This is a genomic window from Brenneria izbisi (assembly GCF_025840185.1).
GTDB classification, from domain to species: domain Bacteria; phylum Pseudomonadota; class Gammaproteobacteria; order Enterobacterales; family Enterobacteriaceae; genus Brenneria; species Brenneria izbisi.
The window spans coordinates 115,344-216,900 of sequence record NZ_JAMPJU010000006.1; the positions used below are offsets into that span (position 1 = coordinate 115,344).

Genomic DNA, 101,557 nt, shown 5'->3' on the forward strand with positions numbered 1-101,557 from the left:
TCGCGACTTCCTCCATCACCACCGCATTGTGGACGGCTTCGTCCGCATCCTTTCCCCAACAGAAAGGCCCGTGCTGATAAACGATGATCCCCGGCGTATGTAACGGGTTGCCGTCGCCCAGGGTTTGAGCGATGACCTCGCCGGTGTTTTTTTCATACGCTTGCTCGACTTCTTGCGGCGTTAATGGCCGGGTACAAGGGATATCGCCATAAAAGTAATCGGCGTGGGTCGTTCCCAGCGCCGGGATCGCCAGCCCCGCCTGCGCCCAGGCGGTAGCATGTGTGGAATGCGTATGGACAATGCCGCCGATTTGCGGATAACGACGATAAAGCGCCAGATGCGTCGCCGTATCGGATGAGGGACGGTATTTGCCTTCTACGACGTCGCCTTGCATATCCACCACCACCATATCGTCAGGCTGCATCACTTCATAGGCGACGCCGCTGGGCTTGATGACGATAACCTGCCGTTGCCGATCGATGGCGCTGACGTTGCCCCAGGTATAGGTCACTAGTCCGTAATGGGGCAGCGCCATATTCGCCTCGAACACCTGCTGTTTTAGCTGCGCTATCATGCGACTTCCTCCACCAGCAAACCGGCCCGCGCCATCTGTTGTTTAACCCAGTCACGCGCGGCGGTGATTTCCTTTATCGGATCGGATGATGTTTCACTCCACATTTCAATTAGATAAGGGCCGCAATAGCCGCTTTCTCTGAGTGTGGCAAAGCAACGCGCAAAATCCACCACGCCGGTGCCGAACGGCACGTTTTTGAACACGCCGGGGCGCGTGTCCTTTACATGCACCGCCACGATGTGGCCTTTCCCCGCCCGCAGTTCCATCTGCACATCGTTATCCCACGCGGACAGGTTGCCAATATCGGGATAAAGCTGAAACCACGGATTATTAAGGTAGTTGGCATAGCCCAGCGCTTTGCTGATGGAGTTCATTAGCGGGTAGTCCATGATTTCCATTGCCAGCGTCACCTGCGCTCGGCTGGCCATTTCCACCGCCAGTTGCAGGCCATTACGAAAACGTTCCCTGGTGGCGTCGTTAGCCTGTTGGTAGTAAACATCGTAACCCGCCAGTTGGATCACGCGAATGCCGACATCCTGCGCCAGCCGGATCGCCTTGCGCATGATATCCAACCCCTGATTTCGCGTCTCGTCATCTTCCGAACCCAGCGGAAAGCGGCGATGCGCGCTCAGACACATTGACGGAACCCGGATGCCGCTGAGGGCAATCGCGGTGACCAGTTCCAAACGTTGCTCACGGCTCCAGTCCAGGCGCGCCAGACGACCATCACTTTCATCCACCGACATTTCGACAAAATCAAAACCCAGCGTTTTCACCAGTTGCAGGCGCGCCAGCCAGCTTTCATCCGGCGGCAGGGCTTTTTCATAAATACCGAGTGGAACAGCCTTCATGAGCATGAGATCACCTTATCCCCAGAGTTGAGCGATGCTGTGTTTGAACTCGCGTGCGGCGTCCACCGGATTGGCCGCATCACGGATACTGCGACCGGCGATAAACACATGAATCGGGATCCCTTTGAATAACGGCAGATCCGCCAACGCCAGTCCGCCGGTCACCGTGACCTTGAAGCCCATCTCCGCCAGGCGCTTAATGGCGCTGATGTCGGCGTCGCTCCAGGCGATACCCGCAGCCTGAGCGTCCCGGCTGCGGTGATAGACCACCTGCCGGATACCGATATCGCGCCAGGCCTGCGCCTGTTCCCAGGTCCAGAAACCGGTCAGTTCAATTTGAACATCGCCTTTGAATTCGTGCGCGACTTCCAGCGCGCCCGCGGCGGTGTTGATGTCGGCGCAGCAAATGACGGTCACCCAGTCGGCCTGGGCTTCAAAGCACATGCGCGACAGAATCTTTCCGGCGTCGGCAATTTTGGCGTCGGCCAACACAATCTTGTGCGGATACAGCGATTTCAAATCGCGCACGGCGCGCACGCCTTCGCCAACGCACAGGATGGTGCCGACTTCAATAATGTCCACCTCTTCGGCAATCAATCGGGTGGTCTGGTAAGCATCGGCCAGCGTCTGGTTATCCAGCGCCACTTGTAGCATCGGTAAATGAGACATCAATAAACTCCTTAATCAGCATGCCGCCTTAGCGGTCTGGTCAATCAAATCCAGTACGTCCTGTTCGGTGCGACAGGCGCGCAGGCGATCGAAATTGGCTTCGTCTTCAAAAAGTTGCACGATCTGCATGATGCCCACTTCCTGATGGGTATTGGCATCAATGGCCGCCATAGTGATCAGGATATCCACCGGGTCGTTATCTTCGTGGTTGAAAACCAGCGGCGTTTTCAACGTCACCAGCGCAAAGCCGGTTTTTTTAACCCCTTCTTCCGGGCGGCCATGGGGCATGGCGAGTCCTGGCGCGATGACAAAATAGGGGCCGAATTGTTTTACGCCGTCCAGAATCGCCTGGTAGTAGCGCGGTTCGACGACATCGGCTGCGACCAGCAGATCAACCCCGATTTTCACCGCCTCCTGCCAGGTGCCGGCTTCGGCCTGCAAACGGATGGAACGATTTTCCGCCAGCGAGTCACGTAGTTTCATGCGGGCTCCCTATTGTTTTAAGCCTTGTTTTAGATCCGCCGGAAAGTGCGCCTGGATGACGTCCAGCAATTTGGGGCCGAAATCCGCCGCGGAGAGCATATTGCGCACGCCCACCACATATTTGTTGCCGCTGACTGTGATCTCATCGGCAACATGGGTAGAGGCGATGATGATATCCGCCCCGCTCAGTTCAGCTTTGTATTCGCCCACCGCACAGCTATTCAGGCTGTGGTCGATTCCCTGTTCGGTCAGAAATTGGCCGACTTTCATTTTCATGATCATGGAGCTGCCTTGTCCGCAGCCGCATACCGCCAAAATTCGTACTGTCATGATGGTGTCTCCAAGTCAGTTCACGGGAGTTTCAGTAAGTTGCTTTTCCGCATCTTCTTCAGCGCGTAATGTCCGGCTGGCAAAGACCATGTAAATCAGTGCAATAACAATGACGACGCTCATAAACCACAGACCGAGCGTCAGCCCCTGCATCAACGGTGGGGCCAGAATCGACCAGTCCGCCATGCCCATCCATGCGCTCAGCCCGGTCAGTTTTACCGCCCAGACACAGCCAAAGATTTCGATCATGCCCATCACCAGACAGATCTTCAGCGCGGCGCGCCAGCCGCCGAAATGGTTGGCGAATACGCCGATGGTGGCGTTAGAGAAGAACATCGGTATAAATCCGGGGATGATCATGATAGGCGAGCCGATGCCGATCAGGATGCCGACAGCGATTAGCTGACCGATGGTGCCCCACATGAAGCCCCATACCACGGCATTGGGCGCGAAGCTGTAAATGGCGGCGCAGTCGATAGCCAGCACCGCGCCGGGAATCAATCTTTGGGAAATCCCGTTAAAGGCTTCGGAAAGTTCGGCGACGAACATCCGCACGCCTTGCACAATGATGAAAATGGCGACGGCGAATTGAAAACCGGTTTGCAGGATATAAATCGACCAGTGCACTTTGCCTGCCATTTGTTGCACGGTGTCCAGCCCGAAGGAGAGCAGGATCGCGCCAAAAAATACCGTCATGACAATGGCGGTGGAGACGATGTTGTCATGGAAGATATTCAGCCAGCCAGGGAGTTTCAGATTTTCCACGCTCTCTTCTTTTTTCCCCAGATAAGGCGCGAGCTTATAAGCCAGCCAGGAAGCAAACTGTTGCTGGTGGCCGATGGAGAAGCCGCAGCCATCGGTGACCGCCTGCGTGGGTTTGTACATCATGTTGGAGGTAATGCCCCAGTACAGGGACACCAGCACCGCGCTACAGATGATGGTGGTCCACATGGGATAACCGAGAATATAGAAGAAAACCGCGAGCAGACCGGCCTGCTGAAACATGATATGGCCGGTCAGCATGATGGTGCGGATACCGGTGATTCGGCGCAGCAGCACATAAATAATATTAAGGGCCAGCGCCAGCAGCACGGCGTAGCCCACCCAACTGTAGGCATCGCCCATGCGTTCGATGGTCGCCATCATGGAAGCATAGGTGTCTGATATCGCGCCATTGATGCCATAAACTTCGGACATTTTGGCCACGACGGGTTTGAACGTACCGGTCAGAATCCCGGAGCCTGCCTGTAATAGCATAAAACCGATAATGGTTTTAATGGTTCCTTTAATAATAACGGTAGCGGTTTTGCGTAGTAGTAAATAACCAATAAACGTCACAATCCCCAGCAACAAGGGGGCATTGGTCATGACCTGATTAAAGAAAATCGTGAAAACGTTATAGATGGTTTCCATAAGCACTCCGTTCGGCTTTTGGTCATCCTGTTACGCGGCACCGTCGAATGCGCTGACGCGATCAGGCCTTTTTTGTAGACGCAATCACTCTATCAATCACAAATAATCATAAAAAGATATTTTTTGATTATTTGTGAGCGGTGTCGCAATTATCTTTTTTAAACGCCGATATCTTGATGAATAAAAATTTTATTTATTAATTATCATTATAATTCAATATATTATGTTGTTTATTGAAATGATTTAAACCATGTCCATCAGTGAGATTTCACCTGCGGTATGATGATTTTTGTAAAATAACCTGATTGTTATCATGCTTTAATAGTGATAAATTTTCAATAAATAATCAATTGTTGTCATTTTATGATTTTATTTTGATAACGCACCAATATGTCGATGATGAGGTTCACACTATGAGTAAAATCGAGAGTATTACCCGCGAGTCATGGATCCTGAATACCTTCCCGGAGTGGGGGACCTGGCTGAATGAAGAGATAGAACAAGAGCAGGTGGCGCCAGGCTCATTCGCCATGTGGTGGCTGGGCTGCACCGGCATCTGGCTGAAATCGGAAGAGGGCGCGAATCTGTGTGTGGATTTCTGGTGCGGCACCGGCAAGCAAAGCCACGCCAATCCGCTGATGAAGTCAGGCCACCAGATGCAGCGCATGGCGGGGGTGAAAAAATTGCAGCCTAATCTGCGCACCACGCCATTTGTCCTTGATCCGTTCGCCATTCGTCAGATTGATGCGGTACTGGCGACACATGATCATAACGACCATATTGATGTGAATGTGGCGGCGGCGGTGCTGAAAAACTGTGACGGCAATGTGCCGTTCATCGGGCCGCAAAGCTGTGTGGATTTGTGGATCGGTTGGGGGGTGCCGCAGGCGCGTTGCATCGTCGTGAAACCCGGTGATGTCATCGCCATCAAGGACGTTGAAATTCATGCGCTGGATGCATTCGACCGCACGGCATTGATTACGTTGCCTGCGGAAGAGAAGGCGGCTGGCGTTTTGCCGGATGGCATGGATAAGCGGGCGGTAAATTATTTGTTCAAAACGCCGGGCGGTAATCTTTATCACAGCGGCGATTCGCATTACTCAAACTATTACGCCAAACATGGCAATGAGCACCACATTGATGTGGCGCTGGGGTCTTATGGCGAGAATCCGCGCGGCATCACCGATAAAATGACCAGCGCGGATATATTGCGTATGGCCGAAGCGCTGAACACTAAAGTGGTGATCCCTTTCCATCATGATATCTGGTCGAATTTTCAGGCTGATCCGCAGGAAATCCGCGTGCTATGGGAAATGAAGAAAGATCGGCTGAAATATGGCTTTAAGCCTTTTATCTGGCAGGTCGGCGGCAAATTCACCTGGCCGCAGGACAAGGATAATCTGGAATATCACTATCCGCGCGGATTTGACGATTGTTTTACCATGGAGCCGGATCTGCCGTTCAAGTCGTTCCTGTGAGACTGCCGAAAGGGGCATGGCATCATGCCCCATCATCGTCTGGATACATCCGCCGTGCGAACTTTTGACAAGTTATGATTCAAATTATTAAAAGTGCTCATTATAATCGGCATTCAGAATCCATTTAACGGGGCCAGCATGACTGAATCTCAGCGCCATAATGCCATCATTGATTTTCTGCAACGACAAGGGCAACTGACGGTTGCCGATCTGATCAAGCACTTTGATGTTTCTCCAGCTACGGCAAGACGCGATATCAACAAGCTTGATGAATCCGGTAAGTTGCGGAAAGTGCGTAACGGCGCTGAAGCGGTGAATACCCCGCGTGCGGCCTGGACGCCGCTGAATATTTATCAGGCGCAGAATCTGGATGAGAAAATGCGTATCGCCAAAGCCGCGGCGCAATTGTGTCGTCCCGGCGAAAGCGTGGTGATTAACTGCGGTTCAACCGCTTTTTTGCTCGGACAGGAGATTTGCGGCAAAGACGTGCAGGTGATAACCAACTATCTGCCACTGGCGAATTACCTGATCGAACAGGAGCACGACAGCGTGGTGATCATGGGCGGGCAATACAATAAAAGCCAATCCATCACGTTGGCGCCGCAGGAAGGCGACGCCAGCCTGTATGCCGGACACTGGATGTTCACCAGCGGCAAAGGGCTGACGGCGGAAGGGTTGTATAAAACCGATATGCTGACCGCGATGGCGGAGCAGAAGATGTTGCGTTATGTCGGCAAGCTGGCGGTGGTGGTGGACAGCAGCAAGATTGGCGAACGCGCCGGGATGCTGTTCAGCCGGGTCGAACAGATTGATGTGGTGATCACCGGCAAGCTGGCCAATACACAGATTATCGCGCAACTGCGTGAGCAAGGCGTCGAGGTGATATTGGTGTGATGGCGCGGATTTTCGCTGCTGTCCGGGGAGTTGTCAGGTTTACTCCGCGCTGGTTCAGGTTACAATAATGCTCTTTGTCATTACTGTGGTTGTAACCTCTGATGGAACAATTTGAAGCGCTAGACATCGAGCAGGCGTATGCCCGCTGGCAGCAGGGCGGGATTATCGCCGATATCCGCGATCCACAGAGCTTCGCGGCGGCGCATGTACCCGGCGCGCGACACCTCACCAACGACACGCTGTCAGATTTTGTTCGGGACGCCGATTTTGATACGCCCGTGATGGTGATTTGCTATCACGGCATCAGCAGCCGCAATGCGGCGCAGTACCTGATCAGTCTGGGTTTTGAATCAGTGTATAGCATTGATGGCGGTTTTGAAGCCTGGCGACATCGCTATCCGCAGGCTGTTCAGGCGCAGGGGTGACGAGCGTCGGGCCTGACGCTTCAGGCCCCTTCTCGTGTTCATTGTTGTTTATCCGCGGCTGTTTTTAAATACCTGAATGATGCTTTTGGCCTGCATGACCATCACCATTAAAAACAGCACGGCAAGGAAAGCCGAGATCGGGCGCTCCACAAAGGCTAGCAAATTGCCATCGGATTTCAGCAAGGAAGAGAGCAGACTTTTCTCAAACATCGGCCCCAGTACCATGCCCAGGATCACTGGCGCTATCGGGTATTTATGTTTTTGCAGGAAATAACCCACAATCCCCATCGCCAACATCACCACCACCGACGCCATTGAGTTATTCATCGCAAAGGCGCCGACGATGCTGAACACAATCACCACCGGATACACGATATCCTTGTTCACGGAGATCAGGCGCTTGAGGAAGTTCACCACGATCATCGCCAGCGGCAGCAACGCGAGGTTGGCGATAAAAAACAGCATGAAGATGGCGTAAAGTTTCTCCGGGTGGAAGATGAACAGGGACGGCCCCGGCTGCATATCTTTCATATACAACACGCCGATCACAATGGCGGCCACGGAATCGCCGGGAATGCCGAAGACCAGCGTGGGAATGTAACTCCCCGCCAGACTCGCGTTATTGCTTGACGAGGCGTTAATAACGGCTTCTTCCGAGCCTTTGCCATATTTTTCCGGCTGACGGGAGAATTTTTTCGCCACCGCATAGGAAATCCACGCGGCTATATCAGCGCCTGCGCCGGGCAATACGCCGATCAATGTGCCGATGGCGCTGCTGCGGACAATGCCTGTCCGGTTCTTTTTCAGCGCGGGACGTATGCCGGACAGGATATTAAACGACGATTTTTCAGCGGGCGGCGGCGCGGCGGCGGCTTGTTGCACCTTGTCGCGGTGACGATTGGCGTAATATTCAATCGCATTGGCGATAGCGAACATCCCTATCATGGCTGGAATAAAACTGATCCCTTCCAGTAGCGCCACCTGACCAAAGGTGAAACGCGGCTGTCCGGTGAACTCGTCATAACCGATGGTGGCGAGAACCAGCCCCAGCAGGAGCGCCATCAGGCTTTTGACGATATATTGTCCTGAAATCAATGTTGAGCAACTGAGCCCTAGTAACGCCAGCCAGGTGTATTCAAACGAACTGAATTTCAAGGCGAAGGAGGCCAGGATCGGCGAGGCGAACGTGAGCACAATCGCGCCGATGATGCCGCCAATCACCGAGGTGCTCAGGCCGAGGCCGAGTACGTAGTTGGTTTTCCCTTGTTGGCTTAGCGCATAGCTGTCATCCACATAGGCGGCAGAGGCGGGCGTCCCCGGAATACGCAGCAGCACGCCAGGGATATCCCCGGCGTAGATGGTGGATGCGCCCACCGAGATCATCATGGCCAGCGCGGGGATCGGGTCCATGAAAAAGGTGAAAGGAACCAGCAGGGCGACCGCCATGGTAGCCGTCAGGCCCGGTATCGCGCCGACAAACAACCCGAACAGGCCCGCGGCGAAAATGGCGATGATGGCATTGAGGGTAATGTATTCACTGGCGTTGATCAGGATATCCATCGTCACGCTTCCTTAAAAAAGACTGCCTGAGGGAAGTGGCACTAATAAGAGTTTGGAAAACAAGTAGTAAATGCCGCTCGACAGCCCCACGGCGGACAGTGCGGCAATCAGCTTGTTTTTGGGCAGGAAGAACACCAGCAGGCCAGCCATGATGAGGCTGGTCGTCAGAATAAAGCCAAGTAATTCAACAAAATAAATATAGAAAATCACTGTGAGCGCCACCAGGCACACGCTGATGATCTCCCGTTTTCCGTTGTCTGAAGCCGGGTTATCCTCTTTTTTTAGCCGTATCGTGGTCAGGTCGAGAATCGACAGCAAAACCATCAGGCAACCGAGGATGGCAGGCATAAATCCCGCGCCAAACTCGGCTACATCACCGAGTTGGATAAAGGCGTAAGCGGCGACGCCAGCACCGAACAGCAGGAAAATCAGCGGGAGTAACAAAGATAGCTTCGGCATGTTGTTCAGGCGTCATTTGCATGACGCCTGCCTGTTTTATTGGGCGTCGGAAAGTAGGCTTCCAAACTGAGCATCTTCATCCTTCATGAATTGATAAAGTTCGTCGCCGTATAACGCGCTGACTTCAAATCCCTGATTGTTGGCGAATTTCTGTAGCTCACCGGAGTCATAGACTTTTTTCATCGCGGCGGTCAGTTTATCGGCGATCTCAGGCGACAGCCCTTTCGGGGCGGACAGCACGTTCCATGTGGTCAGCGACCAGTCGTACGGCGTCGCCTGATTGAAAATGGGGATATTGGCGTACAGCGCCGAGGCTTGATCGGACATAATAGCCAGATGGCGCACCATACCGGCATCGACCATGCTTTTGGCTTCGCCAGGGGAAGAGGTGACAAAATCAACGCCGCCGGAAACCAACTCTTGCAGCGCGGCGCTGGCGCCCTGAGATGGAATATAGCGGACGGCGTTTTCCGGTAGGTCGGCGCTTCTCAGCATCCCCAGGGTATTAAGATGCCAGACGGATTTCAGACCGCTGCCTGATGCGCGCAATTTACCCGGTTGCTGCTTAATGGCGTCGATTAACTGGTTGGCATCCTGATAAGGGGAATCTTTGGCGACCTGCAATCCGCCGTAAATCACCGCCAGCCGACTGATGGGGGTGTAATCCTGATAGCTGAGATGGGTCATTTTCTGGTGGTGCATCATGGCGATTTCCACCGTCACAATCCCCAGCGTATAACCATCCGGTTTGGCGCGATTGATCGCATCATGGCCGACAACGCCGCTACCGCCGGTGCGGTTGACCACATTGACGTTTACGCCCAGTTCTTTTTGCAACCCTTGAGCAACCAGACGCGCCACCGTGTCGGTATTCCCGCCCGCGCCCCAGGGAACGATGATGGTGATAGGTTTTTCCGGCCATGCCGCCAGCGCGGAGCAGGAGAGTAAAAGCGTACTTAACGCCGTCAACCGAATGAGTTTCATAATCGGTGTTTCCTTCTTGTAGGGGTATGAGGAAAAAGGTAACTAGTTCATGAGATTTATTTTGTTTTGATAATGAGCCGTGCCGTTGCGGATTTGCTCAAGGATCACCGCCAATCCCCAATACTTTTCCAGCACGTCGTCTTTATTGACCCGGCAGTAAGCACTGCTGAAGGTTGCCAGGCGTTGGTGATAAATTTTGGCATTCTTAGGATAGCCCAGCGTTTCCGTCACGGCGGCGAGTGAAAGAAACGTCGCCAGTTCCTGCGCCAGTGCCGGGTTGCTGTGATGGTGATGGTAAAGCCAACCATATAACTCAGGATGGAAGTTGGTGAACACGCCGCTGAAACCTTTTGAACCGGCTTTCATCGCATCAAAGGCGATGGCGGCATTCGCATTGATGATATTCAGCGGGGTATCGGCGACCAGCTTCACCCGGCGTGTCACGGTAGGCAGATCGCAACTCACATCTTTCAGCACCACAAAACGTCCGGTATTGGCGCAGTAGCTCAGTTCTTCATCGCTCAGCAAGCGACGGTAAGGCGCCGGGCATTCATAAAGTCCCAACGGCATTGAGGCGGGCAGGGCGGCCAGCAACTGATTCAACGTGGCGTAAAAGACGTCGCTGCCCTGATTGTTCGGGTCCAGATGGTTGGTGACCAGCACCAGCGCGTCAATGTCGGTTTCGGCCATGGCGCGGAGTTCGCCGATCTGCTCATCCAGATCGTCGCTGATATGGCCTGATGCAATGACCGGAATGCGGCCAGCCACGTTTTCGACCACGAAACGCGCCAGTTCCACACGTTCCGCCAGACTGAGAAACAGCATCTCGCTTGACTGGCAGACGGCGAACAATGCATCGACGCCTTTGGCGAGATACCAGTCGATAAGCTTTTCCAGTCCGGGATAATCAATGTCGTTATTTTCGGTAAACGGGGTCAGCATGACCGGGACAATGCCGTCGATTTGTTTCATTGTTTACTCCTGGCGGAATGACATGATGGATAAATGTGGTCAGTCAGCGCTGTGACAACCGCAGCCTGACCTGTCGATGCTCCGGCATATTCGCCGCCCCTTCGCGCTCCACCGCTAGCGAAGCGAAAGCGGAGGCGTAAGTCGCGGCCTGAAGCAGAGTCTGTCCGTTGGCGATGGCGGCGGCCAGCGCGCCGTTAAACGCGTCGCCTGCGCCGGTGGTATCGATGCTGAGCGCCGGAAAAGCCGGGATGTGCTGGAACTGATTGCCTTCAAACAGCAGCGCGCCGCGTGCTCCCATCGTGATAATCACGCAGCGGGCGCCCAGTGCGGCGATTTTCTGCGCCGCCCGTTTCGCGCTGTCCACATCGTGGACATCGATCCCCGACAGCAAGGACGCCTCCGTTTCATTCGGCGTGATGACATCGAGATAGTCCAGATAAGGCAAGATGTCGCTGGCGTAGGGCGCCGGGTTGAGAATAACTTTTTTACCCAGCGCGTTAGCCAGCTTCATGGCGTTTAATGTGGCGGAAAAATTGTTTTCCAACTGGAGCAACAGCACGTCGGCATGGGAGAGTTCCGGCGTGATGGCGGCGACTTCGTCTTCATTAATCGTCTGATTGGCGCCGGGATGAATGGCAATCATATTTTCGCCGTTCTGTTGCGAAACATAGATGATGGCGTTGCCTGTCGGCTCCGTTTCGGACTGATAAAGCGTAAAAGAGAGGATCTCCGACGAGGCGAGATGGTCATAGGCGAACTGGCTAAACTGATCTTTGCCCACCTTGGAGACGAAGTGGACGCGCGATCCCGCTCGACTGGCGGCCATGGCCTGATTCGCCCCTTTTCCGCCCGGCCCCAGCGTGCTGCCCTGCGCCATCAGCGATTCGCCGCCTTTCGGGAAACGCGCGACTTTGGCGACGATATCGACGTTAAACGAACCCAGAATACAAACCTTACCGGTCATTCTGTTTCCTTTGTTTTTTACGCCTGACGATCGGGGTTGTTTGCCCAGCCGTTTCAGCAAAACTTCAAAGTTCTCGCCACTGGTGGTGATGAGTTCGGACTGTAAGTTGCGACGTATAACAATAGCGCCGCCGTGACAGCGTTGGATCAGGTTCATATGCGCCAGCGCGTTCAAATCGCTGCGTATCGTTTCTCTGGTCACGGCAAACTCTCTGGCCAGAAACTCCACGCTTGCCCGCCCGTGCCGATCCAGGTAGGTAAGGATCCGATTTCGCCTTTCTTCGAGAAACATAGTCCCTCCCGTTATATGACGAAGAGTAAAATAGTCCCGTTGCTTAAAAAGTGACTGATGTCATAGGAAACAAGCTGAAACGGAAGTAAACAAAAATAATCAGATTGGTTACCAAAAAGAAAATTAAGTTGCTTGGTATTGTTTTGATATTGTTACGCTGGGCGGGTTTTCATGGCCTGACATAACGCATTCAGGCGGTTGAAAGTCGATTCACGCGCACTCATTTTGCGGATATGTGATATTTTTACGCACAATCCGCCCATGAAACTCTGATAAAGCAAACTATGGCAATTCGAGTTATCGCGCTATCCAACCCACGTCTGGCTCAGGCTTTCGTGGATTACATGCATACGCAGCACGTCAGCCTGGAAATGCGAACCACGGGACAGGAAGCTGAACTGTGGCTGGCAGACGATGCGCAACTAACGCAAGTACAGGCGGCGCTGGAGATTTTTCTGCATGATCCGTCCAATCCCCGCTATCAGGCGGCAAGCTGGCAGACCGGCTCGACCGATGCCGGTATTCAGTACCGATCGTTTTCTTATCTGCAAACCCTTAAACAGCAGGCGGGGCCGCTGACGCTGTTGATCATGATCGCGTCGATTGCGGTTTTCGTACTGATGAAGCTGGCGGGCTATGAGAGCGTGATGACGCTGCTCGCTTACCCGGACGCCGGACAGGAATGGCAACTCTGGCGTTGGTTCAGTCATGCCTTGTTGCATTTTTCCGTTTTGCATATTTTATTCAATCTGATGTGGTGGTGGTATCTGGGCGGGCCGGTGGAAAAAGTGTTAGGCGCCCGTAAGTTACTGATGATCACCCTCATTGCCGCGCTGGTCAGCGGTTGGGTGCAGTCACGGTTCAGCGGCATCTACTTTGGCGGATTGTCCGGCGTGGTGTATGCGCTGATGGGGTATGTCTGGCTGCGGGGAGAGAGAGAGCCTGATGGTTATTTATCCATGCCGCGCAGCCTGATGGCGTTTGCGTTGCTGTGGCTGATCGCCGGATATTTCGATATTTTAGGCATGTCGATAGCTAACGCGGCCCACGTGACGGGGTTGGTGATCGGGTTATTGATGGCCTTCTGGGATACGTCTAATAAAACCAACTCCCGGTAAATCGGGACATGTTAGGGGATGAACGTGAAGCAAACACAACGGCATGACGCCATTATCGAATTGGTGCGTCGTCAAGGCTATGTCAGCACCGAAGAACTGGTTGAACATTTTGCGGTCAGTCCACAAACGATTCGTCGTGATCTCAACGATTTGGCGGAGCAGAATAAAATCCACCGTCACCACGGCGGGGCGGCGTTGCCATCAAGTTCGGTGAATACCGCCTATCATGACCGTAAAATGATGTGGTCCGATGAAAAGGCCCGTATCGCCCGCCGGGTGGCGAGCCAGATCCCGGATGGCGCCACGTTGTTCATTGATATCGGCACCACGCCGGAAGCGGTGGCCTATGCGTTGATGCAGCATAAGGGGCTGCGAGTGGTCACCAATAACCTGAATGTGGCGACGTTGCTGACGTCAAAAGAGGATTTCCGTCTGATCCTGGCGGGCGGTGAAGTGCGTACCCGTGATGGCGGCATCATGGGCGAAGCGACATTGGATTTTATCTCTCAGTTTCGACTGGATTTCGGTATCTTGGGTATCAGCGGCATTGACATGGATGGTTCGTTGCTGGAATTTGACTACCATGAAGTGCGAACCAAGCGTGCGATTATTGAGAACTCGCGCTGTGTCATGTTGGTGACGGACCATTCCAAGTTTGGTCGCAATGCGATGGTAAATCTGGGCAATATGGATTTGATCGACTATCTTTTTACCGATCAACTACCACCGCCGAGTGTGCAAAAAATTATCGAACAACATAAGGTGCAGTTGGAGTTGTGTTGAGCCAGACGTGCCTTTTTCCGTGACGGACGACAGGGGGAGGCATCATGTCATCATATTCATCCACACACGCTTTTTCATTCAACACATCCCAATTTGCCGCCGCCTTACTGCGCCAGCGGCAATATTTCGGGGTCGCTTCCCTTACTTTGCTGACACCGGAACAGCGCTGGCGCGCCGTCAGCGCGGCGCTGGCTGAACAACTGGCCGCGCCGCCCACTGCCCCGGCGCAGCACACCGCTTCGCGCCATGTCAATTACCTGTCGATGGAGTTTCTCCCCGGTCGTCTGACGGGCAATAATCTGCTGAATCTAGGCTGGTACGATGATGCCGCCACGGTACTGGCCGAGCAGGGGATTAGCCTGAGCGACGTATTGGAGCAGGAGAGCGATCCCGGTCTGGGCAACGGCGGCCTGGGACGGTTGGCCGCCTGCTTTCTGGATTCTATGGCGACAGTCGGGCAGGCTGCCACGGGCTATGGCCTGAATTATCAGTACGGGCTGTTCCGTCAGCATTTCTCGCAAGGGCAACAGCAGGAAACGCCGGATGACTGGCAGCGTGATGATTATCCGTGGTTCTTCCAGCGGCCCGGACTGGCTGTGGATGTCGGCTTTGGCGGCAAACTGCAAGAGCACGACGACGGCGGCAAATCATGGCTGCCTGAGGTCGTTTTTCGCGGTGAGGCTTGCGATTTACCGGTGATTGGCTATCGCAATAGCGTCATCCAGCCGTTGCGCCTGTGGCGGGCCACCCATCCTCACCCGTTTGACCTGACGTTGTTCAACGAAGGGCGCTACCTCAAAGCGGCGCAGGCCGGTATTATGGCCGCCAGCCTGACTAAAGTGCTGTATCCGAATGATAACCATACGGCGGGTAAACGCTTACGGCTGATGCAGCAATATTTTCAATGCGCCTGTTCGGTGGCCGATATTTTGCGCCGACATCTGGACGCGGGTCGAGGGTTGTCCGAACTGCCAGATTACGAGGTAATTCAACTTAACGACACCCATCCGACACTGGCTATTCCTGAGTTGATGCGTTTGCTGTTGGACGAACACCGGCTGAGTTGGGATCAAGCCTGGTCGATAACCGGACGTACTTTTGCCTATACCAATCATACGCTGATGCCGGAGGCGCTGGAGCGATGGGATGAGCGCCTGTTTGGTCGGCTGCTGCCTCGCCATCTCTCCCTTATCCGGCAAATTGATGCATGGTTTAAAACGCAGGTGGACGCGGTGTGGCCGGGCGACAGGCAGGTCTGGGCGAAAGTCGCCATTCGTCATCAGCGGCAAATCCGCATGGCTAATCTGTGTGTGGTGAGTTGCTTTGCGGTTAATGGCGTGGCGGCGTTGCACTCCGAACTGGTGGTAAAAGACCTGTTCCCGGAATATCACCACCTGTGGCCGAAAAAATTCCATAACGTCACCAACGGCATTACGCCGCGACGCTGGTTGAAGCAGTGTAATCCGGCGCTGTCAGCGCTGATTGACGAGACGTTGCAGAAGGAGTGGATCAATGAGTTGCCGGTCTTGCAGGGGCTGGAGCCTTATGCGCGGGATACCGGATTCCTTGAACGTTACCGGCAGATCAAATACGACAACAAGGCGCGGCTGGCCGCTCATCTCAAACAACATTATGGCGTCATGCTCGATCCGAACGCGCTATTTGACGTGCAGATTAAGCGGCTGCACGAATATAAGCGCCAGCACTTGAACTTATTGCATATTCTTGCGCTGTATCGTCAATTGCGCGATAACCCGCATCTGGATATAGTTCCGCGCGTCTTTCTGTTTGGCGCGAAAGCCGCGCCGGGGTATGTGCTGGCAAAGAATATTATTTATGCCATCAACCTGGTTGCGGAAAAAATTAATCATGACCGCCGCTGCCATGAGCGCCTTAAGGTGGTATTTCTTCCCGATTACCGCGTGTCGCTGGCCGAACGTATGATCCCGGCCACTGATGTGTCTGAGCAAATTTCGACGGCGGGTAAAGAAGCGTCCGGTACAGGCAATATGAAACTGGCGCTGAATGGCGCGCTGACGGTAGGAACGCTGGATGGCGCCAACATTGAAATGGCGCAGCAGGTCGGCGCGGAGAATATGTTCATCTTCGGTCATACGGTGGAGCAGATAAAAACCATGTGGGCCAAAGGCTATGCGCCATCGGACTACGTGGCGAAAACGCCGCTGTTGGGTGAAATATTGGCTGAACTGGCCAGCGGCGCTTTTAGTCAAGGAGATAAGCAAGCATTTGCTCCACTATTGAATAGTCTGCTGAAGGCGGGCGATCCCTATATGTTAATGGCTGATTTTGCGCCGTATTGCCAGGTGCAGCAGGACGTGGATGCGCGTTACCGTGAACCGGATGAGTGGACGCGGCGTTGCGTGCTGAACACCGCCAGAATGGGAATGTTCAGTTCGGACAGGGCAATTCGTGACTACCAGAAACGCATTTGGCAAGTGCGACGTTAAGCAAAAGGAGAGGGCGTTCAAGGTGGATAAAGCGGCAATCCAGCAGACAGGTATTGCAGAAAAATATACCGATGCTTACGGCAAGGAACAGCTTGTCGAGGCATCGATCAGGGATAAGCTTCTGGCGATGATGGATGCGTCGGGGAGTGAAGACGCGCCCTTGCCTCCGGTGAAAGTATTTCTTCAGGGACGGGATGCGACCATTACGCTGACTGGCAGCGGCGAATTTGCCTGGACGCTGGTGTATGAAAACGGCGGACAGGTTCAGGGGCAGATGACCGGCGGCATGGTGCTGACGCTTCCTTCCGCTCTGCCGCTGGGCTATCACCATCTGACCTTGACTCAGGCTGATCGGCGTTGGTCGTGCCGCATTATTGTCGCGCCGCCGCGTTGCTATGAACCGGATGCCATCTTGCAGGGTAAGCGCTGGTGGGGCGTTACCGTCCAGCTTTACACCTTGCGTTCACAAAATAATTGGGGCGTGGGTGATTTTGGCGATTTGCGCCAGTTGGTCGAGCAGATAGCCCGCCGCGGTGGTGTGTTTATCGGACTCAATCCGCTGCACTCCTTGTATCCGGCCAATCCTGACGCCGCAAGCCCTTACAGCCCCTCTTCCCGTCACTGGCTGAACGTAATTTACATTGATGTCAACCGGGTGGACGATTTTCAGCAGAGCGCGGAGGCACAACAATGGTGGCTGCGCGACGATACGCAGCATGCGGTAACGACGCTGCGTGCCGAGCGCTGGGTCAACTATGAACCAGTAATGGCGCTGAAACTTACGGCGTTGCGGCTGGCCTTCCGTTATTTTAATCATCGCAGTTCACTGGACCCGCGCATCAACGCATTCCGTCAGTTTGTGTTCAACGGGGGACAAAGTTTGCAATTGCAGGCCACGTTTGATGCATTGCAGGCTTACCTGAAACGTCAGGGCGAGAATTATGCCGACTGGCATCAGTGGCCCGCCCGCTATCATGATGTGCATGGCGAAGCGGTGAAGGCGTTTCGTCACGAACAGGCTGACGAGATCACGTTTTATTGTTGGTTGCAGTGGCTGGCTTACGAGCAGTTGGCGGAGTGCTTTGCTCACAGTAAACAGCTTGGTCTGCCCATCGGCCTGTATCGTGATTTGGCCGTCGGCGTGGCGCGCGGCGGTGCGGAAACCTGGGATGAGCGCCAACTGTACTGTCTGGACGCCTCCATCGGCGCGCCGCCGGATCCGCTGGGGCCGCAGGGACAAAACTGGCAACTGGCGCCGATGAATCCCTCTATGCTGCGCATGCGCGGCTATCAGCCTTTTATTGATGTGTTGCGCAGCAATATGGCGCATTGCGGCGCGTTGCGTATCGATCATGTGATGGCGCTGCTGCGGTTGTGGTGGATACCTGAAGCGGAATCGGCGGTGAACGGGGCGTATGTCCATTATCCGGTGGATGAACTGTTGGCTGTGCTGGCGCTGGAGAGTCAGCGGCACCGCTGTTTGGTGATTGGCGAGGATTTGGGGACGGTGCCGCGAGAAATTGTCAGCAAATTGCAGGACTTCGGGGTGTATTCCTACAAAGTGCTGTTTTTTGAAAAGGATGACAAAAACGCCTTCCGCCCGCCCGCGGATTACCCGCGTCAGGCGATGGCCACCATCACCACGCATGATCTGCCTACGCTGCGCGGTTACTGGCAGGCGGTGGATTTATCGCTGGGCAAGGATCTGGGGCTGTACCCGAATCCGGGATTATTGCAACAGCAGATCCAACAGCGTGAAAAAGCCAAACAAGGGTTATTGAATGCGCTGCATCAGCACGGCCTGCTGCCGCAGCGGGTGGGGCGAAATTCGGCGTTGACGACCATGGGCGCTCCGCTTAACCGTGGGGTTCAGCGTTACCTCGCCGATAGCGCCAGTGCGCTGGTGGGTTTTCAACTGGAAGACTGGCTGGATATGGCGACGCCGGTCAATGTCCCCGGCACCAGCCGGGAATATCCCAACTGGCGACGAAAGCTGACGCGCACGTTGGAATCCATCTTTTCCGATTGTTATCTGGAACGGTTGATCCGCGATATTGATTTACGGCGCGGGGCGCCGGTGAAGTGAGCGCATTTGACCAGCATCCCAGATCTGGGATGCTGGCGGGAAATCAACAGGCGGGCAGCAATCAGTAGTAGGAATGTTCGCCGCGTTGATGCTCAGTGAGGTCGCGCACGCCTTTCAGTTCAGGGAATTTTTGCAGCAATTCTTTCTCAATGCCTTCTTTCAGCGTGTAGTCAACCATGGAACAACCGTTACAGCCGCCGCCAAATTGCAGGATCGCCAGACCATCGTCGGTAATTTCCATCAGCGTGACTTTACCGCCGTGACCAGCCAACTGCGGATTGATTTGTGATTGCAGTACGTATTCTACGCGCTCTATCAGCGGCGCGTCGTCATCCACTTTACGCATTTTGGCGTTCGGCGCTTTCAGCGTCAGTTGAGAGCCCAACTGGTCGGTAACGAAGTCGATTTCAGCGTCTTCCAGATAAGGGGCGCTGAGTTCATCCACATAGGCGGAAATTTTCTCAAACTTCAGTTCGGTGTCGCTGGCTTCCACGGCGTCCGGCGGACAGTAGGAAACCCCGCACTCTGCGTTTGGCGTGCCGGGATTGATGACGAAAACACGAATTTGCGTGCCTTCTTCCTGTTTTGCCAACAGTTTCAGAAAGTGTTCCTGAGCAGCGTCAGTAATACGGATCATAAGGGTAAACTCGATAGTTGACTGCACTTATCGGTTATAATACGCCCATCCTCCCCTGAACTACAAGGTTCGGCACAAACACCATACCTGAACGCTGACTGCGCCGCGCGCCAGCAGCAGACGGCTGATTTCCGCGGCGGTGCAGCCGGTGGTGACTACATCGTCCAGCAACGCGACCGTCCTGCCTGCCAGTGATGCCGGGCAGACAAACGCGCCGGCAAGATTTTTACGGCGGGCGCTGGCGCTGAGTGTTTGTTGAATGCGGGTTTGACGCAGACGATGGATCGCCCGCGGCGAATATTCACAGCCAAGCCAATGCGCCAGCGGACGCGCTAACCGTTCGGTCTGGTTGAAACCCCGCCGCCACTGACGCTGTTTGTGTAATGGAACGGTAAACAGAACATCGGGACGACATTGCGGCCCGGTTTCCCGCAGCGCGTACTCCCGATAGGCGCTCAGCCAGGCGAATAAAATCTGGCGCGCCAGGACGGTGGCCAGCTCCGTTTTTCCATGAAACTTAAACAATTTCAGTAGGATATTGAAGGGCGCACGGTAATCGCTGACAAAAATTATCGATTGCCACGGCGGGGGATGTTGCACGCAACGGCCACATTGCCGGGTTGGATCGCTGGTGGATAAACCGCAGCGCGGACAGCAGCGGGGCCGGGGCGGTAAATGACGCTGACAAGATGAGCAAATACCCTGTTGGCTATGATAAAGCGGCAATCGGCATAGCCAGCAGTGGGCGGCGATGGTTAACATAGCGTTTTCCCTCAAATGAACAAGCATGTATGACGAAAGCAGGAAGATAACCGATGGCAACGTTGTATTGGCACACGGAAGGCACAGGAAAAACGGAACTTGTGCTGTTGCACGGCTGGGGGCTGAATGCTGGGGTATGGCATGGCATTTCATCGCGGCTGGCGTCGCATTTTCGTCTGCATCTGGTGGACTTGCCTGGTTATGGCAGAAGTCAGGGGTTTGGTCCTGTGTCGCTGGCAGCGATGGCGGACATGGTTCTGAGGCAGGCGCCGGCGCGCGCTATCTGGCTGGGATGGTCACTCGGCGGGCTGGTTGCCAGTCAGGTGGCGTTAAGTGCGCCGCAGCGGGTAAAGGGACTGATTACGCTGGCCTCTTCCCCTTGTTTCCGCGCCCAGAATGACTGGCCGGGCATCAAGCCGGAGGTGCTGCATGGATTTCAGCAGCAACTCCGCGATGATTTTCAGCGTACGGTTGAGCGCTTTCTGGCGTTGCAAACGTTGGGAACGGCGAGCGCGCGGCAAGATGTCCGTTTATTGAAAAACGTAGTGTTGGAGCAACCTATGCCGCCGGTCGAGGTGCTGAATGGCGGTCTGGCTATTTTGCGTCAGGCGGACTTGCGTCAACCTCTGGCTTCGCTGACGCTGCCTTTCCTGCGGCTGTATGGCGCGCTGGATGGATTGGTGCCGCGTAAGGTGGCCGGGTTGCTGGATGAACGGTGGCCTGACTCGTCATCGTTAGTGATCCCCAAAGCGGCGCATGCTCCGTTTATTTCTCACCCGGCGGCGGTTGTTGAGGCGATAATGGCATTCGCCGACCTGTAAACGACGATAATTTACATTTTCTCCTCAATTTCTCCACGATTTCGACCGCTCTGACAGGTAAGGTGAGTTAGCGCCCTGTGGCAAGGGGTTGACCTGCCGATACCCTATGTAGATTGTTCATAGATTCACCACTTCGGAATATGGCTGAGGAGTCTGTAAGCGATGGCGAGTTTTTTTATCGACCGCCCGATTTTTGCCTGGGTGTTGGCTATTCTTCTCAGCCTGTGCGGAATACTGGCGATTAAATCGTTGCCGCTGGAACAATATCCCGATCTCGCGCCACCCAGCGTGCGTATCACCGCCAACTATCCGGGGGCGTCGGCGCAGACGCTGGAAAATACCGTTACGCAGGTTATCGAGCAGAGTATGACCGGTCTGGATAACCTGATGTACATGGCTTCCGACAGCAGCGGCACCGGGCAGGTCAGAGTCACGTTGACGTTTGAGGCGGGCACTGATCCTGATGAAGCCCGGCAACAGGTGCAAAACCAGCTTCAGTCCGCCATTCGTAAACTGCCGCAGGATGTGCAGCAGCAAGGGGTGACGGTCAGTAAGACCGGCGATACCAATATTCTGATGATTGCGTTTGTATCTACCGACGGCAGCATGGAAAGACAGGATATCGCCGATTACGTCGCCACCAATATTCAGGAGCCCATCAGCCGCATCAGCGGCGTGGGGGAAGTGGATGCCTATGGCTCGCAGTATGCGATGCGCATCTGGCTTGATCCGCTCAAACTGGTGGATTACGCGCTGACCACGGAAGATGTGGTGAACGCCATCGAATCACAGAACAGCCAGGTTTCGGTAGGACAGGTGGGCGGCGTGCCATCGGTGGATGATCAGGCGCTTAATGCCGCTATCAACGCCCAGTCGCTGCTCCAGACGCCGCAGCAGTTCCGCGATATCACTCTGCGTGTGAATCCAGAGGGTTCCGCTGTGTCATTGGGCGATATCGCCACCGTGGAGTTGGGTGCGGAGCGTTATGATTTCCTGACTCGCTATAACGGTCAGGCTGCCTCCGGGCTGGGAGTTAAGCTGGCCTCCGGCGCCAATGAACTGGAAACCGATAAACGCGTCCGAGAGCGTATCGCGGAACTGGCGCCGTATTTTCCACGTGGGCTGGAGGCCAGAGTCGCCTTTGAAACCTCACCCTTTGTCAAAGCCTCGATTACCGATGTGGTAAAAACGCTGCTCGAAGCGATTGTGCTGGTTTTTCTGGTGATGTATCTGTTCCTGCAAAATTTTCGCGCCACGCTGATCCCGACTATCGCGGTGCCGGTGGTGTTGCTCGGTACATTTGCCGTGCTTTACGCTTTTGGCTTCAGCCTGAATACCCTGACCATGTTTGCAATGGTGCTGGCGATCGGTTTGCTGGTGGATGATGCCATCGTGGTGGTGGAAAACGTCGAGCGGGTAATGAGTGAGGAAGGGCTGTCGCCAAGAGACGCCACACGTAAATCGATGGTGCAGGTGCAAGGCGCGTTGGTGGGGATTGCGCTGGTGCTGTCGGCGGTGTTTGTGCCGATGGCGTTTTTTGGCGGCACCACCGGTGCAATCTATCGCCAGTTCTCCATTACCATCGTCACCGCCATGATCCTGTCGGTGCTGGTGGCGATGATCCTGACGCCCGCGCTGTGCGCCACGCTGCTCAAGCCGCTTGCCAAAGGGCAGCATCATGGACGCAAGGGATTTTTTGGCTGGTTTAACCGCTATTTCACCCATCATTCGCTGCGCTATGAACGCGGCGTAGGTAAAATTCTGCTGAACAGCGGGCGCTGGCTGCTGCTTTATCTGGGTATTATCGGCATCATGGCTTTCCTGTTCCTTAAACTGCCGACCTCTTTTCTGCCGCAGGAGGATCGGGGCGTTTTTTCCACCCAGGTACAACTGCCGCCGGGCGCGACCCAGCAGCAGACATTGCGGGTGGTCAACAAGGTCGAACAGTATTATCTCACCCAGGAAAAAGATAACGTGACATCGGTCTTTTCCATTATCGGCGCGGGGCCAGGCGGCAACGGGCAGAATGTGGCCCGACTGTTTGTGCGGCTTAAGGATTGGAGCGCGCGCGCTGCTGCTGAAAACAGTTCTTTTGCCATTATCGAACGGGCGACGAAAGCTTTTAGCGACATCAACGAAGCGCGCGTGTTCGCCACCAGTCCGCCGTCCATCAACGGGTTGGGCAGCGCGGCGGGATTCGCCATGCAGCTACAGGACCATGCCGGGATGGGGCATGAACAGTTTATGCAGATACGCAATCAGTTGCTGGCGATGGCCGGGGACAATCCCGATCTGACGCGGGTACGCCATAACGGTCTGGATGATAACGCGCAGTTACGGATCCAGATTGATCAACGTAAGGCGCAGGCGTTAGGCGTTTCGATTGACGATATCAACAACACGCTGAAAACCGGCTGGGGTTCCACCTATGTGAATGATTTCCTTGATCGTGGGCGGGTGAAGAAGGTCTATGTGCAGGCCGCGGCGAAGTACCGCATGTTGCCGGATGATATCAACCGCTGGTACGTGCGCAACAACGATGGCGGTATGGTGCCTTTCAGCGCGTTTGCGCAAACGGCGTGGGAGACGGGTTCCCCGCGTCTGGAACGTTATAATGGCTACGCTTCGCTGGAGATTGTCGGGGAAGCCGCGCCGGGCGTCAGTACGGGTACGGCCATGAATCTGATGGAATCACTGGTGGCCAGGCTGCCGCCGGGCATCGGGTTGCAGTGGACGGGGATGTCCTTTCAGGAGCGGCTGACCGGGGCGCAAGCGCCGGCATTATATGTCATTTCGTTGCTGGCGGTGTTCCTGTGTCTGGCCGCGCTGTATGAAAGCTGGACCGTGCCTTTTTCGGTGATGCTGGTCGTGCCGCTGGGAGTGCTGGGCGCGCTGGTCGCAACCTGGGCGCGGGGGCTGGAAAACGATGTCTATTTTCAGGTGGGGCTGTTGACGGTGGTCGGGCTTTCGGCGAAGAACGCCATTCTGATTGTGGAATTTGCTAATGAGATGAACCAAAAAGGTAAGGATCTGGTGGAGGCGACGCTGGAGGCTTCCCGTCAGCGATTACGGCCAATACTGATGACGTCGCTGGCGTTTATTTTTGGCGTATTGCCGATGGCGACCAGCGGCGGCGCGGGATCAGCCAGTCAACACGCGGTTGGCACTGGCGTGATCGGCGGCATGGTATCCGCGACATTCCTCGCCATCTTTTTTGTCCCGCTGTTTTTCGTCGTGGTGCGTCGGCGTTTTCCGTTAAAAGAGAAAGTGGATTAGCCGCCCGGAAGAAATGATGCGGCAATTCATCAAACTGTAAGAAAAAATAACTACGTTATGTCCTGCTAATTTTGCAATCAAGGACATCACGATGAAAGCTCGCTGGTTACTGCCTTTGCTGTTTGCCGCCGCCCTGCCGGGAATGGCGCAGGCACAGGCCATTTATCCTATCGACCGCGCCACCATGCTGGCGGGTGGCAAATTCGATTTTAAAGTTGAGTTTGATGAAGTTCTCAAACCGGAAGATATTCGCATTCTGATAAATGGTAAGGATTATCAGCAAGTGCTGGGAAAACCGGCCACCTTTGTTGAACGTGAAGACGGCGCGAATGCCTCGACGGTGTGGCTACGGGATGTGCAGTTGTCTGCCGCCGGAAAATATGTGGTAGAGGCGCAGGCCAGAGGCAAAAAAACACAGGTGACCTGGGACGTTTACCAAACGCCGGAAACGCGCAAAGCCAAAAACGTGATTCTGTTTATCGGTGATGGTCTGTCGGTGGTTCACCGTACCGGAGCGCGCATTCTGTCCAAAGGTGTTACCGAAGGGAAAGCCGACGGGCGTCTGGCGATTGACGATCTGCAATACATGGCGTTCGCCGGTACATCCAGTACTGATTCCATTGCCGCCGACAGCGCCAATACCATGAGCGCCTACATGACAGGGCATAAGTCCGGCGTGAACGCGCTGGGTGTTTACGTCAGCCGGAGTAAAAACTCGCTGGAGCACCCGAAGCAGGAGACGCTGGGCGAGTTGATTAGCCGTTCAACGAAGATGTCCGTCGGTGTGGTCAGCGACGCCGAGATTGAAGATGCGACGCCAGCTGCGGTGGTATCCCATACCCGTCGTCGGGCGGACAAATCTGAGATCGTCGGCATGTTTTATAACGTGCAACCCAGCGTGATCCTGGGGGGCGGTTCGGCCTATTTCCTGCCCAAGAGCGCGCCGGGTTCCAAGCGTAAAGACGAAACCAACTACCTCGAAAAATTCCAGCAGGCGGGTTATACGCTGGCAACCGATGCCGATACCCTGAAGAAAAATGCGGCGCAGGCCACCAAACTGCTGGGGCTGTTTCATAGCGGCAATATGGACGGGGTACTGGATCGCCGTTTTCTGAAAAACGACGTCACCAAAAAATTCCCCAATCAACCGGATCTGACCGAAATGACGCAGGCGGCGTTGGACGTGCTGTCTAAAAATAAAGACGGCTTCTTCCTGATGGTGGAATCGGCGCTGATCGACAAAGCGTCGCATCCGTTGGACTGGGAGCGAGCGTTCTATAACACCATCATGCTCGATCAGTCGGTGGCGCTGGCGCAGAAGTTTGCCGAGAAAAACCCGGACACCATGATCATCGTAACGGGCGACCATACGCACGGTATCTCCATTATCGGCACGGTGGATGACAATAAACCGGGCGCCGACATGCGTGAGAAGGTGGGCGTGTATGAAGAGGCGGGCTTCCCGAATTATCAGGATGCCAATAAAGATGGCTACCCGGACGATGTGAATGTTTCCAAACGTCTGGCGGTGTTCTTCAATAATTTCCCTGACTACTACGAAACTTTCCGGCCTAAACTGGCAGGCACCTTTGTGCCAGCCGTTGAGAATGACAAAAAAGAGTATGTGGCGAACAAAGCCTATGAAAGCGTACCGGGCGCCGTGTTTCGCGAAGGCAACCTGCCACGCGCTTCCGATGGCGGCGTGCATTCCGTGGACGATATGGTGATTCAGGCCAGCGGGCCGGGAGCCGAACGGATCCGCGGTTATATGGAAAACACGGGTCTGTTCCGAGTGATTGTGGATGCCCTGGCGGTAAAACCGCAGGATCAGAAATAATTTCCTCATATGAATAGCGTGAAATACGCTCAAGCGGGGGTAACCCCGCTTGAGGTTAATGACAAACCCATCGTAGTGAGCGCGAGGCATCCCTACGGGAACCTCATCACCGTGTTTCCCCTAATATCTGACTGTGTCAACAGTCTGAAGCGAACGTAGTTCACCTTGCTGCATCTTACGCTATCGGCATAACGCCAGAGGGGATTAGCGTAAATCCAGCATCGCGATATGATCCATATCGTCAAACGTCAGATTTTCGCCGATCATGCCCCAAATAAAGGCATAGTTTTGTGTGCCGACGCCGGTGTGAATCGACCAACTGGGGGAGATCACCGCCTGTTCGTTATGCATCACCAGATGACGTGTTTCATGTGGCTCACCCATCATATGGAAAATAATGGTGTCTTCCTTCATGTCAAAATAGAAGTAAACTTCCATTCGGCGTTCATGAGTATGCGTCGGCATTGAATTCCAGTTGCTGCCTTCCGCCAGACGCGTTAACCCCATGCTCAGTTGGCAGGTTTCCACCACTTCCGGCACCAGATATTTGCAAATAGTCCGTTTGTTGCAGGTCTTGATATCTCCCAACGGTGCTTTGATCGCATCATTCTGTGTAATGATGCGTGTCGGGTAAACGGCATGCGCGGGGGCGCTGTTATAATACAGTTTTGCCGGTTTAGCCTTGTCCAGGCTACTAAATGCTAAGGCTTTGGCTCCTTTTCCGACATAGAGCGCTTCCTCATTGCCAATCTGGTAGCGTGTGCCGTCGATAACGATTTTTGCCGGGCCGCCGATATTGATAAGCCCCAGTTCGCGCCGCTCAAGAAAATAGTTCACGCCAAATTGTTTGCCGATGCCGTCATCAAACGTTATCTCGGCATCCACCGGCATGATCCCGCCCACAACAATACGATCGATATGGCTGTAAGTCATAGTGTATTGGTTTGGCGTAAATATCTTCTCAATGAGAAATTTCTTTCTCAGATCGGTTGTATCAAGCGTTTTCGCATGTTCACTGTGTACACTTTGTCGTACGTCCATTTTGTAACCTTTTTATGCGTTTTGAGGTGAAAAGCGTTTTGCCCATAATGCCGTAATGATGGGCACCAATATTGAAGTCACGATGACACTGGTGGCGACTAACGCTGTCGCCTGTTGAGCGACCGGTGCGAATTCCGGAGCCATATTCGCGATCAGCAGGGGGGTTGCGACGGCGGCGCCCGCGCTGCTGGATGCGGCCACGCCCGCGGTTCCATTACCGCCGCCAATAAACTTATCCGCTATAATCAATGGGATACCAGTAACAACGATCACCAATACGCCGAGGAAAATACCCGCGAAGCCAGTTTGGAGGATCACCGATAAATTAATGGTGTTGCCCAACGCAAAAGCGAAGAAAGGAATCAGGGTTTGGACTGAATTACCGAACAGCTTTCTCAAGTCTGGGTCCAGGTTGCCCAGTAAAAAACCAATCACGAAAGGAAGGACGGCGCCCAAAAATAACTGAGGTTCAAAGGTGGCGATACCGCTGGCGCCCAGAATGACCATGGTCATCAACGGACCGGATTCCAGCGACATCAGCACGAAGGCGCCCGCTTCTTCTTTTGAACCGTATTGGTTCATCAATGCGGCGTACAAACCGCCGTTAGTCATGTCCATTGCCGCGACTAGCGCAAGAACGGAGATCCCAGCCAGCAAACCATTTTGGATGCCATCCCCCGGTAAGAATGCGCCAGCGATCAGCGCTACAACCCAGGCAGTGGCGATTTTGGTCGCTACCAGGACACCTGATTTTCTCAACATTGTACCTGTCGCTTTAAGTTCAATGGACGCGCCCATGCAGAAAAACCATACTGCCAGAATAGGAATAGTCCCCGTAATAAGGCCGTTGCTGAAAGAACCTAAAAATTTCCCAGCCCCTGGCGTAAAGGTATTACAGAATGCGCCCAAAAAGAGCGGAACCAGCATTAATCCGCCAGGGATTTTATCAATGGCTTGTTTGATTTTCATAAAAATTCTCATTTTAAAAAATAGAAATATATTCAACCTGCCTTCAGTGAAAGCAGATATACCCGTCATACTTCAAGCTGCATGTGTGTTGTTCAAAACGATAACGTTTTGTCCGGTAATTCGAATTATTTATGGTGTCGATTTTTTGTATAAAATAGTCAGTAGACGGTAATAAAATCCAAGGTGTTATTATCTGGTTTTATTGGTTATTGAAGATGGTCGTCCTGATTATAAAGTTGATAATTAATATTTATCATCATCTTGATGTTTATGATCTTTGTAATATATTTTTAGTGATAGATAGCCTTCCCGTAATGCTTAATGAGCTTTTACAGGTAATGAGGCTGTGACATATCACTCACGATGATTTTTGCACTGCTATTTTCGATTTCTTCAATAGCATCAACGTGCTAATGCGAAATGATTAAGCATTATTTATCTATCCTGAATAATTCGAGTTGTGAATAGACGAGCGCAGTCAACGCATACACGACTTGAAGTATGGCGGGTATAAATAAAAATGTTCTTCTTTATTAATTATGTCGGTGTTGGCCTCTTAAGGTTCAATTAATTATCATTAAAATCACTATAGCTATTTACGAATAATATATTACCTAATATCAATATGCCGACTGTTAATATGAGCGGTGATAGCTTTACTGGCTTTAATCAGGCTTGCCAGATGCTTCTCTTTTTTCCCATTAGCATATTGCGATTGCATACCGTTAACGCCGATGGCTGCGATGACTTCACCGTCTTGGTTAAAAATCGGGGCGGCCATACAGCAGATTTCTTCTATATCTTCGCCGTCGTCTATTGCCCAGCCCTGTTCTTTAACCGTTTTCAGGTGTTGTAGGAAATCTTCTCTGTTCGTAATTGTCCGAGGGGTGAAATACTCAAAAGTACAATCGGCAACCAGCGATTCAATTCTTTCCTGCGGTAACCAGGCTAATAGCACTTTTCCCAGAGACATGCGGTTAAAAATGATTTTCTTACCTTCCCAGGATGTTTTTACAATGGCTTTGGGCGATTCCACTTTGCTCAGGAAGAAACCGTTATCGCCGTCAAGAATGCCAAGATGACAAGTCAACTCCGTCTCTTTGACCAACTCATGCATAAAGTTAATCGTATCTTTACGCAGATCAATATTCTTTATTACCAGACCGCCCAGTTCAAACAGTCTCATCCCCAAAACATAACGCCCGTCGGCGCGCTGGCACAACAGTTGCGCTACCACCAGCACTTCCAGTAGATGATGTACGCTGCTTTTGGGTATAGACAAGTCAGTACACATCTCAGTGAAGCTGGCTTCGTCACGTTTGGCGATATAGTCAATAATCATCACTAAGCGGACTGCCGCCGGCGCTTTACTGTGTTCGAGTTGTCGGAATATATTCATATCTGTTCTATATATAAAACTTTAGTTTCCTATATAGAACAATAATAACGTAACGGTAATTTATTTACCTAGATGCAGATCACAAAACAATCGTAAAATGGTTGATAATTTCAATATAAATGAAATGTAGTTTCATTAGTGAAACAGAAGGGCGATATTTTGACAGGATAGATTCCTGATCTTGTGAAAACGAGGTCAGGAATCTTTTAAATAAGATACCCGCCACACTTCAAGTGACATTGTGGCCGCGTTACGAGGCACATAAATAAACCCCGTAATGCGGCCAATACTTTGCGTGGTTCAAAACGATAACGTTTTGTCCTGCAACGCGAATTATTTAAGGTATAGCACGGCGATTAGCGCTTCTTAAACGCCGCCGCCAGCGCATCGCTCATGGCGCTGTTGCCTGCTGATGACGTGCTGGCTGGACGAGCGGGGCGGGGTTTACCCGCGCCTGGACGCGCAGACGTGTTATTGTCACGTGCGTTGCCGTTGCTGCCGCGTCTTACCGCCGTTTCACCCGGCTGCTCATCGAGGCGCATGGTCAGCGCGATACGTTTGCGTTGCAGATCCACTTCCATCACCTTGACTTTGACGATATCGCCAGCTTTCACCACTTTGTGCGGATCATCGACGAAATGGTCGGCAAGCGACGAAATATGTACCAAGCCGTCCTGATGTACGCCGATATCCACGAATGCTCCGAAGTTGGTCACGTTAGTGACCGCGCCTTCCAGAATCATGCCCGGCACCAGATCGTTCATGGTTTCCACGCCATCGGCAAAGTTGGCGGTTTTGAACTCAGGTCGCGGATCACGCCCCGGTTTTTCCAGTTCTTTGATGATGTCAGTCACCGTCGGCAGGCCAAAACGCGCATCGGTAAAATCTGCCGGTTTCAGGTTGCGCAGGGCGGCGGGGTTGCCCATCAGATCCTGTAACGCTTGTTCCGTGGCGGCCAGAATTCGCTCCACGACAGGGTAGGCTTCCGGGTGAACGGTCGAGGCATCCAGTGGGTTATCCCCATGATTGATGCGCAGGAAGCCCGCGCACTGTTCAAATGCTTTCGGCCCCAGGCGACTGACTTTCAACAGTTGTTCCCGGCTGCGGAAGCGGCCATTTTCGTCACGCCAGGCGACCACGTTCTGCGCCATCATCCGCGTCAGCCCCGCCACCCGTGTCAATAGCGGGACGGAGGCGGTATTCAGATCAACGCCGACGGCGTTGACACAGTCCTCAACCACCGCATCCAGTTTTTTCGCCAGCAGGCTCTGGCTGACGTCATGTTGATACTGACCGACACCAATGGATTTGGGGTCGATTTTCACCAGTTCAGCCAGCGGATCCTGTAAGCGGCGGGCGATGGACACCGCGCCGCGCAGCGAGACATCCAGATCGGGAAACTCCAGCGCGGCCAGTTCGGACGCTGAATAGACCGATGCCCCGGCTTCGCTCACGATCACTTTTTGCGCTTTGATATCGGGAAACTGTTTTTGCGTATCGAGGAAGAAACGCTCGGTTTCCCGCGACGCGGTGCCGTTGCCGATCGCCACCAGTTCAACCTGATGTTTGATGCACAAGGCGGCAACGATGGCGGCGGCTTTCGCGGCCTGTCCGGTATGAGGATAAATTGTGTCGGTGGCTACCACCTTGCCGGTGGCGTCCACCACCGCGACTTTCACACCGGTACGCAGACCGGGATCGAGCCCCATAGTGGCGCGCATGCCCGCTGGCGCCGCCATCAGCAGATCGTGCAGGTTACGGGCGAACACATTGATCGCTTCGTCTTCGGCTTTCTCCCGCACGCTGCCCATCAGTTCGGTTTCGAGGTGCAGCAGGACTTTGACGCGCCATGTCCAGTTGATGACCGCTTTACGCCAGCTATCCGCGGGCTCATTGCCCAAACGCAGGTTCAGGTGATCGATAATAATCTGTTCGCAATGGCTTTCACGCGGCGCTTCTTCAAACTGCGGATCGGCGTTCAGCGATAGTTGCAGGAACCCTTCGTTTCGACCGCGGAACATGGCGAGCGCCCGGTGAGAAGGCACCTGAGCAATCGGTTCGTGATGGTCGAAATAGTCGCGGAATTTCGCCCCTTCGTCCTCTTTGCCTTCCACCACGCGGGATACCAGATGAGCGTTTTTCCACAGATAGTGACGTACTTTCGCCAGCAGCGCGGCGTCTTCCGCGAAACGTTCCATCAGAATATAGCGTGCGCCATCCAGCGCCGCTTTGGTGTCCGCCACGCCCTTTTCTGCATCGACATAATGCTGTGCGGCAAGTTCCGGCATCTGGGCGGGATCTTGCCACAGGCTGTCCGCCAGCGGTTCAAGACCGGCTTCAATGGCGATCTGTCCGCGAGTACGGCGTTTAGGCTTATACGGCAGATAAAGATCTTCCAGTTCGGTCTTGCTCAGCGTGCTGTTGATGGCGCTGGCGAGCGCTTCAGTCAGTTTTCCCTGTTCCTCGATTGATTTCAGAATAGTCTGTCGGCGATCGTCCAGTTCCCGCAGGTAACTCAGACGCGTTTCCAGCAGACGCAATTGGGTATCATCCAACCCGCCAGTGACTTCTTTACGGTAACGTGCGATAAAAGGGACAGTGTTGCCTTCGTCCAGCAGGCGCACGGCGGCATCTACTTGCTCCGTTCGAGCCTGCAATTCGCGGGCAATAATCTGGCTTAATGAATCATTCATAGGTCTGATATCGATGGTCATCAATTAATGGATTAAATGGCAAGGGGACAGTTATACGGACTGAGCGCGAAAAATGCCAGCCCATCCCTTTGAGCCTGCGGCGGCGTTGCGCTCTTATGCGTACCTGGCAGGCGGCAAACTTTACCTGAATCAATATTACGTCAGATTCTTGCAATTCCGCGGCGATTTTAGCGTATTAAATAAGCAGGGTAGGCGTCGTGACGACAGGCTGTATGGCCGTCCTACTGATAACAATGAGAGATATATTGGCGCGATAGTGAACATTTATTCTTTATTCGGCAGGAGAAAGATTCATGACAGCAAGACAGTCTGCGTTGGTAATAGACGGCAAAGAAAAACTCACGTTGGAGATGCGTTCCGGCGTGATGGGAAAAGATGCTGTGGATATCCGTCCGTTTGGTGCTCAGGGGCTGCGCAGCTACGATCCCGGATTTGCCAACACCGCCGGGTGTGAATCTGCCATTACCTACATTGATGCGGTGAATAGTGTGCTCCTGCATCGTGGGTTTCCTGTTGAACAACTGGCGGAGCAGTGCGATTTCATCGAGGTCTGTTTTATTCTTCTGCACGGCGATGCGCCTACGGCGGAAGAATATGAGAAATTCACCAGCGACATTACCCGCCACACTCTGATCCACGAACAGATGGCGCGCATGTTCAGCGGATTTCGGCGCGACGCGCACCCAATGGCGCTGATGTGTGCGGTCGTGGGGGCGCTTGCCGCGTTCTATCATGATGTGCTGGATATTAATAATGCGGAGCATCGTGAATTGGCGGCGGTTCGCCTGTTGTCCAAAATGCCGACGCTGGCGGCGATGTGTTATAAATATTCCATCGAACAGCCTGCGGTTTATCCTCGTAACGCTTTATCTTATACCGGTAATTTCCTGCATATGTTGTTTTCTGTGCCGGCGGAGAAATATGAGGTGAACCCGGTGCTGGAACGCGCCATGAACCGCATTCTTATCTTGCATGCCGATCACGGTCAGTGTCCGTCGACCATGGCGGTAAGAGCGTCCGGCTCGTCCGGCGCCAATCCGTTTGCTTGTATCGCCGCAGGACTGGCGTCCATGTGGGGGCCGATGCATGGCGGCGCGAATGAAGCCTGCATGCGTATGCTGGAAGAGATTAAAACCGTGGATCGGATCCCGGCGTTTTTGAAACGCGCGAAAGATGAACGCAATTCGTTGCGTCTGATGGGATTCGGCAACTCGGTGTATCAGCATTTCGATCCGCGTGCGGCGATCCTGCGTAAAACCTGTTATGAGGTGCTGGCTGAACTGGGTATGGAGGACAGTCTGCTTCAGGTGGCGATTGAACTGGAACATATCGCCATTACCGATCCCTATTTTCTGGAAAACAAACTTTACCCCAGCGCCGATTTTTACACGGCGGTGATCCTCAAAGCGATGGGACTGCCGCCATCAATGTTCACGGTTATTTCCACCGTGGGCCGCACCATCGGGTGGATTGCGCACTGGAATGAAATGCATAACCAGCCGGAAATGAAGATCTATCGTCCTTGTCAAATCTATATCGGTGAGCCGCGCCGGGACTATGCGTCAAAACGGCAGATCTGACGGTTTTTTATCTTTATTATAATAAAAGCTTATAACCTGAATCTGAACGGATGGAATTTATCTTACGAGGACATCAAGCGACATGAGTACTGAACAGCAGGGATGGCCAGCCGGTTATTATATCGCTCCGCGCCAGTGCAATATCAGCGCGGAACTGGTTGCGGCCTATCGGGATATACCGGCTGCCGTGATTGGCGACTGTCTGGGGAGAAGTACGGGAACCATCGGGTTGCAGCGTTATCATCAGGACGTAAATAGAATAATTTGCGGCCCCGCCATGACGGTTCGTGTCTGCCCTGGGGATAATCTGATGATCCATAAAGCGCTCTTTATGGCGCAACCCGGCGATATCATCGTTATTGACGGCGGCGGCGATGTAACGCAGGCGCTGATTGGCGGATTGATAAAAACCACCGCCATCACGCGCAACATCGCGGGTTTTATCGTGGATGGCGCGATAAGGGATCTGGCGGAATGGGCCAGCGGCGAAATACCGGTTTACGCCAAAGGTCATACTCATCGCGGCCCCAGCAAAACCGGCCCAGGAGAGATCAATGTCCCGGTTTGTTGCGCTGGGATGGTGGTCAATCCAGGGGATATCGTTATCGCCGACAGTGACGGCGCTGTGGCCGTTCCTGCCGCACAAGCGACGGACATCCTTGTCAAGGCGAGAGAACAATTGGAAAAAGAACACCTCATCCGGCGCCATAATCAGGCTGGCACTGCGGACCCTGAACGCTTTGACGCTATCCTGCGCAAATTGGGTTGCCCGTTATAATCATAAAAACTATCCACCCGTACCTTGTACGGGCTGGTTATGTGTTTATCGCTACGCTGTTGTTTATATTCACTCATTTGGTGCGTTTTCACTCATGAACGGCGCAATATAGCGCTGGTAGCGGGATGTTTTAAGCTGCTGTAAATCCACCAGCACCAGCCCGTCGATACAGTTGTTGAAGTCGGGATCGATACCGAAATCAATAAATCTGACGCCGCCTGGCTCGCAGATTTCCGAGTACTGTTTATACAGCGTAGGAATAGCGCAGCCCATGTTATTCAGCATGCTTTTCAGGCGCATCAGATCCTGCTGATAATCCGTACCTTCAAATTGTTTCAGTACGTCGGGCAGTGACGCCGGATAAGGGCGGCGCGATTGGGCCAGGGGCTGGCCGGGGGCGAAGTGCAGACGATAAAAAGCGATCAGCAAATCGCGTGCAGTTGGCGGTAATGCGCCGGACAGCGAAACCGGGCCGAACAGATAGCGATATGCCGGGTAACGCGCCAGATAAGCGCCAATGCCCAACCAGAGATAGTCCAGTCCACGTTTGCCCCAGTATTTCGGCTGAATGAAACTGCGCCCCAGTTCGATCCCGGATGCCAGTATCGGGTTCATCTCTTCACCGTAGTGAAACAGGCTGTGGCTATAGAGGCCATTTTTCCCTTTCTCGGCGATCTGGCGAGCGGTCGGAATAAAACGATAAGCGCCGACAATTTCCAGATCGTGCTCATCCCATAGAATCAGGTGCAGGTAGTCATCATCATAGCTGTCCAGATCGCGGCGCTGACCGGAACCTTCGCCGACGGCACGGAAGGCAATTTCCCGCAGACGTCCCAATTCGCGCAGGATCGGCACATAATCTTCGGCGCCGCGTTGATACAGATAGACCATTTTCCCATCGGGCGTGGTGCCGAGCATTTCACAGTCAGACAAGGCTCGTTTCAACATCACCCGGTCTTCGGCCAGCGCGATGGGCTTTTCGCCAGAAAAGCAACCGGGTTTCCCCTGTCCTAATCGATAAACGTGACGGCGAAAACGGGCGGCAAGATCGTTGGCCTGCCAGTCGCCCTGACTCCAGGTGGCATAAGGAATGCGCGCGCCAATGCGCAACTTGAGCCGGTTGCCTTGCTGACGAAACATTTCCCTGACCAGCAGCAGGGTGGAGAACGGTCGATAAATCAGTGAAGAGAGATAAAACAGGCTGCTATTGCGCCCGCTGATATGGATCGGGACGATGGGCGCTCGCGCTTTGCTGGCCATACGAATAAAACCATTGCGCCAGTGTCCGTCGCGGATACCTTTCAGGCTGATGCGGGAGACTTCCCCGGCCGGAAAAACAATGATCGCTCCATCATTATTCAGATATTGCTGGATGGCGGTAACTTGCTGGCGATTGGTACTATGATTAAAGTTATCCACGGAAAAAAACAGACTCTTCAGCGGTACAATATAAGAAAGCAATTGACTCGCTACGATACGTACATCCGGTCTGATGCTGGCGACTGTGCGTAACAGCGCCAGTCCATCCAGCGAACCAATCGGATGATTGGCAACCAGCACCACCGGGCCCTGGCTGGGGATGTTTTCCAAATCACCTTCCACCATTTCACAGTTGAGATGAAAGTGATCCAGAATTTGCTCGACCAGATCCAACCCCTTCAAATGGGGATAACGCTGGGCAAACTGCTGGATTTCATTTTCGAATAACAATGTTCGCAACAGGGTTCTCTGCCAGGAGGGGGGCTGACGGTGCGGAGCAAGGTCTTGCAGAATGGCATCTAAGCTAAACATTAGTCGTTCTCCGTAGCTTAACTGAAGGCAAAGGTAAGGGATGGAAGTGACACATTTATGTCAACCTGAATATAAGCGATGAAAATATCAGCAGGTTTGAAGAACCCGGTCGCTTTTGTCAGATGTTGATGTCTGTCACATTTTTTTCACGAATACACTTTTCAAGCAATCTGATGGCACGTCTCAGATAATGCGCGTTCATTCATTTTTGGTATAGTTAATTGAGTGTTAATTACGTTAAATATATTGACGTTATGGGCAATTTTTATGATTGTGACTAAGGGTTTTTCTTCTGGTATTTAATGAGTCGTAGCTGTTGATCATCTGTTCGAAATGAACCTATATGCATTGGAGATGGCATAATGTCAGGTAAAAATGACTATGATGTGATCGTGGTAGGCGGTGGCGCGGCTGGATGCGTCGTCGCGGGTAAGTTAGCGACAAAAACGGATTTGAAAATACTTCTGTTGGAGGCCGGTGATGATGATAATGATATGCTGATCCACATCCCCGCCGGTTTTGCCAAGCTCCTGCAACAGGATAAACATGTCTGGCCCTATAACACCATTCCACAAGTGCAACTCACGAACGAGCCTAAACGCTACCGCTCAGCAAAAGTCATTGGCGGCGGCAGTTCCATTAACGCGATGTGTTATGTGCGCGGGCAAGCAAGAGATTATCAACAATGGCAGGAGGCCGTGGGTGATGAAGGTAAATGGTCATGGCAGGCTATTCTGCCGCATTTTATCGCCCAGGAAGGCAATGATACATTCCACAATGAATATCATGGCACGTTCGGGCCATTAAAAGTCTCGCTCGCCAAAAATATCAATAAACTGAATCAGGGGTGTTTGCGGGCATTCCAGGAGTATGGTTTACCTTATAACCCGGACTATAACGGAAAAACGCAATTAGGCGTTTCGCCTGTACAAGGGAATTTTTCCGATGCCAGACGGTGCAGCGCCGCCGTAGCCTATCTGAATCCCGTGCGCGGCAATGCCAATTTGGAGATTAAAACCCGCTGCCCGGTCAGCAGGATACTGATTGAAAAAGGTGTGGCGACGGGGGTTGAGTTTAAGGAAGGAGGCCAGTTACGTCAGGTTCGTGCCGGACACGTCATATTATCAGGCGGCGCGATACACTCACCCAAAATCCTGATGCATTCTGGAGTAGGCCCTGCCGAACACTTAACCGCATTGGGTATACCGGTTTTGGTCGATTCACCTGATGTGGGAAAAAACTTACAGGATCATCCGATTGTACCGGTAAAAGCCTACTGCAAGGGAGAGTTAGGCTATCAAAAGGCTGCCCAGGGGATTGGCGCGCTGAAATCAGGGTTGAAATATCTTATCAGCAAGGACGGACCGGCAGCAGGCAACGGTGTGGAAACGGTTTCCTATTTTAATCCCGACGATTTGACCGCGGAACCAACTATCCAGTGTTATCACGTCCCGATTATCTCAGAGGACGGCCTTAGCCCGTCAGGGAACCAATCGGGGATCACCTTCGAACTCGTGGTGCTGCGGCCTAAAAGCCGGGGTGAAATTATGCTTCGCGACACGAATCCTTTTTCGGAACCCCTGATCAATCCTAATTTTATGGCTGATGAATATGATCTCACTACCGCGATAAAATCTGTGAAGGCGATGAGAGAAGTTATGAATCAACCTTCTTTGGCCGCATATCTTGAAAGTGAGATTGCGCCGGGGCCACAGATCCAGACCGATGAACAAATCGGCGCATGGATTAAGCAAACTGTGACAACCATGTGGCATCCGGTTGGCACATGCCGTATGGGGAAAGATGAGAAGGCTGTTGTCGATGCACGTCTACGTGTTAAGGGCGTCGAAAATCTGCGGATTATTGATGCTTCCATTATGCCCAATATTATCAGCGGTAATACGAATGCGCCGACCCAGGCGCTTGCCAATTATGGTGTAGAGATGTTTATCGAAGATCTAAAACATTAGTTGACGCCTGTTTATCCGGTTTCCAATAATCCGATTTTAAAAGACAGAGAGGATATAAATCATGACTGCTTCTGAACGCATACTATCCGTGTTTAAATCGCAACAAGAGTTTTTTTCATCTTACCAGACCAGAGATATTGAATTCAGAAAGGCGGCATTGCAAAAACTAAAAAAGACTATTCTGGCGAATAAGGAATTAATTTACGACGCGCTGGACAAAGATCTGGGGAAACCCAGAGAGGTTGTAGATCTGGCTGAAATAGGTGCGGCTATACGCGAGATCGATACTGCTTTGAGCTATATTGATCAATGGAGTGAGGATGAGGAGATAAAGATCGAGTTCAGTGAGATGTTAAACCCCTCACGTTGTGTGGTACGGCATGAACCATTGGGGGTTTGCTATATCGTTGGGCCGTTTAATTATCCGTTCAATCTCACATTATGCCCGATTATCGGCGCCATAGCCGCCGGGAACACCGTCATTTTGAAACCATCCGAATTAACGCCTCATTGCGCCCGCGTGATAGAAAAAGTGCTCACAGAGACGTTTTCAGATAACTACGTCGCCGTTATTCAGGGAGGTAAGGAAGAAAATACACAACTGCTTACTCTGCCGTTTGATCTTATCTTTTTTACAGGCAGCCCCGGTGTCGGCAAAATAGTGATGGAAGCGGCGGCCAAACATCTCACGCCGGTGGTGCTGGAATTGGGAGGGAAATGTCCGGTGATTGCGTGTGAAGACGCGGATATCGATCAATTAATTGAAAGCCTGGCATTTTCTAAATTCATCAGCAGCGGACAAACCTGTATCGCGCCTGATTATTTGCTGGTGGATCGGCGAATCCACTCCTCGCTTATGGAAAAACTGCTTCCCTATATTCAAAATAAGTATCCCGATTTGGCCTCGAATGGGAAAGTCGTTTCTGAAAAACAGATATCAGTCCTGAATAATTACCTCGATAAAACGCAAGGGAAAATTGTGTCCGGCGGGAATAGCGATCCTGAAAAAAGACATTTTCAGGCTACTATTATTGATGATGTCTCCTGGTCGGATGCATTAATGGAGCATGAAATATTCGGCCCGTTATTGCCGGTAATAATTTTTGATGATCTCGATACAGTCATTAAACAGATCAACGAAAATCATCCCAAACCGTTGGCGCTGTATGTGTTCACTAAAAATGAACAGCAGGGCAGCCATATTATTAACCAGATCCAGTCAGGGGATGCGCAGGTCAATGGTATTTTAACCCATGCGATGTCTTCGGAGTTGCCGTTTGGCGGTATTGGCCCATCAGGAATGGGGGAATATCACGGTAAATACAGTTTTGAAGCATTTAGCCATCGTAAGTCAATTCGCTTTGTGGCATGAACATACGGAATAATAAATTGATATACCTGCTTAAGGCAGGTATATCAACTTAAGAGCAAGGACTATGTTGGGTTAATTTTATCCCGCGAACGATATTGGCTGGCATTTCTACCATAGTGTTTCTTATACAAGTGGCAAAAATATGATTGACTGACAAAATCACACTGCCAGACTATTTCACCAATTTATTCCTGTTCCGAATCGAGGTATTCAATGGCGTTCACAAACCACGTTTTATCGCCATCCGGGGTGGCGACGATAAATTCCTGATCGACCTCTTTTTTCAGCAAGGCGCGCGCCATAGGGGAATCAATGGAGATGTAATCTTTCACGTCACCATAAATTTCATCCGGCCCGACAATACGAAAGCGCTTGCGCTGGCCCTCTTCATTTTCAATTTCAACCCAGGCGCCAAAGAAAACCTTGCCATCCTGCTGGGGAGAATAATCGACAATTTGCAGTTCGCTCAGACATTTCCTCAGATAGCGAACACGGCGATCAATCTGGCGTAATAAGCGCTTGTTATAGGTGTAGTCGGCGTTTTCCGAACGATCTCCCAGGCTGGCGGCCCATGACACGATTTTAGTGATCTCCGGTCGTTTTATATTCCACAGATGATCGTGTTCCGCTTTGAGTTTATTGTATCCTTCCCTGGTGATCAGATTCGTTTTCACGCATTTGTACTCTTATGGTCGTGGATATGGTCGTGGGGAAATAGTTTGGCTGACATTATATCAATGATCCTTTGCGGGAGGTCAATCTGGCCGGGTGGTGATAAAGCGACGGCTGATCGCGATCTTTATTGCAACGGTGCGGCGAATCACGATTGATTTATTCCAGAACGACTATAATGGCAAGCGGAACTGGTTGATTACACGTATTTTAATATGCTTTGTAACAATTTGCCTCGAATGTATACCAGAAACGGCTGTCAGTAATTCGTATGATTCTGAACAATAGCGGCATCGGCGGCTATTACGCCTTTGGAGAAAGAGAATGCAAGAGAACTATAAAATTCTGGTTGTAGATGACGACATGCGTTTGCGTGCGCTACTGGAACGTTATCTGACCGAACAGGGTTTTCAGGTGCGTAGCGTTGCCAATGCTGAGCAAATGGATCGTTTGCTGACTCGCGAATCATTTCACCTGATGGTGCTGGATCTGATGTTGCCGGGTGAAGATGGTTTATCCATTTGCCGACGTTTGCGCAGTCAAAGTAACCCGATGCCCATCATCATGGTGACGGCCAAAGGGGAAGAAGTTGACCGTATCGTCGGGCTGGAAATTGGCGCGGATGACTATATTCCCAAGCCATTCAACCCGCGAGAACTGTTGGCCCGTATCCGTGCGGTATTGCGTCGTCAGGCGAATGAACTGCCCGGCGCGCCATCGCAGGAGGAAGCCATCATCGCGTTCGGTAAATTCAAACTGAATCTGGGTACGCGTGAAATGTTCCGCGATGACGAACCGATGCCGCTAACCAGCGGAGAGTTTGCGGTGCTGAAAGCGCTGGTCAGTCATCCGCGAGAGCCGTTGTCACGCGACAAGCTGATGAATCTGGCGCGTGGACGTGAATACAGTGCGATGGAGCGCTCCATCGATGTGCAGATTTCCCGTCTGCGGCGCATGGTGGAAGAGGATCCGGCGCATCCGCGTTATATCCAGACCGTGTGGGGCCTTGGCTACGTCTTTGTACCGGACGGCAGTAAGGCATGACGCGATGGCGCTTTTCTCCGCGTAGCGCATTTGCCCGGACGTTACTGCTGATTGTCACGTTGTTGTTTGTCAGTTTGGTCACCACCTATCTGGTGGTGCTAAACTTCGCGATCCTACCGAGTTTACAGCAGTTTAATAAGGTACTCGCCTACGAAGTCAGAATGCTGATGACCGACAGCCTGCAATTGGAGGATGGCACCACGCTTGAGGTGCCGCCTGCGTTCCGGCGTGAGATTTACCGTGAGTTGGGGATTTCGTTATATACCAACGCGGCGGCGGAGGAGAGCGGCCTGCGATGGGCGCAGCACTATAAGTTTCTGAGCGATCAGATGGCGCAGCAGTTGGGCGGCCCGACGGATGTTCGGGTCGAAGTCAGTAAAAATACCCCGGTGGTATGGCTGAAAACCTGGTTGTCGCCGGATATCTGGGTGCGCGTGCCGCTAACGGAAATTCATCAGGGCGATTTTTCGCCGCTGTTCCGCTATACGCTGGCGATCATGCTGCTGGTGATAGGCGGCGCCTGGCTTTTTATCCGGGTCCAGAATCGTCCGTTGGTCGAACTGGAGCATGCGGCTTTGCAGGTCGGTAAAGGCATTATTCCCCCGCCGCTACGTGAATACGGCGCTTCCGAGGTGCGCTCCGTGACCCGCGCTTTTAACCAGATGGCTTCCGGCGTGAAGTTGCTGGCTGACGATCGTACCTTGCTGATGGCTGGCGTGAGCCATGATTTGCGCACGCCATTGACGCGTATCCGCCTGGCGACGGAGATGATGAGCAAGGAAGATGACTATCTGGCGGAGTCGATCAATAAAGATATTGAAGAGTGTAATGCCATTATCGAGCAGTTTATCGACTACCTGCGCACTGGTCAGGAGATGCAGACCGAAGTGGCCGATCTGAATGCGATTATGGGTGAAGTGGTGGCCGCTGAAAGTGGTTATGAACGCCAGATCGACAGCGATTTTTCCGCCGGTGAGTTGTTGGTGCGCGTGAGTCCGTTATCCATTAAGCGTGCGGCGCTGAATCTGGTGGTTAACGCGGCGCGTTATGGCAATGGTTGGATTAAGGTCAGTACCGGACGAGAACTACAGCGCGTCTGGTTTCAGGTGGAAGACGATGGCGAGGGTATCGATCCTGCACAGTTAAAGCACCTGTTCCAGCCTTTTGTGCGCGGCGACAGCGCGCGTACCACCAGCGGCACCGGCCTGGGGCTGGCGATTGTACAGCGAATTATTGATGCCCATGACGGCGTGCTGGATGTTTGCACCAGCGAACGCGGCGGGTTATGTGTCCGCGCTTATCTGCCGTTGCCGTATGATGTTGTCGGTGCCGATAGCAGCGCCGTGAAAGAGTGATGTTTCCTGATAAATGAAAAGGCGCGGAGAACCGCGCCTTTCGTTTAATTACCGCTGGGGACCGGCGGTTACCAGCGCGGCGCCTGCCGGCGTATCAGTGTATTTATCAAAGTTGGTGATAAAACGCTGAGCCAGATCGTCGGCTTTTTCCTGCCACTGCGCGATATCGGCATAGGTATCACGCGGATCAAGGATCGCGGGATCCACGCCCGGCAGCGAGGTGGGGATCGCCAGATTGAAGATCGGCAACGTCTTCATTTCCACATCATCAATGCTGCCGTTCAAAATGGCGTCGATAATTCCGCGCGTATCTTTAATGGAGATACGTTTCCCCGTCCCGTTCCAGCCGGTGTTGACCAGATAAGCCTGCGCGCCTGCGGCCTTCATTCGCTTAACCAACACTTCCGCGTACTGCGTTGGGTGCAGCGACAGGAATGCCGCGCCAAAGCAGGCGGAGAATGTTGGCGTCGGCTCCGTGATGCCCCGCTCCGTACCGGCCAGTTTAGCGGTGAAGCCAGACAGGAAATGGTACTGCGTTTGATCTGACGTCAGACGGGAAACCGGCGGTAATACGCCGAACGCATCCGCGGTCAGGAAAATCACTTTGGTCGCATGTCCGGCTTTGGATACCGGTTTAACGATATTTTGAATGTGATAGATCGGATAGGAAACGCGGGTATTCTCGGTTTTTGAACCGTCGTTAAAATCCACGCTGCCGTCGGCCAGCACAGTGACGTTTTCCAACAGAGCATCCCGCTTGATCGCGCCATAAATGTCCGGCTCCGCTTCCCTGGACAACTTGATGGTTTTGGCGTAACAGCCGCCTTCAAAGTTGAACACGCCGTCATCATCCCATCCGTGCTCATCGTCACCAATCAACTGCCGTTTGGGATCGGTCGACAAGGTGGTTTTCCCGGTGCCGGATAAACCGAAGAAGACCGCCACATCGCCTTTTTCACCAACGTTCGCCGAACAGTGCATGGAAGCGATGCCTTTCAGCGGCAGCAGGTAGTTCATTATGGAGAACATCCCTTTCTTCATTTCGCCGCCGTACCAGGTGCCGCCGATCAACTGGATGCGCTCGGTCAGGTTGAAAGCGATGAAATTCTCGGAGTTCAGCCCTTGTTCCCGCCATTGCGGGTTAGTGCATTTGGCGCCATTCATCACGATGAAATCAGGTTCAAAATCCTGTAATTCGTCATCGGTCGGACGAATGAACATATTTTTGACGAAGTGTGCCTGCCAAGCGACTTCGGTGATAAAGCGGACTTTCAGACGGCTGTCCGGGTTGGCGCCGCAAAAGGCATCAACGATGAACAGACGCTTATCAGAAAGCTGTTGGGTGACAAGCTGTTTCAGGTGAGTCCAGACTTCCTGGCTCAACGGATGGTTGTCATTCTTGCCGTTTCCTTTATCGGACCACCATACCGTGTCGCGGGTGATATCATCACGAACGATATATTTATCCTTGGGAGAGCGGCCGGTAAAGATACCGGTATCGACGGCAATGGCGCCCAGATTGGTTTCCACGCCACGTTCATAGCCTTGTAAGGTAGGTGAGAGTTCTTCCTTGTAAAGTAATTCGTAGCTGGGGTTATAAATGATATCGCGGACATCCTGGATTCCATAAGCAGCGAGTGCTTGCGGGGGTATACCTTTGACAGACATAGAGCTACTCCTTAAGTGTTATATGCGTAAAATGTGATATTCGTACTGATAATTATTGTAGGAGAGCGAGCTTATTTTAACCGCGATAGCAATCATAAAGTTAAATAAATTTATTAATAACTTTGCTTGCGTGGGGTGTTGAAAAAATAACCACTTTGGTCTAGCGCGCATGATGAGACGGGTACAACGTACCCGTAAAATGATCAATGCAGATGATTATCTGATGAATTTTGTCGCAGAGCGTACACGTCATGAGCGTTAAAAATATAATGATTTCCGCAATAATCACAGTGCATGTCGATCTCGCCATCCTGTTCCAAAATATCGTTCACTTCCTGATCGGACAGAGTGATTAATGCATCCGCGCAACGTTCGCGTGAGCAATGGCATTGAAAAGAAACCGGTTGAGGCTCATATACCGTGACCTGTTCCTGATGATACAAACGGTACAGTACGTCGTTGGCTGACAGGGTAAACAATTCTTCCGCTTTGACCGTGGCGGTGAGTTGAGCGAGATGGTCGAAATCATCATGCCCGGCCTGTTGCGCCGGCAGCACTTGCAGCAGCATCCCCGCCGCGGCCATATGACCGTCATGCAGGCCGGTGCGGATAAACAGTCGAGTCGGAAGTTGCTCCGATTGCTGAAAATAGTTTTCCAGACAATCGGCAACGGTGTCGCCTTCTAACCCAACCACGCCTTGATAGCGCTCGCCTTCGGTCGGCGTAATGGTAATGACCAGATAGCCATTGCCTACCATTTCTTTGAGTGAACTCCCGGCGGCAATGTCACCCTGAAGACGCGCCACGCCGCGCATCTGTTGCAGATGATTACCGTTAATCACGGCCAGTTTGAGCGGACCATCTCCCTGAAGCTGGACGGTAATGTCACCGCTGAATTTCAGCGTTGCCGTCAACAAACTGGTCGCCACCAGCATTTCGCCCAGCAATGTTTGTACTTCCGCCGGATAATCATGGTTGGTCAGAATGTGCCGGCAGGTATCGCTTACGGTCGCCAACTCGCCCCGAACGGCGTAATGTTCAAACAGATAACGATGTAATTGGTCATGGTTGGCCATAGTCTTTTCTCGCTGTGGTGACCGTTATTCCTGATCACTGTATTTAAATTTAATCAGATCCCGGCGTTCTTTTTTGTCGGGACGACGATCCGGGTGCGGCATTGTCAGCACATTCATTTTTCGCGCTAAAGCCAGTTTTTCCCTTTTCTCAATGCTGCTGTCCGTTTCCCGATACAACGCCTGCGCCTCCGCCGCGGTTCTGCGTTGGCTGCTGAGCGCCAGCACCGTAACGGTTCGTTCTTCATTGCCCTGACGCAGTTTGATCTCGGCATTCAGTTCAACCTGTTTGCTTGGTTTGCCGCGCTGCCCGTTATAGTGCACTTTGCCGCCGTCGATCATTTCGCGGGCGATAGCCCGGGTTTTATAAAAGCGTGCGGCCCAAAGCCATTTATCCAGACGAACAGCATCGCCGGTGTTGTCGGTTGCTTTCATAATGAATCCTCCTGATGACGGCGCGGTGACGTCATTGCCTGCTGGTTATCCAAGACGCGCCGAACGATGCAGTGACGGTAACAGCCCAAGATAATCACTCATGGATGGATATTGCCGGAATGATTTTTCCTGCTGGCTGGAGTCAGGATTGCTAACGCCCAGACAGTAACGAATACCGAAGGTTTTCGCCGCATCCAGAATCGGCTCGCTGTCATCAACAAATAATGTTCTGGCCGGATCGAAGCCAGTGTGTTGTTGTACGGCTTGCCATAGCTGCTGATGCTCTTTCGGATACCCATAAGTGTGGGTGGAAAGCAATAAATCAAGGTGCTGATCCAACCCGGTATGCTTAATTTTAACCGCCAGACTATGCGGATGAGCATTTGTCAGCAGTATGGTCTGCTTCCCGCTTTCGCGCAGGGCCGTCAGAAACGGCGCCGTATCTTCACGCAGGCGGGCGCGAGCGCCGATATCCGTCGTCATCTGATGGATATCCAACCCCAACCGCTCACTCCAGTAATCAAAACAGTACCAGTTCAGGGTATGTTGTACAGCCTGATATTCCTGTGTAATCAGTTGCCTGGCCTGTTCAAAGCTGATGCCGCGTTTGTCGCTGAGGGACTGTGGCACAAGCTGCAACCAGAAGTAACTGTCAAAGGCCAGATCCAGCAGAGTGCCATCCATGTCCAGAATGACGGTATCAATGTTGGGCCAGTCGAAGTCGGGACTCATAAATACTCCAGATACAGAACGATTGCGCATGCCTTTCAGCGTAACATAACCATTGACGATAGCTGGCAGGATGATGCTCAGGAATGGCGTGGGCGATGGTCTGGTAACGTCCCGCCCGCATTAAAGCGTTCGGTATAGTAACGCTGGATGCCGATTATCCGCTGTCGGCTCTTGCGTATTTTGATGCCGAGAAGCGCCAGATTGACGATCAGAATGATGGAGAACAACATTAAAAGCAGGCAACTGCCGAGATAGCGCCATAGCGTAATCACATCCGGTTCGCTGTGAATGCTGATGTGCCGCGTACCGTTGGCATCGATGCTGATCCTGGTAATGACGCCGGTGGCGTTAAACGGCGTGTGCAACAACATGGCGGATAGCCGTTGAAGCTCTTGCCACTGGTCTGAAGCCCGGTACTCGCTCAGCGGCATCGGCGGTAAAGGATGGCTCACCAACTGGCGGCCTTCATCACTGCGTATCAGGAAACCGCCCGGCGGTGGGCTGTTCAGTGAGTTTGCCGCGTTATTGATTTCCTGAGTAAAAAAGAATTCGGTTGAACTGTTGACCAGCGATTCCAGCGTCTCCGCACTGACCGGGCGCAGTATCACGTTCATGCCTTTCAGCGCGCCAGAATTAGCCCGTCTTACCAGAATATCCCAGCTTTTAACGTTGCCCAGATTGATGAGCGCATTTTTCAGCCGGGCGCAATGCCCTTCCTGTTCACAAAGCGCCTGGGTTTTCAGCACGATATCGGAAAAATTATTCAACAGAATCATGCCTGATTTCTGAACGGCGGAGGCCAACTGCGAATTTATCTGACCGCTTTCATCCGTTTGCGGATGCAACTGACTATTCACGGTCTTGCGCAAGTCGGCAGCTTTTTCAACAATGTCGGATTCCGGCAACGGCAAGGGCACCGCGTTATTCCAGTAAATGGCGGAACAATCAAACGGGGAAAACGCCGAGTTTTGCACCATCGTCGCGGGAGGGGGGCCGGCGGCAACATAGCACATCCCCGATCCTTGCACTTCCAGCGTATCACCGATTTTGAGCGGCATCTTTTCCAACTCATCCACCTCGACCACTTTAATATGCTGTGCGCCCTGAAGCCAGGCCATGCTGAGTTTCAACGGCAATTCCAGCGGCACTTGGGTGATTAACAGGATTAGGCTGAGCAGAGAACCTGCCGCAAGCAGCAGGTTTCTTCCCCATTGCTGCAACGGAAAGTGCTTCACTTCGTCATGCAACGACAAGTGTTCGCCTTGTCGGATGACCTGACGATCCAGGTAGATATCGACATCGGTCTTGCGGCCAAGATCGTGGCCGATATAGGGCTGCCAATGCGACGGATAAATCAGATCGATATTACCGAGCGAGACATTGCCTATCTGTCCCTGATTGGATTCGCCAAAAAGTCCGAGGCTTTGCGGTGTACCGTGCAGGCAATGGACATCCTGTAGCTCCTTGCAGGAAGGCGCGCGAAAAAGTTGCCAGAGGCTCCAGGCCGCCAGCAAAGCGGCGGTTCCGGTAAGCCAGGGCAGCAGGACAATGGGGCTGTTCAGACTAATGAACAACAGCAAAAAAGACAGGCATAGCACGGCGGCTTCTTTCAGTCCGCGGGAATGGTGGATGGCGTGCTCTTCTTTGGTTTCCTTGCGAATGGTAATCAACTCAGCATGTTCATTCCCTGCCTGACTGATAGACGCGTTAGGCACCGGAATATTGGGTACCGACATAACCTCATGATTGTCTATGCACTCCGCCAGCGAGTGTCCATTCAGAGAAATGACTAAAGGAATGGAACGGGTTTTGATCAGTTCAACGCTGTTATTCTCGGTAATATATTGTTCCCAGGCGGGCGGCAGGTGAATTTCCTGCGTATCAATATAGTAACGCCATTTATTTTGTGAATCGGTACTTAGACCGTAACGTGTGATGGTGTGAGCTATCGGATAAACGCGATCGCTTTGTAATGAACGGGGAAGTCGCGGTTGTGGGTTAGGCGTATCAAGCGGCGTCGTTTTCTGCGCGCTTTCCTGAGCGAGATATTGTTCCACCGCCACGCGTTCTTCCGGGGTCAATTGGCGGGGTAACGATTGCGTTACTGGCAGTGGTTTAACTAACGGTAAGCGTTCACGCATACGGTAGACAATAAAAACACCAACGGCGATCAGACAGGCTAACAATATCGCCAGGATGGTAAATATTGTGCTCATCTTATCTCCATTCCAAAGCAATTTGCTCCTTGTCTTCGTTGGAGTTTAACAAACTTATCCAATCGATGATAACCCGTATATTGTTGTTTTCTCAGATTAATAACTAAAAAACCACATAAATTAATTGCGCAAGGAGATAATCGTAACAAGTACAGGATGCCGCTGAAATAAGGATCATCTGATTTTCAATCGATATATTGACTTTTATTGATCGATTTAAATTCACACATATTAATGTGAATTGCATGTTGCAAAAAAGTAATTCGAGATCGCAGTAGTTGCAGCGAAGGGCGTTGTTAACGCACAATGTGAGCAAGATCAAAAAAGAAAATTAACAATCCCTTTTCTTCATTAATAATTAGCGGTATGCCGATATAAGCGATGAAGACAGCGGCTACCAGTCATTGAGTTGGATGAGGGAGGCTAATATTTCCAGAGGCCATTATGAGTCATAACCTGCAAAAACCTAAAATCCTGAAGGTAGAAACGGTTGCGCGTTCACGCCTGTTCAATGTTGAATCCATCGATCTGGAGTTTAGTAACGGCGCGCGTCGGGTTTATGAGCGGATGCGGCCTTCCGAACGTCAGGCTGTGATGATTGTGCCGATTATTGATGACGAACTGCTGTTGATCCGCGAATATGCCGTAGGGATTGAACAGTATGAACTGGGATTTCCCAAGGGATTGATTGATCCCGGTGAAACGGTATTTGAGGCCGCCAATCGTGAGTTGATGGAAGAAGTCGGCTTTGGCGCGGAGCACATGGAACTGCTGGCAACATTAACGATGGCGCCTTCTTATTTTTCCAGCCAGATGAATATCGTGGTGGCCCGCGGTCTGTATCCGCAGAGTCTGGAAGGTGATGAACCGGAGCCGATGCCGAAGGTGCGCTGGCCGTTAAGCGACATGATGTCGTTGTTGCAGGACGCCGATTTTCGTGAAGCGCGTAATGTGAGCGCGCTGTTTCTGACGCAGGATTGGTTAAATCGTTCGTCGCGTTGATGAACAGACACAAGGCGCGGATTTCCGCGCCTTGTGTCTTTAGTATCCCGACTGCGTTGTCAGAATGATTCTTCGATCAAAACGATTCCTCTATCAAAACAATTCTTCGCTTTGTCCGTTATCCATCAGCGTTGTACCGACTTCACGCACTGCATATTCGTTCGGTTGCGTTCCTTCGATAAAGTATTCGGAACGACTGTTCCCGCCGCCGTTGGACAACTTACCGCTGTTGCGGTCGATAGTGACGCTGACGATACCAGGCGGCGGCGTCAGCGGTTGTTCCGGCACGCCTTCCAGCGCCACTTTCATAAACTCGTCCCAGGCTGGCTGAGCGGATTTTGCGCCGCCTTCGTAACCTGAAATCTGATCCTTAATCACACCGGAAGCGCTGCTGGCGCCGAGGTTTCGCCGATGGTCATCGAAACCGATCCAGACGGAGGTGACCAGGTTCGGGCCGTAACCAGAAAACCAGGCGTCTTTGGAACTGTTGGTTGTACCGGTTTTTCCGCCAATGTCACGGCGCTTCAGGTCACGTCCTGCTCGCCAGCCTGTACCCATCCAGCCCGGTTCGCCAAAGATGTTGCTGTTCAGTGCGTCTTTGATCAGGAAGGCCAGCGGCGTACTGATGACATGCGGCGCATAAGGTTGCGCGCTTTGCCGCGCCTCTTGCGGCGTCACCGGTTCAAGTTGCGGCATTGGCGGCACACCCTGCCGGTTTTCCTGAGAAGTGGCGACGTTTTCCATACTGTCGGCGGACAATGTCGCGGAACGCGGTGTTTCTCCATACACTAACGGCAAATTACAGGTATCGCAGACCACTTTCGGCGTGGCGGTAAAGACGGCGCCGCCGGCTTCGCTCTCGATTCGGGTAATGAAATAGGGATCAACCAGATAGCCGCCGTTAGACATCACCGCATAACCGCGCACCACCTGCAACGGAGTGAACGAGGCCGCGCCCAGCGCCAACGATTCGGTATGCACGATATTCTGCTCCGGGAAGCCGAAACGCTGTAGGTAATCTGCCGCATAATCGACGCCCATCGCTCTCATGGCGCGCACCATCACCACGTTTTTGGATTGCCCCAGGCCCTGACGCAAGCGGATTGGACCATCATAAGTCGCGGGTGAGTTTTTAGGACGCCAGTCCGAACCTGCGCCCGCATCCCAACGGGTAATGGGAACGTCGTTGAGGATGGTCGCCAGGGTCAGGCCTTTATCCATAGCGGCGGTATAAAGGAACGGCTTAATGTTGGAACCAATCTGGCGCAGCGCCTGCGTCGCGCGGTTGAACTTGCTTTGGTTAAAGTCGAAACCGCCAACCAGCGCTTCAACCGCGCCGTTGGTTGGATTGAGCGAAACCAGCGCAGAGTTGACATCCGGCACCTGTCCCAGCCACCAGTCATTATCAACCTTACGAACCCACACTTGTTGACCGGTTTGCACCACGTCTGTTACGCGTCTGGGCGTCGGCCCTTGTTGGGTATCGGAGCGATAAGGCCGAGCCCAGCGCATGCCCGCCATCGGCAGGGCAATGTTGCTGCCGTCCGACAGAACCGCAATCGCTTGATCGGCGGCGGTGCTGGTGATGACCGCGGGGAACAACGGACCGTAAACCGGCAACGTTTTCAACGTGGCGACGATTTTTGCCTGATCCCAGGCACGTTCGCCCACTTTCCACAGTACATCGCCCGGACCACGGTAACCGTGGCGCATATCGTATGCCATAACGTTATTACGTAAAGCATCCTGGGCCGCCAACTGTAATTTTCGGGTAATGGTGGTGTAGACCTTGTAGCCGTCGTTATAAGCGCCATCGCCATACCGTTTCACCATTTCCTGACGCACCATCTCGGCGATATACGGCGCGGAGAAGGCAATCTGCGGCGTATGGTAGTTCGCCACCAGTTTTTCGTTACGCGCCTCATCATACTGAGCCTGAGTGATGTAGCTTTCATCTCTCATACGAGTCAGCACGACATTACGACGAGCAATCGCCCGGTCGTAGGAATAGAGCGGGTTAAAGGTTGACGGCGCTTTCGGTAAACCGGCAATCATTGCCATTTCACTCAGCGTTAATTGATCAACGGAACGGCCAAAGTAAACGTGAGCCGCAGCGCCGATGCCATAAGCGCGATAGCCGAGATAAATCTTGTTCAGATAAAGCTCAAGAATTTCATCTTTGGTGAGCAATTGCTCAATACGAATAGCCAGGAAGACTTCCTTGATCTTACGTATCAGCGTGCGTTCCGGGGTCAGAAAGAAGTTTCTGGCAAGCTGCTGCGTAATGGTGCTGGCGCCCTGAGACGCGCGACCGGATGTCAACGCAATAGAGGCGGCACGGATAATTCCCACCGGATCGACGCCGTGGTGCTCATAGAAGCGGCTATCTTCCGTTGCAATAAAGGCTTGCACCATCACCGGGGGAATTTGATCCAGCGTCAACGGGATACGGCGTTTTTCGCCAAATTGAGCGATTAACTCACCCTCGGCGCTGTATACCTGCATTGGCGTTTGCAGCCGAATGTCTTTCAGCGTGGCGACATCGGGCAATTGTGGTTCGATATAACGGTACAAACCATATATCGAGGCGGCTCCCAACAGGATGCAAGTCACTGCAAGGATGAGTAAATACTTTACGAACTTCACCTGAGATTTTCCATTCAGTAGCGTTTGGGCAGTTTATAAACAATCGCGCGCTAGTATAAAGGTAAGCCAGCACTGTGGATACGTTCTTTTATTAGATAAGGATATCGGGTTGAACATGGCTTATCACATCTGGCGGGTTGGGTTAGATATACAAAATGGTTTCATGCGTGCGCTGGCGGTTCAGCAGCGTCGCAACGGCTGGCAGCTTCGTCACTGGTGGCAGTTTCCTTTACCGGACGACACATTGCACTTGGGTAGTTTACACCATACGGAAGCACTTTGTGAGGTCTTGCGACAATGGCGTCGGTTATTGCCTCGCCATATTTCCCTGCGTGTCGCCTTTCCCGCGCAACAGGTGTTGCAGCAACGCCTGCCCGCGCCGGACAGTCGATTACGGGAGCCGGAACGTAGCAGGTACATTGAAAGCATGGCGGCCCGCAAGCTGCCGATAAGCAGCGATTCGCTGTCAATGGATTACCGTGCGGACCCGCACGCGCCCGATGCTTTATTGATTACCGCCGCACGGCGAAGTGAACTGGCGCGCTGGATCGCGTGTCTGCAAGCCGCGGATCTGCATCCTGACGTCGTTGATATTTCAGCATGCGCCATTCGCTGTATGGCGCGCCTGGCCGGACTTGAAAGCAACCGGGTTTTCCTGCATCGATCAATTGATGGATGGCTGTGGGTATCGCCACTCAATCATGCTTTTCATTTCGGCATGATCCATGGTGATGAATGGGGCGAGGAGTCGGCGATCCTACCAGTGATCCGCGCCCGGTATGGACAGGATATTGGCGATATCGCTTACTACAGCAGTACATCTTCTTCTTTTTCCTGTTCGCGGGAAAAATTTGACGAATTACTGCCCTGGTCGCCGCTGGTGGCGTTTAGCCACATGCAAGCGCCTGTGCCGGATTTTCCGCCCGCTTTTGTTATTGCGAGCGGTCTGGCCCTGCGTCCCGGAGATGCCTGAGTATGCTGCTGGTTAACCTTTTACCCTGGCGCCAGCGCCGCTTGCGGCGGCGTGCGCGTCATTGGCTGCTGGCTTTGCTGCTGCACCTGTTGTTGGCCGGACTGCTGCTCGGCATGATTTACTCGCGCTGGCACCGGCAATATGCAGGGTTACGCGGCGAGTTCAGCGAGGTATCCACACAGCGGCAACAACTGGCGGCACACTATCAACAAACCCGCCGGATATGGGGCCAGTTGCAACGTTATCAGGCGCAACAGCAGGCTGATGCCGCAGGATCACGTCACAATCAACGTTATCTCGGCCTGCTGGAACAGCTTTCGTACATGATGCCGGAACGTCTTTGGCTGACGGAGATCGCCGATCGTGGAGCTTATCTGTCGATCGTCGGGATGAGTGAAAACTATACCGACATTGTCTCGTTAAACCATGCGTTGGGCCGCCATCCGGCCATGGCGCGGGTGCGGGTTCTCAATGCGTTCAGGCAGCAGAATGCGCGCTCGCTGTTGCGTTTTTCTCTTCAGGCTGACTGGAAAAACGATGAGTCCATCGACAGTGGGGGCGATCGTGATCAACCCGATGATTAACTGGGCTTTGTGGATAGGCCAGCCATTGTGGAAACTGGCGCTGGCGCAGGTTGTGCTGATAACGGCTTTCATTTGGCTGGGGAACAGGCTGGTATTGGAGGAACTCAGACGGGAGATCGCGGTTATCGAACAGCAGATTGGCGAACAATCACGCGGCATACGAAATATTCAGCAGCAACTGACAACCATGCCGGCACTTGCCGAAATGCAAACCCAATTAACCGCATGGACAAAAGACAAGACGCCATTTCTTGTGGACAAGGCGGCGCAATGGGTGACGGAGCCGCTATCCCAATCTGGCGCGCTGCTGCTTTCCTGGCAGCCTGTCCAGCAGAATACGCCGGCCACCGCTGAGGACAGCGCCTGGAACCTGAGCTTCAATGCAGACTATCCGGGACTGATAAACGTAGTTCGTCACGTTATTTCGCTTCCCTATGTGTTGCGCCTGGAGCAGTTGATGGTGAAATCAACGGCGCAAGTATCGAATGCGGACAGAAGGTTACGCGTCGAAATGATCGTAATGAGGCCGACCGTCGGGCGGAGTCAGAGCGTTGAATAGCGTGAACAATGGCGTGCGCATGATGCTGGCGTCCGCGGCCTGGTTTGCTTTCGCCGCTGCGCAGGGCAACGCGACAGGCATCCCGCGCGATCCTTTTCACCCTTCATCCTCTGTGGTCTGTTCCCCGTTGAATGTGACGCGGCACTGGCAACTGAAAGGCGTGATAGGCGCCGGTAACCATTGGGTGGGGTGGCTGGCGCAGTCAGATGCGCTGTGGCTGAAACTGAAACAGGGTGAAGTGATCCCGCCGGGGCGTTGGCAGGTTAGCCAACTGGATAGCGCGGGGATGCGATTAACGACGGTGACACAAGCCGGAGCCTGCGATGGCTCGCCAATGACGGTTTCTCTGGCATCACCGTTTATGAATAAGCATGTTGCGCAATAGGAACACAAGGAAAGTTATGGAGCGTTGGCTGGTAGGGAAAGTCATGGCACGAATGTTACTGTTGGTCTGTCTGGCGGTTCCCGCCAGGGCGGAAGAACCGATATCCATGGCGTTTGAGGATTCTCCTGTTCAGCGGGTACTTCAGGCATTGGCAGACCATCAGCAATTGAATCTGGTGGTTGCCCCCGGCGTTGCAGGCAAACTGAGCGTGCGACTGGTGGATGTCCCCTGGCGGCAGGCGTTGGATATCGTGTTGCGCATGGGGCAGTTGACGATGGAGCGTGATGGCGGTGTGTTGCTGATCTATCCTGCGGCACATCTCGAAACCGTCGAGCGTCAAAAAGAGGAACGGTTGGCCCGACAAACGCAACAGCAACCGTTGCAGAATCTCTCTGTCACGCTGAAGTATGCACAAGCCGACGAAGTGGCAGGCAGCGTGCTGGCGCAACGTGGCACGTTGCTGACGGAGCGCGGTAGTGTGACGGTGGACAAGCGAACCAATACGTTGCTGATTCGCGATACCGAGGCGGTATTGGCGCAGATCAAGCCCTGGATAAATGAACTGGATTTGCCGTTATCACAAGTGCAATTGGCGGCGCATATCGTGACGATCAGCAGTGAGAATCTGCAAGAACTGGGCGTCAATTGGGGGCTGGGAACCGGTGAAGCGACAAACAGGGCGTTGCGGCTGAATAATTTCAACGTCGGTCTGCCTGTTGATACGCCAGCAATAAAGGCCGGGTTTCATCTGGCGCGGTTGAATGGGCGCTTGCTTGATTTGGAGTTAATGGCGCTGGAACAGGAAAATCAGGTTGAAATCATTGCCAGCCCACGGCTTTTTACCGCTCATCAGCAGACGGCCAGCATTAAACAGGGAACAGAAATTCCTTATCAGGTTTCCAGCGGCGCCAGTGGATCGACATCAATTGAGTTTAAGGAAGCCGTGCTGGGGATGGAGGTGACGCCCAGTGTCCAGCGGACCGGACGCATCACGCTAAATTTGAAAATCAGTCAGAATATGCCGGGACAGACGATAAAGCAGAGTGACAACGGCGAAGCGCTGGCGATCGATAAGCAGGAAATACAAACGCAAGTCACGGTGGCCGATGGCGAAACCATTGTTTTGGGAGGGATCTTCCAGCAGCAGAAGAAGCACCGTTATCGTCAGGTGCCAGCGTTAGGGAAGATTCCCGTAGTGGGGAATTTATTCAAAAATAATGCTCAGCAACGCACCCGGCGGGAATTGGTTATTTTTATCACGCCAACCTTAATCCCGCCGTTGTCGTAAAAAAACCGTTTTATTCTCCGTTTGTAAGGGACATTTTCATGAAAGCGGCGCAATATTTTGATTGATTCATGCCTTCTAAGTTTGACGCTGCGGCGGATTTAGCTTACAAGGGTTAGCGAATTGAGCACAGAAGTGTTGTTCCACCGAAAATGTCGATAAAACACACGATATTATCCGCCTGGATAATGTGTGACATTTTATTCGGTTGCCAAACCACCCTGAGTATTGAGATAATTTTTTGTCTGATTCTCGCACTATCGCTCATGAGGTTTCAGTTTAGGTCCCGTCGCTGGGTTGATTGGCGGGGCGGGTTATCATTAACGAATTGTCTTAGTAATACCAAAAAACATGGCAGAGAAACGCAATATCTTTCTGGTTGGGCCTATGGGTGCCGGCAAAAGCACTATTGGCCGTCAGTTAGCTCAGCAACTCAATATGGAGTTTTTCGACTCCGATCAAGAAATTGAGCGACGCACCGGGGCTGATGTGGGCTGGGTATTCGATGTGGAAGGCGAAGAAGGTTTCCGCGATCGTGAAGAGAAAGTCATTAATGAATTGACGGAGAAACAAGGTATTGTCCTGGCGACAGGGGGCGGTTCGGTTAAATCACGTGAGACGCGCAATCGTCTTTCCGCGCGTGGTGTTGTCGTGTATCTGGAAACGACGATCGAAAAGCAACTTGCCCGCACTCAGCGCGATAAAAAGCGTCCGTTGCTTCAGGTTGAAACACCGCCGCGTGAAGTTCTGGAAGAGTTGGCGAGAGAGCGGAATCCGTTGTACGAGGAAATCGCGGATGTCACTATCCGAACTGACGAACAGAGCGCCAAGGTAGTTGCCAACCAGATCATCAATATGCTGGAAAGTAACTGATTTTATTGCATGATTTTTTGTATCATGCTGATTCTAAACAGGCTATTGAACGAGCATGGAAAGAATTACCGTAACATTAGCGGAACGTAGTTATCCCATTACGATAGCCGCCGGATTGTTTGATGATTCGGCTTCTTTTATGCCGTTGCAGGCCGGGGAACAGGCCATGCTGGTAACCAACCAGACGTTGGCCCCTCTTTATCTTGAACGTGTCCGCCGTGTGCTTGAGCAAAACGGGGTGCATGTTGATCAGGTCATTTTGCCAGATGGCGAGAAATACAAATCCCTGACCGTATTAGATCAGGTATTTACCGCATTGCTCGCCAAGCCGCACGGTCGCGACACCACCATCGTTGCCCTGGGCGGCGGTGTGATTGGCGATCTTGCCGGTTTCGCGGCCGCGAGCTATCAGCGCGGCGTTCGTTTTATCCAGGTGCCGACCACGCTGCTGGCGCAGGTGGACTCCTCTGTCGGTGGTAAAACCGCGGTGAATCATCCGCTGGGTAAAAACATGATCGGCGCGTTCTACCAACCGGCATCGGTGGTTATCGATCTGGATTGCCTGAATACCTTGCCTGCCCGCGAATTGTCGTCAGGACTGGCGGAAGTCATTAAGTACGGCATTATTCTGGATGGCGATTTTTTTGTCTGGCTGGAAGAGAACATTGAAGCGGTTCGTTCACTGCAACCTGATGCGTTGGCCTACTGTATCCGCTGTTGTTGCGAACTAAAGGCCGCCGTTGTCGCCGCCGATGAACGAGAGAGCGACATGCGGGCGTTGCTTAACCTTGGGCATACCTACGGCCACGCGATTGAAGCGGAAATGGGATACGGCAATTGGCTGCATGGCGAAGCGGTTGCCGCCGGTATGGTAATGGCGGCCCAAACTGCCCGTCGTCTCGGACAGTTTGCCGTCGGTGATATCGAACGTATCAAATCGTTGCTGGTTCGCGCTGGTTTGCCGGTCAATGGGCCGCAACAGATGACGCCGGAATCTTATCTTCCCCATATGATGCGTGATAAAAAGGTGCTTGCGGGTGAACTGCGTCTGGTGCTGCCGACGGCTATTGGTCGTTCCGAAGTTCGTGGCGGCGTGGCGCATGACACTGTGCTGGCGTCGATAGCGGATTGTCTTGCCTGAGAAGCTCTCTGGGATGTTAACGAAATAACAAGTGTTAACGACAGATGAGCGACGATGGTTTATGGTTAATAAAATACAATGCATTATGATTTAACAATTCGTGACGGCGAGCATGTCGCGAGTTTTAGCCTTTCAGTTGGAGGGTTGTAAATGGATGAGTTTAAACCGGAAGATGAGCTGAAGCCTGACGCCAGTGACCGTCGGCCCACACGTCAGCAAAAAAACAGCCGTTTTTCCGTACCGAAAATCACGCTTTCCAGACAACACCTGATGATCGGTATCGGGATTTTGGTGCTGGTATTGCTGATTATTGGGATTGGTTCCGCTTTACAGGCGCCTTCTCGTCCAGAAACGCCTCAGGTTCAAGGACAATCTCACACTCAAGGTCAAAGCGGCGCTGAAAAACGTATCGACCTCTCCTCGTCGACTACCATGACGTCAGACTCACCGACTGCCACGTCAACGGAAACCCCGGCGGCGGGTGCCGGCGATGCCGCCGCGCCTGCGCCGCAAACGCTGAGTGCGCCGCCTATTGCCGGTACGCCAACGCAAGCCGCCATACAGCCGACGCCGAGCGGTCAGCAGCGCATTGAATTGCCGGGTAATATGACGGACGCGCTTACCCAGCAGCAGGATCGCGTCAACGCATTATCCCAGGGCGCGGGCACCTCGTTGCCTACGGCTCCGGCGACGCTCGCTCCTGCCGCAAAGACGCCTGCGCGCGCACCTGCGGAAAAAAATACTCACAGTACCAGCAAGCCTGCGACGACGAGCACGCCGAAAGCGGCGACCAGCAAGTCGGCAAATGCGGGGAGCACATCTTCCGCATCGGGCAGCGCGATCCAAAACGCGCCGGCCAGTCACTTTACTTTGCAACTGAGTAGCGCATCCCGTTCAGATACGCTGAAAGCCTACGCCAGACAGCATAACCTGACCCATTCGTGGGTTTATGAAACTAAACGTGATGGAAAATCCTGGTATGTGTTAGTCACTGGAGTCTATGCTTCCTCCGCTGAAGCAAAACGGGCTATTGCTACATTGCCTGCTGATGTACAAGCGAAAAAACCATGGGTTAAGCCGATCCGTCAGGTGAAGCAGGACTTGAATAAGTAACACCAATTTTAGCCCTGATGTGCTGTCTGACACAGAGTACAATCCGCGGCTCTGACACGTATGAGTAACTAACGACGGCATGAAGAAAAACCGCGCTTTTTTAAAATGGGCTGGTGGTAAGTATCCGCTGGTAGAAGAGATTCGTCGCTATTTACCCGCAGGAGACTGCCTTATCGAGCCCTTTGTTGGTGCGGGTTCTGTGTTTCTGAATACAGAATACGACAACTACATATTGGCCGATATCAATAGCGATTTGATCAATCTGTATAACATCGTCAAGTCAAATACTGACGAGTTTGTACGTGACTCTCGCAAGTTGTTTACCGAGGAAGTCAATACCTCCACGACGTTTTACCTGCTGCGCGAAGAGTTTAATCTTTGTCGAGACGCTTATCGTCGCGCGGTATTGTTCCTTTATCTGAACCGCCATTGTTATAACGGCCTGTGCCGTTATAACATGCGCGGCGAATTCAATGTTCCGTTCGGACGTTACAAAAAGCCTTATTTTCCAGAAGAGGAAATTCGCTGGTTTGCATTCAAAGCCAAAAGTGCGACCTTTGTCTGTGAACATTATCAGCAAACGCTGAACAAGGCGGCGCCGGGTTCAGTCGTGTATTGCGATCCGCCTTATGCGCCTTTGTCGGCGACTGCGAATTTTACGGCGTATCACACCAATAATTTCAACCATGTCGATCAGAAGAATCTGGCTAGGTTGGCGCATCGCTTGTCGGTTGAAAACCAGATCCCGGTGCTCATTTCCAATCATGATACGGTACTGACCCGTGAATGGTATCAGGATGCCTCACTTTATGTGGTCAAAGCGCGTCGGACGATTAGCAGTAATATTCTTGGTCGTAGTAAAGTAAACGAATTATTAGCCCTGTATTGTTAATTGATCGGCAGTAAGCGGGGTTAAAACCAACGAAAGATGATTGGCTGTTAATAACCATTGCTGATCGGAAGGTGGGTAAACGCAAGCGCCGACAGCAGAGATTCGGACTTTATCGTTTGGAGAAGCGAATGAAATCATTTTTAATCGCCCCGTCTATTCTGTCGGCGGATTTTGCCCGGCTTGGCGAGGATACCGCCAACGTATTGTCCGCCGGGGCTGATGTGGTGCACTTTGATGTGATGGACAATCACTATGTGCCTAATCTGACCATCGGCCCGCAGGTGCTAAAAGCGTTGCGCGATTACGGCATTACCGCCCCGATTGATGTGCATCTGATGGTGAAACCGGTTGATCGCATTATTCCCGATTTCGCCCAGGCGGGCGCGAGTTTCATTACTTTTCACCCGGAAGCCTCGGAACATATCGATCGTTCCCTGCAATTGATTAAAGATCATGGCTGTAAAGCGGGGCTGGTTTTCAATCCGGCAACGCCGCTCAGCTATCTCGATTACGTGATGGATAAACTGGACATCATTCTGTTGATGTCCGTCAACCCAGGCTTTGGCGGCCAATCCTTTATTCCGGGAACCCTGGATAAACTGCGTCAGGTACGCAAGCGGATTGACGACAGCGGTTATGACATTCGCCTTGAGGTGGATGGCGGCGTCAAAGTGGATAACATCGGCGATATCGCCGCGGCTGGCGCGGATATGTTTGTGGCGGGTTCGGCTATTTTTGGCGCAGCGGATTACCGGGACGTCATTGAGCGGATGCGCGCTGAAGTCGCCAGGGTGAATCATGGCTGACATGACGTCGATCCGCGGGCTGGCGTTTGATTTGGACGGCACGTTGATCAATAGCGCGCCAGGACTGGCTGCCGCGATGGATCTCGCTTTGCTGGCGCAATCTTTGTCGGCGGCAGGCGAGGCGCGGGTTGCAACCTGGATTGGCAATGGCGCGGATATGTTGGTTGAGCGAGCGCTGCGTTGGGCGGGCGTTGAACCGACCGCGCAGCGGCGTAGTGAAACGCGTAAACAGTTTGACCACTATTATGCTGAAACCGTGGAGCGCGGCAGCGCGCTCTTTCCTCAGGTGAAAGAAACGCTGGCGACCCTGGCGCAACGTGGTTTTCCAATGGCTGTCGTGACCAACAAACCTACGCCATTCGTCGCGCCGTTACTGACGTCGCTGGGTATTGGCGAATACTTTTCGCTGATTATCGGCGGCGACGATGTGGTGGTGAAAAAGCCGCACCCCGCGCCGTTGTATCTGGTTCTGGGGACGTTGGGGTTACGCGCCGACGAGTTACTGTTTGTTGGCGATTCGCGTAATGATATTCAGGCATCTCAGGCTGCCGGCTGCCCCTGCGTCGGTATGACTTATGGATATAACTATGGCGAAGCGATCGAATTGAGTCGTCCAGACATCGTGCTGGATCGTTTTGCCGATCTCTTGCCCCTTGTCGGGCCGTCATCTTCAAAAAATCAGGAAGCATTAGCATGAGTAAACCCATTGTATTTAGCGGTGCACAACCGTCAGGGGAATTGACCATTGGTAACTACATGGGTGCGTTACGTCAGTGGGTGAATATGCAGGATGACTACGATTGCATCTATTGCATCGTTGACTTGCACGCCATTACGGTACGTCAGGATGCGCAACAGTTGCGCAAAGCGACGCTGGATACGCTGGCGCTTTATCTTGCTTGTGGGATCGACCCGAAGAAGAGCACCATTTTTGTTCAGTCTCATGTACCGGAACATAGTCAACTGAGTTGGGTGCTGAACTGTTATGCGTATTTCGGCGAATTGAGCCGTATGACGCAATTTAAAGATAAATCAGCGCGTTACGAAGAAAACATTAACGCGGGGCTATTTGATTATCCGGTTTTGATGGCGGCGGATATCCTGTTGTACCAAACCACTCAGGTGCCAGTGGGCGAAGATCAGAAACAGCATCTGGAACTGAGCCGCGATATCGCGCAGCGTTTCAACAGTTTGTATGGTGAAAACATTTTTAAAGTACCGGAACCGTTTATACCGAAATCCGGTGCTCGCGTAATGTCGCTGCTGGACCCGACCAGGAAGATGTCCAAGTCGGACGATAATCGTAACAATGTGATTGGTCTGCTGGAAGAGCCGAAATCGGTGGTGAAGAAGATCAAACGCGCGGTAACGGATTCCGATGAGCCGCCAGTTGTTCGCTACGATATCGTCAATAAAGCCGGTGTATCCAACTTGTTGGATATGCTGTCTGGCGTGACGGGAAAAACCATTGCCGAACTGGAGCAGGAGTTCAGCGGTCAAATGTATGGTCACCTGAAAGGCGCCGTCGCTGAGGCGGTGTCAGGGATGTTGACGGAATTGCAGGCGCGTTATCATCGTTTCCGCACTGACGAAGCCTTTTTACAGCAGGTGATGCGTGAGGGAGCGGAAAAAGCCAGCGCTCGCGCGCAGGTAACGTTGAAAAAAGTATATGACGCGGTTGGATTTGTTTCCCGTCCGTAAACGTTAAAAATCAGGAGGCGCTGGCCTCCTGATTTAATTACTCGTCTTCAAGACGCTGACTGCTTTATTCCAATCATTGCGGCAGTGGTGGAAACACGTCATCCGGGATTGGGTTCTCGAACGGCGTTTTCTGGAGCCAGGCCTGATGGTCTGCTTTGGCCTGAGCGATCAAATCCGGCGTCAACATCAGATCGATAGCCAGCGATGCCATCGCTTTAGCCGCATATTCCATCCCTTTGTGCGCTGCTGCCGTTTTACCCTGCGCAACCAATTGCCATGAGTGGGCCGGTGTGCCGATCGCATAGGTCGCACTGCGGATCTGTACGGTTGGCACCACCCAGCTTACGGTTCCCACATCGGTAGAGCCGATAAAGGCTTCATTAGGGCTGTAAAGCGGATAGATGCCATCGTGCAACGCCAGATCCGGCTGCGGTTCTACCCCAAACCGCGCGTAAGAGTTCGCAATGTCTTCCGCGGTCATCGCGGCCTGAAATTTAGCGGCGAGTTGGCGATCGTGTTCATCAAACTCAATCGGCCCCAGCGTCAGCAAATGTTCATGCATACGCTGTTCCAGCGGCGGATTGCCGATCAGGTTGGCGTCACCGCTAATCACTTCGTGGCTGACTTCGGTTTCCGTCATCAACGCGGCGCCTTCGGCGATCTTTTTCACCCGTTTGACCAACTGATGCAATTCCGGCAACTGACGCGCCCGCACCAGATATCTGACGGTGGCATTCGCCTGCACTACGTTGGGCGCGTGACCGCCGCTATCGGTGATGGCGTAATGTACGCGGGCGGAAGAGGGCATATGCTCGCGCATATAGTTAACGCCGACATTCATCAACTCGACGGCATCAAGCGCGCTGCGTCCAAGATGCGGACTGCTGGCGGCATGCGATGCCCGCCCTTTAAAGTGAAAATTCAGTTCGTTGCAGGCCAGCGATACCGGGCTGTTGACGCCGGTAAAGGTCGCCGGGTGCCAGCAGATCGCGATATCCACATCGTCAAATACGCCGGCCTTGACCATAAAGCCTTTCGACGACCCGCCTTCTTCCGCCGGGCAGCCATAGAAACGAACGGTTCCTTGCATCGCGTGCTTTTGCAGGTAATCCTTGACGGCTGTCGCGGCCTGTAATGCGGCGGTGCCTAACAGGTTATGTCCGCAGCCGTGTCCGTTGCCGCCGTTTTCCAGCGGCGCGGGTTCTGCGACATTCGCCTGCTGACTTAATCCTGGCAGCGCATCATACTCGCCGAGGATTGCGATGACGGGCTTTCCTGCGCCAAATTCACCCAATAATGCGGTGGGCATACCGGCAATGCCTTGCGTCAGGCGAAAACCTTCTGCTTTCAGCGTCGCCTCATGTTGTGCGGCAGAACGATATTCCTGATAGTTCAACTCCGGCGTGTCCCATATGCCATCACTCAGGGTAAAAAACTGCTGCCGTTTAGCCGCAATTAATCCGCAAAGTTCTTCCACGGTTTGCCGATTGACTGGCGGCAATCTCTTTTCAGTCGGTACTGGGTTCATGCGCTAGATGCTCTTCATTTTGTCATGACAAGGAAATGGGGATTCATGTTCTGAGAGACTCAGAGTGGTGATGTATCCATGCCAAACCATTTTTCACTTAGTTTTTTCAGCGTGCCGTCGTTTTTAGCTTTCTCAATGGCGGCGTTAAACATCGCTTTTAATTCAGGATCGCTCTTACGCAAGCCGACGGAAGATCCGCTTCCCAGAATGCCGCCGATAAACTGCGGACCCGGCGTAACGATGTCGGCGTTACCAGGTTTTTCAGTAATGCCTTTCAGGTAGGCGGCGGAGGCAATAACCAGATCGACACGCCCGGCTTTCAGATCCAGATCGTGTTCCTGCGTGGTTTTGTATTCACGCACGGTCATAACGCCCTTGAGATATTTATCCAGAAACGTACTGGCGATTGAGGCGGATTGCACGCCGATAGTTTTACCTTTCAGCAGTGGTTTCAACTTCTCGACTTCTGCTAATGCGGCGGCTTCGTCAGCCGGTTTGAGAGAGAAACGTTTTCCGCCGTCAGGCAATGCTTTGGCCAGTTCGCTGGAAGCCAGAACCGCGAAAGTCTGCCCCGTCTGTGTATAAGGCTGGCTGAAATCGATAATCTGGCGGCGTTTCTCGGTAGCGGACATACCGGAAATAATGGCGTCAAACTTACCGGCGTTCAGTGCCGGGATGGTACTGGTAAAGGGCTGCACGATGATCTCGCACTTCACCTGCATGCTGTCACACAGAATTTTATACATATCGATCTCAAAGCCATCCAGCGTTCCATCCGGCTTGGTAAAATTATAAGGATGGAAAGCGCCTTCGGTGGCGATGCGTACTGTGGTCCATTTCTTCCCTTCCGCCGAGGCGGTAAAAGACGCGGCCAGCGTGCTTGCCAGACACAGTGAACAGGCGATCATTTTTAATTTTGACTTCAACATAAGGGTATTCTCCCGGTGTTATATTTTAATTTTCTAGCAAATAGATGGCTTACCAACTGGCAATAAATTGCCTGAAGCGGGCCGATTGACTGGCGGTGAAAACCTGCTCCGGGGTGCCTTGTTCTTCAATTTCTCCCTGATGCAGGAACACCACGCGGTTAGAGACTTCGCGGGCGAAATCCATTTCGTGGGTGACCACCAGCATGGTCATCCCCTCGTCGGCCAGCGTGCGCATGACGCGCAGCACTTCGCCGACCAGTTCGGGATCGAGCGCCGATGTCGGTTCGTCGAACAGCATCACTCTGGGCGCCATCGCCAGTGCGCGGGCAATCGCAGCGCGCTGCTGCTGACCGCCGGAAAGCTGAGAAGGGTAGTAATGCCGCTTCTCCGCCAGACCGACTTTTTCCAGCAATTGCTCGGCGTGTTCCACGCATTCAGCCGGCGGGCGTTTTAACACATGTACCGGCGCTTCAATGATATTTTCCAGTACCGTTTTATGTGACCACAGGTTGAAGTTTTGAAAGACCATACCAAGCTGACTGCGTATGCGATCAATCTGTTTCGGATTTGATGGCCGGTTTTGCCCTTTGCGGTTAGGCTTCATGTCGATGGATTCGCCTGCGACGATGATCTCTCCCTGATCGGGAAGCTCCAGCATATTAATGCAGCGCAGCAGGGTGGATTTCCCGGAGCCGGATGAACCGAGAATGGAAATCACCTCTCCTTGACTGGCTTCAAGCGAGATCCCCTTCAGCACTTCCAGAGAACCAAAGCGTTTATGAATATTGTGCAGGCGGATTGCTGGCGTGGTCATTGAAGATCTCCCAGTTTCTTAATTTTTTTTGCCGTCGTCAGTGCGACGGGCGCACGCAAATGCGGGGTCATTTTGAATTCGGCCCACATCAGCAAACGTGTCAGGACAAGATTGATAGACAGATAGATAGCGCCGGCAATCAGGAAAACCTCCAACGCCCGGTAAGTTTCCGCAATGATGCGCGCCGCGATGCCGGTAATTTCCATCAGCGTGATAATGGATGCCAGTGAGGTTGATTTGATCATCGAGATCAATTCATTACCGTAAGCGGGCAGCGCCTGACGGATCGCCAATGGGAAAATAATGCGTCTGAAAATCATGTGCCGAGACATGCCGCAGGCGCGGGCCGCTTCGATTTGCCCTGCGGGGACGGATTGTAATCCGCCGCGGATGATTTCGCTGGCATAAGCGCCGGTACATAAACTGAGTGACAGCAGCGCGCACCAATAAGGTTCACGCAGCAGCGGCCACAGCATACTTTCCCGCACCCAGACAAATTGGCCCAATCCGTAATAGATGAGAAACAGTTGCACCAGCAGCGGCGTACCGCGGAAGAACAGCACATAGGTTCGCGCAAAGGCTTGCAACAACCGGTAAGAAGAAAGCTGCATCAATGCCAGCCCCAACGCCAGAAAGAAACCGAACGATACCGAGCCGATGGCGAGTTGCAACGTGAGCGGAATACCGGGAATAATTTCCAGAAACGTTGCGTAAATAAAAGGAAAATCCATCAGCGTTTCACACCCCGGGAATAATAGGACTCCGCCCGACGCATGATCCAGCCGGAGCAGATAGAGATAATCAGGTACAGCAAGGCCGCGGCCATAAAGAAATCAAACGGTTTGCCCGTTGAGCCGGCGCCGGTCTGCGCTTGTGTCAGCAGTTCCGCGACGCCGGTAACCGAAACCAGCGCGGAGGCTTTCAGTACTAATTGCCAGACATTGCCCAGCGATGGAATGGCATGACGCAGCAAAAGCGGCGCAATGATACGCCGTAGGCGCAGCAGCGTGGACATGCCGCAGGCTTTGGCAGCTTCGATTTCACCGCGAGAAACGGCGTAGAACGCGCCGCGAAAGACTTCCGTTTGTTGTGCGCCTGAAGAGATGCCGACGGCCACAATCCCAGCGAGAAAACCGGGGAAACCGATAAACCCCTGGCTGCCAAAAAGTTTGGCTATTAGGGTTAAAGCGGAACTGCCGCCAAAATATAGCAGGTAGATAATCAGCAAATCCGGGATGCCGCGGATGATGGTGGTATAGCCGTCAGCCAGATAGCGAATCGGACGATTGCCGCAGATTTTTGACCAGGCGCCGAGGGTGCCGATGAGTGCGCCAAGCAGAAAACCGCCGCTTGCCAGCCCAAGCGTCATACCTGTGCCGATCAGTAATAATTTCCCCCAGCCATTTTCACCAAAACTGATGAGTTGCCAGAAAGTCATGTCTTCCACAAATAGCTCCCAACTTCTTATTGTTCTGTCATGAAAACGAGATGAACAGAACGATTTTTGTGATCAGAGGACCGCACACCCTGTTCGGGAACGATGATGTAGAGGTATAACGACGCGTTGTGAATCATTCAGACGCCTACCGCCAGTTGATTAACAACCTAATCAATGGTTGGCCACGTTTTACGTCAGGATGATTGACTAATTATTCATATAGCCTGCTTATTAATGAATTTGCGTTTAGTCAAAATAAGACAGATACCGCCTAGGGTAAAGCACTAAAATAATGCCTGGGCAGGCAAGGAAGTGAAAAAAGCGCATTGTTATGCCATTACAGAAAACGTTGTGCTGTGTGCGTGCGCGAGATCAACGGCGACCTGATATCAGGTCGCGTTCGATTGACGAGGCGGGACGGCGTTATTTCGTCTGATGAGCAAACCAGTTCAGTTTTTCCCGCAGGCCGACAACGCTCCCTACGATAATCAGACTTGGGCTTACCGCCTGTTTCGCCAGTTCGCCAAGTTGTGATAGTTGGCCGGTAAAAACCCGCTGCGTGGTTGAGGTGCCGTTTTCGATCAGCGCAACCGGTACGGTGGCAGGTAGCTGCTGTTCCAGCAGTTTGCTCTGGATGTATTCCGCCTGCTGAAGCCCCATGTAGAACACCAGGGTCTGTTTTTCGCCCGCCAGACTGGACCAGTCGAGTTCGCTATCATGCCGGACATGGCCGGTTATCAGTCGCACTCCTTGCGAATGATAGCGGTGAGTGAGGGGAATGCCGCTGTAGGCCGCACAGCCAGAGGCGGCGGTGATGCCGGGTACGACGGAAAACGGGATACCCGCTTGTTGCAGGTGCTCCAGTTCTTCGGCGCCGCGGCCAAAAATAAAGGGATCGCCGCCTTTCAGCCGCACGACCCGTTTACCGGCCAGCGCTTTTTCTTTCAGTAACTGGTTAATCTGTTCCTGGGCAATGGTGTGGCAGCCAGACGCTTTACCCACAAAGATACGTTCGGCATCACGTCTGCTCAGATTCAGAACTTCGTCGGAAACCAGCCGATCATAGACCACAATATCCGCCTGTTGCAGATGCTGTAAGGCTTTCAGCGTTAGCAATCCCGCATCCCCCGGACCGGCGCCGACCAGCACCACTTCGCCTCTGTCATCCAGCGGCGCGGAAAAAAGCTGCTCGGTCAGTTGTTGTGCGCTGATGCTGTCGTGATTCGCCAACGCCTGGGCCAGTCTGTCGTGAATGAACAGTTTTTCCCAGAAGCGGCGGCGTGTGCCTGAATGCCGGAAACGACTTTTTACGCGTTGGCGTAGTTCACCCGCCAGCGTCGCCAGTTTGCCAAGGTGCTGGGGCAGGATGCTTTCCAGCTTTTCCCGCAGCAGACGCGCCAAAACCGGCGCCGTGCCGCCGGACGATATGGCGACGATCAGCGGCGAGCGATCAACAATCGACGGCATGATAAAACTGGCGTTCCGGGGATCGTCGACCACATTGCAGAAGATCCGCAACCGGCTGGCGTGTTCGTAAACCTGCCTGTTGATATCCTGATCGTCAGCGGCGGCAATAACCAGCCATGCGCACTCCAGTAATTCAGGATCGAAACTACCCTGCACCAGCGTGACCTGGCTGGCTTCCCGCCAGACCATAAACTGTTCATTGAAGCTGATGGCGTTTACCGTAAGCATCGCTCCGGCATTGAGCAGCAGGCGCGCTTTCCGTTCTGCGATTTCGCCGCCGCCGACCAACAGACAATGTTTACCGCGTAACTGGCAGAATATTGGCAGGTAATCCATGTGATGCCTCTTTATACTCGTGATCAACCCAAACTAAAGAATATCCCGCCTGACGGCAGGATGCGTCGCGTGATGTCAATGACAGTCCGTTATCAACGGCAATCCATTATCAACGGTAAGGGCGCGCCCGGCGATGAATAAATGCTTCCTTGGTGTCTTATTTGCCGTAGGGAGGCGGCTGATAGGTATTGGCGGGGATTTTATCGACAAAGATTTTGTATATCTGTGATTTTAAGAGTTATTTAAGAATCTGCTTTTGTTAAGTATTAATCATTTGGCGCTGGCTAGGCGCGATATCGGTCTTCATCAACGCATCAACGCCTGTTCATGCCGGTTTCAGATTTCTCCAGTGATAATGCTCACAAGAAGGTGGGCATTTGCCCAATAATCCGCGCCATAATTTCTTCATATGAAAGAAAATGCCTAATGACTAACCGGCTAATAACCGGAATAATTAAAAATAAAACGCCATTTTTCTTTAATTAACACGTAATTTCTTTTTCTGTGATATTGATCGCGCTGATGCAATGGCAGAGCGGCAACGCAGAGATATCATGTCCTTATCCACACAGAATATCGTTTTTAACGGCCAAATTTTGTACATGTGTTGTGTTAAATATCAAGGCAGGTAACAACGTGAAAATAGAATCAATTGATGTCACCGTCTTTACTTATCCTACGCGCCGGGTATCCGACAGCGCGGGGCATTCACATCCGGGGGAGGAAAATCAGGCGAAAATGGCCCTGCTGACCATGCGCTCAGGCGATGGGCAGGAAGGTTATGCCTTCGCGCCGCCGGAAGTGATCCGTCCGCATATTGTGAATGCGTTTTTCCGTAAGGTCCTGATCGGACAAAACCCGTTTGATCGTGAGCGCCTGTGGCAGGATCTGGTGCATTGGCAGCGCGGCAGCGCCAACCAGTTGACCGATCGCGCATTGTCGATTGTCGAATCGGCGCTGTGGGATCTGCAAGGGCGCGTGCTGAATATGCCGGTTCATAAGCTACTGGGCGGATACCGCGAAAAAGTGCCGGCCTATGGCAGCACCATGTGCGGCGATGAACTGGAAGGCGGTTTGTCCACCCCGGACGAGTATGGCCAGTTCGCCGAAAAACTGGTGCGGCGCGGTTATAAAGCGATCAAGCTGCACACCTGGATGCCGCCGGTATCTTTCGCGCCTAGCCCGAAAATGGATGTGAAAGCGTGCGCCGCGGTGCGTGAAGCCGTCGGTCCGGATATTTGTCTGATGCTGGATGGCTACCACTGGTACAGCCGCAGCGATGCGCTGTATATCGGTCGTGAGCTACAGAAGCTGGACTTCGCCTGGTTTGAAGAGCCGATGGAGGAGCAGAGCATGGCGTCTTACCGCTGGCTGAGCAAACGTCTGGATATTGATGTGATTGGGCCGGAAAGTCTGTCAGGCAAGTACTTCAGCCGTGCGGATTGGGTGAAAGAGGGGGCATGCGATATTTTACGCGCGGGCGTACAGGGTGTCGGCGGTCTTGCGCCGTGTATGAAAGTCGCCAGTCTTGCTGAAGCCTTTGGTATGGATTGCGAAATTCATGGCAACGGGGCGCCCAATCTGGCCGTGGTCGGCGCCATCAAGAACTGCCGCTGGTACGAACGCGGCCTGTTGCACCCCTTCCTCAATTACGATGAACCCGCAGCCTATCTGAATACGATTGTCGATCCGATGGATGACGAGGGTTTTGTGCATCTGCCTCAGCGACCGGGATTAGGTGAGGATATCAATTTTGACTGGATTGAGGAGCATACGCTAAGTAAAGCATAGAACGTCAGGTCTGAAAGAAAATACCCTTAAAAAATAAAAAGTTGTCGTCTTCCATCCTTCCACATCAGGAGAAGAGTAATGAAAGCACGCGCAATACTACGTACCCTGCTATTAAGTACCCTGTGTATGACCGTAACACCGGCCATGCTGTCAGCCAAAACGCCGGATGATCAACTGATCGTCGGTATGAATATGAACAACATGCTCTCGCTCGATCCGGCGGCAATGACCGGCAATGAAGTGGTGGGCATTATCGTCAATCTGTATGACTCGCTGGTGGTGCTCGATCCGGCCAACCTGAACAATGTTCTGCCGTCTCTGGCGAAAAGCTGGAGCGTGAGTGATGACGGCAACGTCATTACGTTTAATCTGGTGGACAATGCAACGTTTCATTCCGGTAATCCGGTGACGGCGCAAGATTTCGTCTGGTCGATGAAACGCTTGCTCAACCTCAATATGGCGCAGGCCACAACCTGGAAATCCTATGGGTTTACGGCGCAGAACGTGGAGAAAATGATCCGCGCCAAAGACCCCCATACGGTGGAAATCGAACTGCCCAAACCGAACGATCCCAAACTGGTTATCTATTCGCTGGCGACGCTTGGCAGCGGATCGGTGCTGGACAGCAAAACCGTCATGCAGCACGAAAAAAACGGCGATTGGGGCAACGGCTGGCTGACCACCAACGAGGCGGGTTCCGGTCCGTTTAAGCTGGATGTCTGGCAGGCGAAAGATGTGCTGCGCATCAGCCGGGTGGAAGGCAACTGGCATGGCGACGCCAAAATGAAACGCGTCATTTTCCGCCATATGACCGAGTCACAGGCGCTGCGCCTGATGATTGAAAAGGGCGATATTGATGTGGCTTCCGGCATGTCGGTGCCGGATATCAATGCGCTAAAGCGGGACAAAGACGTTGTCGTTGATGAGGTGAAAAAAGGCTCAATGTATTATGTGGCGATGAGTCTGAAGAATGAGTACTTCGCAAAACCCAAAGTGCGCGAAGCGGTTCGTTATCTCATTGACTACGACGGCATCAATAACACCGTGATGCCCGGCTACGGCTTCTATCATCAACGCCCGATCCAGGCAGGGATGGATGCGACGTTACCCAATCCGGGTTACCAGTTGGATGTGGCGCGGGCGAAAGCGCTGCTGGCGGAGGCGGGCTACCCGAACGGATTTGAAACCACGCTGCGCGTGCTGTCGGATCAGCCTTTCCTGAATCTGGCTACCTCGGTGCAGTCAACGTTGGCGCAGGCTGGTATCAAAGCCAGAATTCTCTCCGGCACCGGTAATCAGGTTTACGGCGCGATGCGCGATCGTAAATTCGACATGCTGGTTGGGCGCGGCGGCGGCGGCGTCGATCCGCATCCTCACTCCAGCCTGCGATCGGTGGTCTACAACCCGAATAACAGCGACGAAGCCAAACTGACCAACTTTCAGGGCTGGCGTACGTCTTTCTACGATAAACCCTTGAACGACATGATCGATCAGGCGCTGTTGGAGAAAGATCCGCAGAAACAGAAGCAGATGTATATCGACATCCAGAATCGTTATGACGCACTGTTCCCGGCCATCATTCCGGTGTCACAGATGGTCGATTCCGTGGTGTTGCGCAAAGACGTGAAAGGTTATGTGCCGCATCCGTCCTCCACCACACAACTGCGCGAGGTCTATAAACAGCGTTAGCTTTCTCGCTCAGGTTACGCGGGTGATTGGCTTGCATCTAATCACCCGCCAGAAACGTCAAACACGACATAACCGCGTTAGTAGTGGTTTAACGTCGCTGCTAACCGGGGTATCAGGAGAAAGAACATATGGTTTTCTCTGATTGGATCAAGCCGGGCGGCGTAGCGCGCCGGTTGGCAAAACGTCTGTTTCAGGTTGCCGTCACGTTATTCGGGTTATTGATCCTGACTTTTGTGATTGGCCGCGTGATGCCTATCGATCCGGTGCTGGCGATTGTCGGACAGGATGCCGACCAAAGTACCTATCAACAGGTTTATCAGCAACTGGGGCTGGATAAACCATTGTATATACAATTTTTTATTTACTTCAATGCGCTCATGCAGGGAGATTTGGGCAATGCGCTGCTGACCGGACGACCGGTGATGGACGATATTATCCGGGTTTTCCCCGCCACTGTTGAGCTTGCGACGCTGGCGATTATCGTCGGCGCCGGTTTAGGCGTGCCGCTGGGCGTGCTGGCGGCGGCACGGCGCGGCAAATGGGCGGATTACGTGGTGCGTTTTATCAGTCTGGCTGGCTATTCCACACCGATATTCTGGGTCGGGATGATGGGATTGCTGGTGTTTTATGCCTGGCTCAACTGGGTCGGCGGCGCCGGACGCGTGGACATGGCGTATGACGGTCTGGTGGAGAAGCGCACCGGCCTGTTGTTGTTGGATTCCATGCTGGCAGGGAACTGGGAGGTATTTCGCAGCGCCCTGAACCATCTGCTGCTGCCCGCCACCATTTTGGGGTTTCACTCTCTGGCGTATATCAGCCGTATGACGCGCAGCTTTATGCTGGCGCAACTTTCGCAGGAGTACATTATTACCGCGCGAGTTAAAGGCTTGTCTGAATTCCGGGTCGTCTGGGCTCACGCGTTCCGCAATATTCTGGTGCAACTGCTGACCGTAGTGGCGCTGGCTTATGGTTCGCTGCTGGAAGGCGCGGTGCTGATAGAAACGGTATTCTCGTGGCCGGGTTTTGGCTCTTATCTTACCAGCAGCCTGCTGCTGGGCGATATGAACGCGGTGATGGGATGTGTCCTGCTGGTGGGGTTGATTTTCGTCACTCTCAATCTGCTGTCGGACATGTTGTATCAACTCTTTGATCCGAGGACGAACGCATGAATCTTTCCTCTGAACCGCCGATTGCCGGTGGATCAATCGTTCGCACGCCGCCGGAAAAGCGTGTGAATCGTCTGAAACAGCGTGGTGCGCGGATCGCCGGGTTCCTGCTGCTGATGGCGCGTAACCCGCTGACGGCGATAGGTTCCGCGATTGTGCTGATGTTAATGTTGGTGGCGGTTTTCGCGCCGTGGATCGCCACGCACGATCCGCTAGCGCAGGATCTGGCCAATGCATTACAGGCGCCCGGCACCGCCCATTGGTTCGGCACCGATGAGTTTGGCCGGGATGTGTTTAGCCGACTGGTTTATGGTTCGCGCATTACGTTGTATATCGTGGCGTTGGTGTCGGTAACGGTCGGGCCGATCGGCCTGTTGCTTGGCGTGGTCGCGGGGTATTACGGCGGTATCGTCGATACCATTCTGATGCGCATCACCGATATCTTCATTTCTTTCCCCAGTCTGGTGTTGGCGCTGGCCTTTGTCGCGGCGCTGGGGCCGGGGCTGGAACATGTGGTGATCGCGATTACGCTCACGGCCTGGCCGCCGATTGCGCGCCTGGCAAGGGCGGAAACGCTGTCGTTGCGCCACGCCGATTTTGTGTGCGCCGTGAAACTGCAAGGCGCTTCTTCCGCGCGCATCTTGTTGCATCATATTGTGCCGCTGTGCCTGCCATCGGTGATTATCCGTATCACTATGAATATGGCGGGTATCATTCTGACGGCCGCCGGACTGGGCTTCCTGGGGTTAGGCGCTCAGCCGCCCGATCCTGAATGGGGCGCGATGATTTCAGCCGGGCGTCGTTACATGATGGAGTGCTGGTGGTTGGTGACTATTCCGGGGCTGGCGATTTTGATCAACAGCCTGGCGTTCAATTTCCTTGGAGACGGCCTACGTGACATCCTTGATCCCAGAACCGAATAATCTTTCCCACCTTACGCCGCAGGCGAAACCGCTGCTGGATGTTGAAAATCTGCGGGTTGGTTTCGTCAATGGCGGCGTGGTTACCGATGCTGTGCGCGGCGTCTCTTTTACCCTGGGCTGTGAAAAACTGGCGATTGTCGGTGAATCCGGTTCCGGTAAATCCACGGTCGGCCGCGCGCTGTTGCGGTTGCATCCTCATAGCGCCCGTATCACCGCGAATAAATTGCGTTTCGGCGACACGGATTTGTTAACCGCGGACGAAGTCCGCATGCGTCAGATCCGCGGCAAGCGGATGTCGATGATTATGCAGGACCCGAAATATTCGCTGAATCCGGTGGTTTGCGTCGGCGATCAGATCGCCGAAGCTTATCTGGCTCATCACCGCGTTTCGCGCCAGGAAGCGAAGCAAAAAGTCATGACGATGCTGGAAGTGGTGCGTATCCGCCAGCCGGAACGGGTCTACCGTCTGTTTCCACATGAAATCTCCGGCGGGCAGGGACAACGTATCATGATCGCAATGATGTTGATTACCGAACCGGAAGTGGTGATTGCGGATGAACCGACGTCGGCGTTGGATGTTTCCGTGCGCTTGCAGGTGTTGGCGATGCTCGACGATCTGGTTGGCGAACGCGGTCTGGGGCTGATTTTCATCAGCCATGATATCAATCTGGTGCGCAGCTTTTGCGATCGGGTGCTGGTGATGTACGCCGGGCGAGTGGTGGAGTCCATTGCCGCCGCCGATCTGGATAACGCGCAGCATCCTTATACCCGAGGCTTACTGAATTCGTTACCGGATATTGATCACCCGCGTCCACGTTTACCGGTGATGAACCGCGATCCGGCCTGGCTCAATGGATAGGAGAATCATCATGACTGCTGAAGCGCTGAATCTGCACAAACCGATGATTGAAGTGAATAACCTTAATCTGTCGTTTGGTCAGGGAAGTACCCAAAATCAGGTGCTGTATGATGTGAACCTGACCGTTGACGATGGCGATATTTTTGGTCTGGTCGGCGAATCCGGTTCGGGGAAAACCACCGTGCTGAAATGTCTGGCCGGATTGTTCAATCATTGGCGGGGAAGTCTGCTGATTGATGGTCAGCAACTGGCGCACCGTATCGATCAGGCGCGTTGTCGTCAAGTGCAGATGGTCTTTCAGGATCCCTACGGTTCGCTGCATCCTCGTCATACGGTGGAGGCGATCCTGGAAGAACCGCTGTCCATCCACCGTTTTAACGATCGCGATGATCGTATCGATGCGTTGCTGGAGAAAGTAGGGTTGGGAACACATTTTCGCCGGCGTTATCCGCACCAGCTTTCGGGCGGTCAGCGTCAACGCGTGGCCATTGCCCGCGCGTTGATTCTGGAACCCAGGGTGCTATTGCTGGATGAACCGACCTCGGCGTTGGATGTTTCCGTGCAGGCGGAAATTCTGAATCTGCTGGCTGAATTGCAACAGCAGGAGAGATTAACGTATCTGTTGGTGACGCACGATCTTGGCGTTATTGCCCATTTATGCGATCGCGTCGCGGTGATGCAATACGGGCGAATACTCGAAACGCTGGAAACCGGCGATTTAACCCGCGATACGCCAAAGAACGTCTATACCACGATGCTGGTGGACGCCAGCCGCCAGTATAGCCGCGATCTGGCTGTGCGTTCGGAACGAATGGGATAGAATTGCGTTTCCCATTGTCGCTTTACAGCTGGTTACAAACAGAGTGTAGTACGTAAAAAAAGGTAAATGGGTGGCTTTGAAGTGTATGGATATTTACAATCATTACGCTTTCTGTAGTTGGCCTCTTCAAAAAGGAATTCTCATGTTTAAACGTACTCTGGTTGCTGCGGCGGCCTTTATTTCACTGGCTGCTTTTTCTCCGGTATCTGCCGCTTCCGGCATCACGAACGTCCTGCTGACCACCTCGTCCGGGGATATTGAACTGGCGTTGGATAATCAAAAAGCACCGGTTTCGGTGAAAAACTTTATCGAGTACGTTAACAGCGGCTTCTATAATGGTACGACGTTTCATCGTGTGATCCCCGGCTTTATGATCCAGGGCGGAGGCTTTAGCAGCGATATGAAGCAGAAAGCGCCTAATCCGCCGATCAAAAACGAAGCGGACAACGGTTTGCGTAACCTGCGCGGCACTATCGCCATGGCGCGCACGGCAGAAAAAGACAGCGCGACCAGCCAGTTCTTTATCAATGTGGCGGATAACGCGTTTCTCGATCATGGTCAACGTGACTTCGGCTATGCCGTCTTTGGCAAGGTGGTGAAGGGTATGGAAGTAGTGGATAAAATTTCGCAAGTGCAGACTGAAAATGTCGGCCCTTATCAGAACGTGCCGACCAAACCTATCATGATCCAATCGGCGAAAGTGCTGCCCTGATATCCCCTCCATTCGCCCCGGCCACCTCCTGATGGAGATGGCCGGGGTATTATTTGGCTTTTCCATCGTCGCACATCAGACAGACGAAAAAGTTGGTTTTCTGGCGCATCAGGTTAGCGTCAAGACAGTATCAAAAGGTTTCCCAGTTCGTGTTACCGTTGGCGACCGGCGTTTTTTTCGGCGCCAGAGCAGCCATTGGCTGGGTTGATTTGTGCGCAATATCGCTGGTTTTCGCTTCTGTCTCGGCAGACAGTTTAAAAATAGATACGACCTGTGTCAGATGGCGGGCCTGCTCTTCCAGCGACGCGGAGGCGGCGGTTGATTGCTCAACCAGCGCGGCGTTCTGCTGCGTCACGCTATCCATTTCCACAATAGCTTCGCCAACCTGACTAATGCCTTTACTTTGCTCGCTTGATGCCGAAGCGATTTCTCCCATGATGTCGGTAACGTTGGTGACGGCTTTCATGATGTTTTCCATCGCGTTGCCTGCAAGCGCCACCTGTTCTGAACCGACCTTGACGTTATTGACCGATTCGACAATCAGACCTTCAATCTCTTTCGCTGCCTGCGCACTGCGTTGAGCGAGGTTACGCACTTCGCTGGCGACCACGGCGAAACCGCGGCCTTGTTCACCCGCGCGCGCGGCTTCCACCGCGGCGTTCAATGCCAGAATATTGGTCTGGAAGGCGATACTGTTGATCACGCTGGTGATGTCGGAAATTTTCTGTGAACTCCCGGAGATATTGCTCATCGTTTTGACCACGCCGCCAACGATATCGCCGCCGTTATTAGCGGTTTTCGAGGCGTTCTGCGCCAGTACGCTTGCTTGACTGGCGTTGTCGGCGTTTTGTTTGACGACGGCGCTTAGCTCTTCCATGCTGGCGGCGGTCTGTTCAAGCGCGGAAGCCTGCTCTTCGGTACGAGAAGAAAGATCAGTGTTGCCAGTAGCGATTTCGCCCGAGCTACGGTAGATCTCCTCAGCGCTCATCCGAATTTCGGAAACGGTTTTGACCCAGTTTGCCTGCATCTGCTGCACGAACGGGATCAATTTGCCGACGCAATTCTTCCCAACTTCTTCCAGACGGGTATGCAACTGGCCGACAGAAAGGATCTGAAGGTGCTGTTGGATCAGTTCGAGTGGACGAACGACAAATTTCGCCAGATAGCGGTCCGTCAACAGGACGATGATCAAGCCGGCGATCAACGCGGCGATCAGCATTTTCTGACACAGGCTTACCCAATTATTAATGCGTGCCTGTGCTTCGCTCTTCAACTGAGCGATCACCCCGTTGTATTGGTCGATGGCAGTGGTGAAATTTCCGCGCAGATCGCGGTAGTCACGGTTGGAAAGCTGGAAAAACGTATCCAGACGCTCCGCTTTTATGGCGTCGTACATCGGCACGATAGCCTGACTGAACAACTGATAGGAGCTATTGTAGATAATATCGATAGTGGCCTGATCGATATTGGCGTGGTCGGTAACCTGGAACGCTTCCAGACCGGCCTTGAGGCCGGCGATTTCAGTAGCGGCGCTGCGCATTTCCTCATCGACGGCGGCAGCATTGTGTTGCTCCATGGCTTCAACCGCACGATCCAATGCACTTTTAGCGCGATAGTATTGCCCACTGGCGCCATTGATAATATCGCCATTATTTTGCTGAACGCCGGTCAGGTTCAGTTCTGTAGTCAGTTGGTTTAAGGAATATAAGGCAAATGCCGAGACGCCTCCCCATAGTAATGAAAACAGAATGAGGATAAGCACCATCATGGTTCTGATTTTGGTATTACGAATAAAATTCATGATTCAAGCCCTGGTAAATCTATAATTTCTATAATCTCTGACGAAGAGACCTCTGATTTAGCCTCCCTGCGTATAAGCCGGCAGGGAAAATGCGGGCTGATAGGTTGTCCATAAAAAAATGGGTGGTTCACTATATGTTATCGGCGTGTTACATAGGGGCTTGAGAACTTTTGGCTAAAATATGAATAAAATTTAATCGGCAAGCGAAGAGATAAAAGTTGTGATGGGTTTATGTCGGCGCCTGTTATTGTCTGTGAGTGAGCGCAATCGATAGCGCGTATTTGATCGATTTAAATAAATCCCAAAAAAATGGGCGAGATCCGAAGATCTCGCCCAAACGTGTTCCGTCTTTCCTCTCTGAGTGAGAGCAAAATGCGGTTGATTTTTAGTTACAGTCGGAAGAGGTCAGCACTGCCAGGTTTTTGCCTGCACCTGCGTAATCCGCTAGCTGATCTTTCACGCACTGCGCCGTTACCGGTGAGTAGCTGTAACGGACGGCAGGGAAAGTACCCGTGCTTTTCCAATCCTCGGCATTGACGTAGGGCTTGGAGTCTTTATCCCAGGTAATATTGTAGGTCGCGAAATCAGCAGGTTTCGTGATGTTGTTGTTACGCAATTCCCAGGTACCGAAGTTGGAACCATCGTAACGTGATGTCACCGGGTTTTTCGCATTTTCAAACCAGTTACGTTCAATCAGCGCGATACCGTTCTGACGAACGTTCAGACCGGAGCTGGTGATGCCGGTATACAAGTTGTTATAGGCGTGCACCTGGCCGCCACGCTGCAATGGAAGACGTGCATTCACATCGCTGTAAATATTGTGATGGTAAGTCAGGTTACGACCGGTATCGCTGGAGCTTGATCCGCTCAGACCCACTTTCTTGTAGCCGTGAATGTAGTTGTAAGAGACTGTGACATTGGTGGCTCCTTTCTTGATATCCACGGCTGATTCAAACGTGGTATCACCGTCCGGCGTACCGGAACATTCAAAGTTTTTGGCAAAAATCTCGTTGTGGTCGATCCAGACATTGGGTGAGTTATCGACGCGGATAGCATCTCCATCATTCGCCCCGCCAGGCATGTAGCCAAAACGCATATTGCGTACCACGACATCAGATGAATTGATAATCCAGATACCAAAGTTGGCTGAAGAACCATTGGTGCCGATGATCGTGATCCCTTTGGTGAACTCCTTGATCGTAACGCTGCGGGTAGGCTTGCTCCATTGCCCGCAAATATCAGCTTCAGCGGCTTTGATCCGCGCATCTTCATTCCCGTTATAGGTAATAACCAGTGGATAGGCGCCTCCTTTGACTTTATTACCACTATCATTTTCTTTCGCCGCTTCAATGATATCGACGATATCTTGCAAAGAACGTGCGGTTTTTTTTACGGCGCCAGATACGTCGCCGCCATCTGTAGTCGCATAACCCCCCGTATTAGCCGCCATTGTCGGTTGGCAAGCTAACAATAGCAGCCCAGCGGCTGCTGAAGGCAATAGATATTTCATTTGGCTCATCTCCTTTGAGAATAACGCTCATATGGGCATTTATCATTATTTATGTCCAGCTTTCGGATTTTTGTTTCAAAAAAAATAAAACTTAATTTTGATTAAAACCCGAAAACAGTTTTATCAGAATTAAATAATATTGCAATAGTCGTTATTGAATATATTTAAAATAAAATTTTTTGAAGTTTATTAATTATTTTTATTTGTTTTTTTGGGGGAGGGTATTTCTATTTAAATTTTTTATAATCATATAGATGTGATTTATTTGGAGTTTAATGGTGGTGCTGTTTCTTTATTTGGTTTCCAGATAATATAATGTTATTTTTAATTTGATGTTATTGTTGTGATAAATGCTAATAATAATTTATAAATTAAATAAAATTTTAATTTCCAGGGTCGCAAACCTTCGATGCTGATCACCGTTTTTATCGAATGAAAAGCTCTTCAAGCGTTTATAAAGGGTTTTATATTTTAATGGACGTAAATAATAAATATCGCCTATTAATAATAAGGTTTTATTTGAAGAATGTATTATTGATGCCAGGATCATTATATGTCTGATAATAAATGTAGTGGCACACTGAATTTGGCCACCTGTATAGCGGTGATATCATTGCCTCATAGTCAAAAACAGGGACATTATGACCGGACGTAACAGCCGTAATTTTAGCCCCGAGTTTCGCCTTGAAGCTGCCCAGCTTGTTCTTGATCAGAACTACACCGTCGCCGCTGCTGCCACGGCAATGAATGTCGGTAAATCCACGATGGATAAGTGGGTCCGGCCGTTGAAAGAAGAGCGAGCGGGAAAATCACCTACAGCATCGCCGATGACACCTGAGCAAATTGAAATACGCAAACTGAAAAAGAGACTGCAACGCATTGAAATGGAAAGAGATATATTAAAAAAGGCTACCGCGCTCTTGATGTCAGACTCCCTGAACAGTTCTCATGAGTTGAGAAACTCAGGGCGCGGTTTCCTGTTGCCGTCATGTGCAATGTGTTTGGGGTTCATCGTAGTAGTTATAAATACTGGCGGCAGCCAAAGAAACCTGATGCTACAAGGGTGGAATTACTCAGCCTTGTTCGTGAAAGTTATCGCGAGAGTAATGGTTCTGCAGGCGCACGTCATATCACTGCCATGGTCACCACGAAAGGCGTAAAACTGAGCCGCTGGCGGGCAACAAAGTTGATGAAAGAGCTCAATCTCATCAGCTGTCAGCAACCCGGCCATCGATATAAGAAGGCGTCTAAGGAACATGTTGAGCTCCCCAACTACCTGGAACGCCAGTTTGCTGTAACAGAGCCCAATCAGGTGTGGTGCGGAGACGTCACGTATATCTGGACAGGTAAACGTTGGGCTTATTTAGCTGTCGTGCTTGATCTGTTTTCCCGTAAACCGGTTGGCTGGGCGATGTCATTTTTCCCGGACTCTGCACTGACAGGGAAAGCGCTGTCCATGGCCTGGGAAACGCGAGGGAAACCAGCTAACTGTATCACTCGGATCAAGGTAGCCACTATACCAGCAGGAATTTCAGGCAGTTACTGTGGAGATATCAGAGAAAGCAAAGCCTGAGTCGTCGGGGAAATTGTTGGGATAACAGTCCAATGGAACGGTTTTTCAGAAGCCAGAAAACAGAGTGGGTGCCGGATAATGGATATGCTAATTTTAGCGAGGCCAGCACAGCGATAACGAATTACATAACAGGATATTACAGCCAGCTCAGACCTCATCAATACAACGGTGGTTTGACGCCGAATGAATCAGAACGATTGTTCTGGGAAAACGCTAAAGCTGTGGCCAGTTTTTGTTGACCACTACAGACCGCTGTCAGTGCAGAATGTTGAAAGAATATAATTAATCTGCTCACTGGGGATTGGATCTATAGCTATGTAGCTACTGCGGAAATTCTCTATGATTTTAACCTTGGCAGCCTATCAGAGAAGTGGCTGAGTGTGACAATCAATGTGCTTGCAGTGTTGCTGGAAACGGCAGCACTCATCATTGCTAATCAAGCTTCGGCACTATAGCTGCTACTCACATGAGATCATTCTATGTCTCTACTCTTCCTCTTCACACAGCATTCTCATTATCTATACAGAATGGGCAGACAGACGCTGTGTCTGTATCCTGAGTTGACCAGGTAGGAAAGGGAACGCTTGATGCTTTGCTGGAGCATTGTGTGCGGTGCAATGTGTATAATGAAGGGAAATATGGGAGGTGCTTAATGATTATTATAAATAAAAACAATTTCTTATTATGTCAAAAATTCTGATTATCGATAACTACGACTCCTTTACCTACAACCTGTATCAGTATTTCTGCGAGTTGGGGGCGGACGTGCTGGTCAAACGTAATGATGAACTGCAACTGGCGGATATTGAACGGCTTGCACCTGATCGGCTGGTGATTTCTCCTGGCCCTTGTACCCCGGATGAGGCCGGTATTTCACTGGCGGCGATCCGCCATTTTGCTGATAAATTGCCTATTCTGGGCGTCTGTCTTGGCCATCAGGCGCTGGGACAGGCATTTGGCGCACGTGTGATACGCGCACGTCAGGTCATGCATGGAAAAACTTCCGTTATCACTCATGATGATACCGGGGTATTTTCCGGGTTATCTCAGCCGTTGACGGTGACGCGATACCATTCGCTGGTCATTGCAGCGGATTCTGTACCCGATTGCTTTGCGGTGACTGCCTGGAGTGAGCGTAACGGCGAACCTGATGAGATTATGGGGATTCGGCATCGCTCACTTCCATTGGAAGGGGTGCAGTTCCATCCTGAAAGCATACTTAGTCAGCAAGGACATCAGCTTCTTAATAATTTCCTTAAAATTTAACCAGATAAAAAGTAATTGTTTTGCACTGGTGATTTAATATTGCCTGAATTTGATTTTTTATGCATATTTGATGACTATGTTTTCATGCGGAATAATGGGATATCGGAGCGGGGCAGCAAATGGCAACCGAGAACAAAGCAGTAACAAGAGAAACTCACGATAAAGTGATTTTGCCGGTTTATGCACCAGCGCAGTTTGTGCCGGTAAAAGGTAAGGGAAGCCGGGTATGGGATCAGCAAGGACGAGAATATATAGATTTCTCTGGTGGTATTGCCGTTACCGCACTGGGGCATTGCCATCCTGCGCTGGTTGCCGCATTGAAACAGCAGGGCGAACAGTTGTGGCACACCAGTAATATCTATACCAATGAACCGGCGTTGCGTCTGGCCGGTAAACTGATTGATGCGACTTTTGCCGATCGCGTGTTCTTTGTGAACTCCGGGGCGGAAGCCAATGAAGCCGCGTTTAAGCTGGCGCGTCACTATGCCATTAAGCGCCACAGTCCGTATAAGACCAAGATCATCGCGTTTTATAACGCGTTTCATGGCAGAACCTTGTTCACGGTGTCCGTTGGCGGGCAGGCAAAATACGCTGATGGTTTTGGGCCTAAACCTGCGGATATCGTTCATGTGCCTTTCAACGATCTGGCGGCGGTCAAAGCGGTGATGGATGACCATACGTGTGCGGTGGTGCTGGAACCGGTGCAGGGCGAGGGCGGAATTACGTCGGCGACGCCCGCGTTTCTGCAAGGCGTGCGTGACCTGTGCGATCAGCATAATGCGTTGCTGGTGTTTGATGAAGTGCAAAGTGGCATGGGCAGAACGGGCAAACTGTTTACCTATATGCATTACGGAATTACGCCGGATATTCTGACCACGGCGAAAGCGCTGGGGGGCGGGTTTCCGATCAGCGCGATGCTGACCACCGAAGCTATTGCCTCAGTGATGACCGTGGGCGTGCACGGCACGACCTATGGGGGCAATCCGCTGGCTTGCGCGGTGGCAGAGGCCGCACTCGATACGATCAATACGCCGGAAGTGCTGTCGGGGGTGGCGGATCGCCATGATCGGTTCGTCAATGCGCTGGAAAAGATTAATCAGCAATATAATATTTTCGAGCAGATTCGCGGTATGGGGTTATTGTTGGGCGCTGAGTTGAAAGCTGAGTGGCATGGTCGCGCGAGTGACTTTTTAGCCGCGGCAACGGAGCACGGGGTGATGGTGCTGATGGCTGGTCCGAACGTGATTCGCTTCGTCCCGTCTCTGGTTATTGAGCCAAAAGATATCGATCAGGGAATGACCAAGTTTGCGAAAGCCGTTGCAGCGGTGGTTAACGCCGCCTGTTAATTCGTTATTGCCCTGAAATGATTAAAAAAGCGTGAAGATTACTTCACGCTTTTTGTAGGGTAGGAGAAGGGTTTAACGAGTGCCGTAAACGACGATCGTTTTGCCATGTGCGGAAATCAGATTCTGGTCTTCCAACATTTTAAGAATGCGGCCCACGGTTTCACGCGAACAGCCAACGATTTGTCCAATTTCCTGACGGGTGATTTTTATTTGCATACCATCCGGGTGAGTCATGGCATCAGGTTGTTTCGCCAGGTTGAGCAATGTTTGCGCAATACGACCAGTCACATCAAGAAAAGCCAGATTGCCGACTTTTTCCGACGTAACTTGCAGACGACTTGCCATCTGCGCGGACAGACGCATGAGGATATCTGGATTGACCTGAATGAGTTGCCGGAATTTCTTGTAAGAAATTTCAGCGACTTCACAAGCCGTTTTAGCCCGAACCCAGGCGCTACGTTCCTGACCTTCTTCAAACAGGCCAAGCTCGCCGATAAAATCGCCTTGATTGAGGTAAGAAAGAATCATTTCTTTGCCTTCTTCATCTTTGATCAGCACTGCGACAGAGCCTTTCACGATGTAGTAAAGCGTTTCTGCTTTTTCACCCTGGTGAATAAGCGTACTCTTCGATGGGTACTTATGGATATGGCAATGGGAAAGGAACCATTCGAGAGTGGGGTCTGTTTGCGGTTTGCCGAGAACCATTCGCTATTATCCTCTGTTGTAATTCACTGCGCAAATCACAGGGCTCAGAGTTCCCTGTACGGCGTATTTTACTGCTAAGAAATCAAATTCCATGTAGGCAGAGTGACGTCAGGGAATATACTGGAACCTACTATCTGGCGACGCCATCATCTTCCTTGTATCTGAGTTTGTCCAGTGTCTAGAAAACGTAGATTCTATTTTCGTTTTTAGCACAGCTTGAGGGACGTGTCTTGTGTTGTCTCGCTTCAGCATGACAAAGCGTCGGTTATCGGATTTTTTGTAGAGTAACCGTATAAATGTTCAAATATTTTTTAGTGGAGGCACCATGCAGGCACGGGTTAAATGGGTTGAGGGGTTAACGTTTCTTGGCGAGTCCTCATCAGGGCATCAGGTTCTGTTGGACGGCAATGCGGGTGATAAAGCGCCAAGCCCGATGGAAATGGTCTTAATGTCGGTTGGCGGTTGCAGCGCGATCGATGTGGTGTCGATTTTGCAGAAAGGACGTCACGATATCGTCGATTGTGAAGTGAAATTGACCTCTGAGCGGAGAACAGAAGCCCCTCGTCTGTTTACGCACATCAATCTGCATTTTATCGTCACGGGGAAAGGGCTGACCGATAAAGCGGTAGAGCGTGCGGTGGCGCTGTCAGCAGAGAAATATTGTTCGGTGGCGTTGATGCTGAGTAAGGCTGTTAAGGTTACGCACAGTCATGAAGTACGGGATTTGACGTAAGGCTTCCTGTCCGGCCTGACACAACGACTATCACCATGACTTACTCCCATCGTGACGCGACATGCTTTGTTTGTCGTGTCACGGCCAGGTTATTCAATGGTTTTCCCTTCAAGCAGCCGTTGCACCAGCGGCGCCATAATCAACTCCATCGCCAGCCCCATTTTTCCGCCGGGGACGACCAGCGTATTGATGTGAGAAATAAATGATCCTTGCAGCATGGCGAGCAGATAAGGGTAATCAATATTATCCAGCCCCTGGAAATGGATCACCACGAAGCTTTCATCCAGCGATGGAATGGATTTGGCCGCAAACGGATTGGACGTGTCCACGGTGGGGACGCGCTGGAAGTTAATGTGGGTGCGTGAAAACTGCGGCGTGATGTAGGTGATGTAGTCTTCCATGGAGCGCACGACGGAATCCATGACGGCTTCGCGTGAGTGTCCGCGTTCATTGATGTCACGGATCAGTTTTTGAATCCACTCCAGGTTGACGATAGGCACTACGCCCACCAGTAGATCAACGTGCTGCGCCACATTGTGCTGATCGGTGACTACGCCGCCATGCAAGCCCTCATAAAACAGCACATCGGTAGGGGATGGCATGGGTTCCCAGGGGGTGAAAGTACCGGGAACCTGATGGTAGGGGATCGCTTCGTCGTAAGTATGAAGATATTTGCGGGTCTGTCCTCGACCATGTTGGGCATATTCAATGAATGATTGTTCCAGCAGGCTGAAATCATTGGCTTCGGGGCCAAAGTAGCTGATGTGTCGGCCAAGATCGCGTGCTTTGCGAATCTCCATATCCATTTCAGGACGGGTATAGCGGTGGAAACTATCTCCTTCCAGTTGGGCCGCCCGTATCGTTAACTGCTGGAAAATTTTGCGGAATGCCAGACTGGTGGTGGTGGTTCCCGCCCCGCTGGAGCCAGTGACGGCAATAATCGGATGCTTTTGTGACATGAGACGCGTTACTCCGTGATGGCGGCGCGTATCCGCACTACCATCGCGGAGACTGAACGCCATCAGAAAAGGAAACAGATATGCATGGTGTCGTATGAATGGTTTTTTAACATGTTTAGTCGCTCAATACGAGTGATGCTCACCGGCGTTAAACTGGCTGCGGGGCATAATGTTGATGGTTTCATGCAATTCAGACCAGACCAGCACCACTTCGCCTGTTTCCAATTGACGCCGTACATCCGCGACTTTTTGCGCCAGCGTGCGTTCTTCCTCGCCGTAGTCGGTTCCTTCTCTCAGCACAAAAGATTCGATGAGGTTATCCAGCGTTTCAGGATCGAGTTGTTCCCAGGGAATAATCACGGTGTTTTTCCACAATAGAGAAAGTCGGAATGTTATTCAGAAATAACGTTATCCAGAAAAGGGGTAAGCCAGTGCGGAATACGTTGTTCAAGCCACATCTCCGGCTTTAGCAGCGATCCGCCGACAAAACCCACATGTCCGCCATAATCTGTCAGTTGATATTCAATATTAGCCGGTAAGCGGGAAAAGTCGGGAATGACATCGTTGGTCATGAACGGATCGTCTTTCGCATGAATAATCAGCAGTGGCCTACGTATCAGCGACAGCCTGGGCAGGGCGCTACAGCGGTGGTAATAATCGGCGGCATCGATGAAGCCGTGAGCCCGTGAGGTAATCACATCATCAAATTCGCGTAGCTGTTTAATTTTTTTCAACTGAGCCAATTGAACGGGCAGCGTGCCGGGGTAGGCGACCAGCTTTCGCATCGCATTTTGCTTCAGCAGATGCAGTAAATAGTGTTGATAAACGCGGGAGAAGCCCTGTTCCATCCGCCTGCTACACGGTTCCAGCATCAATGGGGCCGAAACAATCACGGCGGCGGACAACAGGCATTTATCACCTTGTTTTTCCAGCAGGCAGGCCAACATGTTTCCGCCCAGAGAAATACCAATCGCCGCGGTAGGGACATCGCCATAGGTGGTCTGTAACCAGCGCAGAAAGTAGCTGGCATCTTCCGTTTCACCGGAGTGATAGATGCGTTGCATGCGATTGGGCTTACCGCCGCATCCCCGAAAATGCATGATGACGGCCAGCCAGCCGTGTTGTCGGCAGGCATGTAATAGACCGTGCGCATACGGGCTATGGAAATTGCCCTCCAAACCGTGAAACAACACCACGCGCGGCTTATGACGGGCTTGCTCAGGAACTTCGCTCCAGGCGAGATCGACGAAGTCGCCGTCAGGCAGTTCAAGCGTCTGCCAGACTGGTTGCAACAATGCCTTGCGCCGCACCAGTCTGGGGAGCAGTGTCTGAATATGAGGATTGCTGGCGCCGATAAGCGGGCGAAAAACGTCATGCATCATATTGATAAAATTTTGTTGGCAGATCTTGTGCGATCAATATCACACTGTTAGCTTCGATGCCGCCAGTTAATCACTCTTTTTTGCAAACGACAAAATAGTATCAAATCAATACGGTCGGGCGAGGGGCGCCCACTTCATGGAACTGAGTTTATTTCTCTCAATGTTGGGTTTCCTGTGGGTTGCTGCGATCACGCCCGGACCTAATAACATGTTGCTCACCACGTCTGGCGCCAATTTTGGTTTTCTGCGTTCCTTGTGGCTGATGCTGGGGATTATGTTGGGGATGCAGAGTATTTTACTGATGGTGGCGTTTGGCGTTGGCAGCCTGATTCTGCTCTATCCCTCGTTGCATTTTATTCTTAAAGTACTCGGTAGTGCTTACCTGCTTTGGCTGGCGTGGAAAATTGCCACCGCTGCTTATGAGAAACTCGAAACATCCGTTGCACCGCCCCAGCCCGTGCGACTCTATCAGGGCTGGCTGCTACAGTTTCTGAACCCGAAAGCGTGGTTGATGGCGCTGGGGGCGGTCGCCAGTTTCAGTCTGGCGGGTGAGGGATATAGCCGGTCGGTCGTCGCGATAAGCATTGGCATGGTGCTGGTGAATGTGGTGGCGGGCATCATATGGCTGGGGTTCGGCGCTCTGATTGGCCGTTTGCTGCGCAGTAAACAAGCGTGGATTATCTTCAACGTTTCGATGGGGTTGCTGACCGCGGCGTGCGTGCTGTTGATTTGGCGTTAGCAGCCAGTTGCGCGTTGGTATCGCCTGCCAACCCGCAACCGGTATCCGTTACGCCAGAGATTGATTCATCCGCTCCAACTGCTCCTGCACGTCAAGCCAGGTCATTTCTGTTTCTTCCAGTTCGGTTTTGATTTTGGTCTGTTGTTGCAGGCAGTCGGTCAACTCCGCTTTGCGGCTGATATCGTAAAGTTCGCTGTCAGCCAGCCGTGTCTCAATTGTGCTTAACGCGGCGCCCAGCTTTTCCATCTGCTGCTCAAGTTTGGCGATCTGCTTACGCAACGGTTGCGTCTGCGCTCTCAGTTCGGCTTCCCGCCGCTTTTGTTCTTTCCGGGCCTGTGCGCTGTTGACTGTGTTCTCTTTTGACGTCTCATCCGACGCGTGATCCTGACGTTGCAGGCCGACCAGCCATTGCTGGTAGTCTTCCAGATCGCCATCGAAAGGCTCGACTTTGCGGTCATGCACCAGATAAAGATCGTCGGTTGTGGAACGGATCAAGTGGCGATCGTGCGATACCACCACCAACGCGCCTTCAAAATCGATCAACGCTTCGGTCAGCGCCTGACGCATATCCAGATCGAGATGGTTGGTCGGTTCATCCAGCAGCAACAGGTTCGGGCGCTGCCAGACAATCAGCGACAGAACCAGACGGGCTTTTTCGCCCCCGGAGAAACGCGCGGTGATCTCGGTGACTTTATCGCCCTGAAAACCAAAACCGCCGAGGTAATCACGCAGTTGTTGTTCGGTTTCCCGTTCGGCCAGCCGGACAAGGTGCTGTAACGGCGATTCGTCCGCCCGCAGAAACTCCAACTGATGCTGGGCGAAATATCCCAACTTCACCCCTTTGGCCAGGCCGATTTCACCTTGCATCGGCGCGAGCGTTCCCGCCAGCAGTTTAATCAGCGTGGATTTTCCCGCACCGTTATGTCCCAGCAAGCCGATACGCGAGCCAGGCACCAGATTCAGTTTGATCGACGCCAGAATCAGCTTATCGCCGTAGCCTGCGCTGACCTTCTCCATGCGCAGCAGCGGGTTGGGCAGCGATTCGGGCGGGCGGAAACTGAAACGGAAAGGATTATCCACATGGGCCGGGGCGATCAATTCCATGCGCTCCAGCATTTTTATCCGGCTTTGCGCCTGTTTTGCTTTGGTTGCTTTGGCGCGAAAACGGTCGATATAGTGCTGCAAATGCGCCACTCTTTCCTGCTGGTGTTCATACAGCGATTGTTGTTGCGCTAGCCGGGTTGCCCGCTGACGTTCAAATGAGGAGTAGTTGCCGGTGTACTCGTTCAGCGTCTGCTGTTCGATATGCAGGATTTTATTCACGACGGGATCGAGGAAATCGCGATCGTGCGAAATCAGCACCAATGTGCCTGAATAGCCTTTCAGCCATTTCTCCAGCCAGATGACGGCGTCAAGATCAAGGTGGTTGGTCGGTTCATCAAGCAACAACAAATCAGAGCGACAAAGCAGCGCCTGCGCCAGATTAAGACGCATACGCCAGCCGCCGGAAAATGCGCTGACGGGCTGCTGTAGCTGGTCTTGCGAGAAACCCAGTCCATGCAGCAAACTTGAGGCTCTGGCCTGGATGGTCCAGGCCTGAATGGTGTCCAGCTTGCCATGCAGCGTCGCGATGGCATGTCCGTTATTCTCTTCGTTGGCGGTTTGCAGTTCGGCTTCCAACTGACGAAATTCGCGATCGCCATCAATAACGTAATCAAGCGCCGGGACATCCAGCGCCGGGGTTTCCTGATTCACCCATGCCAGCGCCCAGTTTTGCGGAAAAGCGGCGCCGCCGCCATCGGCGCTGATTTCACCTTTCAGTAATGATAGCAGTGTAGACTTGCCACAACCGTTTTTACCGACCAAACCGACTTTCTGACCTGGATTAACCGTGGCTGTCGCGTTATCCAATAACACGCGCGCACCACGTCGAATTTGCAGCGAAGAGAAAACAATCATAAAGCGCCGTATGTTCAGAGTATGTTAAATTATGGACCTGATAGCAGGGCGTTGGGTGTCCTGCTTTTTTGTCGTTGCGCTGCATGGTAACGGAAAACGTCAACCATGACGACGCTTTGGAGGGGAATGATGTCGCAGCCGCCAAAGATTTTGCTGCTGTATGCCCACCCTGAATCCCAGGACTCAGTGGCGAACCGGGTTTTACTGCAATCGGCACAGCAGTTGGATAATGTCACGGTGCACGATCTGTACGCGCACTATCCTGATTTTTTTATTGATGCCCACCATGAACAGCAGTTGCTGCGTGAACATGACGTGATTGTTTTCCAACATCCGCTGTATACCTACAGTTGTCCGGCCTTGCTGAAAGAATGGCTTGATCGGGTGTTGTCGCGTGGATTTGCCAATGGTATTGGCGGCAATGCGCTGGAAGGAAAATACTGGCGTTCGGTGATTACCACGGGAGAGCCTGAATATGTCTATCAGACGGCAAGTAATAGCCGCTTCTCCATCGGGGATCTGTTGCGTCCATTTGAACTGACAGCGTCGATGTGCCGTATGCACTGGCTACAACCGATGGTGGTTTACTGGGCGCGCCGTCTGCAACCGGATGTTTTGGCAAGTTATGCCCAGGCTTATGGCGAATGGCTGGCATCTCCTTTCGATAAAGAGGAACGCTGATTATGGAGAGCTCTGCGCTACTGACCGCTGGCGTGCTGTTTCTATTTGTGGCGGTGGTTGCTGTGCCTATTGCCGCAAGATTAGGGATCGGCGCGGTATTGGGCTATTTGATCGCCGGGATCGCGATTGGACCGTGGGGGCTGGGGTTCATCCGGGACGTTGAGGCGATCCTGCATTTCTCCGAGCTTGGTGTGGTTTTTCTGATGTTTATCATCGGCCTGGAACTGAATCCCAAAAAATTGTGGACGCTGCGGCGTTCGATTTTCGGCGTGGGCGCCGCGCAGGTCGGGCTGAGTACGGTGATACTGGGCGGCGCACTCTATCTGACGGATTTCTCCTGGCAGTCGGCCTTGATTGGCGGTATAGGACTTGCCATGTCATCCACGGCGATGGCGCTGCAACTGATGCGTGAAAAAGGCATGAATCGCAGCGAATCAGGCCAGCTTGGTTTCTCTGTGCTGTTGTTTCAGGATTTGGCGGTGATCCCCGCACTGGCGTTGATCCCGATTCTGGCCGGGGTTCAGGGCGAGGTGGACGACTGGAGCCATATCGGACTGAAGGTGGCGGCGTTTATCGGGATGCTGATAGGCGGCCGTTATCTGGTGCGTCCGTTGTTCCGTTTCATCGCGGCATCCGGCGTGCGCGAGGTTTTTACCGCCGCCGCGCTGTTGCTGGTGCTGGGTTCGGCGCTCTTTATGGAAGCACTGGGTTTCTCCATGGCGCTTGGCACTTTTATCGCGGGCGTATTGCTGGCGGAAAGCGAGTACCGTCATGAACTGGAAATCGCGATTGAACCGTTTAAAGGACTGTTGCTGGGATTGTTCTTTATCTCCGTCGGGATGGCGCTGAATCTGGGGATCCTCTATACCCACATCATTAAGATACTGATCGCGGTATTGGTGTTGGTCGCGGTCAAAGGCACGGTGCTCTATGTTCTGGCGCGGCTCAATCGGATGCGTCGTTCGGAGCGTTTGCAGTTTGCCGGCGTGTTAAGCCAGGGCGGAGAGTTTGCGTTTGTCCTGTTTTCCGCGGCATCGACCTATAACGTCCTGCAAGGCGAACAATTACCGTTGCTGTTGGTGACGGTGACGTTATCCATGATGACGACGCCGTTGTTAATGCAGCTGATCGACCGCATCCTGGCGCGCCGTTATAACCAACAGGACGTTTCCGATGAGAAGCCCTATGTGGCCGACGATGAACCGCAGGTCATTATCGTGGGATTCGGGCGCTTCGGTCAGGTCATAGGTCGTTTGTTGATGGCAAACAAAATGCGGATCACAGTATTGGAACGCGATATCAGCGCCGTCAGCCTGATGAGACGCTATGGTTATAAAGTGTACTATGGCGATGCGACGGAACTGGAGTTATTGCGGGCGGCGGGGGCGGCGCAAGCGCAGTCGATCGTCATTACCTGTAATGCGCCGGAAGATACCATGGAGATTGTGCATCTGTGTCAACAGTATTTTCCGCATCTGGAAATTTTAGCGCGCGCGCGTGGGCGGGTTGAAGCGCATGAATTGTTGCAGGCCGGCGTAAGGCATTTCTCGCGTGAAACGTTTTCCAGTGCGCTGGAGTTGGGACGTAAGACGCTGATGACATTGGGGATGCACCCTCATCAGGCATTCCGCGCGCAACAGCATTTCCGGCGTCTGGATATGCGCATGCTGCGCGAACTGATGCCGCAGTTGTCGGGCGATGGCGCGCAGATCTCCCGTGTCAAAGAAGCGCGGCGTGAACTAGAGGATATTTTCCAGCGGGAAATGCAGCGTGAACGACGCCTACCGGATGACTGGGACGATCTTGACGACGCGGAAACAGAAAATAGGTCATGAACAATGCGTAAACGGTTTATTGCCGGGGCGGTCTGCCCCAAATGTCAGGCACAGGATACGCTGGCTGTCGGGCGTGAAAATGAAACTGAGGTTGTGATCTGCGTCAAATGCGGCTATCACCAACGCCAGTCGGATGAACCAACTGCGCCATCGGGACGCTCAACGGAAGACATTATCGGCATTTTTCACCCTGATTGAATTGGCGGACGGTACATGAGGATTTTTTTCAGCTACAATTTGCGCCAGTTTGATTTCCAACGGTAGGAGATATCATGAAAGTAGCAAAAGATCTGGTGGTCAGTTTGGCCTACCAGGTACGTACAGAAGACGGTGTATTGGTTGATGAGTCTCCGGTGAGTGCGCCGCTGGACTATCTGCATGGTCATGGCTCGCTGATTTCCGGTCTGGAAAATGCGTTGGAAGGCCGTGCTGTGGGTGAGCGTTTCGATGTGAATATTGCTTCCAACGATGCTTACGGCAACTATGACGAAAACCTGGTGCAGCGCGTGCCTAAAGATGTCTTTATGGGCGTGGATGAGCTTCAGGTCGGTATGCGTTTCCTGGCTGAAACCGACCAGGGACCTGTGCCTGTCGAGATCACCGAAGTGGAAGACGACCACGTGGTGGTTGATGGCAACCATATGCTGGCAGGTCAGAATCTGAGCTTCAATGTCGAAGTCATCGCGATCCGCGAAGCCTCCGAGGAAGAACTGGCGCATGGTCACGTTCATGGCGAACACGATCATGAACACGGCGATGGTTGCTGCGGCGGTCATGGTCATGAGCATGGTCACGAGCACGGTAAAGGCGGCTGTGGCGGAAACGGAGGCTGCGGTTGCCACTAATGCGTCTGGCCTGATGGCTAACGGAAATCGTTTTGCGGATAAACGTGAATGTTGTTCGCAAAGCGCAGTGTGGCGCGCGGTAGAGATAGATAACCTCAGAGCAATGGCTGTTGTTCTGAGGTTTCTTGTATGGGTACGACGCTAAGCGATCGGATATCAGTAGTGCGGCGGCGGCGTTTCTTCTGATTGTGGTGCGACTAACGAGGTTTGCTGAGTCCGTAATCTTTCCGTCAACAGACGCACCTGCTCACGTAACCGACTGATTTCCCGCTCGTGTTGAATAATAGTTTGATTCAGATCTTCTATCGTCAGTTCCTGAAAGGCCTGACGGCTTTCCAGTAGTTCGAGCCGCTCTTCAAATAAAGACGGTGACATGGTTTTTCCTCTTGACGCTGTTTCCCTCAGAGTTTGTCAGAAAGCGGAAACTTCTGGTAGTAAAAACGGTCGGAATAGGGACCAATAGGCTATCTGAAGATTTTTTATCAACAGTTTGTTATGCGTGTCGTTGTGTTGTCTTCGGACGCACAGTTATAGTAGGCGCGAATTTATTTTAATGATGGCTGGAGCGTGTTGTTCCAGATGCTGGAGAAATGGATGAAATCACTGTTTAAAGTAACGCTGTTAGCGACGACGATGGCACTCACTCTGAACGCTGGTCAGGCTCTGGCGGCAGAGACGGCGAGCGCCACGGCTAAATTCAAGAATGATGAACAGGCCGCAGCTTACGCATTAGGCGCCTCTTTGGGACGTTACATGGATAATTCGCTGAAAGAGCAGGAAAAGCTTGGCATCAAGCTGGATAAAGCTCAGCTGATTGCCGGCGTTCAGGACGCGTTTGCCGATAAGAGCAAATTGAGTGACGAAGAAATTGAAAAGACATTGCAAGGTTTTGAAGGCCGGGTAAAAGCAGCGGCAGAAACCAAGATGAAGCAGGACGCGAAAGACAACGCTGATAAAGGCACCAAGTATCGTGACGCTTTCGCCAAAGAAAAAGGCGTGAAGAAAACTGAATCCGGCCTGCTCTATCTGGTAGAGAAAGAGGGCAGCGGCAACGCGCCAAAAGACAGCGATACGGTGGTGGTTAACTACAAAGGTACGCTGGTAGACAATAACGAGTTTGATAATTCCTACAAACGCGGCGAACCGCTTTCCTTCCGTCTGGATGGCGTCATCCCTGGTTGGACGGAAGGTTTGAAACATGTGAAGAAAGGCGGAAAAATCAAACTGGTTATTCCACCAGAACTGGCGTACGGTGAAAACGGCGTACCTGGCATTCCCGCCAACTCCACGCTGGTATTCGACGTTGAACTGCTGGATATCAAATCTGAAGCTGACGTAAAAGCCGCGGATGCTGCTAAAGCAGAAAAGCCTGCCGCCAAGGAAAGCGCACAGTAACTCACATCAAGATAAGATGATGAGGTATCAACCGCAGGTCATCAACCTGCGGTTTTTTCTTTCTGATATATAGATATGAGCAAGTTCAACGTTCCGTGATGTAACCGTTAAATTCGGGGACGATAGAGTGGACATTTGCTAGAATATGTCTCCTGTCAATACAATAAATAAATGACGTTGAGGGTGGTGTCTGCCATGTCTAATTCGCTTGTATCCGGCGAATCTTATGACCTTGATTTGCTGGATGAACGTCCGTTTAGTCAGACGGATTATGAGATCCTGAAATCGTATGAAGCGGTGGTCGATGGTCTGGCCATGTTAATCGGCGAGCATTGCGAAATTGTTCTTCACTCGCTTGAAGATCTTAAATGTTCTGCCGTGCGGATTGCCAACGGTGAACATACCGGCAGGAAAATCGGCTCGCCCATCACTGATCTTGCATTACGCATGTTGCATGATATGGCCGGGGAGGATAGCAGCGTATCCAAGGCTTATTTCACCCGTGCTAAAAGCGGCGTACTGATGAAATCAGTTACGATTGCGATTCGCAACCGCGACCAGCGCGTTATTGGGCTGTTGTGTATTAACATGAATCTGGATGTCCCTTTTTCTCAGATTGTTCAGACCTTCATTCCGCCTGAAGCGCACGAGGTGGCGTCATCGGTCAACTTTGCTTCTTCGGTCGACGATCTGGTGGCGCAAACGTTGGAGTTTTCTATTGAGGAAGTCAATGCCGATCGAAATGTCTCAAACAATGCGAAGAACCGGCAAATTGTCCTGAGCCTGTATGAAAAAGGCATTTTTGATATCAAAGATGCGATCAACCAGGTCGCTGAACGTCTGAATATTTCCAAGCACACGGTGTATCTTTATATTCGCCAGTTTAAAAGCGGCGATTTCAGCGGACATGAGCGCGGATGCTGAGTTATTGTCTGTTGGTGACGGGGCCAGCCTACGGAACCCAGCAGGCGAGTAGCGCTTTTCAGTTCGCGCAAGCGCTATTAGCGGAAGGGCATCGGTTGGAAAGCGTTTTTTTCTACCGTGAAGGCGTACTTAATGCCAACCAGTTAACGTCACCGGCAAACGACGAATTTGATCTTGTCCGTGCCTGGCAGCGTTTGGGACAGGAGCATGATGTGGCCCTGAATGTCTGTATCGCCGCCGCATTGCGGCGCGGGATCGCTGATCAACAGCAGGCTGAGCAACTCAAATCGGGCAGCGCCAATTTACAGTCTGGTTTTACACTGAGCGGTTTGGGCGAGTTGGCCCAGTCGGTGCTGGCATGTGATCGGGTCATACAGTTTTAATGAGGTCTTGAAGGCAGAGTCATGAAGCATATTGCTTTTGTTTTTAGTCACGGGCCTCATGGCAACGCGTCGGGGCGCGAGGGATTGGATGCGCTTCTGGCGATGTCCGCGCTGACTGAAGAAATCGGCGTATTCTTTATTGGCGATGGCGTGTTGCAACTGTTGCCGGCGCAACAGCCTGAAAAAATTCTGATGCGCAACTATATCGCGACCTTTGGCGTACTGCCGTTGTATGACATTGAACATTGCTATGCGTGCGAAACATCAATCCGTCAGCGTGGCATCAATATGAATACGGATTGGGTTGTGGATATTGAACTGCTTGCTCCGGCGGCGTTGCGTGACAAGCTAGCCAGTTATCATTCGGTTCTCACATTTTAGCGACAGGCGTTTTATTTATGTTGCACACGCTTTCTCATTCCCCCTACCACAGCGATATGGATTCACTTCTACGCTGTCTGAAGTCTGGCGACGTGCTGGTTTTAATGCAGGACGGCGTGATTGCGGCGCTGGCTGAAACCGACATAGCGAAACGCCTCCTTGAAGCGCCTGTCTCTTTATATGTTATCCAGCATGATGCCGATGCCAGAGGTATTGCTGCACAAATTTTAGGCAGCGCCATATTAATTGGCTATAATCAGTTTGTTCAATTGACGGTGCAACATCCACAGCAGCTGGCGTGGTAACGCTGAATTTTTGTATATTTCTTGACTCCTTTCACCGCCAGCCCTAAAATTCTGCGTCCTCGTACTTTGCCTTGCGCAAGTACGAGACGATTTATTACGTGTTTACGAAGCAAAAACCAGGAGCTTTATTAATGGCAACAATTAACCAGCTGGTACGCAAACCGCGCGCTTTGAGGGTTGCGAAAAGCAACGTTCCGGCGCTGGAAGCCTGCCCGCAGAAACGTGGCGTATGTACGCGTGTATATACCACCACTCCGAAAAAACCGAACTCCGCACTGCGTAAAGTATGTCGTGTTCGTCTGACTAACGGTTTTGAAGTTACCTCCTATATCGGTGGTGAAGGTCATAACCTACAGGAGCACTCCGTGATCCTGATCCGCGGCGGTCGTGTTAAAGACCTGCCAGGTGTGCGTTACCACACCGTTCGTGGCGCGCTGGACTGCTCTGGTGTTAAAGACCGTAAGCAAGCCCGCTCCAAATACGGCGTGAAGAAGCCAAAGGCTTAATGGTTCTCCGTTAAGTAAGGCCAAACGTTTTAACTTAAATGTCAAACTAAACTCGTAGAGTTTTGGACAATCCTGAATTAACAACGGAGTATTTCCATGCCACGTCGTCGCGTCATTGGTCAACGTAAAATCCTGCCGGATCCGAAATTCGGATCAGAGTTGCTGGCCAAATTTGTCAATATCCTGATGGTAGATGGTAAAAAATCTACTGCTGAAGCAATTGTCTATACCGCGCTTGAGACCCTGGCTCAGCGTTCTGGTAAAGATCACCTGGAAGCTTTTGAAGTAGCGCTGGACAACGTTCGCCCGACTGTCGAAGTTAAGTCTCGCCGCGTTGGTGGTTCTACTTATCAGGTACCAGTTGAAGTCCGTCCGGTCCGTCGTAATGCCCTGGCAATGCGTTGGATCGTTGAAGCTGCTCGTAAACGCGGTGATAAATCCATGGCTCTGCGCCTGGCGAACGAACTTTCTGATGCAGCGGAAAACAAAGGTACTGCTGTCAAGAAACGTGAAGACGTTCACCGTATGGCTGAAGCCAACAAGGCGTTCGCTCACTACCGTTGGTAATTCCTTCGTTGTAGTTATGCTAACCAGGCGGGCGCTTCAAAAAGCCGACCCGTCTGGGTTAACTAAATTGAACGCCCTAGGATATAGAGGAAACAAATGGCTCGTACAACACCCATTGCACGCTACCGTAATATCGGTATCAGTGCACACATCGACGCCGGTAAAACCACCACGACAGAACGTATTCTGTTCTACACGGGTGTAAACCACAAAATCGGTGAAGTTCATGACGGCGCGGCCACCATGGACTGGATGGCGCAGGAGCAGGAACGTGGTATCACTATCACCTCCGCTGCTACCACCGCTTTCTGGTCTGGTATGGCCAAGCAGTTTGAGCCGCACCGCGTTAACATCATCGACACCCCGGGGCACGTTGACTTCACCATCGAAGTAGAACGTTCCATGCGTGTTCTTGACGGCGCAGTAATGGTTTACTGTGCGGTTGGTGGTGTTCAGCCCCAGTCTGAAACAGTATGGCGTCAGGCTAACAAATATAAAGTTCCGCGTATCGCGTTCGTTAACAAAATGGACCGCATGGGCGCGAACTTCCTGAAAGTCGTGGGACAGATCAAAACCCGTCTGGGTGCGACCCCTGTTCCGCTGCAATTGGCAATCGGCGCGGAAGACAGCTTCACTGGTATTATCGACCTGGTGAAGATGAAAGCCATCAACTGGAATGACGCCGATCAGGGCGTGACCTTCACTTATGAAGAGATTCCGGCTGATATGCAGGATCTGGCTGAGGAATGGCACCAGAACCTGATTGAGTCCGCGGCTGAAGCAAACGAAGAACTGATGGAAAAATATCTCGGCGGTGAAGAACTGTCCGAGCAAGAGATCAAATCCGCTCTGCGTCAACGCGTGCTGAACAACGAAATCATTTTGGTCACTTGTGGCTCTGCGTTCAAGAACAAGGGCGTACAGGCAATGCTGGATGCGGTTGTCGAATATCTGCCGGCGCCGACCGACGTCCCTGCGATCAAAGGCATTCTGGATGACGGTAAAGATACTCCGGCTGAGCGTCATTCCGACGACAAAGAGCCGTTCTCTGCACTGGCGTTCAAAATCGCTACCGACCCGTTTGTGGGTAACCTGACTTTCTTCCGCGTATACTCTGGCGTGGTGAACTCAGGCGACACGGTGTTGAACTCTGTGAAATCCGCACGTGAGCGTTTTGGTCGTATCGTTCAGATGCATGCCAACAAACGTGAAGAAATCAAAGAAGTTCGTGCTGGCGACATTGCTGCGGCAATCGGTCTGAAAGACGTGACGACAGGCGACACTCTGTGTGATCCAAACTCTCCGATTATTCTGGAGCGTATGGAGTTCCCAGAGCCGGTCATCTCTATCGCTGTTGAACCAAAAACCAAAGCTGACCAGGAAAAAATGGGGCTGGCTCTGGGGCGTCTGGCGAAAGAAGACCCGTCATTCCGCGTATGGACTGACGAAGAATCAAACCAGACGATCATCGCAGGTATGGGTGAACTGCACCTGGAAATCATCGTTGACCGTATGAAACGTGAATTCAACGTTGAAGCGAACATCGGTAAACCTCAGGTTGCCTACCGTGAAACGATCCGTGAAACGGTTAAAGACATTGAAGGTAAGCATGCCAAGCAATCTGGTGGTCGCGGTCAGTATGGTCACGTTGTGATCGACCTGTCTCCGCTGGAACCAGGCGGCCCGGGTTACACCTTTACCAATGACATCAAAGGTGGTGTGATTCCTGGCGAATATATCCCGGCTGTTGATAAAGGGATTCAAGAACAGTTGAAAGCGGGTCCTCTGGCGGGTTATCCGGTAGTGGATATCGCTGTGCGTCTGCACTTCGGTTCTTACCATGATGTCGACTCCTCGGAACTGGCGTTTAAACTGGCTGCTTCACTGGCGTTTAAAGACGGCTTTAAGAAAGCCAAACCTGTTCTGCTTGAGCCGATCATGAAAGTTGAAGTTGAAACGCCGGAAGACTACATGGGTGACGTAATCGGTGACCTTAACCGTCGTCGCGGTATCATCGAAGGTATGGAAGATACTGCAACTGGCAAGACTGTTCGCGCACAGGTTCCGTTGTCCGAAATGTTTGGTTATGCTACCGATCTGCGTTCGCAGACTCAGGGCCGCGCTTCATATTCCATGGAGTTCCTGAAGTACGCTGAAGCGCCGAACAACGTAGCTCAGGCCGTTATTGAAGCCCGTGGTAAATAATCCGGGTTTAACACATTGATCCCGTGCTCTCTCCATAGGGAGAGAGCATTTGAGTAAGGAATATCGCCGTGTCTAAAGAAAAATTTGAACGTACAAAACCCCATGTTAACGTCGGTACTATCGGCCACGTTGACCATGGTAAAACAACGCTGACCGCTGCTATCACTACCGTTCTGGCTAA

General features: G+C 52.3%; 93 protein-coding genes and 1 pseudogene (1 of these 94 running past the window's edge). 54 read left to right on the plus strand and 40 right to left on the minus strand.

Going from position 1 to position 101,557, the window contains the following annotated elements:
- The 6 genes in view from NC856_RS09995 to ulaA are tightly spaced (at most 15 nt apart) and all read right to left on the minus strand, a layout consistent with a single transcriptional unit that may run on beyond the window.
- Positions 1–571 carry the 5' portion of an L-ribulose-5-phosphate 4-epimerase gene (locus tag NC856_RS09995; RefSeq protein WP_264090371.1) on the minus strand. The gene continues 116 nt to the left of window position 1, outside the view, so 571 of the gene's 687 nt are visible here — the first part of the coding sequence; the start codon lies at positions 569–571; its stop codon lies off the left edge, out of view.
- On the minus strand, positions 571–1,431 hold the full coding sequence (locus NC856_RS10000) for an L-ribulose-5-phosphate 3-epimerase (protein ID WP_264090286.1): 861 nt from the start codon (positions 1,429–1,431) through the stop codon (positions 571–573). The genes NC856_RS09995 and NC856_RS10000 overlap by 1 nt, the downstream gene beginning before the upstream one ends.
- A 9-nt stretch (positions 1,432–1,440) precedes the next feature.
- Positions 1,441–2,094 (minus strand): 3-keto-L-gulonate-6-phosphate decarboxylase UlaD, encoded by a 654-nt coding sequence (locus NC856_RS10005; RefSeq protein ID WP_264090287.1) that lies wholly within the window; start codon positions 2,092–2,094, stop codon positions 1,441–1,443.
- Positions 2,095–2,109: 15 nt separating this feature from the next.
- The gene (ulaC, locus tag NC856_RS10010; protein WP_264090288.1) at positions 2,110–2,577 is read right to left on the minus strand and encodes a PTS ascorbate transporter subunit IIA; all 468 of its coding nucleotides are present in this window, start codon (positions 2,575–2,577) and stop codon (positions 2,110–2,112) included.
- Between the two features lie 9 nt (positions 2,578–2,586).
- Positions 2,587–2,907, minus strand: a complete 321-nt coding sequence (ulaB, locus tag NC856_RS10015) for a PTS ascorbate transporter subunit IIB (RefSeq protein WP_264090289.1) — start codon at positions 2,905–2,907, stop codon at positions 2,587–2,589.
- Positions 2,908–2,922: 15 nt separating this feature from the next.
- Positions 2,923–4,320 (minus strand): PTS ascorbate transporter subunit IIC, encoded by a 1,398-nt coding sequence (gene ulaA, locus NC856_RS10020; RefSeq protein WP_264090290.1) that lies wholly within the window; start codon positions 4,318–4,320, stop codon positions 2,923–2,925.
- Positions 4,321–4,733: 413 nt separating this feature from the next.
- On the opposite strand from ulaA, the gene ulaG reads away from it, so the two are divergent.
- The 3 genes from ulaG to glpE all read left to right on the plus strand — a co-directional run bounded on the left by ulaG (position 4,734) and on the right by glpE (position 7,117).
- Positions 4,734–5,798: an L-ascorbate 6-phosphate lactonase gene (ulaG, locus tag NC856_RS10025; RefSeq protein ID WP_264090291.1), complete on the plus strand. Its 1,065-nt coding sequence runs from the start codon at positions 4,734–4,736 to the stop codon at positions 5,796–5,798.
- A 138-nt stretch (positions 5,799–5,936) separates the two neighbouring features.
- Positions 5,937–6,692: an HTH-type transcriptional regulator UlaR gene (gene ulaR, locus NC856_RS10030; RefSeq protein ID WP_264090292.1), complete on the plus strand. Its 756-nt coding sequence runs from the start codon at positions 5,937–5,939 to the stop codon at positions 6,690–6,692.
- 101 nt (positions 6,693–6,793) lie between these two features.
- On the plus strand, positions 6,794–7,117 hold the full coding sequence (gene glpE / locus NC856_RS10035) for a thiosulfate sulfurtransferase GlpE (RefSeq protein WP_264090293.1): 324 nt from the start codon (positions 6,794–6,796) through the stop codon (positions 7,115–7,117).
- A 48-nt stretch (positions 7,118–7,165) separates the two neighbouring features.
- Here the strand turns inward: glpE and NC856_RS10040 are convergent, their stop codons facing one another.
- Genes NC856_RS10040 through rbsK form a run of 5 tightly spaced genes read right to left on the minus strand, consistent with a single transcriptional unit; the run spans position 7,166 to position 12,347 of the window.
- The gene (locus NC856_RS10040) at positions 7,166–8,677 is read right to left on the minus strand and encodes a tripartite tricarboxylate transporter permease (RefSeq protein ID WP_264090294.1); all 1,512 of its coding nucleotides are present in this window, start codon (positions 8,675–8,677) and stop codon (positions 7,166–7,168) included.
- Between the two features lie 12 nt (positions 8,678–8,689).
- Positions 8,690–9,136: a tripartite tricarboxylate transporter TctB family protein gene (locus tag NC856_RS10045; protein ID WP_264090295.1), complete on the minus strand. Its 447-nt coding sequence runs from the start codon at positions 9,134–9,136 to the stop codon at positions 8,690–8,692.
- 36 nt (positions 9,137–9,172) lie between these two features.
- Positions 9,173–10,120, minus strand: coding sequence for a tripartite tricarboxylate transporter substrate binding protein (locus tag NC856_RS10050; RefSeq protein ID WP_264090296.1), 948 nt, complete (start codon positions 10,118–10,120; stop codon positions 9,173–9,175).
- Between the two features lie 42 nt (positions 10,121–10,162).
- The gene (locus tag NC856_RS10055) at positions 10,163–11,092 is read right to left on the minus strand and encodes a dihydrodipicolinate synthase family protein (RefSeq protein ID WP_264090297.1); all 930 of its coding nucleotides are present in this window, start codon (positions 11,090–11,092) and stop codon (positions 10,163–10,165) included.
- Between the two features lie 43 nt (positions 11,093–11,135).
- Positions 11,136–12,347, minus strand: a complete 1,212-nt coding sequence (rbsK, locus tag NC856_RS10060) for a ribokinase (protein WP_264090298.1) — start codon at positions 12,345–12,347, stop codon at positions 11,136–11,138.
- Positions 12,348–12,631: 284 nt separating this feature from the next.
- Between rbsK and glpG the strand changes: the two genes are divergently transcribed.
- The 4 genes from glpG to malQ are packed head-to-tail and all read left to right on the plus strand — an operon-like array spanning position 12,632 to position 18,802.
- The gene (glpG, locus tag NC856_RS10065; protein ID WP_264090299.1) at positions 12,632–13,465 is read left to right on the plus strand and encodes a rhomboid family intramembrane serine protease GlpG; all 834 of its coding nucleotides are present in this window, start codon (positions 12,632–12,634) and stop codon (positions 13,463–13,465) included.
- 24 nt (positions 13,466–13,489) lie between these two features.
- A complete protein-coding gene (locus NC856_RS10070; protein WP_264090300.1) occupies positions 13,490–14,248 on the plus strand; it encodes a DeoR/GlpR family transcriptional regulator in 759 nt (252 codons plus the stop codon).
- A 44-nt stretch (positions 14,249–14,292) separates the two neighbouring features.
- Positions 14,293–16,716 carry a maltodextrin phosphorylase gene (gene malP, locus NC856_RS10075; RefSeq protein ID WP_264090301.1) on the plus strand — a complete coding sequence of 808 codons (2,424 nt, stop codon included), beginning with the start codon at positions 14,293–14,295 and terminating at the stop codon, positions 16,714–16,716.
- 22 nt (positions 16,717–16,738) lie between these two features.
- Positions 16,739–18,802, plus strand: coding sequence for a 4-alpha-glucanotransferase (malQ, locus tag NC856_RS10080; protein ID WP_264090302.1), 2,064 nt, complete (start codon positions 16,739–16,741; stop codon positions 18,800–18,802).
- A gap of 61 nt (positions 18,803–18,863) precedes the next feature.
- Here malQ and nfuA read toward each other — a convergent pair whose 3' ends face one another.
- Positions 18,864–19,439 (minus strand): Fe-S biogenesis protein NfuA, encoded by a 576-nt coding sequence (gene nfuA, locus NC856_RS10085; protein ID WP_264090303.1) that lies wholly within the window; start codon positions 19,437–19,439, stop codon positions 18,864–18,866.
- A 60-nt stretch (positions 19,440–19,499) separates the two neighbouring features.
- Positions 19,500–20,201, minus strand: a complete 702-nt coding sequence (gntX, locus tag NC856_RS10090; RefSeq protein WP_264090304.1) for a DNA utilization protein GntX — start codon at positions 20,199–20,201, stop codon at positions 19,500–19,502.
- Between the two features lie 53 nt (positions 20,202–20,254).
- On the opposite strand from gntX, the gene bioH reads away from it, so the two are divergent.
- The 3 genes from bioH (at position 20,255) to NC856_RS10105 (ending at position 26,135) form a co-directional block, all read left to right on the plus strand.
- Positions 20,255–21,022 (plus strand): pimeloyl-ACP methyl ester esterase BioH, encoded by a 768-nt coding sequence (bioH, locus tag NC856_RS10095; RefSeq protein WP_264090305.1) that lies wholly within the window; start codon positions 20,255–20,257, stop codon positions 21,020–21,022.
- Positions 21,023–21,184: 162 nt separating this feature from the next.
- Positions 21,185–24,298, plus strand: a complete 3,114-nt coding sequence (gene acrD, locus NC856_RS10100) for a multidrug efflux RND transporter permease AcrD (RefSeq protein WP_264090306.1) — start codon at positions 21,185–21,187, stop codon at positions 24,296–24,298.
- Between the two features lie 91 nt (positions 24,299–24,389).
- Positions 24,390–26,135, plus strand: a complete 1,746-nt coding sequence (locus tag NC856_RS10105; RefSeq protein WP_264090308.1) for an alkaline phosphatase — start codon at positions 24,390–24,392, stop codon at positions 26,133–26,135.
- 204 nt (positions 26,136–26,339) lie between these two features.
- On the opposite strand, the gene kduI is transcribed toward NC856_RS10105, so the two are convergent.
- The 4 genes from kduI to NC856_RS10125 all read right to left on the minus strand — a co-directional run bounded on the left by kduI (position 26,340) and on the right by NC856_RS10125 (position 32,237).
- Positions 26,340–27,176: a 5-dehydro-4-deoxy-D-glucuronate isomerase gene (gene kduI, locus NC856_RS10110; protein ID WP_264090309.1), complete on the minus strand. Its 837-nt coding sequence runs from the start codon at positions 27,174–27,176 to the stop codon at positions 26,340–26,342.
- A 12-nt stretch (positions 27,177–27,188) separates the two neighbouring features.
- Positions 27,189–28,145, minus strand: coding sequence for a 2-keto-3-deoxygluconate transporter (kdgT, locus tag NC856_RS10115; RefSeq protein WP_264090310.1), 957 nt, complete (start codon positions 28,143–28,145; stop codon positions 27,189–27,191).
- A gap of 610 nt (positions 28,146–28,755) precedes the next feature.
- Positions 28,756–29,544: an IclR family transcriptional regulator gene (locus NC856_RS10120; protein ID WP_264090311.1), complete on the minus strand. Its 789-nt coding sequence runs from the start codon at positions 29,542–29,544 to the stop codon at positions 28,756–28,758.
- A gap of 356 nt (positions 29,545–29,900) precedes the next feature.
- Positions 29,901–32,237 (minus strand): Tex family protein, encoded by a 2,337-nt coding sequence (locus tag NC856_RS10125; RefSeq protein ID WP_264090312.1) that lies wholly within the window; start codon positions 32,235–32,237, stop codon positions 29,901–29,903.
- 314 nt (positions 32,238–32,551) lie between these two features.
- Between NC856_RS10125 and NC856_RS10130 the strand changes: the two genes are divergently transcribed.
- Both NC856_RS10130 and NC856_RS10135 read left to right on the plus strand, forming a co-directional pair.
- On the plus strand, positions 32,552–33,838 hold the full coding sequence (locus NC856_RS10130) for a citrate synthase (RefSeq protein WP_264090313.1): 1,287 nt from the start codon (positions 32,552–32,554) through the stop codon (positions 33,836–33,838).
- A gap of 82 nt (positions 33,839–33,920) precedes the next feature.
- Positions 33,921–34,616 (plus strand): RraA family protein, encoded by a 696-nt coding sequence (locus NC856_RS10135; protein WP_264090314.1) that lies wholly within the window; start codon positions 33,921–33,923, stop codon positions 34,614–34,616.
- Between the two features lie 69 nt (positions 34,617–34,685).
- Here the strand turns inward: NC856_RS10135 and NC856_RS10140 are convergent, their stop codons facing one another.
- Entirely contained in the window at positions 34,686–36,407 is a 1,722-nt protein-coding gene (locus tag NC856_RS10140; protein ID WP_264090315.1) for a lysophospholipid acyltransferase family protein, read from the minus strand.
- Between the two features lie 362 nt (positions 36,408–36,769).
- Between NC856_RS10140 and NC856_RS10145 the strand changes: the two genes are divergently transcribed.
- Positions 36,770–38,377 (plus strand): GMC family oxidoreductase, encoded by a 1,608-nt coding sequence (locus tag NC856_RS10145; protein WP_264090316.1) that lies wholly within the window; start codon positions 36,770–36,772, stop codon positions 38,375–38,377.
- Between the two features lie 61 nt (positions 38,378–38,438).
- On the plus strand, positions 38,439–39,749 hold the full coding sequence (mdlD, locus tag NC856_RS10150) for an NAD(P)-dependent benzaldehyde dehydrogenase MdlD (protein WP_264090317.1): 1,311 nt from the start codon (positions 38,439–38,441) through the stop codon (positions 39,747–39,749).
- Positions 39,750–39,811: 62 nt separating this feature from the next.
- Here mdlD and NC856_RS17835 read toward each other — a convergent pair whose 3' ends face one another.
- Both NC856_RS17835 and greB read right to left on the minus strand, forming a co-directional pair.
- The gene (locus NC856_RS17835) at positions 39,812–39,934 is read right to left on the minus strand and encodes a helix-turn-helix transcriptional regulator (RefSeq protein WP_404802324.1); all 123 of its coding nucleotides are present in this window, start codon (positions 39,932–39,934) and stop codon (positions 39,812–39,814) included.
- Complete coding sequence (gene greB, locus NC856_RS10155) at positions 39,935–40,423, minus strand: transcription elongation factor GreB (RefSeq protein WP_264090318.1); 489 nt, start codon at positions 40,421–40,423, stop codon at positions 39,935–39,937.
- Positions 40,424–40,745: 322 nt separating this feature from the next.
- Between greB and ompR the strand changes: the two genes are divergently transcribed.
- Both ompR and envZ read left to right on the plus strand, forming a co-directional pair.
- Positions 40,746–41,465, plus strand: a complete 720-nt coding sequence (gene ompR / locus NC856_RS10160; protein ID WP_005969424.1) for an osmolarity response regulator transcription factor OmpR — start codon at positions 40,746–40,748, stop codon at positions 41,463–41,465.
- Positions 41,462–42,820 (plus strand): two-component system sensor histidine kinase EnvZ, encoded by a 1,359-nt coding sequence (envZ, locus tag NC856_RS10165; protein WP_264090319.1) that lies wholly within the window; start codon positions 41,462–41,464, stop codon positions 42,818–42,820. Before ompR ends, envZ begins: the two co-directional genes overlap by 4 nt.
- A gap of 48 nt (positions 42,821–42,868) precedes the next feature.
- Here envZ and pckA read toward each other — a convergent pair whose 3' ends face one another.
- From pckA to NC856_RS10190, 5 genes are all read right to left on the minus strand, one after another.
- Entirely contained in the window at positions 42,869–44,488 is a 1,620-nt protein-coding gene (gene pckA, locus NC856_RS10170; protein ID WP_264090320.1) for a phosphoenolpyruvate carboxykinase (ATP), read from the minus strand.
- Between the two features lie 203 nt (positions 44,489–44,691).
- Positions 44,692–45,564, minus strand: coding sequence for an Hsp33 family molecular chaperone HslO (hslO, locus tag NC856_RS10175; RefSeq protein WP_264090321.1), 873 nt, complete (start codon positions 45,562–45,564; stop codon positions 44,692–44,694).
- A 24-nt stretch (positions 45,565–45,588) separates the two neighbouring features.
- Positions 45,589–45,996, minus strand: coding sequence for a ribosome-associated heat shock protein Hsp15 (gene hslR, locus NC856_RS10180; protein WP_264090322.1), 408 nt, complete (start codon positions 45,994–45,996; stop codon positions 45,589–45,591).
- A gap of 45 nt (positions 45,997–46,041) precedes the next feature.
- On the minus strand, positions 46,042–46,728 hold the full coding sequence (yrfG, locus tag NC856_RS10185; RefSeq protein ID WP_264090323.1) for a GMP/IMP nucleotidase: 687 nt from the start codon (positions 46,726–46,728) through the stop codon (positions 46,042–46,044).
- A gap of 77 nt (positions 46,729–46,805) precedes the next feature.
- Positions 46,806–48,944: an intracellular growth attenuator family protein gene (locus NC856_RS10190; protein ID WP_264090324.1), complete on the minus strand. Its 2,139-nt coding sequence runs from the start codon at positions 48,942–48,944 to the stop codon at positions 46,806–46,808.
- Between the two features lie 444 nt (positions 48,945–49,388).
- On the opposite strand from NC856_RS10190, the gene nudE reads away from it, so the two are divergent.
- A complete protein-coding gene (nudE, locus tag NC856_RS10195; RefSeq protein ID WP_264090325.1) occupies positions 49,389–49,946 on the plus strand; it encodes an ADP compounds hydrolase NudE in 558 nt (185 codons plus the stop codon).
- A gap of 93 nt (positions 49,947–50,039) precedes the next feature.
- On the opposite strand, the gene mrcA is transcribed toward nudE, so the two are convergent.
- Positions 50,040–52,592: a peptidoglycan glycosyltransferase/peptidoglycan DD-transpeptidase MrcA gene (gene mrcA, locus NC856_RS10200; RefSeq protein ID WP_264090326.1), complete on the minus strand. Its 2,553-nt coding sequence runs from the start codon at positions 52,590–52,592 to the stop codon at positions 50,040–50,042.
- Positions 52,593–52,707: 115 nt separating this feature from the next.
- Here mrcA and pilM point away from each other — a divergent pair, with 115 nt between their 5' ends.
- From pilM to trpS, 12 genes are all read left to right on the plus strand, one after another.
- Positions 52,708–53,565 carry a type IV pilus biogenesis protein PilM gene (gene pilM / locus NC856_RS10205; RefSeq protein ID WP_264090327.1) on the plus strand — a complete coding sequence of 286 codons (858 nt, stop codon included), beginning with the start codon at positions 52,708–52,710 and terminating at the stop codon, positions 53,563–53,565.
- Positions 53,566–53,567: 2 nt separating this feature from the next.
- Positions 53,568–54,149: a PilN domain-containing protein gene (locus tag NC856_RS10210; RefSeq protein ID WP_264090328.1), complete on the plus strand. Its 582-nt coding sequence runs from the start codon at positions 53,568–53,570 to the stop codon at positions 54,147–54,149.
- Positions 54,103–54,708: a hypothetical protein gene (locus NC856_RS10215; RefSeq protein ID WP_264090329.1), complete on the plus strand. Its 606-nt coding sequence runs from the start codon at positions 54,103–54,105 to the stop codon at positions 54,706–54,708. The genes NC856_RS10210 and NC856_RS10215 overlap by 47 nt, the downstream gene beginning before the upstream one ends.
- A gap of 1 nt (position 54,709) precedes the next feature.
- Positions 54,710–55,093 (plus strand): HofP DNA utilization family protein, encoded by a 384-nt coding sequence (locus NC856_RS10220; protein WP_264090372.1) that lies wholly within the window; start codon positions 54,710–54,712, stop codon positions 55,091–55,093.
- Between the two features lie 43 nt (positions 55,094–55,136).
- Positions 55,137–56,381 carry a DNA uptake porin HofQ gene (gene hofQ / locus NC856_RS10225; protein WP_264090330.1) on the plus strand — a complete coding sequence of 415 codons (1,245 nt, stop codon included), beginning with the start codon at positions 55,137–55,139 and terminating at the stop codon, positions 56,379–56,381.
- Between the two features lie 348 nt (positions 56,382–56,729).
- Positions 56,730–57,251 carry a shikimate kinase AroK gene (aroK, locus tag NC856_RS10230; RefSeq protein WP_113867471.1) on the plus strand — a complete coding sequence of 174 codons (522 nt, stop codon included), beginning with the start codon at positions 56,730–56,732 and terminating at the stop codon, positions 57,249–57,251.
- A gap of 55 nt (positions 57,252–57,306) precedes the next feature.
- Positions 57,307–58,392: a 3-dehydroquinate synthase gene (gene aroB, locus NC856_RS10235; protein ID WP_264090331.1), complete on the plus strand. Its 1,086-nt coding sequence runs from the start codon at positions 57,307–57,309 to the stop codon at positions 58,390–58,392.
- 150 nt (positions 58,393–58,542) lie between these two features.
- Positions 58,543–59,505 carry an SPOR domain-containing protein gene (locus NC856_RS10240; RefSeq protein ID WP_264090332.1) on the plus strand — a complete coding sequence of 321 codons (963 nt, stop codon included), beginning with the start codon at positions 58,543–58,545 and terminating at the stop codon, positions 59,503–59,505.
- A gap of 79 nt (positions 59,506–59,584) precedes the next feature.
- Positions 59,585–60,397, plus strand: a complete 813-nt coding sequence (gene dam / locus NC856_RS10245; protein WP_264090333.1) for an adenine-specific DNA-methyltransferase — start codon at positions 59,585–59,587, stop codon at positions 60,395–60,397.
- A 128-nt stretch (positions 60,398–60,525) separates the two neighbouring features.
- Positions 60,526–61,203 (plus strand): ribulose-phosphate 3-epimerase, encoded by a 678-nt coding sequence (gene rpe, locus NC856_RS10250; RefSeq protein ID WP_264090334.1) that lies wholly within the window; start codon positions 60,526–60,528, stop codon positions 61,201–61,203.
- The gene (locus NC856_RS10255; RefSeq protein WP_264090335.1) at positions 61,196–61,900 is read left to right on the plus strand and encodes a phosphoglycolate phosphatase; all 705 of its coding nucleotides are present in this window, start codon (positions 61,196–61,198) and stop codon (positions 61,898–61,900) included. Before rpe ends, NC856_RS10255 begins: the two co-directional genes overlap by 8 nt.
- Positions 61,897–62,904: a tryptophan--tRNA ligase gene (trpS, locus tag NC856_RS10260; protein WP_264090336.1), complete on the plus strand. Its 1,008-nt coding sequence runs from the start codon at positions 61,897–61,899 to the stop codon at positions 62,902–62,904. The genes NC856_RS10255 and trpS overlap by 4 nt, the downstream gene beginning before the upstream one ends.
- A gap of 73 nt (positions 62,905–62,977) precedes the next feature.
- Here trpS and NC856_RS10265 read toward each other — a convergent pair whose 3' ends face one another.
- The 6 genes from NC856_RS10265 to cysG all read right to left on the minus strand — a co-directional run bounded on the left by NC856_RS10265 (position 62,978) and on the right by cysG (position 69,416).
- Positions 62,978–64,432, minus strand: a complete 1,455-nt coding sequence (locus tag NC856_RS10265; protein WP_264090337.1) for a M20 family metallopeptidase — start codon at positions 64,430–64,432, stop codon at positions 62,978–62,980.
- A 59-nt stretch (positions 64,433–64,491) separates the two neighbouring features.
- On the minus strand, positions 64,492–65,361 hold the full coding sequence (locus NC856_RS10270) for a transporter substrate-binding domain-containing protein (RefSeq protein ID WP_264090338.1): 870 nt from the start codon (positions 65,359–65,361) through the stop codon (positions 64,492–64,494).
- 49 nt (positions 65,362–65,410) lie between these two features.
- Positions 65,411–66,175, minus strand: a complete 765-nt coding sequence (locus tag NC856_RS10275) for an ABC transporter ATP-binding protein (protein WP_264090339.1) — start codon at positions 66,173–66,175, stop codon at positions 65,411–65,413.
- On the minus strand, positions 66,172–66,906 hold the full coding sequence (locus NC856_RS10280) for an ABC transporter permease (protein ID WP_264090340.1): 735 nt from the start codon (positions 66,904–66,906) through the stop codon (positions 66,172–66,174). The genes NC856_RS10275 and NC856_RS10280 overlap by 4 nt, the downstream gene beginning before the upstream one ends.
- Complete coding sequence (locus tag NC856_RS10285; RefSeq protein WP_318841729.1) at positions 66,906–67,622, minus strand: ABC transporter permease; 717 nt, start codon at positions 67,620–67,622, stop codon at positions 66,906–66,908. Before NC856_RS10285 ends, NC856_RS10280 begins: the two co-directional genes overlap by 1 nt.
- A 414-nt stretch (positions 67,623–68,036) precedes the next feature.
- Positions 68,037–69,416 (minus strand): siroheme synthase CysG, encoded by a 1,380-nt coding sequence (gene cysG / locus NC856_RS10290; RefSeq protein ID WP_264090341.1) that lies wholly within the window; start codon positions 69,414–69,416, stop codon positions 68,037–68,039.
- 636 nt (positions 69,417–70,052) lie between these two features.
- Between cysG and NC856_RS10295 the strand changes: the two genes are divergently transcribed.
- From NC856_RS10295 to ppiA, 7 genes are all read left to right on the plus strand, one after another.
- Positions 70,053–71,207, plus strand: a complete 1,155-nt coding sequence (locus NC856_RS10295; RefSeq protein ID WP_264090342.1) for a mandelate racemase family protein — start codon at positions 70,053–70,055, stop codon at positions 71,205–71,207.
- 78 nt (positions 71,208–71,285) lie between these two features.
- Positions 71,286–72,896, plus strand: coding sequence for an ABC transporter substrate-binding protein (locus NC856_RS10300; RefSeq protein WP_264090343.1), 1,611 nt, complete (start codon positions 71,286–71,288; stop codon positions 72,894–72,896).
- A gap of 128 nt (positions 72,897–73,024) precedes the next feature.
- A complete protein-coding gene (locus tag NC856_RS10305) occupies positions 73,025–74,065 on the plus strand; it encodes an ABC transporter permease (protein WP_264090345.1) in 1,041 nt (346 codons plus the stop codon).
- Positions 74,062–74,985, plus strand: a complete 924-nt coding sequence (locus tag NC856_RS10310) for an ABC transporter permease (protein WP_264090346.1) — start codon at positions 74,062–74,064, stop codon at positions 74,983–74,985. Before NC856_RS10305 ends, NC856_RS10310 begins: the two co-directional genes overlap by 4 nt.
- Positions 74,957–75,844, plus strand: a complete 888-nt coding sequence (locus NC856_RS10315) for an ABC transporter ATP-binding protein (RefSeq protein WP_404802323.1) — start codon at positions 74,957–74,959, stop codon at positions 75,842–75,844. The genes NC856_RS10310 and NC856_RS10315 overlap by 29 nt, the downstream gene beginning before the upstream one ends.
- Positions 75,845–75,887: 43 nt before the next feature.
- Positions 75,888–76,664, plus strand: coding sequence for an ABC transporter ATP-binding protein (locus NC856_RS10320; RefSeq protein ID WP_264090375.1), 777 nt, complete (start codon positions 75,888–75,890; stop codon positions 76,662–76,664).
- A 142-nt stretch (positions 76,665–76,806) separates the two neighbouring features.
- The gene (gene ppiA, locus NC856_RS10325) at positions 76,807–77,376 is read left to right on the plus strand and encodes a peptidylprolyl isomerase A (protein ID WP_264090347.1); all 570 of its coding nucleotides are present in this window, start codon (positions 76,807–76,809) and stop codon (positions 77,374–77,376) included.
- Between the two features lie 130 nt (positions 77,377–77,506).
- Here ppiA and NC856_RS10330 read toward each other — a convergent pair whose 3' ends face one another.
- Both NC856_RS10330 and NC856_RS10335 read right to left on the minus strand, forming a co-directional pair.
- On the minus strand, positions 77,507–79,177 hold the full coding sequence (locus NC856_RS10330; RefSeq protein WP_264090348.1) for a methyl-accepting chemotaxis protein: 1,671 nt from the start codon (positions 79,175–79,177) through the stop codon (positions 77,507–77,509).
- A gap of 385 nt (positions 79,178–79,562) precedes the next feature.
- On the minus strand, positions 79,563–80,687 hold the full coding sequence (locus NC856_RS10335; RefSeq protein WP_264090349.1) for a polysaccharide lyase: 1,125 nt from the start codon (positions 80,685–80,687) through the stop codon (positions 79,563–79,565).
- A 641-nt stretch (positions 80,688–81,328) separates the two neighbouring features.
- Between NC856_RS10335 and NC856_RS10340 the strand changes: the two are divergent.
- From NC856_RS10340 to argD, 3 genes and pseudogenes are all read left to right on the plus strand, one after another.
- Positions 81,329–82,499: pseudogene (locus NC856_RS10340) on the plus strand (IS3 family transposase).
- A gap of 445 nt (positions 82,500–82,944) precedes the next feature.
- Positions 82,945–83,526, plus strand: coding sequence for an aminodeoxychorismate synthase component II (locus tag NC856_RS10345; RefSeq protein WP_264090350.1), 582 nt, complete (start codon positions 82,945–82,947; stop codon positions 83,524–83,526).
- A gap of 119 nt (positions 83,527–83,645) precedes the next feature.
- Positions 83,646–84,872, plus strand: a complete 1,227-nt coding sequence (gene argD / locus NC856_RS10350; RefSeq protein WP_264090351.1) for a bifunctional acetylornithine/succinyldiaminopimelate transaminase — start codon at positions 83,646–83,648, stop codon at positions 84,870–84,872.
- Positions 84,873–84,944: 72 nt separating this feature from the next.
- Here argD and crp read toward each other — a convergent pair whose 3' ends face one another.
- Positions 84,945–85,577 carry a cAMP-activated global transcriptional regulator CRP gene (crp, locus tag NC856_RS10355; protein WP_004090925.1) on the minus strand — a complete coding sequence of 211 codons (633 nt, stop codon included), beginning with the start codon at positions 85,575–85,577 and terminating at the stop codon, positions 84,945–84,947.
- A 325-nt stretch (positions 85,578–85,902) separates the two neighbouring features.
- Here crp and NC856_RS10360 point away from each other — a divergent pair, with 325 nt between their 5' ends.
- Complete coding sequence (locus NC856_RS10360; RefSeq protein WP_264090352.1) at positions 85,903–86,310, plus strand: OsmC family protein; 408 nt, start codon at positions 85,903–85,905, stop codon at positions 86,308–86,310.
- A gap of 89 nt (positions 86,311–86,399) precedes the next feature.
- Here NC856_RS10360 and NC856_RS10365 read toward each other — a convergent pair whose 3' ends face one another.
- The 3 genes from NC856_RS10365 to NC856_RS10375 all read right to left on the minus strand — a co-directional run bounded on the left by NC856_RS10365 (position 86,400) and on the right by NC856_RS10375 (position 88,648).
- Positions 86,400–87,269, minus strand: coding sequence for a phosphoribulokinase (locus tag NC856_RS10365; protein WP_264090353.1), 870 nt, complete (start codon positions 87,267–87,269; stop codon positions 86,400–86,402).
- A 123-nt stretch (positions 87,270–87,392) separates the two neighbouring features.
- Positions 87,393–87,629 carry a YheU family protein gene (locus NC856_RS10370; protein WP_264090354.1) on the minus strand — a complete coding sequence of 79 codons (237 nt, stop codon included), beginning with the start codon at positions 87,627–87,629 and terminating at the stop codon, positions 87,393–87,395.
- Between the two features lie 32 nt (positions 87,630–87,661).
- Positions 87,662–88,648: a hydrolase gene (locus NC856_RS10375; protein ID WP_264090376.1), complete on the minus strand. Its 987-nt coding sequence runs from the start codon at positions 88,646–88,648 to the stop codon at positions 87,662–87,664.
- Between the two features lie 139 nt (positions 88,649–88,787).
- On the opposite strand from NC856_RS10375, the gene NC856_RS10380 reads away from it, so the two are divergent.
- Positions 88,788–89,390: a LysE family translocator gene (locus NC856_RS10380; RefSeq protein WP_264090355.1), complete on the plus strand. Its 603-nt coding sequence runs from the start codon at positions 88,788–88,790 to the stop codon at positions 89,388–89,390.
- 48 nt (positions 89,391–89,438) lie between these two features.
- On the opposite strand, the gene NC856_RS10385 is transcribed toward NC856_RS10380, so the two are convergent.
- On the minus strand, positions 89,439–91,349 hold the full coding sequence (locus NC856_RS10385; protein ID WP_264090356.1) for an ABC transporter ATP-binding protein: 1,911 nt from the start codon (positions 91,347–91,349) through the stop codon (positions 89,439–89,441).
- A gap of 129 nt (positions 91,350–91,478) precedes the next feature.
- Here NC856_RS10385 and kefG point away from each other — a divergent pair, with 129 nt between their 5' ends.
- The 4 genes from kefG to slyD all read left to right on the plus strand — a co-directional run bounded on the left by kefG (position 91,479) and on the right by slyD (position 94,710).
- Complete coding sequence (gene kefG / locus NC856_RS10390) at positions 91,479–92,030, plus strand: glutathione-regulated potassium-efflux system ancillary protein KefG (protein ID WP_264090377.1); 552 nt, start codon at positions 91,479–91,481, stop codon at positions 92,028–92,030.
- Positions 92,031–92,032: 2 nt separating this feature from the next.
- Positions 92,033–93,865 (plus strand): glutathione-regulated potassium-efflux system protein KefB, encoded by a 1,833-nt coding sequence (gene kefB / locus NC856_RS10395; protein WP_264090357.1) that lies wholly within the window; start codon positions 92,033–92,035, stop codon positions 93,863–93,865.
- A gap of 3 nt (positions 93,866–93,868) precedes the next feature.
- A complete protein-coding gene (locus tag NC856_RS10400; protein ID WP_264090358.1) occupies positions 93,869–94,063 on the plus strand; it encodes a YheV family putative zinc ribbon protein in 195 nt (64 codons plus the stop codon).
- 74 nt (positions 94,064–94,137) lie between these two features.
- Positions 94,138–94,710 carry a peptidylprolyl isomerase gene (gene slyD, locus NC856_RS10405; RefSeq protein WP_264090359.1) on the plus strand — a complete coding sequence of 191 codons (573 nt, stop codon included), beginning with the start codon at positions 94,138–94,140 and terminating at the stop codon, positions 94,708–94,710.
- Positions 94,711–94,866: 156 nt separating this feature from the next.
- Here the strand turns inward: slyD and NC856_RS10410 are convergent, their stop codons facing one another.
- On the minus strand, positions 94,867–95,085 hold the full coding sequence (locus NC856_RS10410; RefSeq protein WP_264090360.1) for a SlyX family protein: 219 nt from the start codon (positions 95,083–95,085) through the stop codon (positions 94,867–94,869).
- Positions 95,086–95,304: 219 nt separating this feature from the next.
- On the opposite strand from NC856_RS10410, the gene fkpA reads away from it, so the two are divergent.
- The 9 genes from fkpA to NC856_RS10455 form a co-directional block, all read left to right on the plus strand.
- Complete coding sequence (gene fkpA, locus NC856_RS10415) at positions 95,305–96,105, plus strand: FKBP-type peptidyl-prolyl cis-trans isomerase (RefSeq protein ID WP_264090361.1); 801 nt, start codon at positions 95,305–95,307, stop codon at positions 96,103–96,105.
- Between the two features lie 195 nt (positions 96,106–96,300).
- Positions 96,301–97,029: a helix-turn-helix transcriptional regulator gene (locus NC856_RS10420; protein ID WP_264090362.1), complete on the plus strand. Its 729-nt coding sequence runs from the start codon at positions 96,301–96,303 to the stop codon at positions 97,027–97,029.
- Positions 97,023–97,412 carry a sulfurtransferase complex subunit TusD gene (gene tusD, locus NC856_RS10425; protein ID WP_264090363.1) on the plus strand — a complete coding sequence of 130 codons (390 nt, stop codon included), beginning with the start codon at positions 97,023–97,025 and terminating at the stop codon, positions 97,410–97,412. The genes NC856_RS10420 and tusD overlap by 7 nt, the downstream gene beginning before the upstream one ends.
- A gap of 21 nt (positions 97,413–97,433) precedes the next feature.
- Positions 97,434–97,793 carry a sulfurtransferase complex subunit TusC gene (tusC, locus tag NC856_RS10430; protein ID WP_264090364.1) on the plus strand — a complete coding sequence of 120 codons (360 nt, stop codon included), beginning with the start codon at positions 97,434–97,436 and terminating at the stop codon, positions 97,791–97,793.
- A 17-nt stretch (positions 97,794–97,810) separates the two neighbouring features.
- A complete protein-coding gene (gene tusB, locus NC856_RS10435; RefSeq protein ID WP_264090365.1) occupies positions 97,811–98,098 on the plus strand; it encodes a sulfurtransferase complex subunit TusB in 288 nt (95 codons plus the stop codon).
- Between the two features lie 131 nt (positions 98,099–98,229).
- Positions 98,230–98,604 (plus strand): 30S ribosomal protein S12, encoded by a 375-nt coding sequence (gene rpsL, locus NC856_RS10440; protein WP_113867541.1) that lies wholly within the window; start codon positions 98,230–98,232, stop codon positions 98,602–98,604.
- 96 nt (positions 98,605–98,700) lie between these two features.
- Positions 98,701–99,171 (plus strand): 30S ribosomal protein S7, encoded by a 471-nt coding sequence (rpsG, locus tag NC856_RS10445; RefSeq protein ID WP_009111198.1) that lies wholly within the window; start codon positions 98,701–98,703, stop codon positions 99,169–99,171.
- Positions 99,172–99,267: 96 nt separating this feature from the next.
- Positions 99,268–101,376, plus strand: coding sequence for an elongation factor G (gene fusA / locus NC856_RS10450; RefSeq protein ID WP_264090366.1), 2,109 nt, complete (start codon positions 99,268–99,270; stop codon positions 101,374–101,376).
- 68 nt (positions 101,377–101,444) lie between these two features.
- Positions 101,445–101,557: GTP-binding protein (locus NC856_RS10455; protein ID WP_001336758.1), on the plus strand; the 113-nt coding region annotated here is incomplete at its 3' end.

What these genes read in the sequence shown, in the direction of transcription:
- NC856_RS10000 (WP_264090286.1), bottom strand. Translation starts at nt 1,431, where the DNA reads ATGCTCATGAAGGCTGTTCCACTCGGTATTTATGAAAAAGCCCTGCCG.
- NC856_RS10005 (WP_264090287.1), bottom strand. Translation starts at nt 2,094, where the DNA reads ATGTCTCATTTACCGATGCTACAAGTGGCGCTGGATAACCAGACGCTG.
- ulaC (WP_264090288.1), bottom strand. Translation starts at nt 2,577, where the DNA reads ATGAAACTACGTGACTCGCTGGCGGAAAATCGTTCCATCCGTTTGCAG.
- ulaB (WP_264090289.1), bottom strand. Translation starts at nt 2,907, where the DNA reads ATGACAGTACGAATTTTGGCGGTATGCGGCTGCGGACAAGGCAGCTCC.
- ulaA (WP_264090290.1), bottom strand. Translation starts at nt 4,320, where the DNA reads ATGGAAACCATCTATAACGTTTTCACGATTTTCTTTAATCAGGTCATG.
- ulaG (WP_264090291.1), top strand. Translation starts at nt 4,734, where the DNA reads ATGAGTAAAATCGAGAGTATTACCCGCGAGTCATGGATCCTGAATACC.
- ulaR (WP_264090292.1), top strand. Translation starts at nt 5,937, where the DNA reads ATGACTGAATCTCAGCGCCATAATGCCATCATTGATTTTCTGCAACGA.
- glpE (WP_264090293.1), top strand. Translation starts at nt 6,794, where the DNA reads ATGGAACAATTTGAAGCGCTAGACATCGAGCAGGCGTATGCCCGCTGG.
- NC856_RS10040 (WP_264090294.1), bottom strand. Translation starts at nt 8,677, where the DNA reads ATGGATATCCTGATCAACGCCAGTGAATACATTACCCTCAATGCCATC.
- NC856_RS10045 (WP_264090295.1), bottom strand. Translation starts at nt 9,136, where the DNA reads ATGCCGAAGCTATCTTTGTTACTCCCGCTGATTTTCCTGCTGTTCGGT.
- NC856_RS10050 (WP_264090296.1), bottom strand. Translation starts at nt 10,120, where the DNA reads ATGAAACTCATTCGGTTGACGGCGTTAAGTACGCTTTTACTCTCCTGC.
- NC856_RS10055 (WP_264090297.1), bottom strand. Translation starts at nt 11,092, where the DNA reads ATGAAACAAATCGACGGCATTGTCCCGGTCATGCTGACCCCGTTTACC.
- rbsK (WP_264090298.1), bottom strand. Translation starts at nt 12,347, where the DNA reads ATGTTTCTCGAAGAAAGGCGAAATCGGATCCTTACCTACCTGGATCGG.
- glpG (WP_264090299.1), top strand. Translation starts at nt 12,632, where the DNA reads ATGGCAATTCGAGTTATCGCGCTATCCAACCCACGTCTGGCTCAGGCT.
- malP (WP_264090301.1), top strand. Translation starts at nt 14,293, where the DNA reads ATGTCATCATATTCATCCACACACGCTTTTTCATTCAACACATCCCAA.
- nfuA (WP_264090303.1), bottom strand. Translation starts at nt 19,439, where the DNA reads ATGATCCGTATTACTGACGCTGCTCAGGAACACTTTCTGAAACTGTTG.
- gntX (WP_264090304.1), bottom strand. Translation starts at nt 20,201, where the DNA reads ATGTTAACCATCGCCGCCCACTGCTGGCTATGCCGATTGCCGCTTTAT.
- bioH (WP_264090305.1), top strand. Translation starts at nt 20,255, where the DNA reads ATGGCAACGTTGTATTGGCACACGGAAGGCACAGGAAAAACGGAACTT.
- acrD (WP_264090306.1), top strand. Translation starts at nt 21,185, where the DNA reads ATGGCGAGTTTTTTTATCGACCGCCCGATTTTTGCCTGGGTGTTGGCT.
- NC856_RS10105 (WP_264090308.1), top strand. Translation starts at nt 24,390, where the DNA reads ATGAAAGCTCGCTGGTTACTGCCTTTGCTGTTTGCCGCCGCCCTGCCG.
- kduI (WP_264090309.1), bottom strand. Translation starts at nt 27,176, where the DNA reads ATGGACGTACGACAAAGTGTACACAGTGAACATGCGAAAACGCTTGAT.
- kdgT (WP_264090310.1), bottom strand. Translation starts at nt 28,145, where the DNA reads ATGAAAATCAAACAAGCCATTGATAAAATCCCTGGCGGATTAATGCTG.
- NC856_RS10120 (WP_264090311.1), bottom strand. Translation starts at nt 29,544, where the DNA reads ATGAATATATTCCGACAACTCGAACACAGTAAAGCGCCGGCGGCAGTC.
- NC856_RS10125 (WP_264090312.1), bottom strand. Translation starts at nt 32,237, where the DNA reads ATGAATGATTCATTAAGCCAGATTATTGCCCGCGAATTGCAGGCTCGA.
- NC856_RS10130 (WP_264090313.1), top strand. Translation starts at nt 32,552, where the DNA reads ATGACAGCAAGACAGTCTGCGTTGGTAATAGACGGCAAAGAAAAACTC.
- NC856_RS10135 (WP_264090314.1), top strand. Translation starts at nt 33,921, where the DNA reads ATGAGTACTGAACAGCAGGGATGGCCAGCCGGTTATTATATCGCTCCG.
- NC856_RS10140 (WP_264090315.1), bottom strand. Translation starts at nt 36,407, where the DNA reads ATGTTTAGCTTAGATGCCATTCTGCAAGACCTTGCTCCGCACCGTCAG.
- NC856_RS10145 (WP_264090316.1), top strand. Translation starts at nt 36,770, where the DNA reads ATGTCAGGTAAAAATGACTATGATGTGATCGTGGTAGGCGGTGGCGCG.
- mdlD (WP_264090317.1), top strand. Translation starts at nt 38,439, where the DNA reads ATGACTGCTTCTGAACGCATACTATCCGTGTTTAAATCGCAACAAGAG.
- ompR (WP_005969424.1), top strand. Translation starts at nt 40,746, where the DNA reads ATGCAAGAGAACTATAAAATTCTGGTTGTAGATGACGACATGCGTTTG.
- envZ (WP_264090319.1), top strand. Translation starts at nt 41,462, where the DNA reads ATGACGCGATGGCGCTTTTCTCCGCGTAGCGCATTTGCCCGGACGTTA.
- pckA (WP_264090320.1), bottom strand. Translation starts at nt 44,488, where the DNA reads ATGTCTGTCAAAGGTATACCCCCGCAAGCACTCGCTGCTTATGGAATC.
- hslO (WP_264090321.1), bottom strand. Translation starts at nt 45,564, where the DNA reads ATGGCCAACCATGACCAATTACATCGTTATCTGTTTGAACATTACGCC.
- hslR (WP_264090322.1), bottom strand. Translation starts at nt 45,996, where the DNA reads ATGAAAGCAACCGACAACACCGGCGATGCTGTTCGTCTGGATAAATGG.
- yrfG (WP_264090323.1), bottom strand. Translation starts at nt 46,728, where the DNA reads ATGAGTCCCGACTTCGACTGGCCCAACATTGATACCGTCATTCTGGAC.
- NC856_RS10190 (WP_264090324.1), bottom strand. Translation starts at nt 48,944, where the DNA reads ATGAGCACAATATTTACCATCCTGGCGATATTGTTAGCCTGTCTGATC.
- nudE (WP_264090325.1), top strand. Translation starts at nt 49,389, where the DNA reads ATGAGTCATAACCTGCAAAAACCTAAAATCCTGAAGGTAGAAACGGTT.
- pilM (WP_264090327.1), top strand. Translation starts at nt 52,708, where the DNA reads ATGGCTTATCACATCTGGCGGGTTGGGTTAGATATACAAAATGGTTTC.
- NC856_RS10210 (WP_264090328.1), top strand. Translation starts at nt 53,568, where the DNA reads ATGCTGCTGGTTAACCTTTTACCCTGGCGCCAGCGCCGCTTGCGGCGG.
- NC856_RS10215 (WP_264090329.1), top strand. Translation starts at nt 54,103, where the DNA reads ATGAGTCCATCGACAGTGGGGGCGATCGTGATCAACCCGATGATTAAC.
- hofQ (WP_264090330.1), top strand. Translation starts at nt 55,137, where the DNA reads ATGGCACGAATGTTACTGTTGGTCTGTCTGGCGGTTCCCGCCAGGGCG.
- aroK (WP_113867471.1), top strand. Translation starts at nt 56,730, where the DNA reads ATGGCAGAGAAACGCAATATCTTTCTGGTTGGGCCTATGGGTGCCGGC.
- aroB (WP_264090331.1), top strand. Translation starts at nt 57,307, where the DNA reads ATGGAAAGAATTACCGTAACATTAGCGGAACGTAGTTATCCCATTACG.
- NC856_RS10240 (WP_264090332.1), top strand. Translation starts at nt 58,543, where the DNA reads ATGGATGAGTTTAAACCGGAAGATGAGCTGAAGCCTGACGCCAGTGAC.
- dam (WP_264090333.1), top strand. Translation starts at nt 59,585, where the DNA reads ATGAAGAAAAACCGCGCTTTTTTAAAATGGGCTGGTGGTAAGTATCCG.
- rpe (WP_264090334.1), top strand. Translation starts at nt 60,526, where the DNA reads ATGAAATCATTTTTAATCGCCCCGTCTATTCTGTCGGCGGATTTTGCC.
- NC856_RS10255 (WP_264090335.1), top strand. Translation starts at nt 61,196, where the DNA reads ATGGCTGACATGACGTCGATCCGCGGGCTGGCGTTTGATTTGGACGGC.
- trpS (WP_264090336.1), top strand. Translation starts at nt 61,897, where the DNA reads ATGAGTAAACCCATTGTATTTAGCGGTGCACAACCGTCAGGGGAATTG.
- NC856_RS10265 (WP_264090337.1), bottom strand. Translation starts at nt 64,432, where the DNA reads ATGAACCCAGTACCGACTGAAAAGAGATTGCCGCCAGTCAATCGGCAA.
- NC856_RS10270 (WP_264090338.1), bottom strand. Translation starts at nt 65,361, where the DNA reads ATGTTGAAGTCAAAATTAAAAATGATCGCCTGTTCACTGTGTCTGGCA.
- NC856_RS10275 (WP_264090339.1), bottom strand. Translation starts at nt 66,175, where the DNA reads ATGACCACGCCAGCAATCCGCCTGCACAATATTCATAAACGCTTTGGT.
- NC856_RS10280 (WP_264090340.1), bottom strand. Translation starts at nt 66,906, where the DNA reads ATGGATTTTCCTTTTATTTACGCAACGTTTCTGGAAATTATTCCCGGT.
- cysG (WP_264090341.1), bottom strand. Translation starts at nt 69,416, where the DNA reads ATGGATTACCTGCCAATATTCTGCCAGTTACGCGGTAAACATTGTCTG.
- NC856_RS10300 (WP_264090343.1), top strand. Translation starts at nt 71,286, where the DNA reads ATGAAAGCACGCGCAATACTACGTACCCTGCTATTAAGTACCCTGTGT.
- NC856_RS10305 (WP_264090345.1), top strand. Translation starts at nt 73,025, where the DNA reads ATGGTTTTCTCTGATTGGATCAAGCCGGGCGGCGTAGCGCGCCGGTTG.
- NC856_RS10310 (WP_264090346.1), top strand. Translation starts at nt 74,062, where the DNA reads ATGAATCTTTCCTCTGAACCGCCGATTGCCGGTGGATCAATCGTTCGC.
- NC856_RS10320 (WP_264090375.1), top strand. Translation starts at nt 75,888, where the DNA reads ATGATTGAAGTGAATAACCTTAATCTGTCGTTTGGTCAGGGAAGTACC.
- ppiA (WP_264090347.1), top strand. Translation starts at nt 76,807, where the DNA reads ATGTTTAAACGTACTCTGGTTGCTGCGGCGGCCTTTATTTCACTGGCT.
- NC856_RS10330 (WP_264090348.1), bottom strand. Translation starts at nt 79,177, where the DNA reads ATGAATTTTATTCGTAATACCAAAATCAGAACCATGATGGTGCTTATC.
- NC856_RS10335 (WP_264090349.1), bottom strand. Translation starts at nt 80,687, where the DNA reads ATGAAATATCTATTGCCTTCAGCAGCCGCTGGGCTGCTATTGTTAGCT.
- NC856_RS10345 (WP_264090350.1), top strand. Translation starts at nt 82,945, where the DNA reads ATGTCAAAAATTCTGATTATCGATAACTACGACTCCTTTACCTACAAC.
- argD (WP_264090351.1), top strand. Translation starts at nt 83,646, where the DNA reads ATGGCAACCGAGAACAAAGCAGTAACAAGAGAAACTCACGATAAAGTG.
- crp (WP_004090925.1), bottom strand. Translation starts at nt 85,577, where the DNA reads ATGGTTCTCGGCAAACCGCAAACAGACCCCACTCTCGAATGGTTCCTT.
- NC856_RS10360 (WP_264090352.1), top strand. Translation starts at nt 85,903, where the DNA reads ATGCAGGCACGGGTTAAATGGGTTGAGGGGTTAACGTTTCTTGGCGAG.
- NC856_RS10365 (WP_264090353.1), bottom strand. Translation starts at nt 87,269, where the DNA reads ATGTCACAAAAGCATCCGATTATTGCCGTCACTGGCTCCAGCGGGGCG.
- NC856_RS10375 (WP_264090376.1), bottom strand. Translation starts at nt 88,648, where the DNA reads ATGCATGACGTTTTTCGCCCGCTTATCGGCGCCAGCAATCCTCATATT.
- NC856_RS10380 (WP_264090355.1), top strand. Translation starts at nt 88,788, where the DNA reads ATGGAACTGAGTTTATTTCTCTCAATGTTGGGTTTCCTGTGGGTTGCT.
- NC856_RS10385 (WP_264090356.1), bottom strand. Translation starts at nt 91,349, where the DNA reads ATGATTGTTTTCTCTTCGCTGCAAATTCGACGTGGTGCGCGCGTGTTA.
- kefG (WP_264090377.1), top strand. Translation starts at nt 91,479, where the DNA reads ATGTCGCAGCCGCCAAAGATTTTGCTGCTGTATGCCCACCCTGAATCC.
- kefB (WP_264090357.1), top strand. Translation starts at nt 92,033, where the DNA reads ATGGAGAGCTCTGCGCTACTGACCGCTGGCGTGCTGTTTCTATTTGTG.
- NC856_RS10400 (WP_264090358.1), top strand. Translation starts at nt 93,869, where the DNA reads ATGCGTAAACGGTTTATTGCCGGGGCGGTCTGCCCCAAATGTCAGGCA.
- slyD (WP_264090359.1), top strand. Translation starts at nt 94,138, where the DNA reads ATGAAAGTAGCAAAAGATCTGGTGGTCAGTTTGGCCTACCAGGTACGT.
- NC856_RS10410 (WP_264090360.1), bottom strand. Translation starts at nt 95,085, where the DNA reads ATGTCACCGTCTTTATTTGAAGAGCGGCTCGAACTACTGGAAAGCCGT.
- fkpA (WP_264090361.1), top strand. Translation starts at nt 95,305, where the DNA reads ATGAAATCACTGTTTAAAGTAACGCTGTTAGCGACGACGATGGCACTC.
- NC856_RS10420 (WP_264090362.1), top strand. Translation starts at nt 96,301, where the DNA reads ATGTCTAATTCGCTTGTATCCGGCGAATCTTATGACCTTGATTTGCTG.
- tusD (WP_264090363.1), top strand. Translation starts at nt 97,023, where the DNA reads ATGCTGAGTTATTGTCTGTTGGTGACGGGGCCAGCCTACGGAACCCAG.
- tusC (WP_264090364.1), top strand. Translation starts at nt 97,434, where the DNA reads ATGAAGCATATTGCTTTTGTTTTTAGTCACGGGCCTCATGGCAACGCG.
- tusB (WP_264090365.1), top strand. Translation starts at nt 97,811, where the DNA reads ATGTTGCACACGCTTTCTCATTCCCCCTACCACAGCGATATGGATTCA.
- rpsL (WP_113867541.1), top strand. Translation starts at nt 98,230, where the DNA reads ATGGCAACAATTAACCAGCTGGTACGCAAACCGCGCGCTTTGAGGGTT.
- rpsG (WP_009111198.1), top strand. Translation starts at nt 98,701, where the DNA reads ATGCCACGTCGTCGCGTCATTGGTCAACGTAAAATCCTGCCGGATCCG.
- fusA (WP_264090366.1), top strand. Translation starts at nt 99,268, where the DNA reads ATGGCTCGTACAACACCCATTGCACGCTACCGTAATATCGGTATCAGT.